At 44.1% G+C, this 93,704-nt stretch carries 79 protein-coding genes, 2 tRNA genes and 1 pseudogene (1 of these 82 only partly in view); 23 read left to right on the top strand and 59 right to left on the bottom strand.

What is annotated here, in order from left to right; genetic code table 11:
- The 8 genes and pseudogenes from ACS8E3_RS10495 to ACS8E3_RS10460 all read right to left on the bottom strand — a co-directional run.
- A partial coding sequence (locus ACS8E3_RS10495; protein ID WP_439244033.1) for an FAD-binding oxidoreductase occupies positions 1–344 on the bottom strand: 344 nt, incomplete at its 3' end.
- A 117-nt stretch (positions 345–461) separates the two neighbouring features.
- Positions 462–1,748 (bottom strand): L-pipecolate oxidase, encoded by a 1,287-nt coding sequence (gene amaA, locus ACS8E3_RS10490; RefSeq protein WP_439244021.1) that lies wholly within the window; start codon positions 1,746–1,748, stop codon positions 462–464.
- 17 nt (positions 1,749–1,765) lie between these two features.
- A complete protein-coding gene (nhaC, locus tag ACS8E3_RS10485) occupies positions 1,766–3,235 on the bottom strand; it encodes a Na+/H+ antiporter NhaC (protein ID WP_439244019.1) in 1,470 nt (489 codons plus the stop codon).
- 405 nt (positions 3,236–3,640) lie between these two features.
- Entirely contained in the window at positions 3,641–5,131 is a 1,491-nt protein-coding gene (amaB, locus tag ACS8E3_RS10480; RefSeq protein ID WP_439244017.1) for an L-piperidine-6-carboxylate dehydrogenase, read from the bottom strand.
- Positions 5,132–5,290: 159 nt separating this feature from the next.
- Positions 5,291–6,706, bottom strand: a complete 1,416-nt coding sequence (gene hglS / locus ACS8E3_RS10475) for a 2-oxoadipate dioxygenase/decarboxylase HglS (RefSeq protein WP_439244015.1) — start codon at positions 6,704–6,706, stop codon at positions 5,291–5,293.
- Between the two features lie 104 nt (positions 6,707–6,810).
- Complete coding sequence (locus ACS8E3_RS10470; protein ID WP_439244013.1) at positions 6,811–8,082, bottom strand: 2-aminoadipate transaminase; 1,272 nt, start codon at positions 8,080–8,082, stop codon at positions 6,811–6,813.
- A 195-nt stretch (positions 8,083–8,277) separates the two neighbouring features.
- Entirely contained in the window at positions 8,278–9,225 is a 948-nt protein-coding gene (locus ACS8E3_RS10465; protein ID WP_439244012.1) for a LysR substrate-binding domain-containing protein, read from the bottom strand.
- Positions 9,226–9,626: 401 nt separating this feature from the next.
- Positions 9,627–10,920: pseudogene (locus ACS8E3_RS10460) on the bottom strand (IS3 family transposase).
- 397 nt (positions 10,921–11,317) lie between these two features.
- Here ACS8E3_RS10460 and ACS8E3_RS10455 point away from each other — a divergent pair.
- Positions 11,318–11,845 (top strand): peroxiredoxin, encoded by a 528-nt coding sequence (locus ACS8E3_RS10455; protein ID WP_439244011.1) that lies wholly within the window; start codon positions 11,318–11,320, stop codon positions 11,843–11,845.
- A 181-nt stretch (positions 11,846–12,026) separates the two neighbouring features.
- On the opposite strand, the gene rluF is transcribed toward ACS8E3_RS10455, so the two are convergent.
- Both rluF and ACS8E3_RS10445 read right to left on the bottom strand, forming a co-directional pair.
- Positions 12,027–13,007 carry a 23S rRNA pseudouridine(2604) synthase RluF gene (rluF, locus tag ACS8E3_RS10450; RefSeq protein ID WP_439244009.1) on the bottom strand — a complete coding sequence of 327 codons (981 nt, stop codon included), beginning with the start codon at positions 13,005–13,007 and terminating at the stop codon, positions 12,027–12,029.
- 180 nt (positions 13,008–13,187) lie between these two features.
- Positions 13,188–13,901, bottom strand: coding sequence for a DarT1-associated NADAR antitoxin family protein (locus ACS8E3_RS10445; RefSeq protein ID WP_439244007.1), 714 nt, complete (start codon positions 13,899–13,901; stop codon positions 13,188–13,190).
- Between the two features lie 257 nt (positions 13,902–14,158).
- Here ACS8E3_RS10445 and ACS8E3_RS10440 point away from each other — a divergent pair, with 257 nt between their 5' ends.
- Positions 14,159–15,355: an amino acid aminotransferase gene (locus ACS8E3_RS10440; protein WP_439244006.1), complete on the top strand. Its 1,197-nt coding sequence runs from the start codon at positions 14,159–14,161 to the stop codon at positions 15,353–15,355.
- Positions 15,356–15,479: 124 nt separating this feature from the next.
- Here the strand turns inward: ACS8E3_RS10440 and ACS8E3_RS10435 are convergent, their stop codons facing one another.
- Genes ACS8E3_RS10435 through ACS8E3_RS10420 form a run of 4 tightly spaced genes read right to left on the bottom strand, consistent with a single transcriptional unit; the run spans position 15,480 to position 19,952 of the window.
- A complete protein-coding gene (locus ACS8E3_RS10435) occupies positions 15,480–16,241 on the bottom strand; it encodes an SDR family oxidoreductase (RefSeq protein ID WP_439244004.1) in 762 nt (253 codons plus the stop codon).
- Positions 16,242–16,273: 32 nt separating this feature from the next.
- Entirely contained in the window at positions 16,274–17,077 is an 804-nt protein-coding gene (locus ACS8E3_RS10430; RefSeq protein WP_439244003.1) for an SDR family NAD(P)-dependent oxidoreductase, read from the bottom strand.
- 3 nt (positions 17,078–17,080) lie between these two features.
- Positions 17,081–18,100, bottom strand: coding sequence for an NADP-dependent oxidoreductase (locus tag ACS8E3_RS10425; RefSeq protein ID WP_439244002.1), 1,020 nt, complete (start codon positions 18,098–18,100; stop codon positions 17,081–17,083).
- A 46-nt stretch (positions 18,101–18,146) separates the two neighbouring features.
- Complete coding sequence (locus ACS8E3_RS10420; protein ID WP_439244000.1) at positions 18,147–19,952, bottom strand: acyl-CoA dehydrogenase; 1,806 nt, start codon at positions 19,950–19,952, stop codon at positions 18,147–18,149.
- A 157-nt stretch (positions 19,953–20,109) separates the two neighbouring features.
- On the opposite strand from ACS8E3_RS10420, the gene ACS8E3_RS10415 reads away from it, so the two are divergent.
- Positions 20,110–21,108, top strand: coding sequence for a GlxA family transcriptional regulator (locus ACS8E3_RS10415; protein ID WP_439243998.1), 999 nt, complete (start codon positions 20,110–20,112; stop codon positions 21,106–21,108).
- A 65-nt stretch (positions 21,109–21,173) separates the two neighbouring features.
- Here the strand turns inward: ACS8E3_RS10415 and ACS8E3_RS10410 are convergent, their stop codons facing one another.
- The 8 genes from ACS8E3_RS10410 to cobT form a co-directional block, all read right to left on the bottom strand.
- Complete coding sequence (locus ACS8E3_RS10410; protein ID WP_439243995.1) at positions 21,174–22,031, bottom strand: universal stress protein; 858 nt, start codon at positions 22,029–22,031, stop codon at positions 21,174–21,176.
- A gap of 118 nt (positions 22,032–22,149) precedes the next feature.
- The gene (locus ACS8E3_RS10405) at positions 22,150–22,722 is read right to left on the bottom strand and encodes a GNAT family N-acetyltransferase (protein ID WP_439243993.1); all 573 of its coding nucleotides are present in this window, start codon (positions 22,720–22,722) and stop codon (positions 22,150–22,152) included.
- A 32-nt stretch (positions 22,723–22,754) separates the two neighbouring features.
- Entirely contained in the window at positions 22,755–23,159 is a 405-nt protein-coding gene (locus ACS8E3_RS10400; RefSeq protein ID WP_439243991.1) for a tautomerase family protein, read from the bottom strand.
- A gap of 70 nt (positions 23,160–23,229) precedes the next feature.
- The gene (locus ACS8E3_RS10395; RefSeq protein ID WP_439243989.1) at positions 23,230–23,751 is read right to left on the bottom strand and encodes an HdeD family acid-resistance protein; all 522 of its coding nucleotides are present in this window, start codon (positions 23,749–23,751) and stop codon (positions 23,230–23,232) included.
- A 192-nt stretch (positions 23,752–23,943) separates the two neighbouring features.
- Positions 23,944–25,095 (bottom strand): acyl-CoA dehydrogenase family protein, encoded by a 1,152-nt coding sequence (locus tag ACS8E3_RS10390; protein WP_439243987.1) that lies wholly within the window; start codon positions 25,093–25,095, stop codon positions 23,944–23,946.
- 173 nt (positions 25,096–25,268) lie between these two features.
- Positions 25,269–25,817, bottom strand: a complete 549-nt coding sequence (locus ACS8E3_RS10385; protein WP_439243985.1) for a histidine phosphatase family protein — start codon at positions 25,815–25,817, stop codon at positions 25,269–25,271.
- A gap of 43 nt (positions 25,818–25,860) precedes the next feature.
- Positions 25,861–26,727: an adenosylcobinamide-GDP ribazoletransferase gene (cobS, locus tag ACS8E3_RS10380; protein ID WP_439243983.1), complete on the bottom strand. Its 867-nt coding sequence runs from the start codon at positions 26,725–26,727 to the stop codon at positions 25,861–25,863.
- On the bottom strand, positions 26,727–27,803 hold the full coding sequence (gene cobT, locus ACS8E3_RS10375) for a nicotinate-nucleotide--dimethylbenzimidazole phosphoribosyltransferase (protein WP_439243981.1): 1,077 nt from the start codon (positions 27,801–27,803) through the stop codon (positions 26,727–26,729). The genes cobS and cobT overlap by 1 nt, the downstream gene beginning before the upstream one ends.
- A gap of 108 nt (positions 27,804–27,911) precedes the next feature.
- Between cobT and ACS8E3_RS10370 the strand changes: the two genes are divergently transcribed.
- On the top strand, positions 27,912–29,102 hold the full coding sequence (locus ACS8E3_RS10370; protein ID WP_439243979.1) for a glycerate kinase family protein: 1,191 nt from the start codon (positions 27,912–27,914) through the stop codon (positions 29,100–29,102).
- A gap of 115 nt (positions 29,103–29,217) precedes the next feature.
- Here the strand turns inward: ACS8E3_RS10370 and ACS8E3_RS10365 are convergent, their stop codons facing one another.
- The 7 genes from ACS8E3_RS10365 to surE form a co-directional block, all read right to left on the bottom strand.
- Positions 29,218–30,750, bottom strand: a complete 1,533-nt coding sequence (locus ACS8E3_RS10365; protein ID WP_439243977.1) for an acetyl-CoA hydrolase/transferase family protein — start codon at positions 30,748–30,750, stop codon at positions 29,218–29,220.
- Positions 30,751–30,876: 126 nt separating this feature from the next.
- A complete protein-coding gene (locus ACS8E3_RS10360; RefSeq protein WP_439243975.1) occupies positions 30,877–31,311 on the bottom strand; it encodes a tetratricopeptide repeat protein in 435 nt (144 codons plus the stop codon).
- Positions 31,312–31,457: 146 nt separating this feature from the next.
- Positions 31,458–31,796 (bottom strand): RidA family protein, encoded by a 339-nt coding sequence (locus ACS8E3_RS10355; protein ID WP_439244031.1) that lies wholly within the window; start codon positions 31,794–31,796, stop codon positions 31,458–31,460.
- Between the two features lie 85 nt (positions 31,797–31,881).
- Complete coding sequence (locus ACS8E3_RS10350) at positions 31,882–33,144, bottom strand: NAD(P)/FAD-dependent oxidoreductase (RefSeq protein WP_439243973.1); 1,263 nt, start codon at positions 33,142–33,144, stop codon at positions 31,882–31,884.
- A 296-nt stretch (positions 33,145–33,440) separates the two neighbouring features.
- The gene (locus ACS8E3_RS10345) at positions 33,441–35,615 is read right to left on the bottom strand and encodes an ATP-dependent helicase (RefSeq protein WP_439243972.1); all 2,175 of its coding nucleotides are present in this window, start codon (positions 35,613–35,615) and stop codon (positions 33,441–33,443) included.
- Between the two features lie 185 nt (positions 35,616–35,800).
- Entirely contained in the window at positions 35,801–36,604 is an 804-nt protein-coding gene (locus ACS8E3_RS10340) for a peptidoglycan DD-metalloendopeptidase family protein (RefSeq protein WP_439243971.1), read from the bottom strand.
- A gap of 160 nt (positions 36,605–36,764) precedes the next feature.
- Entirely contained in the window at positions 36,765–37,649 is an 885-nt protein-coding gene (gene surE, locus ACS8E3_RS10335; protein WP_439243969.1) for a 5'/3'-nucleotidase SurE, read from the bottom strand.
- A 479-nt stretch (positions 37,650–38,128) separates the two neighbouring features.
- Between surE and ACS8E3_RS10330 the strand changes: the two genes are divergently transcribed.
- Positions 38,129–38,563 carry an MCR_0457 family protein gene (locus ACS8E3_RS10330; protein WP_439243967.1) on the top strand — a complete coding sequence of 145 codons (435 nt, stop codon included), beginning with the start codon at positions 38,129–38,131 and terminating at the stop codon, positions 38,561–38,563.
- Between the two features lie 582 nt (positions 38,564–39,145).
- Positions 39,146–40,312, top strand: coding sequence for a D-alanyl-D-alanine carboxypeptidase family protein (locus ACS8E3_RS10325; protein ID WP_439243965.1), 1,167 nt, complete (start codon positions 39,146–39,148; stop codon positions 40,310–40,312).
- 108 nt (positions 40,313–40,420) lie between these two features.
- Here ACS8E3_RS10325 and ACS8E3_RS10320 read toward each other — a convergent pair whose 3' ends face one another.
- The 12 genes from ACS8E3_RS10320 to ACS8E3_RS10265 all read right to left on the bottom strand — a co-directional run bounded on the left by ACS8E3_RS10320 (position 40,421) and on the right by ACS8E3_RS10265 (position 56,269).
- Positions 40,421–42,379: a sensor histidine kinase gene (locus tag ACS8E3_RS10320; protein ID WP_439243963.1), complete on the bottom strand. Its 1,959-nt coding sequence runs from the start codon at positions 42,377–42,379 to the stop codon at positions 40,421–40,423.
- A gap of 165 nt (positions 42,380–42,544) precedes the next feature.
- Positions 42,545–43,987 (bottom strand): ribosome biogenesis GTPase Der, encoded by a 1,443-nt coding sequence (der, locus tag ACS8E3_RS10315; protein WP_439243962.1) that lies wholly within the window; start codon positions 43,985–43,987, stop codon positions 42,545–42,547.
- Positions 43,988–44,320: 333 nt separating this feature from the next.
- Positions 44,321–45,532, bottom strand: coding sequence for an outer membrane protein assembly factor BamB (gene bamB, locus ACS8E3_RS10310; RefSeq protein ID WP_439243960.1), 1,212 nt, complete (start codon positions 45,530–45,532; stop codon positions 44,321–44,323).
- Between the two features lie 152 nt (positions 45,533–45,684).
- Complete coding sequence (locus tag ACS8E3_RS10305) at positions 45,685–46,524, bottom strand: YfgM family protein (protein WP_439243959.1); 840 nt, start codon at positions 46,522–46,524, stop codon at positions 45,685–45,687.
- Between the two features lie 72 nt (positions 46,525–46,596).
- Positions 46,597–47,898 carry a histidine--tRNA ligase gene (hisS, locus tag ACS8E3_RS10300; RefSeq protein WP_439243958.1) on the bottom strand — a complete coding sequence of 434 codons (1,302 nt, stop codon included), beginning with the start codon at positions 47,896–47,898 and terminating at the stop codon, positions 46,597–46,599.
- 122 nt (positions 47,899–48,020) lie between these two features.
- The gene (ispG, locus tag ACS8E3_RS10295) at positions 48,021–49,136 is read right to left on the bottom strand and encodes a flavodoxin-dependent (E)-4-hydroxy-3-methylbut-2-enyl-diphosphate synthase (RefSeq protein WP_439243957.1); all 1,116 of its coding nucleotides are present in this window, start codon (positions 49,134–49,136) and stop codon (positions 48,021–48,023) included.
- 58 nt (positions 49,137–49,194) lie between these two features.
- On the bottom strand, positions 49,195–50,007 hold the full coding sequence (locus tag ACS8E3_RS10290) for a helix-turn-helix domain-containing protein (RefSeq protein ID WP_439243956.1): 813 nt from the start codon (positions 50,005–50,007) through the stop codon (positions 49,195–49,197).
- Positions 50,004–50,921, bottom strand: coding sequence for a type IV pilus biogenesis/stability protein PilW (gene pilW, locus ACS8E3_RS10285; protein ID WP_439243955.1), 918 nt, complete (start codon positions 50,919–50,921; stop codon positions 50,004–50,006). The genes ACS8E3_RS10290 and pilW overlap by 4 nt, the downstream gene beginning before the upstream one ends.
- 235 nt (positions 50,922–51,156) lie before the next feature.
- Positions 51,157–52,395 carry a dual-specificity RNA methyltransferase RlmN gene (gene rlmN, locus ACS8E3_RS10280; RefSeq protein ID WP_439243953.1) on the bottom strand — a complete coding sequence of 413 codons (1,239 nt, stop codon included), beginning with the start codon at positions 52,393–52,395 and terminating at the stop codon, positions 51,157–51,159.
- Between the two features lie 411 nt (positions 52,396–52,806).
- Positions 52,807–53,238 carry a nucleoside-diphosphate kinase gene (gene ndk, locus ACS8E3_RS10275; RefSeq protein WP_439243951.1) on the bottom strand — a complete coding sequence of 144 codons (432 nt, stop codon included), beginning with the start codon at positions 53,236–53,238 and terminating at the stop codon, positions 52,807–52,809.
- A gap of 355 nt (positions 53,239–53,593) precedes the next feature.
- On the bottom strand, positions 53,594–54,883 hold the full coding sequence (locus ACS8E3_RS10270; protein ID WP_439243949.1) for an adenylosuccinate synthase: 1,290 nt from the start codon (positions 54,881–54,883) through the stop codon (positions 53,594–53,596).
- A 177-nt stretch (positions 54,884–55,060) separates the two neighbouring features.
- Positions 55,061–56,269 carry an ATP phosphoribosyltransferase regulatory subunit gene (locus tag ACS8E3_RS10265; RefSeq protein ID WP_439244029.1) on the bottom strand — a complete coding sequence of 403 codons (1,209 nt, stop codon included), beginning with the start codon at positions 56,267–56,269 and terminating at the stop codon, positions 55,061–55,063.
- 663 nt (positions 56,270–56,932) lie between these two features.
- Between ACS8E3_RS10265 and ACS8E3_RS10260 the strand changes: the two genes are divergently transcribed.
- Positions 56,933–57,322, top strand: coding sequence for a DUF2237 family protein (locus ACS8E3_RS10260; protein WP_439243948.1), 390 nt, complete (start codon positions 56,933–56,935; stop codon positions 57,320–57,322).
- Between the two features lie 178 nt (positions 57,323–57,500).
- Entirely contained in the window at positions 57,501–58,712 is a 1,212-nt protein-coding gene (gene corA, locus ACS8E3_RS10255) for a magnesium/cobalt transporter CorA (protein WP_439243947.1), read from the top strand.
- A gap of 121 nt (positions 58,713–58,833) precedes the next feature.
- Here corA and ACS8E3_RS10250 read toward each other — a convergent pair whose 3' ends face one another.
- On the bottom strand, positions 58,834–59,493 hold the full coding sequence (locus tag ACS8E3_RS10250; protein ID WP_439243945.1) for a phosphate-starvation-inducible protein PsiE: 660 nt from the start codon (positions 59,491–59,493) through the stop codon (positions 58,834–58,836).
- Complete coding sequence (folD, locus tag ACS8E3_RS10245; protein WP_439243943.1) at positions 59,493–60,419, bottom strand: bifunctional methylenetetrahydrofolate dehydrogenase/methenyltetrahydrofolate cyclohydrolase FolD; 927 nt, start codon at positions 60,417–60,419, stop codon at positions 59,493–59,495. Before folD ends, ACS8E3_RS10250 begins: the two co-directional genes overlap by 1 nt.
- A 418-nt stretch (positions 60,420–60,837) precedes the next feature.
- Between folD and ACS8E3_RS10240 the strand changes: the two genes are divergently transcribed.
- From ACS8E3_RS10240 to ACS8E3_RS10225, 4 genes are all read left to right on the top strand, one after another.
- Positions 60,838–62,487, top strand: coding sequence for a sodium:solute symporter family protein (locus tag ACS8E3_RS10240; RefSeq protein WP_439244027.1), 1,650 nt, complete (start codon positions 60,838–60,840; stop codon positions 62,485–62,487).
- 133 nt (positions 62,488–62,620) lie between these two features.
- Positions 62,621–62,755 carry a putative transporter small subunit gene (locus tag ACS8E3_RS10235; protein WP_439243941.1) on the top strand — a complete coding sequence of 45 codons (135 nt, stop codon included), beginning with the start codon at positions 62,621–62,623 and terminating at the stop codon, positions 62,753–62,755.
- A gap of 137 nt (positions 62,756–62,892) precedes the next feature.
- Positions 62,893–62,966 (top strand) — tRNA-Cys (locus ACS8E3_RS10230).
- Between the two features lie 161 nt (positions 62,967–63,127).
- Positions 63,128–63,214, top strand: a tRNA-Leu gene (locus ACS8E3_RS10225).
- Positions 63,215–63,406: 192 nt separating this feature from the next.
- Here the strand turns inward: ACS8E3_RS10225 and ACS8E3_RS10220 are convergent.
- On the bottom strand, positions 63,407–63,757 hold the full coding sequence (locus tag ACS8E3_RS10220) for a hypothetical protein (protein WP_439243939.1): 351 nt from the start codon (positions 63,755–63,757) through the stop codon (positions 63,407–63,409).
- A gap of 264 nt (positions 63,758–64,021) precedes the next feature.
- Positions 64,022–65,242: an LD-carboxypeptidase gene (locus ACS8E3_RS10215; protein WP_439243937.1), complete on the bottom strand. Its 1,221-nt coding sequence runs from the start codon at positions 65,240–65,242 to the stop codon at positions 64,022–64,024.
- Positions 65,243–65,406: 164 nt separating this feature from the next.
- Between ACS8E3_RS10215 and ACS8E3_RS10210 the strand changes: the two genes are divergently transcribed.
- Complete coding sequence (locus tag ACS8E3_RS10210) at positions 65,407–65,910, top strand: YkvA family protein (RefSeq protein ID WP_439243935.1); 504 nt, start codon at positions 65,407–65,409, stop codon at positions 65,908–65,910.
- 132 nt (positions 65,911–66,042) lie between these two features.
- Here ACS8E3_RS10210 and ACS8E3_RS10205 read toward each other — a convergent pair whose 3' ends face one another.
- Entirely contained in the window at positions 66,043–66,345 is a 303-nt protein-coding gene (locus tag ACS8E3_RS10205; protein WP_439243933.1) for a hypothetical protein, read from the bottom strand.
- A gap of 135 nt (positions 66,346–66,480) precedes the next feature.
- Entirely contained in the window at positions 66,481–67,038 is a 558-nt protein-coding gene (locus tag ACS8E3_RS10200) for a hypothetical protein (RefSeq protein ID WP_439243931.1), read from the bottom strand.
- A 189-nt stretch (positions 67,039–67,227) separates the two neighbouring features.
- Between ACS8E3_RS10200 and dnaQ the strand changes: the two genes are divergently transcribed.
- The 8 genes from dnaQ (at position 67,228) to ACS8E3_RS10160 (ending at position 75,832) form a co-directional block, all read left to right on the top strand.
- Positions 67,228–68,937, top strand: a complete 1,710-nt coding sequence (dnaQ, locus tag ACS8E3_RS10195) for a DNA polymerase III subunit epsilon (protein ID WP_439243930.1) — start codon at positions 67,228–67,230, stop codon at positions 68,935–68,937.
- Between the two features lie 85 nt (positions 68,938–69,022).
- Positions 69,023–70,705 carry a hypothetical protein gene (locus tag ACS8E3_RS10190; protein WP_439243929.1) on the top strand — a complete coding sequence of 561 codons (1,683 nt, stop codon included), beginning with the start codon at positions 69,023–69,025 and terminating at the stop codon, positions 70,703–70,705.
- Between the two features lie 27 nt (positions 70,706–70,732).
- Entirely contained in the window at positions 70,733–71,746 is a 1,014-nt protein-coding gene (gene nudC / locus ACS8E3_RS10185) for an NAD(+) diphosphatase (protein ID WP_439243927.1), read from the top strand.
- Between the two features lie 68 nt (positions 71,747–71,814).
- Positions 71,815–72,687, top strand: a complete 873-nt coding sequence (locus ACS8E3_RS10180) for an RnfABCDGE type electron transport complex subunit B (RefSeq protein ID WP_439243925.1) — start codon at positions 71,815–71,817, stop codon at positions 72,685–72,687.
- Between the two features lie 42 nt (positions 72,688–72,729).
- Entirely contained in the window at positions 72,730–73,425 is a 696-nt protein-coding gene (gene nth / locus ACS8E3_RS10175) for an endonuclease III (protein ID WP_439243923.1), read from the top strand.
- A gap of 22 nt (positions 73,426–73,447) precedes the next feature.
- Positions 73,448–74,044 (top strand): DJ-1/PfpI family protein, encoded by a 597-nt coding sequence (locus ACS8E3_RS10170; protein WP_439243922.1) that lies wholly within the window; start codon positions 73,448–73,450, stop codon positions 74,042–74,044.
- Between the two features lie 177 nt (positions 74,045–74,221).
- The gene (metK, locus tag ACS8E3_RS10165; protein ID WP_025645793.1) at positions 74,222–75,388 is read left to right on the top strand and encodes a methionine adenosyltransferase; all 1,167 of its coding nucleotides are present in this window, start codon (positions 74,222–74,224) and stop codon (positions 75,386–75,388) included.
- Between the two features lie 87 nt (positions 75,389–75,475).
- Positions 75,476–75,832: a DUF3144 domain-containing protein gene (locus ACS8E3_RS10160; RefSeq protein WP_439243920.1), complete on the top strand. Its 357-nt coding sequence runs from the start codon at positions 75,476–75,478 to the stop codon at positions 75,830–75,832.
- A 223-nt stretch (positions 75,833–76,055) separates the two neighbouring features.
- Here the strand turns inward: ACS8E3_RS10160 and ACS8E3_RS10155 are convergent, their stop codons facing one another.
- The 12 genes from ACS8E3_RS10155 to ACS8E3_RS10100 all read right to left on the bottom strand — a co-directional run bounded on the left by ACS8E3_RS10155 (position 76,056) and on the right by ACS8E3_RS10100 (position 91,657).
- The gene (locus ACS8E3_RS10155; protein WP_439243919.1) at positions 76,056–77,708 is read right to left on the bottom strand and encodes a BCCT family transporter; all 1,653 of its coding nucleotides are present in this window, start codon (positions 77,706–77,708) and stop codon (positions 76,056–76,058) included.
- A gap of 264 nt (positions 77,709–77,972) precedes the next feature.
- A complete protein-coding gene (locus ACS8E3_RS10150; protein ID WP_439243917.1) occupies positions 77,973–79,622 on the bottom strand; it encodes a BCCT family transporter in 1,650 nt (549 codons plus the stop codon).
- Positions 79,623–79,770: 148 nt separating this feature from the next.
- Positions 79,771–80,991 carry a PQQ-dependent sugar dehydrogenase gene (locus ACS8E3_RS10145; RefSeq protein ID WP_439244025.1) on the bottom strand — a complete coding sequence of 407 codons (1,221 nt, stop codon included), beginning with the start codon at positions 80,989–80,991 and terminating at the stop codon, positions 79,771–79,773.
- Positions 80,992–81,171: 180 nt separating this feature from the next.
- Positions 81,172–83,769 (bottom strand): ATP-dependent chaperone ClpB, encoded by a 2,598-nt coding sequence (gene clpB / locus ACS8E3_RS10140; RefSeq protein WP_439243916.1) that lies wholly within the window; start codon positions 83,767–83,769, stop codon positions 81,172–81,174.
- Positions 83,770–84,064: 295 nt separating this feature from the next.
- Positions 84,065–84,634, bottom strand: a complete 570-nt coding sequence (locus ACS8E3_RS10135; RefSeq protein WP_439243914.1) for a L,D-transpeptidase family protein — start codon at positions 84,632–84,634, stop codon at positions 84,065–84,067.
- A gap of 103 nt (positions 84,635–84,737) precedes the next feature.
- Positions 84,738–85,523, bottom strand: coding sequence for an SDR family NAD(P)-dependent oxidoreductase (locus tag ACS8E3_RS10130; protein WP_439243912.1), 786 nt, complete (start codon positions 85,521–85,523; stop codon positions 84,738–84,740).
- Between the two features lie 57 nt (positions 85,524–85,580).
- A complete protein-coding gene (locus tag ACS8E3_RS10125) occupies positions 85,581–87,254 on the bottom strand; it encodes an AMP-binding protein (RefSeq protein ID WP_439243910.1) in 1,674 nt (557 codons plus the stop codon).
- 139 nt (positions 87,255–87,393) lie between these two features.
- Entirely contained in the window at positions 87,394–88,527 is a 1,134-nt protein-coding gene (locus ACS8E3_RS10120; protein ID WP_439243908.1) for a DNA topoisomerase IB, read from the bottom strand.
- 200 nt (positions 88,528–88,727) lie between these two features.
- On the bottom strand, positions 88,728–89,012 hold the full coding sequence (ppnP, locus tag ACS8E3_RS10115; RefSeq protein WP_439243907.1) for a pyrimidine/purine nucleoside phosphorylase: 285 nt from the start codon (positions 89,010–89,012) through the stop codon (positions 88,728–88,730).
- Positions 89,013–89,079: 67 nt separating this feature from the next.
- A protein-coding gene (gene prfB, locus ACS8E3_RS10110) for a peptide chain release factor 2 (RefSeq protein ID WP_439243906.1) occupies positions 89,080–90,175 on the bottom strand; the annotation gives its coding sequence in 2 pieces (ribosomal slippage) (positions 89,080–90,102 and positions 90,104–90,175; 1,095 coding nt in all).
- A gap of 138 nt (positions 90,176–90,313) precedes the next feature.
- A complete protein-coding gene (locus tag ACS8E3_RS10105) occupies positions 90,314–91,021 on the bottom strand; it encodes an HAD family hydrolase (protein WP_439243905.1) in 708 nt (235 codons plus the stop codon).
- 99 nt (positions 91,022–91,120) lie between these two features.
- The gene (locus ACS8E3_RS10100; RefSeq protein WP_439243904.1) at positions 91,121–91,657 is read right to left on the bottom strand and encodes a gamma carbonic anhydrase family protein; all 537 of its coding nucleotides are present in this window, start codon (positions 91,655–91,657) and stop codon (positions 91,121–91,123) included.
- A 715-nt stretch (positions 91,658–92,372) separates the two neighbouring features.
- Here ACS8E3_RS10100 and carA point away from each other — a divergent pair.
- Both carA and ACS8E3_RS10090 read left to right on the top strand, forming a co-directional pair.
- Complete coding sequence (gene carA / locus ACS8E3_RS10095) at positions 92,373–93,611, top strand: glutamine-hydrolyzing carbamoyl-phosphate synthase small subunit (RefSeq protein ID WP_439243902.1); 1,239 nt, start codon at positions 92,373–92,375, stop codon at positions 93,609–93,611.
- Positions 93,604–93,704, top strand: partial view of a hypothetical protein gene (locus ACS8E3_RS10090; protein ID WP_439243901.1) — the 5' portion only. 643 nt of this gene lie beyond the right edge of the window; only the first 101 of its 744 coding nucleotides appear in the window; it begins with the start codon at positions 93,604–93,606; its stop codon lies beyond the right edge, outside the window. Before carA ends, ACS8E3_RS10090 begins: the two co-directional genes overlap by 8 nt.

The following is a 93,704-nucleotide window of genomic DNA, read 5'->3' as shown; positions in this document are numbered from 1 at the left end:
ACCACACCGGCTTCGATCTCTACTAGGCGATCAGCGGGATAAAATGTGCCAATCTGATTCATCTTATCCATGCTGACTACTATCTCGCCGTTAGCAGCCACTGCGCCTGCCGATAGACCAGTACGACCACCGCTTGGGGTCAAGACCACGTTATGCTCGTTGGCTAATAATACGATAGCTTGCACTTGCTCGGTCGATTTTGGAAAAACAATAGCAGAGGCGGCCGGCGCAAAATGTTTGGTCCAGTCTTTGCCCCAGTGCTCTAGGCTCTCGCTATCGGTTTTGATTTGGCTAGAATCATAACCATAATTTTCTTGTAGCGATTGTATAAGGACCTCAATGATGGCTTGAGATGGTTTTAAAAGTTTTTTCACTAGACATATTTCCTACTATGATTAACGAATAGAAAAAACTACCCAATTATAAAATATTGAATAGGTAGTTTTCATATTGATGTTATTCTACCTAATGATTTTCAAGCACTGTCCTGTATGATACAAAGTAAGTCCCAACTCGGTAAATCCAGATTTTATACCTGGTAGAGCAACTTTTGATTCTTCTAAGGTTCTAAAAGGTAGCGGAATACTGTTTCTATCTCCAGTAAGAATATAATCAGCAAAGCATTTACCCATTAGTGTTCCAGTGGTAATACCACGCCCATTATAGGCAGTAGCTGTTAAAATACCTTCATCTGGCTCCAGTACCCGAAAGATATGGTCTTGAGTAAAGCCAAAATTACCATACCACTCATACTGCCAGTTAAACTTAGGCAAATAAGGGTAATAGCTTTTTTGCACGCAATTTGCCCATGCTTGATAAAAAGATTTAGGCTTACAAGCACTGCCGCCTACTGTACCAAGTAACAGCCGGTCATCATGATCACGGCGAAAACTGGACAAGGCCAAACGAGTATCCCAAGCACCATTTTTATGAGGTAAGATTCGATCTGCGAGCTCGCCAGTTAAAGGCTCGGAGGCAATTTGATAGTAAGATACCGTGTAGAAAGTCTTAGTAACTTCAGTCCATTCCCCTTTAGTGTAGGCATTGGTAGCGATAATGACACGCTCTGCTTTTACATTAGCCTCAGGTGTTCTTACATACCATTGCCCATCGGATTTCTCTAAACTATCAACAGCAGACTGCTCATAAATACTCACTCCCAGATTAGTTGCTACTTTAGCTAGACCATTTACATAAGCTAAAGGATTCAATGTACCAGTACGGTGATCTAATAGCGCTTTATTAATACTAGTAGTGCCGCAATATTCATGACAGCGACTGCCTGTTAACACTTCAACATTTACCCCACGTCGCTGTAATTGTTCATACCTAATGTCAACGTCAGCTTCTCCTTTAGCGTTATGGGCCATATGAAGGTTACCGGCCTGAGTCGCTTGCGCATCGATATCATAACGCCTGATTAAATCAAACACTAAACTTGGCGCTTGTCCTAACGCCTTTGTTAAACGCTCACCTTCGACATCCCCTAACACCAAATTTAGATCATCAGGTCGTGCCCAAGTTCCTGCATTGACTAGTCCTACGCTTTTCCCTGAGCCTCCACTACCAATAGCTTGGCTCTCAAGGAGGATAACCTTTACACCTTTTTCAGCTAAATGTATTGCCGCTGATAACCCTGTATAGCCACCACCAATAATACAAACACTAGTTTGCATATCACTTGTAAGTTTATTGTAGCGATCGATCTTAGGAGCAGTGAGGCTCCACAAACATTGCTCTTGCAACATCTCATACTCCTTATATATTATAATTGTTGTACAGTAGAGATCATGCGCTCATTATTGATAGCAGTAGGCTCTTCGCGAGGGATAAACTTATTCAAGACGACCCATAACAAGCCAAATAGTGGAGATAGCCAGCAGGCAAAGGCAAATGGGGCGTAAGTTAAAGTCGCAATACCTAAAGTCGCAGCGACAAAGCTACCGCCCATATTCCAAGGAATAAGTGGCGACAAAAGCGTACCAGCATCTTCGATAGAGCGAGTCAAGGTCGTACGCTTATAGCCCATTTCTTTGTACTTATCTTGCAATAAACGTCCTGGTAAAACACAAGTGGTATAGACGTCACCAATAAGTGTACCGACCCCGAGCGTACTGGCATAAGTTGTTGAGACTAACCCCACTCTCGATTTAATCATCTTATTAATTTTAGCCATAATGGCCTTCAATGTACCGTAATGCTCGATTGAGCCAATAAAAGCTAAGGCAAAGATGGTCAAGGTCACAACCCAGGTCATTGACATAACGCCGCCTTTAGACAACAGTTGATCGACGACAGCAAAACCAGTTTCACTAACAAAACCATTTTGTAGAACATTAAATATGTCACTAACCCCTACGCCTTGCATCGTAAAAGCGATCAAACCTGCTACTACGACGCCTGATAGTACGGTTGGTATAGCTGGCATTTTCATAACGGCTGCAATGATTACGACAACAGCAGGTAATAAAGTAAGAATACTCAAATCGTAATTAGCTGCTAGAGAGGTTTGGATTTCTTTAATAGAGGATAAATCAACATTTTCTGCACCGTAGCTCATACCAAGCCAAGCGTAGATAATCAAAGCCGTAACCATGGCCGGTACAGTGGTAGGCAACATACCGCGGATATGATCCCAAAGTTCAATACCGGCAGCGGCTGGAGTCAAGTTAGTAGTGTCAGACAAAGGAGACATTTTATCTCCAAAGAAAGCTCCAGAGACGATAGCTCCACCCGTTAATGATGGTGGAATGCCTAATCCTAGACCAATACCCATCATAGCCAAACCGACCGTGCCAACCGTGCCCCACGAGGTGCCCGTTGCAACAGAAATGATGGCACAAATAATACAAACAGAGACTAAAAATGAAGAAGGAGAAAAGACACTAAAACCATAATATAAAATCGTTGGCACGGTACCTGCAATAATCCAAGCACCGATGAGCATCCCGACACCCATCAAGATGATCATGGCTGGCAGACCGATTTTAATGACCTTCAAGAAACGCTCTTCCATACCATCCCAACTGCGGCCACGCATCTTCATAAATAAACCAGTGATTAAGATGCCACAAGCTAGCGGAATATGCGGAGTAAAATCTTTAAAGACAAAGAATTGCACCATTAGAATAATGGCTGTTAATACAAGCGGAGCAATATCTAGCAGGAAGCTAGAAGAAGGGTCATAACCATCGATATCAGGGTCATGTGGCTTTTTTTGTTTATCTGCAATCATAATATATCTACCTATCCTTAGTAGTTACAACCAAATCCATTGGTATATTTTCATAGCATAGTGTTAATCATCGAACAGTTAAAAAGAACCTGACAAACGAAATCAGTTCTCCAAATGGACTACCTTAAAAATCAATCAAGACAATATCCAATTACTTTGTTAAAAGCACACTATGGCATTAGAAAAAATAGACTTTGAGAAAGGAATGAAATTTAAAAATGAAAGTTGAAAATTAATACTACTTCAGATGGCTATCCGCTATTTTTACAACCTAATTTACGTTCCGCAATTAGATTGCAAAAACGCTTAGATAGTGAACAGTTCAAGCCAAGGACAGTTAAGCGCATTTTAAGTGCGCTTAACCGAATGAAAGTATCCTTTACTCATCAACAATTAAAGTTTGAGTTAACCAAAACTGATACCTTGAGCCAGTGGCAACTCTTTTGAGTAATTAATAGTATTAGTCTGACGGCGCATATAGACTTTCCAAGCATCAGATCCTGACTCACGACCACCGCCAGTTTCTTTTTCACCACCAAACGCTCCACCAATTTCAGCGCCACTGGTACCAATGTTGACGTTAGCGATACCACAATCACTGCCGCGATCACTCAAAAAGGTTTCAGCCTCACGCAGATCATTGGTAAATACGCATGATGATAAGCCTTGAGGCACATCGTTTTGCATCTCAATCGCGTCATCAAATTCTTTGTAAGTCATAACATATAAAATGGGTGCAAAAGTCTCACTTCTAGCAACATCATTTTGCTCATCAAACTCTACAATAGCCGGCGTCACATAGTACGCATTAGGATATTTATCTTCGAGTACCCGCTCGCCGCCGGTGACTTTACCACCTGCTTCTCTTGCCTTCTTTAAGGTCTGTTGCATACTATTGAAGCTATCTTCATCAATAAGCGGACCTACCAGATTGCCTTCTAACGGATGACCAATAGTGACGGTTTCATAAGCGGATTTAATTCGTGGCAAAATCTCGTCTTTAACAGATTCATGCATGAATACACGGCGTAATGTCGTACAACGCTGACCTGCTGTACCAACCGCTGAGAATAAAATTCCACGTAACGCAAGATCCAAATCTGCACTTGGCGCCAAGATCATGGCATTGTTACCACCAAGCTCAAGCAAGCACTTACCAAAACGATTTGCAACTTTTGGTCCTACTTCTTTACCCATACGGGTACTACCCGTTGCACTAACTAAAGCAACATCTTTGCTTTCAACTAAGGCGTTACCAACATCTGTCTTACCTAATAATACTTGTGAGAGATGATCTGGCGCATCACCAAATTTGGCTAAGGCTTTTTCAAACATTGCCTGACAGGCTAAAGCGACTAAAGGGGATTTTTCTGATGGCTTCCAAATTACAGGGTTACCACAAACGATAGCGAGTGCTGTATTCCAAGACCAAACCGCAACTGGGAAGTTAAAGGCGGAGACAACGCCAATCACACCAAGAGGATGCCATGTCTCACGCATATGATGACCTGGACGCTCTGATGCAATCGTTAGACCATAGAGCTGACGTGAAACCCCAACTGCGAAGTCGCAGATATCAATCATTTCTTGTACTTCGCCTAGGCCTTCTTCTTTAATCTTGCCCGCCTCAAAGGACACTAGCATTCCTAAGTCTTCTTTATGCTCACGCAGCACCTCACCCAACAGGCGAACGAGCTCACCACGTCTTGGAGCAGGAACCACACGCCACTCTTTAAAGGCTTTTTTAGCGTTAGCAATCTTGGTATCGACATCACTAACACTGTCTAGGGTAATCTTACCAATAACAGAACCATCTATAGGGCTGTTAACCTCAAAGTCGCCATTTTGGTATTGTTCTTCTTTGACACCCATAGCGGACATATACTGCTTAATCATAACTAATCCTTTTATATTGATTTTACTTCCTTGGAAGACTTATTAAGTTACCTTGCAGCAAACTAAGTTGCAAAATAATTAATCTCCTACTAGCATTCCTTTTTGGAATGATGCTTAAATAACTCTCTTATCAATAGGATACTTCCATCTATTGCCACACTAAGCATGGCTATTTAATGCACTCAGACACTCTTCAAGACTTTGGGCTTGCATCGTTTGATATAGCTCAAGCTCATTATGTACACCTGCCCCCAATGCGCCCTCAAACTCTTGCTGGTTTGAGTTACCCTCATAACTGCTTTGTTTGTCATCATGAAGATTGGACTGAAAAATCCCTGCAGCACTTACTGGCAAAAAATCCTCATAGACGATAGGCTCAAGACGAATAGCGCCTTGTTCGATCAGCTCTATAATGGCGTTATTTGATATAGAATCTGCGTCCAAATTAGAGTCAGTACGACTCGTATCTGAGGTATCAGATACCGCTTGATAATAAAAATAAGCAAGTCTTTCATCATGCAGCGTTTGATAATCATCAGGAAAAGCTTTAAATGATTTTTCTAGCATTTGATAATACTCAGCGGCGTTTTCAGCATTCGGAGTTGCACCTAGCTGACTACGAGCTTGACTAAGTAATTTGTCATACAACTCTCTGCCTTTAGGGGTTAAAGCCACACCGCGCTGTTCAATCTCACCAAAGCGCGCGGTGTGATGACCGGTATCATAGCCGCCTGCTGAGTTCTCAAAACTAACCGCTTCTTCTAGTGCTTTAAAGCTGGTTTGTCTTAATAAAATAGGACAATCTCGTCTTGGTGGCCCCTCTATGATAGCTTTTGGCGGAATGCCTTTTGCCTGCATACCTGCCTGCACCGCATCTATATCTAAGGTTCTAGGGGTCAGATGATTGATATGAGGCCCTTTAAAACCAACGACATCGGCAATTAGTCCATGCTGCGATAATAGTCGTTGATATAGCGCTTTTGAGACTGGAGTCTTATCATGCCAGCGAAAGGTTTCTAGCGCTTCTTTGACGAACTGCTTTGCGTCATCAGCCGTTAGACCCCCCTGCTCCTCAAAGCGTTCAATCAGGCTGACCACATTATCAGTAAAGATACTGCGGTTATCCAAGGCTGCTATTGCTTCTTGCGTTAGGGCTTCATCACCAATCAAATCTAAACGCAAGAGAGAGGTAAACACGCGAAAGGGGCTCTTACTTAATGACTGGCTATCAATTGCTCTAAAAGCAGTAGAGTGCACAGGCACACCAGCGGGTGCCAAATCATAATAGCCAACAGGATGCATGCCCATCACTGCAAAAAGTCTACGCATCATGCTAAGCTCAGCAGCGGTACCTAATCTGATTGCTCCATGGCGCTCCAGATTAAGCCGTTCAATCTCTCCGGTATGTTCAAGCTGCCCTCTAATCTCAGGCTGCTTGCTTAGCACTTCTGTATTGACATCAGTTACTAAATCGATAAGGTCACCATATAATGGCACTTCTTTTTGGTACATCTCTGACATCGCTATAGAGAAATCATGGCGAATATCATCACTGCTTATAAATATATTTTTCACAGATAAGTATCCTTGTTGGGTAAAGCTTGCTTGATAGAGCGTTTTTAGTTGAATATATAATGTACTCGTATACGATGGTAATAATAATCAGGCCGTATTGAAGACTATGACTTCGGTGCTTCATTAGGGATAGCAGCGAGTACTTCTTTCAAAATATCGAGTCCAGAGGTTAAGGTGTCAGGTTCAATCGTCAGCGGTGGTAATAGGCGAATAATATGCCGATGCTTTCCACTTGGCATCAGTAGTAATCCCCGCTCTCTAGCTTGTTTTAGTACATAAGACATAACGCTTGGATGCGTGCCATAAGCAGGATGACGTAGCTCTATACCGCGCATAGCACCCACTCCAGTGAGTCCATGCAACCACGGGGAGATGCCTTGTTGCTGCCACTGACCTACTGTGTCTTCGATAGTCTTTGCATAATGATTAGCAGATTGCCATACCTCATCTTCTTGCATGATATCTATAGTCGCATTCGCAGCAGCACAGGCCACTGGATTACCTGAATAAGTACCACCCAAGCTCCCTTTTGGTAGACCGTTGATTACACTAGCTTTGCCTATCACCGCACCCAATGGCAAGCCTCCAGCAATGCTTTTACCCAGTAATATCATGTCAGGCTCAATCCCTAAATGTATAAAGGCAAAAGGTGTACCAGTGCGGCCGTACCCGGACTGAATCTCATCCATAATGAGTAAGATTCCATTGTCATCACAAAAGGCGCGCAGATATTTGGCAAATGTGGCTGACATTAACTGAAAACCACCCTCGCCTTGTACTGGCTCCACAATAATGGCACCGATGTTGTCAACATCTGTCTCTACAGAAAATAATCGATCCAAGGCATCGATAGCTTGTTGATCACTAATATCATTATCGGAGCTTGGGAAAGGAATATGGTAAACGCCACCCGATAAAGGACCTAACCCTCGCTTATACGGAGCGACCTTACCGTTTAGATTAACCGCTGCAAGCGTACGGCCATGAAAGCCGCCATCAAAAGCAATAACGCCAGTGCGACCTGTCTTCAGGCGAGTGATTTTTATGGCATTTTCGGTAGCTTCTGCACCGCAATTGGTTAGCATGCCTGAAAGCTCACCTTTGATAGGAATAAGCTCGCACAATCTGGGCATAAAGGTTTGGTACGGCATATGCGCCGCTGCATTGTAAGCATAATGAATGAGTGATTGTGCTTGCGTAATAATCGCACTGACAATATGAGGATGGCAATGGCCAAAGTTTAAGACACCGATACCGCCGACAAAATCAATGTAGCAGCGACCTTTATCGTCCCAAACTTTTGCGTTTTTACCTTTGACTAAAGTCAGCGGATGCACCATCGTAAAAGCATCAGTGACATTGTATAGCTGTTCCATGAGCATCTCTTACCTTCCTTGAATTAGACATTCATTTCAGCAAAACTCTATCTCATCAGCAAACGAATAATAGTTGTGACGCCATTCCTTTAATTCATTGCCACAAAAAACCGGCATATAGCCGGCTTGTTTAGGTGTCTATTAGCTGTATTTTCTAAAGTTCTTGATAGACAAAAAGTCAAAATTTAGCTTATATCACAATATAAAATCTAAGTCTTTTTTATGCTCGTTTGACTTTTCGAGATAAGCTGAGACCCATTCCAAAATAACCTTCACTTTATGTGAATTGCCCAAGGATAAGGGATAAGACATATAATACGCGCCCCTACCATTTGCAGCATAGCTCCATGCTGTCACCAGTGCGCCTGATCGCAGTTCTGGGGCTACTAAACGTAATGGTACTAAGGCGATACCATATCCAAGTAATGCCGCCGATATAGTGGTATGAAAAGTATCAAAGCGTGGACCCACAAAGGTACCATCAATGCTGATATCTTGCTGCCTAAAATATTCATACCAAGCGCTAGGACGTGAGCTGAGTTGTAACAAGGTGCAGTTATCTAAATTATGTGTGCATGGTGATTTGTCTGTTAAATACTCAGGGTGACAGACAGCCACACTATATTCGTCAAACAACTTGATAGATTCCATGCCTGCCCATATTCCGTCACCATATAAAAAAGCAACATCGACATTTTGATCTTCAGAAAAAAACGGCCCAGCTAGCTCTTTTATATTCAGGTTAATCAACGGATGCGCTTGGCTAAATCCACTTAATGCAGGCATCAACCAACGCGAGCAGAAGGTAGGGTGTGAGACAATTTTGAGTATTTCTGAGTTGTCACTGTTTGACATCAGGCTAGTAGTTGCCGCTTCGATATGTTTGAGAATGTCTAACACTTCAAGATAATAAGTCTTACCTGCTGGTGTTAACGATATTCGATGCGGTGTACGATAAAAAAGTGAAAGGTTTAACATCTCCTCTAGCTGAGCTACTTGCTTACTAATTGCGCTTTGTGTCATATGCATTTCTTGCGCAGCATTAGTAAAGCTTAAGTGCCTAGCAGCCGTCTCAAAACATTGCAAAGCAGTTGTTGAAGGGTATCTTCTAAAAGCAAGTGGGGTTTTCATTTCATTTTTCATAAATTATTCATTCTATTATGTCATATAAATAATGTTTACCAGTCTCATTAATAATCCTACTCAGCAAATAGCGACTTTGACTAAAAAAGGTAATGACCGACTAAATACTCCGCGCTAATACACTGTTTTTTATCTAGCTCAAAGCTTAAAACTCACATCCACTATTAGCAGAAGATGCATCACATACTTCATCAATGATGACGATGCACGGGTCGCTTCGTTACTAGTAGAGTTAATTATCTCATTCTCTTTTGGATTAACCACAGACAATGAATATCCGCTGTAATAGTCATTATTAGTGATGTTCTTTGATAATTGACGATAGTCAGATTTAAACTCCTTTGTAATTTCTAGCTGACCTCTGCTGTCAATCCCGTAAACATAAACTTGGGAGATTTTGATTACGCAGCCTGACGATAATAATCAAACCACACCTGTCTTGGCGATTTATATCCTAAGCTCTTTTGAATCCTAATCTGATTATAATATAACTCAATATAGCCAATAATATCGCTGATCGCTTCAAGCCTTGTTTTATAGTTTTGGTGATATACTAGCTCATTCTTCAATACGCCCCAGAAGCTCTCTATTGGCGCATTGTCAAATGAGCGAGGAAAAGTAAGTGTCTGGGAGACACTTACCCGAGTGCAAGGCGGAGGGCTATGCCCGTAGTGGTTGCCCTTAACACTCATAGACCCTAAGAGCTGATGCTGCTTGATGATCTTGTGGTAGGCATGGCTACAATACTGGCTACCTCTGTCAGAGTGAACGATTAGCCCTTTATCAGGTTGTTTGTTCTTGATCGCCATATTAAGGGCACGGAAGACCATATCTGCGGTCATACGTTTGTTGATGGCATAGCCGACCAGCTCTTTGGTGTATAAGTCTTTAACGCCTGCTAAGTACAGACAGCCCTCGGTTGTCCAGATATAGATAATATCACTGACCCATGCTTCGTTAGGGCGGTTGACGTCAAACTGCTGATCCAACACATTGTCATAGATGAGCTTATTATGATTAGAGTCAGTGGTGACCTTAAAGCGCTTGTGGCGACGACATTTGATGCCATGCTCTTCTTTGATGCTTCTGACCATGTATCGACTGATATCATAGCCTTGCTCGATCAGCTTTACATGTAGTCGCTCAACACCATAACGCTCTTTACTTTCACTATGAGCGGCTTTAACTAGTAGCTCGCACTGATTGCGGTATACCTGTGCTGTTCGCTGATGTCACAACTCAGCCAGTCGTAGTAGCTTGAGGGCTTAACGCTTAATACACGGCACATAGTGGTAATGCTAAATATCTACTGGTTGTCTTTGATAAAGACATACTTCACTAACTGCTTTTCGCGAAGTACACTGTCGCCTCACTCGAGCATAGCTCTCCCCTTTCGTCGGGGCGAAGCAGTGCTTCGCTTTATCCCTCCTCATTTAGAATTTCTCGTTCCTCCCCGGCAACTTTGAGTTGCCGTTTAAGGCGTTTATTCTCTTCTAGTACTGCTACGAGCTCAGGATCGTATTGCTCAGACCCTTTAAGCTTGCCTTGATTCGCTTTATTTTGCCAGTTAGATAAGGATTACATGGCTATACCGAGCTGTTTTTCAGTAGCTGAAATATTGCCACTGTTATCCGCTATCTTCTTGACGGCTTCAGCTTTAAATTCGTCACTGTAAGTTCTTACTTTCTTGGTTATGGTAAACTCCGGTTAAGACGCTTAGTTTACCAAGTTTAGGTGTACGGTTTCTTCAGCATAGCTCAACACTATCAGATTATAGATTATAAAGTGAAATTAAAAAAACACTCACTCATCTATATCTCCTAGCAGTGTGTTACCTACTACAATGGTTTTAAGCAACTATAGAGACAATGTGTAGTGGCATAATGGATCTGATTAGGCATTAGATAACTAGAAACTATTTGCAGGTCTCTACCATCTCTGATGTCGATATCAGGCGCCTGGTAATGATCCTTTAAAGAGTAGTATCTTACATCATATACCCTTAAAAATTTGCTTATGAACGGCTATAACCATTATCATATCAACGCAGCATTCTAAAACAAAAAGACAATAACCTAAATCGGAGTAAATAATGATTACCCATGTCCCTGATGTGACTTTCAAAACTCGTGTTCGTGATGAATCTATCGGCGGAGACAACCCATTCACATGGTATGACCTAACCACAGATGAGTTGTTTGCCAATAAAAAAGTGGTGGTGTTCTCACTACCGGGCGCTTTTACGCCGACGTGTTCGACCAGCCATCTGCCCCGTTATGAAGAGCTGTATGATGAGTTTAAGGCGCTAGGCGTAGATGAGATCGTTTGCGTTTCTGTCAATGATGCCTTTGTCATGTATCAATGGGGCCTCAAGCAAAACCGTGAACACGTATTCTTGCTCCCTGACGGTAATGGTGAGTTCACGCGTAAAATGGGCATGCTGGTTGATAAGAGCAATCTTGGCTTTGGTATGCGCTCATGGCGTTATTCGATGTATGTCGACAATAAAGCAGTCAAAAAGGTGTTTAAGGAACCTAATTTTGGCGACAACTGCCCAATAGACCCATTTGAAGTATCAGATGCAGACACTATGCTAGAGTATTTGAAGAGTAATGCTTAACTACTTTGACGCTTAACCACTATCATTATATTTTGATAGATGTTCAAATACTTAAAAAGCCTCACTGCTCATATACGAGTGTGAACTGACCCCCATAAGTTGGATACAACTTATGGGGTATTTTTATGCGTTTTCTTAAATTATTTCGTCTTAAATGGTCTGAACAATATACAACCCTTTCTCATTTAGAGGAGCGCCTAGACCCTCGTCCCTTTGCAGGACGCTTGCCATTTGCCGCAGGTTTGCCCTTGCCGCCAGAGCTTTTACCACGTCCAGAAGGACGCCCCACTTTAGAACCCGCTGGATTTTTAGCGCTATCCTTCGAGTATTTATTACTACTTTTTGCACCCTGAGATCTTGACGCTTTTGACTTTGATGAGGGGTTGTTACCAGATTTTTTTCGTCGAGTATTAGTAGATTTCTTGGAGGCGTTACTATCTTGCGAAGAAGAGTCTTCTATCGACTTAAGCAAAACGGACATCTCTTTTTGGGTCAAGTCTCGCCAGTCTCCAGTGGCAAGACCCTTGAGGTTGACATTCATAATCCGCGTACGCTCAAGCTTGACAACTTCATAGCCAAAATGCTCACACATACGGCGAATTTGACGGTTTAGACCTTGCACTAAGGTAATATTAAATACAGTGGGCGCCACTTTAGTCACTGGACATTTTTTTGTCATCTGCCCCAAAATAGGCACACCGCCTGCCATACCCTCAATAAAACTTTCGGTTATCGGTTTATTCACCGTCACTAGATACTCTTTTTCATGGTTATTGCCAGCACGTAACACCTTATTGACCAAATCACCGTTGCTGGTCAAAAAAATCAAACCTTGAGAGTCTTTATCCAAACGGCCAATCGGAAAAATACGCACGCTATGTCTCACAAAATCGACAATGTTGTTTTTCTCAGATTTTTCCGTAGTGCTGACAATACCGACTGGCTTATTGAGTACAATAAATACGAAATCATCAGCGTCTTGCGGCTCAATGAGCTGTCCGTTAACCTTTACCGTATCTCCAGCAACCACTTGATCGCCAACTTGAGCACGCTTACCATTGACGTAAACGTTTCCTTGTTCGATAAAGCGGTCAGCGTCGCGCCGAGAGCAGATGCCACTTTCTCTGATGTATTTATTTAACCGAGTCGAATTGTTAAACATAAAGCACCGTTTTAGCTAATTAAAAGCCCTTTCTTACTAAAAAAAGCTTAAATTGAATGGATTTGCAATAGGATATGTTAAATATTCACAAATGAGATGAGTCCCATTATATAGGAAGTTTAGTACCGGTTTTAAAAGAGATGAGCAGGCACAAGCGTATGCAAAGTCGTATCAATGAGACTAAAACCATCCCTCTTCTAACAGTTGCTCTGTATTACTCACTCTAAAGCCATCACATAGATCATAAAACGCTATCGGGTCTTCTATGTTATCGAGTAGGTCTCGTTTATTTAGCGCCACAAATAATGCTAGCGCATAAGCGGAGCTGTGAATAGATTTTTTAGGATTAAAGGTAATATCGGTAACCGCTTGATACTGCATCACATCGCTATGTAGCTGTGTATTTTGCTTGAGAGCATTGACGTATAGCCAGTCATAAAACATAGTCAACGGCTCTAAATTCCATTCCATACCGAAATCATTGTAGCCAATAAGATGACCTGAGCTGTGCAAGCGCTCATCTTTTTTGGCTTGTCTTGGTGGCGTATCGAGTAGGTCAGTAAAAGGACCGCCGCGCTCAAAAACTTTACTCGCCTGAAAGATATTCTCGACACTATACTGACCGCCACTATGCTCATCAGTGAGCTGTAAACTGAGTGGACTAAGTAAAAAACTGAGCTTATTACCAGATTTACTCGACATCTCCAAGACGTTATTAAAGCCATATTTTTTGCGAATGACTTGATGCAGATCGTTGATAGATTTTTTCTTTTGTCTGCTAGCAAATCCCACATGCCGTTCAAAACGAACCATATCCGTTTTGACCAAGTTGTCACTATTGACTCTGGGCATAAATACCGGTCTTTGTTCTACAGCGTTTTGATTTTGTGGCATAGTTTATAGTCTTTATTCGATTTCGATAGGCATTATAGCAAGAGTTTGCAATGATTAGGCTTTGATAACGACTTGTGTGTCACATAATCTTCAGCATCGCTATTAAGTAGGGTCTATTATTGTTATCGTCAGACTGATACTCTCTCCCAAATATATTTAATGACAGTTACTGAAACTATCGTAAGCCAAATTCCTTATTGAGTTAACGGCGTTTCTGGCTTATGCTTTTTGATGGTTTATTGCTAAGAGAAAGTATTATGTTTGCACATATCGACTATTACGCTGGCGATCCTATCTTAGGTCTTATGGATAAGTTCGTCGCTGATAGTAATCCGCATAAAGTAAATTTAGGTATTGGCATTTATTACGATGAGGCAGGCAAGCTACCGGTGCTTGAATGCGTCAAGACTGCTGAGCACATGATTGCCGACCCTATTACCCCTCGCCCTTACCTACCTATGGCAGGCTTACTTGGGCATCGTGTCGCTTGTCAGAACTTATTATTTGGTCAAGACTCTCAAGTTTTGGCAGAGAAGCGCGTGGCTACTATCGCCACCCTTGGGGGATCTGGCGCTTTAAAAGTAGGGGCAGAATTTATCCATCAGTTCTTTCCAAACTCTAAATGCTATGTCAGTGACCCAACTTGGAGTAATCATATTGCTATTTTTGCCGGTTGTGATATCGAAGTCGGCAGCTACCCTTATTATGATAACGCCACTAGTAGCCTTAAGTTCGAAGAAATGCTCGATTTTATTGATCAGTTAAACCTGTATGACGTGGTACTCTTGCACCCTTGTTGTCATAACCCAACAGGTATGGATCTGACTATTGAGCAATGGGATCAACTGCTGACGGTTATGAAGCAGCGCAAGCTTATTCCCTTTATGGATATTGCTTATCAAGGCTTTGGCGAAGATATGGAGCAAGACGCTTATGCTATACGCAAAGCAGTTGAAATGGGTCTACCCGTATTCGTCAGTAATTCGTTTTCTAAAAATTTATCGCTATATGGCGAGCGCGTTGGCGGTCTCTCTGTGGTCTGTCCAACTAGCGATGAGGCGGAGCGCGTGTTCGGACAGCTCAATTATACCGTGCGCCGTATCTACACGAGTCCGCCCTCTCACGGTGGTCATGTGGTCGATATCGTGATGAATGATGACGCTCTGCAGCAGCAGTGGGTAAGCGAGGTTTATGGGATGCGCGATCGTATCCAAACGATGCGCTTAAAGCTCAAGTCAGTATTGGAAGCTAAGCTGCCTGAGCATGATTTTGACTATTTGACTCGGCAAAAAGGCATGTTTAGCTTTACTGGTCTCACACCTGAGCAGATTGGGCGCCTACAAAGCGAGTTTGGTGTCTATCTAGTGTCCAACTCGCGGATGTGTATGGCGGGTCTCAACGTCAATAATGTAGAGTATGTCGGTGAAGCTATGGCATCAGTGTTGCAGAATTAAAAGGTTGAAGGCGCTTGTGCTTAGACGCACCGTTAGCACTAGAAGAAGGACAGAATATGGATTATTCTGTCCTTTTCTTTGATAATTTATGCATTCAACACTTTAAGTTATAAAAGACATAAAGTTAAGCAAGCATACCACCATCGACAAGCACACAAGCGCCAGTGGTATAGCTTGAAGCGTCTGACACTAGATATAGTACCGTACCTGCCATCTCATCAGGATCGGCGACGCGCCCTAGCGGAATCGCATGTAGCGCCATGTTCAATACTTTATCGTTTGACGTCAGTGCTGAGGCAAACTTAGTATCAGTTAGGCCTGGCAATAAGGCATTGACACGAATATTGAGCGGGCCACATTCTTTAGCAAAGGATTTTGTCATACTAATGACAGCTGCCTTGGTAATGGAGTAAATCCCTTGCTTGTCGCCAGCGACTATGCCGTTGACTGAAGCGGTATTCAAAATAACGCCGCCGCCCTGCTCTTTCATCATCTTACCGGCAGCAATAGACATAAAGAAGTAACCGCGGATATTCACATCGACCGTCTTCTCAAAAGCGCCCAAATCAGTATCCAAGATATGACCGTAATAAGGGTTGGCCGCCGCGTTATTGACTAAGATATCGATTTGACCAAATTCGCTTTTAATATGCGCAAAGATAGCGTCGATCTGATCCATCTCACCGACGTGACAGGCATAAGCGCTGGCTTTGTCGCCGTTCTCTACGATGCTATCGGCTACCGCTTGGCAAGCATCAATCTTACGACTTGACACGATAACATGGGCTCCGCGTGACGCCAGCAAGCGTGCAATAGATTCGCCAATCCCGCGACTAGCACCAGTGACTAAAGCAATCTTGCCTGTTAAATCAAATAAATCTTTCATAAGTTTTCCTTATAGTTATAAATTTTATACACCTAAGCCAACATACCACCATCAAGGGTAAAGGCGTGACCATTCATAAAGCTGCTCTCATCGCTGGCAAGCCAAGCGATAGCGCCTGATACTTCTTCCACTTTACCGAGACGGCGTAACGGACTGGCTTTAATGGTCGCTTGCTGAGCGCGTTCATCCATTTTTGCCATCGTGTTTTGGACCATCGGCGTGTCGATAAAGCTTGGGCAAACCGCATTGAAGCGAATATTAACGCGGGCATACTCGTGAGCCGCTGATTTAGTCAAACCCATCACTCCATGTTTAGCAGCACTATAAGCGGATAATAATGGTGCTGAACGCAAGCCTGCAATAGAAGCCACATTGATCACATGACCGCCGCCATTAGGCGCTAAGCAAGCAACCGCTGCTCGCATACAGTGCCAAACGCCCTTGAGATTCACCGCGATATTGCGATCAAAATCCTCATCAGTCAGCTCATGCATAGGTTTTGGCGCATGGTCAATACCAGCATTATTAATGACCACATCAAGTCCTCCAAGCTCGCTCATAGCGAACTTAAATAGCTCACGAACGTCATCACCATCGGTGACATCGACTCGTCTAAAGGTAATGCTATGATTGGCCTCTAGCGCTTCTTTATAGACACTATCACCAAGCTCTTCATTCATATCGCCGATCACGACTTTAGCGCCGCGACTGGCTAACAACTTAGCACTAGCCGCGCCAATACCAGAGGCGCCGCCGGTGATAAGAATACGTTTGCCCTCAACATTGGAGGCGGGTAAATTACTTAGGGTGTTTGCTGCAAGTCCGTTTGTCGTCATCAGTTATTCCTTTACTTGTAGGATAAGTTTGCCGAAGTTTTCACCTTTAAATAGCATCATTAGAGTCTCTGGGAAAGTCTCAATACCTTTGACAATATGATCTTTTACCGTGATATCCCCTGCCTGAATCCAGCCGGCGATATCTTTCATCGCTACCGGATACTCTTTGATATTATCAAACACGACGATGCCTTCCATCCGCGCGCGATTGACTAGTAATGATAGATAATTAGCAGGGCCTTTGACCGCCGTTGTATTGTTATACTGACTAATGGCGCCGCAAATCACAATACGCGCATGGACATTTATCTGAGTTAAGACATCATCTAAAATCTCGCCGCCGACATTATCAAAGTAAACGTCTACACCGTCTGGACAAGCTTGCTTAAGCGCTTTTTTGACGTTTTCATTTTTGTAGTCTACTGCTGCATCGAAACCTAATTCGTCAACTAAGAACTGACATTTCTCAGGACCACCTGCGATACCGACAACGCGGCAGCCTTTGATTTTGGCGATTTGCCCGACTAGACCACCGACCGCACCCGCCGCTCCTGAGACTACAACGGTCTCGCCAGATTTGGGCTCGCCAGTCTTGAGCAGACCAAAATAACCTGTCATCCCTGGCATGCCTAATACACCAAGATAATAAGGCAGCGGCGCTAGATTAGGGTCGACTTTATGCAGACCTTTGCCATCACTGACCGCATAGGATTGCACGCCATTATGACCAGAAACGAAGTCGCCTACTGCAAATTTGTCGTTGTTACTTTCGATGACTTCACCGACGGTACCAGCGCGCATAACATCGCCCACTTGCACCGGTTCGATGTAGGATTTGGCATCGTTTAACCAGCCACGCATCGCAGGATCGATAGAGATGTAATCGATTCTGATCAACAGCTCGCCATCGCTAATACTGGGGACTTCGGTCTCGGTATAGTCCCAAGTATCGCGGCTAGGCTGACCTGTAGGTCGCTGTTTGAGTCGCCACTGCTTATTGGGCTGTTTATTGTCAGCTATCATCGGTTATTCCTTTAAATTAGTTTTGTGTAAAAGTTATTCAGCGAGTCTAAAACCACTCTGCTTCCATATCGGTACAGACTGAGTTGTCGTTGTTCAATAATTGAATATCACGTTGAATGGTGGGTAATTCCCAATCGATAAAGTACTTCGCCGCTTGAATTTTGCCATGGTAGAAGTTTTGCTTATCGCGCGCTTGTTCTTGAGCCAGCAGCTGCTCGGCTTTACTGGCTTGGCGAATCCACATCCAGCTGACCACGATTGAGGCAAAGATATTCATCAAGGCTTGCGCATTGCCGGTCAAAGTCAGCGCTTTTTCAGTCGGTAGTATCTTACTCAAATGCACAAGTACTTCATGTAAATGTTCTGTATAAGGCATCAGCTTACCCGCAAGCTTTGCGGACTCAGGTGTAGTAATACTTTGCAAATCATTAGTGATTTCGCGCTTAAGAATTTGCATTCCTAAGCCTTTATTTTGCCAAATTTTGCGAAATGACAAATCTAATGCCTGTACGCCATTCGTGCCTTCGTGAATAGGATTAAGACGGTTGTCACGCCAAAACTGCTCAGCATGATACTCGCGCGTATATCCCGCGCCGCCTAACACTTGAATACCTAAATCATTAGCTTTGGGGCCATACTCTGACGGCCAAGCTTTGATCACGGGAGTCAATAAATCTAGCAATTCTGATAGCTCATTCTTAAGCGTCTCATCATCGCTAGTATTGATACGATCGATTAGGTTTGAGCCGTATAAACACAATGCCATACCACCCTCGCTATAAGCTTTTTGCGCAAGCAGCATACGCTTAACGTCGCCATGGTTGATAATAGCAGTAGCGGCATGCTCAGGCTTATTATTCGGGGCGATACGGCCTTGGGTTCTATCTTTGGCATAATCTAAGGAATACTGATAGCCGCGATAACCGATCATCGCCGCGCCAAAGCCCACACCGATACGCGCCTCGTTCATCATCTTAAACATATAACGCAGGCCGAAATGCGGCTCGCCGATTAAGTAGCCGTAACACTCGCCTTTATCACCGAAGCTCAGCGCCGTAGAAGTGGTACCGCGATAACCAAGCTTATGCAGTAGTCCTGTTAAATGCACATCGTTGCGCTCGCCTATTGAACCATCTTCAAGCAAACGATACTTAGGTACCACAAATAGCGAGATACCTTTAACGCCGCCAGGGCCGCCCGGAATTTTGGCAAGTACTAAATGTATAATGTTATCAGACAGTTCATGATCGCCGCCTGAGATGTAGATTTTGCTACCTTTAATGCGATAAGAGCCGTCTTCTTGCTCGGTCGCAGTCGTTTTGATATCCGCAAGTGATGAGCCAGCGTGCGGTTCGGTCAAAGCCATCGTGCCGGTGAATTCACCTGTCAGCATACGCGGCATAAAGGCGTCTTTGACTTCCTCGCTCGCGAAATGAGAGATGACATTAATCGCTGCTGTCGTCAAAAAAGGATAGGCCGTAGTTGAGGGATTGGCCGCCATAAAATAACCAGCCACCGCGGTCATTACCGTCTCAGGTAGCTGCATACCGCCATCTTCAAAGCTATAGCGACCCGCGATAAAGCCAGAGTCTCGAAAAGCATCAAAGGCGACTTTGACATCGTCAATCATGCTGACGGTTTTACCATCGAATTGCGGCTCGTCCTTATCCGCTAAGTGGTTATGCGGTAAAAACAAATCTGTCGCTATCTTATCAGCGGTCTCTAATACCGCATCAAAGGTTTCGCGGTTGTGCTCAGAAAACTTAGTATGCTCGGTTAAACGCTCAACATCTAAGACATTGTAGAGTTGGAAAGGTAATTCATATTCGTTAATCAAAGTATCGGCCGCCATAATATTCCCTTGTTATTAAAGCTCATAAATTAGCATTAGAGTAATCATAAGCTAAATTTTAGCTTTACCGTATTGTCATTTATGACATAATTAAGGTGAAAAACGACACTGATATAAAGAGTGCATGAAAAGTAATAGTCATTAAGGAGAGTAACCAATGCCGCGAACAAAGCCCTATGAAGTGATTATCCTCGGATTTGATGGCGTGCTCGGTAGCGTGCTTTCAGGAGCGCTGGACTTATTTTCCTTTACAGGAGTTAGTTGGCAGCGTTTTTTGAATTTAGAAGTAAAGCCAAAGTTCAAGGTGCAAATTGCGAGCCTTGGCGGCGTCGATATCACTGCCAGTAATCGGCTGGTCATTCAAGCGCATTGCGACATCAACACCGTACGCGAGTGTGATTTACTGCTCATCCCAACCATCGGCGACTCGATAGATAAGGTGCTTAAACAAAACGCAAAGCTGCTACCGCATTTACAGCGCCTGTCAGCAACCGAGGCCGATATCGCAAGTAACTGTAGCGGCGCTTTTTTTCTGGCTGAGGCAGGATTGCTTAATGGTAAAACCGCGACTACCCATTGGGGCTATGCCGATAAATTTAAAAGTGATTATCCCTTAGTTGACTTACAAGACAATCAGTTCGTCACCCAATCAGGGAATATATTTTGCGCCGCAGGTGGCAGCGCTTTTTATGATTTAGCGCTACTGCTCATTGAGCGTTACTGCGGACGTGAAGTCTCAACGCAAGTGGCAAAGACCCAGATTATCGATAGCAAGAGAGGCAGTCAAAACAGCTATACCAATGTCACCCTACATAAGCCGCACGGCGATGCACTAGTCAAGCAAGTACAAGAATATATCGAAAACAACTTCGATCAACCGCTGCAAGTCAGTGATTTGGCTACTATTGTCAATGTGACACCGCGTACGCTAAATAGACGCTTTCAAACCAGTATCGATATGCGCCCTATTGAATATATTCAAGCGGTGCGGATTGAGCAGGCTAAAAGACTACTGGAGTCGCAAGCGGTCACTATCAAGTCGCTTGCCTATCAGGTTGGCTATAGCGATCTATCCTCTTTTACTCGGCTTTTTAAGCGAGCGACCGAGCTGACCCCAAAGGAATATCGTGATAAATTTTCGCGGCTAGCGATTTAAAGACTGGTACTTTAAAGCGTCAAAACTCAATTCTAAAACTTTATTCATTATAATTTGCCGAAAGATTAACGCACTAAAATCACCGGCGAGACCGTGCTCGCTAAAATCTCAGTCGTCGTACTACCTAGGAACATCTGCTGCCATTTAGAATGACCGTAAGCGCCAATCACCATAATATCGATATGATTTTCCAGTTGAAAATTAAGTAGGCCATTGACCGCATCCCCTTGCGGTAAGTGATGACAGTCAATACTATAGCCTGCATTTAGTAACTCTGCAGCTGCCGCGGATAGGCTATTTTTTGAAGTGTTATCATGATTACCCACCATCACTAAATGGCCTTGTAGCTTTTTTAACACTTCGCTCTTCGCAATACGCTTGATGACTTTGATAGCGGTTTTACTAGCATCAAAAGCAATCATATAATTAATTGGCTCTTGAAACGGCTCTGAGCAAATCAGAATGGGTACGTTCGATGCGCGCGCGACGGTTTCGATTTGGCTACCGATATTGATGCGGCTGTTTTTGTGATCTTCACCGCGGCGTCCCATGACGATAGCACGGTTCATATCGCTGAAATGCTCGATAGCAGGCAATAACTTGCTATGACGCTGATAGATGTCAACGGCGACATCGAAGTGGCTATTGATATAGCTTTTTGCATCCTGTACTAATGCGTCGCTATAATTATTAGCAACCTTGGCTCGGCGTTCATCTATTTCCGATAACTCTTGTAATAGAATCTGACGACTATCAACGCCAATGGTTCCTGAGAGATCACGCCTGACTGAGGCAGGCACGTCAATCGTATTCAATAAGGCAACCGGTAAGCTCAGCCGATTAGCATACCATGCCGCGTAACCACAAATGGACTCGGTGACAGTAGAGCCATCGATACAAGCTAAAATATGTTGAGTCGCCATAATTCATCCTTAAATGCGCTAGACGCAATATTGTAGTATCGGTACTCATATTTATAGCAGATTATTGACCTGCGTTGACAGTTTTTATAAAATTTATTGCAAATTTTTATCGACTACTCTATGGCTGTTGCCAGTCTTTTTGGCTCATTTTATAGAGTACGTGCGCTGCAAGCGGGTGATCGGAATTTAACATAGGATGGTCAAAGACCTGATTAGTATTAGTCATACCTAAGCGCTGCATCAGGCGCTGTGACGGCTGATTGCTTACGGCGGTAAAGGCGACTACTTCCTCAAGTGCTAAAACATTAAAAGCATATTTTAGCGCGGCCTGTGCTGCCTCCAGCGCGTAGCCGTTACGCCAATAGTCTTTATGCAAGCGCCATGCAATCTCAATATTAGGGGCAAACGGCATATCTTGATGCACTTGATTTAGACCCACCATACCTATGAAATTATCATTCGTATCCTCTTTAAGACTGACCGCCCAAAAGCCCCAACCGTTATCTTCAATGAGCTGCTGACATTTATGAGCAATGATATCGCTAGTCTTTGCAGTCAAGGTTTTCGGAAAGTAACGCATGACCTCAGTATCAGCATTCATTTGCGCAAATATTGAATAATCGGCTGGTTGCCATTGTCTGAGCGTTAGACGTTGGGTTTCTAATTTAGAGATAGCCATACGTATTGTCATGATTTAAATAGCCTTTAGAATGTAAAAAAGCATCAAACGTTAATCCTATAACTCAAATCACCCGCCTCATCGCCAGTTATTCCGCGAAAGCCCCAACAATGTGCTGGCTGCTCTTTGATAGTAATTTCGATATCTATAGGTTTAATACCAATCTTAGCGTCAATTTGTTGAAATAAGGTTTTAATTAACGTTTTTTGCGTCGCCATCGTCCGCCCTGCCATCATATTAATTTCTATAACCGTATAAGCCGCTGACCTATCGCTAGGATAATAAAAATCCTCCGCATTCAAAGGAATAAACCGCTGTACTTTTTTGCCCTCTGGTAGTCCTAATACCGACTGCATACAACTGTGGATGACCTCCGAGAGCTGCGCCTTGATAGGGTTGAGATTTTCTTTAATACCGTAGATGACGATCATAATTTTTGAGTGTAGCAAAATTCGCTCTCAGAAACCAAAAAAGACTCCATTTAATGAAGTCTTTGATGTTTCTATTAGTTAGCAAGAGTTATCTATTACCAATAGATAATGGCTGCACGCGTGAATACATCAGTAGAGATATGCCGTTAGAGATCAGCTCAACCGCCAATAACACCCCGAGAATATAAGTGGATGATTGTGGATAGCCACTAAATATTAGGACCGCTAAAGCTATGGAGATTAGGCCTGAGAGTAGTACTGGTATAAAAGCAGCGCTTCCTCGTAGCCCAAAAGCAACAACGACTCTAACGATACCGGTCGCCATAAATAAAATAGCGATAACCATCGTTAAAGTCAAAATACCTTGCAGTGGGTTTTGTAATAGCTCAATACCAATCAAAATCCCAAGCACACCGCCGATAGCTGCTAGTAGCTTGCCAGCCGTACTATGAGCACGAAATAACGCTATAAACTGCAGAACACCGACCAAAAGAAAAATAAAGCCCGCTAACTGCTCTGCCGCAAAGCTTGCACTTAAGGGATTAAATAAAGCAAATATACCACCAAGAATACTGATGATACCCACTACTAACCATAGCTTACGACTCATAAAACACCTTTACTTAATACTCAATAAGCAGGAAATTATACGCTAGAAAATAAATTAGCCTGTACCTTAGTAGTAATAGCTTTAAGCAGTCCTGTTACTAGTCAGGTGTTAATATTGTTTTAAGCGCCTAACTCTGCTAACTGTTTGCCAATAAATACAAAGTGGTTTTTAATAAGAAGACTCCTAAAAAATCTACATAAAGCGCGAAGCCAGCTCTTTCATAATCTCATTAGTACCGCCGTAGATTTTCTGCACGCGAGCATCAGCATAAAGGCGTGCGATAGGATATTCCATCATATAGCCATAGCCGCCAAATAGCTGCACGCACTCATCCATGACGATACATTGCTTTTCAGTGACCCAATATTTGATTAAAGCGGCATGCTGAACCGTAAGCTCTTTTTTCAGCAGCGCTTCGATTGCAGCATCGCATAAAGCGCTTGAGGCGATATAATGCGTGTTACATTCAGCAAGTTTAAAGCGAGTATTTTGGAAGCTCCAAACCGACTTACCAAAAGCGGTTCGCTCTTTGGTGTAGTCAATGGTCAAATCTAGCGCTAGCTTCATCGCGCCCACACCAGCTAAGGCGACAATCAGTCGCTCTTGTGGCAGCTCTTGCATCAGTTGCATAAAGCCCATACCCTCGGCTGTACCCAAAAGATTAGCTTGCGGCACGCGCATATTATTAAAAAACAGCTCTGAGGTATCCTGTGACGCCATGCCAAGTTTTTTGAGTTTTTTACCGCGCTCAAACCCCGGCGCATTATCGGTTTCGACCACGATTAACGAGACACCTTTTGCGCCTTGCTCTCTATCGGTCTTACAAGCGACAATAATCAAATTACCCAATTGACCATTAGTAATAAAGGTTTTAGAACCATTTATAACATAATCATCGCCGTCTTTTACTGCATAGGTTTTGATGTTTTGCAGATCTGAGCCAGTGCCCGGCTCGGTCATGGCGATGGCACCAATCATCTCGCCGCTTGCCATCTTAGGTAGCCACTTTTGCTTTTGTTCTTCTGTACCGTGATGCAAAATATAAGGCGCAACTATACCAGAGTGCAAAAAGCCGCCAAAGCCTGCCTGATTGGCCTCAGACTGCGCATAAATAAGCGCCGCTTCATGACGGAAATCGCCACCAGCGCCGCCATACTCCTCTGGCATTGAGGCGCACAAAAACCCCATCTCGCCGGCCTCTAACCAAGCCTCGCGATCGAGCATACCATCGTCACGCCATTTTTCGTCATGCTGCTCCCAATTTCTAAAGAGCTTATAGGCGCTCTCATAAAGCATGTCGATTTCTTCATTCATCCAACTGGGTTTGAAGGTAGCAATAGTCATAAAATCATCCTTGATAATGGTTTGTTAACGGTTAAAAAGAGAGATCATTAAACTTGTCATCCGCTCTTTACTACAAATAACTTCTTTAGCTAAAAATAAAGCAGACAAATATAGTTGCAAAAATAGCTTGGTTAAGCAATAACGATCTATACAACCTTAAGGTCACATTAAGTTCAATAAAACTCTAAAACGTTAAGCTCATTATATGCCGCAGGCGATGGCCAGTCGCTTGCCAGCTTAGGTATAGGCTGGTGGTCGGCTAGCATTTTGGCTGCATTAATCCAGCCTGCGTGACCAATAGCTAAGACAACTTCTTCTTGATTCGCTTGTAACTGCAACCACTCCTCTACTCGAACAAATAACTGCATTAAGCTTTCGCCTGTCTCAAAGTTGTAATCAGCAAAATTTTCACACCAGTCGTCAATCTTTGCTTTGCCAATTTGCGGCCAAGCTTGACTCTCCCAAGTGCCGAAATTCAGCTCAGATAGTTTATCGGACTGCTGTATCTTAAAGCCTCGCTGTGCCAAAATCTCGCCTACTTTTAGCGAACGCTGAAGCGGACTGACCCAAATGACTTTAGCAAGCTTATGTTTACGGGCGAAACGCTGAATCTGATTAGCCAGACGTTTAAGTTTGCGCGGATCAACCGCCATATCGGCCTGCCCCAGACAAATGCCACTCGCTGCAATAGGTTTAGGATGACGCCAGATATAGAGCTTCATTAGAAGAAATTTCCATTTTTATAACTTGAATAAGTTAACGTATTTAAAAAGGCATAGTCGCGGCTAGCCCTGCATAAATCGCCACTTCACTTAATTGTTGGGTCGCGCCAAGCCCATCACCAGTATAACCCTGCAAACGACGACGTAATAATCGGCGCATATAGTCCGTCGCTATTAAGGCTAGCGCCAATGCCAACACTCCCTGCCAAATACTGATTTGACTCATTGCATTTGGAAATACTAACCACACTATAGCGAACGCTAACAAAACCCAGCCGCTAGCAAATAACGCTTGCATCTTTGTCAACTGCTGCGCCATCGGTTTGGCTTTGGCGTGTTCAATCTCGCCGCCATAAGGAAGTAGAGCTATCAAGCTGATACAAAGCAGCCGTGATGCACTATGCGCGATAATTAGAGCCACAATAGCGACAGCGATAGGCATGGAAGCCAGCAAGGTGATTTTAATCAACAGCGCTGAGACTAAACCTAAGACGCCATAAGTACCTAAGCGCGAGTCCTTCATAATGGTCAACGTGCGCTCGCGAGTCAGGCCGCCACCGAGTCCATCACAAGTATCAGCAAGCCCATCTTCGTGAAAGGCTCCTGTCAGCCGAACCCCAAAAACGCTGCTGATGACCGCAGCAACTAACGGGTTGAACGCGAGACTGACTAGCCAAAATACTAACGCGCATATTGAACCAACAAGTAGGCCCACCGCTGGGAAATGACGGCTACTTTGGTGCAGCCACTCTGGCTGATAGTGTTTAAATGTCGGCACCGGCAAGCGCGTCAAAAACTGAATCGCCACTAATAGCAGTGTCCATTCGTGGTTAATACGCTGCCAAATTGAGAGCTTTTTATTGCTAACCTCTGGCGTTTTAGTCGCCTTTGCTAGTTTGGATTCGGACATTAGAGACTCTTTTCACTGCTGTTTTTTTCACTACTACTTTTTTTACTGATGCCAGCATCGCTAAAGCTTGCCATCTCATTAATAATAGCACAGGCCGATTGCAGTATAGGATAAGCGAGTGCCGCACCACTACCCTCGCCCAAGCGCATTTGCATATCTAGCAGCGGCTCAGCATTGAGTAGTTTTAATAACTGCGCATGACCAGGTTCGAGCGAATGATGGGCGAATACTGCGTATTGACTAACTCCAGGCGCTAAACGCTCTGCGACTAATAAAGCCACACTCGCAATAAAGCCATCAATTAATAATATTCGTCTATCATTAGCCGCTTGTATCAAAGCTCCTGCCATCATTGCAATCTCTAACCCGCCAAGTGCCGCGAGCGCTGCAAAAGGTGACTTAGTCGCGCTATGAAACAGCAAAACTTGGCTGAGTATCTGCTGTTTTTTCTGAAGACCTGCATCATCAAGTCCTGTACCGCGTCCGATACAATCTACTATCGGTAAATCGCCTAAACGCGCGAGCAATAAACTGGCCGCCGAGGTATTACCGATACCCATCTCGCCTACGATCAATACATTACCCGTTAATGCTTTGGCTACCTTCATGCCATTATTGAGGGCGAGTAAACATTCCTCATCAGTCATCGCAGGCTCAGTTAACGCATCACGACTGCTGTTACGGACTTTATATTGAGTCAAGAGCTGCGGGTGCGATTCAAAATCAGTTGCCACGCCGGCATCAACCACTTTAAGCTCGATATCATGTTGATGCGCCAACACATTAATCGCGGCGCCACCGTTTAAAAAGTTATGTACCATTTGCGCGGTCACCGCACTTGGGAAAGCCGACGTGCCATGTTTAGTTAAACCATGATCGGCGGCAAATACTCGAATCTGCGGCTGCTCAATCTGCGGCTGAGTGCTACCTTGTATCATGCCCAGTTGCAGTCCGAGCGACTCTAAACGGCCCAGGGCACCAATTGGCTTAGTCTTATTATCAATAACGTGCTGGAGCTGTTGCTGTAAGTCGCTGTGTTTTATACTAGGAATAGAAGGGGCGATAAAAGAAGTCAAAATAGTATCCTGCAATTAAAAAAACTAAAAGAAAGTAAGTTAAATAAAACGTTATGGTAGCAGATACTATATCGATAATGTGCCAAATAATATGGCGAGAGGTCAGCTATGAATAGCTTAATTGCGCCCGACTCTTTTAAACAAAGTCTTGATGCTATAGAGGTTTGTCGCGCTATCCAATCTGGATTCAGGCAAGGATTTACGGATGCCACCTATACACTACTACCTATGGCCGATGGCGGCGAAGGTACTGCTGCAGCTCTGTCCTACGCGCTTGAGGGACGCTGGATAACAACAACCGTTCACGATCCGTTAATGCGACCTATTACCGCTAAATACCTACTGCTAGCAGACAACACCGCTGTGATAGAAATCGCACAAGCTTGCGGTTTAGCCTTGTTAACGAGTACAGAGCAAAATCCTTTAATGACGAGTAGCTACGGCGTAGGTGAGCTTATTTTAGATGCCTTAGATCACGGTGCACAGCGTTTTATTATAGGTTTAGGCGGTAGTGCTACTAATGACGCTGGCCTTGGTATGCTCATGGCTTTAGGCATAACGTTCTACGATAAAAACAATGAACTATTGACTCATGGTGGCGCGCAATTAGCCAATTTACAGCATATAGATACCTCCACCTTGCATGCAAAAGTTAAAGAAATACTGCCGCAAGTGAGTCCCCCTTTTACAGTCGCCTGTGATGTCACCAACCCTCTATGCGGCATCAATGGAGCCAGTGCCGTCTTCGGTCCGCAAAAAGGAGCGACTAGCGAGCAAGTCGATATTTTAGACAAAGCATTAGCCAATTTTGCTCATATTTATGCTCAGCAACACAGTCAATACGATAATCAAGACTATTCACAGCTAGCAGGTGCAGGCGCGGCAGGTGGACTAGGATTTGCACTGATGGCTTTTCTTGATAGCAATTTGCAATCCGGCTTTGATCTTATTGCTAAATCCGTGGATCTAACCATGCATATTGCTGAGGCAGATTTGGTCATTACTGGAGAAGGTAAATTAGATGTTCAGACGATGATGGGGAAAGTCGTTAATGGCGTTGGACTAATGGCAAAAGCACAAAACAAACCTGTGATCGCCATCTGCGGCGCGGTTGATAATGACGACTATCATCAAAGCATTAAAAGTAACTCTGCTATGGACGATCTGTTTGCTGTGGTGCTGCCTAGCATTCAACAGCTTGCGCCTATCGATGAGGTGTTTGCCAGTGCTTATACTAATATTGAAACTACTGCTCTAAACCTTGCCGCAGCGATGCGCTTAGGACAAAAGCTTAATTAAAGCACTGGTAACACCCTCTTTAACATCATCTCTAAAAACAGTCTTTTATGAAAATACCCCTTAGCTAAATAATAACTAAGGGGTATTTTTACTAAGTCTTATAATGTTACAAAGACTACTTAATACGCATATCACCAGTCTCTACAAAACGCTGATGCCAAGACAAGGACTCTTCAAGAATATGCGGCGTTTGCATACCAGCATTTTCAGAAGCAGAGGCACGATCGAAGTAGTCTTGCAGCATCGGACGATAGTCTGGATGCGCACAATTATCGATAATGGCTTGTGCACGCTGACGCGGAGCTAAGCCGCGTAGATCCGCCAGTCCTTGTTCAGTAACGATTACCATGACATCATGCTCAGTGTGATCATGATGCGAGACCATCGGCGTAATACAAGAGATAGCGCCATCTTTAGCCGTTGATGGGCTAACAAAGAATGAGGTATAAGCATTACGAGCAAAATCACCGGAACCGCCTAGGCCGTTCATCATGCTAGTACCCATGACGTGGGTTGAGTTGACATTGCCGTACAGATCGCACTCGATCATCGCATTGATAGCCAATACACCCAAACGACGCGAGACCTCAGGATGGTTAGTAATCTCTTGTGGACGTAGCACAATGCGCGCGCGCAGCTCTTCAATATTGGCATTGAAAGTCTCTAGTGCCACAGGACTCAGTGATAACGCCGTCGCAGAAGCCATGGTCATTTTGCCAGACATAATCAGATCAAGCATACCGTCTTGTAGTACTTCAGTGTAGCCGGTTAAATTCTCAAACGGGCTATTATCTAACCCTGCCAATACCGCATTAGCAACATTACCGACGCCAGATTGGATCGGTAGTAAATTCTTTGGCATGCGGCCTTTTTTGACTTCCTCATGGAAAAAATCAATGATATGGCTAGCGATTTTGTTTGATTTTTCATCCGGATCAGCGAACTTACTGTTACGATCTGGTGAGTCAGTTAACACCACAGCCACTACTTTATCTAAATCACAATGCAAGTACGGCACGCCAATACGGCCACCTGGAGTCACTAGCGGAATCGGCTTGCGATTAGGCGGCATACCGATATCATTAAAGACATCATGCATGCCCTCAAGCATCAAGCTTTGCTGAGCGTTAACCTCTAAAATGATCTTATCCGCATTTTCAAGCCATGCATTACTGGTACCAATTGAGGTCGATGGAATCAAGCGGCCATCGGGCAAGATACCAGCCACTTCGACAACGGCCATATGCATATCGCCATAAAAGCCTATAGTGCTTTGCTGGGCGACGTGTGATAAGTGCATGTCAAAATAAAAGGCTTTACCCGCGTTGATCTGCTTACGCAAGGCCGGCTCTGATTGATACGGCGTACGCCATTTGATACCGTTAGCATCTGCTAATACGCCGTCACACTCAGTGGCGGTAGAGGCACCCGTTAATAAACCAATTTGAAAGTCTTCACCGCGAGCGTGCGCCGCTTCCATGTGCTTAGCAAGGGCAGCTGGAATAGCTTTTGGATAGCCTGCCCCTGTAAATCCGCTCATACCAACATTCATATCGTTTTTGATAAAGCGAGCTGCTTCCTCAGCCGACATGATTTTTTTGTTTAGTCCTTCGTGCAGTACGCGACCTTCATGATTTATTGAACTCATATTATTTTCCTTTAACTTCCTTATTAAATTAAACTCTTAATACAGTGATAAGAGCGTGTAAAAACGACGCCGTAAGTGCAGCGTCCGTTTAGTATTGAAAAACTAAGCCTCTGTTAAATATCAATCTTACTCAGCTAATAATGTCGCTAGCAATTCATCGATTTCAACTTTAAATTCTTTATCTTCGCTTTTATTAGCAGCGATCTTAGCATTTTGCAGATTTTCGATAGCTTTATCGGTTTGATTTAATTCAAGTTGCAACACTGCCATCGAAAAAGCTATCGAAGCTAAGTGATCTTTTGCATTGATAGCTTTCGCTTTACCTAGGGCTTTATCATAAATAACAAGTGCTGCATCGAGATCTTCGGTAAAATCCGCTAATGTCTCCCACTGCTCGGGATGATCTTTATCCGTGTTTTTATTGTCCACACAGATCGCTTTTAGATCAGTATAAAACCCGTCAAAGGCGGCTTGATCGCCTATCCGGTCTGCTTCTAATAGCTCCTCGGCTAACAGATAAATAGCCTTATAAATCTTCGTATTGATTTTAGTATTATTCATCAGCAGGACTCTTAACTCTTTTGAAATCAGGATGGCTCAGGGGTAGATGGCTTAAAGGTGGATAGCAATTAGCAGTCGCTTAAATCATCTTTTACTAAAAAAAGACATGATAGTCTATACCATGCCTTTTTAATTTAGACCGCTCCCTACTCTGCCGCGATAGCGATCATCTCAACGAGTAACTCAGGGCGCGCAAGAGCGGACTCACCGCAAGCACGGGCTGGCGGCTGCACACCTTCAAACCACTTATCATAGACCTCATTCATCGCCGCAAAATCTGACATACTCTTAACCCAAACCGTCATTGAGAGCAGTTTGGATTTGTCGCTACCGACTTCGTTGAGCAAGCTCTCAATTTTCTCTAAACACGTGAGGGTTTGCGCTTTGATATCGTCATCGCTGTTACCGACTTGGCCACATAGGTAAATAGTCTGATTATGAATGACCGTTCTGCTCATACGCTGAGTGCTATGGAGCTTCTTAATCATGGTTTATCCTTAATTTATTGAGCGGATGATTAAAATACAAATCATCAACATTGCTAACTAGATGGCGGCTAAAATTATAGTGTTATTTTTTTTCGAAACGCTGAGCATTAAACGGCTCAACATCGACGGTCAGCGGCTTGTCATGGATCATCTCTTCAACTAACCGACCGGTGATAGGCCCTAACGTGAAGCCTTGATGACTGTGCCCAAAAGCAAACCACAACTTATCATGCTTGTCCGCAGGTCCGATGACAGGTTTCATATCTGGCATACAAGGACGCGAGCCGGCCCATGCTTCACTTTCTACCGCGTCTTCTAAAGGTAGAATCTTGCGAGCCAGCTTAAGTACGGTCTTTAACTGCCCAAAGTTCTTTGGTGCATTCATCGTCGTCATCTCAGCGCCCGTTGTGATACGGATGCCTTGCTGCATTGGCCCCATAACAAAGCCTTTGTCCATATCGAACATACTATGATGAATGGTGTTTTTTTCATGAAGTTTGAAATGCTGATGATAGCCACGCATCGGGAATAATGGCAGATTATAGCCAAGTGGTTTTATGAGCTCATTGGACCAGGGACCCGCAGCGATGACTAAGTTATCACTATAATAAGTATCGGTATCGGTAACGACTTTCCAACCCTGAGCCTCATTACTGTTGTCAGGCTGAATCTCAGTAACATTACTCTCAAGTATCGAGCCATTCATCTGCTCAAAACTCTTAGCGTAAGCTTTGACTAGAAAGCTTGGGTTAGAAACCTGCCAAGAGTTTAACCAATGAATAGCGCCGACAAAACCGTCAAAATTGGCATTTGGCTCTAGCGCTTTTAATTCTTCTAGGCTTAGCACCTTGTGCTCAACGCCTTGGGCGCGGTCGACCTCTGCAGTGTCAGCAGCAGCCTTTAGCGTCTCTTTTGAGCGATGCAATTGTAGCCAACCATCACGAGTGATGAGTTCGTCAGCATTCGAGGCTTCAATCATAGTTTGATGCTCGCTAGTACAATGAGCAATCAAAGTCTGCCACTCACTTTCAATCTGTTTGACTGAAGCAGGTGACGAGTACTTCCAGTACTGTAATAGCGCTTGATGATAGCGCAGAATAGCCGGAACTCGGTAGCGTATATCAGTGCCTTGATTCGGCAATACCCGAAACATCTCCGTGATCTGACGCGGAAAAGGATGGGTATGGATAGCTTCGCGTTGAATAAGACCAGCATTACCATAAGAGGTCTCAAGACCCGGCAGCTTTCTGTCGAGCATTAGCACTTTAGAATTGTTTTTTTGTAGATGCCAAGCAATTGAGGTGCCGACCATGCCCGCACCAATAACAATAACGTCATAACGCATAACATACCCTTCAAATAGTAAAAACTATATAGTAGTAGGAGTTTTAAGATAAATAAGACAGAAAATTTAAAGTGGTTATGGTAACGCATTATAGCGAATATTAAAGCATTTATTAACAATAAATTTTTCGATAAATTACTTTTAGTTATATATGCCCTAGATTCTAATAACTTAAAGGTATTCCACCTATCATTATGTCTATATTTCGGTGTTATCAGCATTATGAGACGGGAGGTTGGGTTACTACAAGAAATACAGCTGAGCTCATAGAGCACAGCACAGAAAACACCATCCTACTACCACCAAACTGGATCCTCACTCGCCAGCGTCTCTAATAGTTTCTTTGAGCGCTTAATCTCGACCTTATCCGCAGGCAACTCCGCGATAAACCTTGAGGGCTTATCAAAATATCCTGAATAGCTAGCGAAATAATCCGGTGCAGTAAGGTAGAGCTTGTTTTTAGCGCGGCTACAGGCCACATAAAACAGCTTACGCTCCTCTTCTAGCTCCTCAAAATCATCTAAAGATCGATAATGCGGGGTCATGCCATCGACGAGTGAATTGACAAAAACTATCGGCCATTCAAGCCCTTTGGCACTATGAATAGTTGAGATGGTAACTTTGTCATTGTCGTCCTCTTCTGAGCTATCTGTAGCAGCGACCGAATCATTAGGTGGATCGAGGGCTAAACTCTCTAAAAAGTCATCGAGACTATTATGCTCATTGGCTAGGTTTTTAAGTACGCGAAAATCCTCACTGCGCTCACGCCAGTTCTCCTCAACCGTTTTTAGAATAGGAATATAAAAATCAAGGATCAGCTCAATGATGGTCTCAACGGACTCCGCTTGTTGCGCCTTAGTCAAGGCAATATATAGCGGCTCAAGCTGCGGACTTTTTTTACTAAATTTTGGTAATAGCAGCGGCTCAAACGAGTTGTCATCACTGTTGATAGCTTGCGTTAAGCGCGTGGCAGTGACCGCTCCCACTCCTTTAAACAAGGTCAATATGCGGTGCCAAGCAATGGTATCGTTAGGGTTATACAGGATCTTGATAAAGGCAAGTACGTCTTTGACATGACGGCGCTCAACAAACTTGATGCCACCGACGACGATGAACGGAATACGGCGCTCCATAAATTCGAGCTGCACGTAGTTGGATTGAAAAGAGGTACGGCACAGTACCGCACAATCGCTATAATCATAGTCCGCTTTATGCGTGGCGATTTTATCGGCGATATATTTAGCCTCTTTTGTCTCATCACTAGCGCGGCTAAAGATAGGCTTATCACCGGTTATGCTAGCGTTTGAATAAAGCTGCTTTTGATAGCCCAAAGTAATTTGCGCAGATAGTGCATTGACATAGTCGAGCACGGCTGGGGTACTGCGATAATTTTGCTCAAGCTTAATCAGCTTAGCTTCAGGGTAAGTCTCGCCGAAGAGTAGGATATTCTCATAATTTGCACCGCGAAAGGCGTAGATGCTTTGATTGTCATCACCGACGACCATCAGCGATACTGACGCGGGAGCGCAAATCAGATCGATCAGCTGCTTTTGAGGAATGTTGGTATCTTGATACTCATCGACCATTACGTAGCGATAACTCTCTTGTAGTAACTGGCGGAATTTGTCATTGGTTTTTAGGTGGCGCACCACTTGGCTGATAATATCATCAAAATCATATAAGTGATTGGCGCGCTTATACTCATGAAAATCAATCGCCAATTGCTCAATGATAGGGATATGGATAGCGATATCGGGATAATTTTCCTCAACTAGCTTAGAGATAGGAATACGTCTATTTCTAGAAGTAGAAAACAGGTTTTGTAGGGTACGTTTACGCGGAAAAGCTTGTTTCTTAGTTTGCGCCGGGTACTTTTTTTCTTTATATATCAGATCTATAGCGTCCTCGGCGTCACCAGTATCTAAGATAGTAAAGCGTGGATTGATACCAAGCAGACCTGAATACTGGCGCAGCAGCCGATTACAAAACGAGTGAAACGTGCCGCTAGTGATATCGTTAAGCGCTTTGCTAGTAGGTAAGATGTCTTCTGCTAACTCCTCGTCTGACAAGCTATTCGTCAGTAAGGTTTTGGCGCGGGTCTTTATTTCATTGGCTGCTTTGCGGGTAAAAGTCAGTAACAAGATTTGCTTAGGTGCGACGCCATTTTCTAATAAATAACTGGTACGATAAGTGAGGGTTTTGGTCTTACCAGAGCCTGCCCCCGCGATCACTAATACTTTACCTTGGGTAGTCGTTGCCGCCAACAGCTGATTGGGGTTAAGCTCGCTGGCATAATCAACTTTCAAACCTAAATCAGCCCGCAAACGCTTCTTTAGCATTTTCTCATCAGCGTCAATCAGATTGGCTTCCAGCTTTTTTATCGCTTGCTGTAGCTGCTCGAGTTTGGGCTTGATATCAGCGAAGTTTTGCGGATAGTTATAAGATTCGGTACTAAAGACAGTGGTTTGCATAATTGGCAATAACCTTTGGCTTGGTAGTTTTGGCTTTACAGCTTGACTATACAATTTAGCTCTAAGCTATAGCACATTCGATATAAAAAGCTGATCATCAATATTATCAATGACCAGCTCCAGAACCAATAAATAGCAATAATAAATAGAAACATTCAACAAAAGCAATCAAAACCACACTTATGCTAACGCCCTAGTACCGCACGCGGGTCGATAGGATTACCGTTGAGACGGACTTGAAACTCTAGGCCAACTTGATTGGTCTGCCCGCTACTACCCATCGTTGCGATACGTTGACCGCTTTGAACTTGCTCGCCCTCGCGCACCAACAGCTGACTGTTATGAGCATAAGCAGTAATGTAATTATCGCTATGGCGAATCATAATCAAGTTGCCATATTCTTCTAAGCCATTACCTGAATAGAGTACCGTACCACTTTGGCTTGCCAGTACCGGATCCCCTTCTCGGCCCGCAAACCACATGCCCATATTACCGCCAGCCGCATCAAAATTACGGACGACTTGGTTTTGGCTAGGATATTGGTAGCCTGAGGTAGAAGTGGCTGTGTTCTCATAAGCAGGCACTACAGAAGGCGTTGGCGTTGGCGCAGGATTAGGATTGTACGTTGGACGAGGGCTGACCGGCTGGCGGTTATTCGCGTTATAAGTGTTATTGGTAGCCGCTTGATTACCTTGCCAGAGCTTGAGCCACTGACCGCTATAGATGGTGTATTTGCTATCTAGATTATTAATCGCACCGATTTGACGATAGTTTAAACGATAGCGCTGTGCAATTTGGCTGACAGTATCGCCGCGTTTGACCAGATGATAATTGGGCACGCCTTGGCTATTGGTGACAATGGTGGGGCCGGCAGCATTGCTGTTTTGATAAGTCGGTTTCGTCGCGCAACCTGTCATGGCAAGCGTCGCTACGCTCAATGAGCTGACAAGAGCGGTGGTTAGTGTTGACTTACGAGTGAGCTTTTTCATACAAAATTCCCTATAGTTCATGTACGCCATGCTCTTGATGGACAGGCTATAAATTAATAATTAAGCTGGCAGCTAAACTGACAAATGCTGATGATAATTGATACTTATGGTTACTGATATTTGTTGTAGCTGTTGATGAGACACAAGTACGGCCAAGCTTTTATAGTGCTAAAGCCGATAAGTTCTCTAGGCTCGTAAGCGGCGTATGGTGCAATCTGACCGGCGACAAACTAACAAAACGATCTGCCAGCGCCTGAGCATCGGTAACATTATTGGTAATGTCGTGATTATTGTGACGCTGATTCACTGCGGTTGATCGTGCTAGGCTGGCCTCTGGCTTCGGGTTAGTTTGGCTTAACGCAGTCTCTAGCGGCGAATGCGTCGACTTACGCAAGCACAGCCAATATGCATCGCGACCTCGTGGATCGACGATATGATGTACCGGTTTGGCAATTTGGCTATGAGTCAAACAAGTCAGTTTACGCCCTTGAATATTACTGGCGCTTTTAACGTCAGGAATGTTGACGTTTAGCACATGATAAGGCAGTTCTTTGAGCGCAATTAGGATATCAGTTTCAGTGATGAGTTTGACGATCTCTGCAGCTGCTATGGTATAGTAACTTGCTTCGTCATCGAGACTGTCCCTATTAACTTTGCTAGCGCCGCCTACCAGTGAGGTAGCAATAGCAGGTACGCCGAAAATCTGAGCCGTCAATGCTGCGCCAAAGGTACCAGAAAACAAAACATCTTGACCAAGATTAGCGCCAGAATTAATCCCAGTAATGACGCAGTCGAAGCTAACATCGCAGTAGAGCTCATGCAACGCTAAGTATATACAGTCTGCCGGCGTGCCATTAACAGCGATAAACCCTAAAGCGGTTTTTTGGGTATACAAAGGTTGCGAGATGCGTAAGGCACTAGCAGAGCCGCTTTGCTCGGTGTCAGGCGCGACCACGTACACCTCTCCGATCGCAGAGAGCGCACGATATAACGCTAATAACCCTGGAGCATGTACCCCGTCATCATTACTAATTAAAAACTTCATATTGGCTAAACATACCTAATAGGGTTTGGTGAGTCATAACTTGCACTATTTATTTTTATAAAATAAAGCTATCCTTGCCGCATAAAACCAATAGTTGAATAAAGCAAAGAGTCAAAAAAACAAGCTATTATAATATAAAATGACAAACTAAGGCTTTATCCTTGAGATGTCAAATAGATTGAGCTAGTAAATTTTCAGATATGACAAGTCATGATTTTTGACTGTTATATCAGCTATAATGGTTGTCGCTGTTTTTCACTCTATTAGTGGAATAAAGCTCGATAACGAGTATGTAAGATAACAATAATAAGCTATCGGTTAAGGTTAGGGTAACGTACTTAAATATACTACGGCTATGTTGCTACAAAACGCCTTTAGCTCACAATACATCTACACATCGACTCATATTTTATGTGACTTTTTATGCTTTTACTATTACCATAATACCACTCAATAATGTTAAGCGAGCGTGATACCGGATGACTAATAAATTGATATTTTCTACTCTTTTTGTTGCCAAAAAAATGGCTTCTAAAGTTGGCATTGCCAGTCTCATCATGTCCGCTGCGATGTTGTCTCAAGTTAGCCAAGCAGCAGATAATGTAGCCACTACTATTCCTCTAGATATGTCTGGCATGAGTATTACCAAGCATGAAATTGCGGTTATGCAAGTACTATCAGAGATCTGCCCTTCTATGCTCAATGGTAAGCAAAAACAGCGATTTTATAAGTCTTATAATGTACAGTTACAGGAGCTGATGCCCACCTTAGAAGACCCTAAAGCGGCTATCCAATACCTGTCTACTCAGCAAGACTACCGCCAAATCCTACAAGGTATTCGCAGTTGGACGATGGGTTTTTCAAAAAGCGAAAATAAGGCGCTTTGCCAAGATTTAGCCGATGCCCCTTATTAATGACTTTAACGCAATGATTCTAAGATAAACTTCATTTTGTGCTAGTGACGATTTGTATTTTTAGTAACCCTATTAGTGATTACTAAATTGACGAGTACGAAACGAAAGCTTGCTGGCGCTACCCTCAAACTTTTGAGTGGCGCTGCAAGCTTTTTTTATTTTGTAGCGGACTGATCTTTTTTAGATTAAACACGATAGATAAAAAGTTATTTTTAGCTCAACAAAATATCGACAGTACTTTGACCTCAGTGATTAAACCTTATAAATTTAATCAATACTGCTATCTGCTATTGCTGCTTGTGGGTTTTTAGATTATTCTTGCTAGCGTCAGTCGCTCTCACTGCTACCACTAAGGTAGTTATGGAGCTATGATGGCTCTGATAAGACTTTTTTAGGACTCCCTAGCAATAAGTCAATCCTCTTTGCTTTATCGACCTTATTATGCTGAATTTTGTGTTTTTTATGCTCATTTCATCTTTATGATAAGGGTTCATTTAATGTCTATTGAAAGCAGCCTGCAGAAAGTTGTGCTGTTTTGCTAACGATAGATACTTTTGGTTTTATGATGTGGTGTAACAATTTATGACAGTTAAGCGTGTAAAACAACAGCTTGTACAATTAGTAATCGGTGTCAGTGTTTCGCTTGGGGCAGTAGCCGCCAATGCAGCTATCCAACCACCGACAATGGACAATACAGCCTATGTATTGATGGATTACAATACTGGTGAGATATTGGCGCAGAAAAACGCCAACCAGCCATTGCCACCCGCTTCATTGACCAAAATGATGACCAGTTATATCATTGAGCAGCGTCTGGCTTCAGGCGACTTGAGCAAAGATGAGCAAGTGCTTATGAGCAAAAATGCTTGGTGCCGCGGCAGTAGCAGTCAGTCTTGTATGTATGTGCCGGTGAATCAAAAAGCTAGCGTTATCGATATGCTCCGCGGCATCATCATCCAATCAGGTAATGATGCCTCAAAGGCTATGGCAGAGCACATCGCTGGAAGTGAAGCTTCGTTTGCGATTTTGATGAATGAGCAAGCGCAAAAATTAGGTATGGAAAACACTAACTTTGTGAACTCTACTGGTATGCCAGATGAAGGTCACGAAGCTTCTGCTTTGGACTTAGCTAAGCTTGCCCGCGCTATCATAAAAAACAGCGGTGATTACTATGATATCTACGCTGAAAAAGAGTTTACTTATAATGGCATCACTCAAGGCAACCGTAACGCCCTACTCGCTACAGACTCCACTGTCGATGGCCTAAAAACCGGTCATACCGATGCTGCAGGTTATTGCTTAGTTGCGTCAAGCAATCGTGATGGTATGCGCCTAATCTCGGTGATTATGGGTACAGAAAGTCAACAGGCCCGTGCTGATCAGTCGCGTGAGTTACTCAATTGGGGCTATGGTCACTTTACTACCGTCACCAAAGCTCCTGCTGGTCAATTCGTCAGCAAGATACCTGTTTGGTTCGGTGAAGCAGAAGAAGTCGAATTGGCTATCAGTGATAACCTAAAAATACTAACGACTAAAACGCAAAAAAATAAAATCACTACGGTGGTTGATATTCCAGAAAGTCTAGAAGCGCCTATCACCAAAGGTCAGGAAGTTGGTAAGATGATGGCAGTCATTGAAGGAAAAGCCGTGGCTTCGGTTCCTATTATCGCTACGAATGATGTAGAGCAATCGGGCTTCTTTAGTCGTATGTGGCAGCATGTGGTACGCTGGGCGCAAAACTTGTTCTAGTCAATAACTGCTAATTTTAATCAAACATTCGACTGCGATATTAGAAAACGATAGACGCTATACTGTTATTTTTTAGAGGCTTGTCTTTATAAGCTTGGTCTCTATAAATCAGTATCTAGCATCTTTTTTGATCAGCTTATAAAGTGCTTTACTGTCTTCAGTAGCGGGGTAACAGAAGTCTACCCCCGCAGCTTTCAATGAGTATTCAAAATTATCTAAGATATCTTGCTTATGCGGCGGATACCAATAAATAATCAATACCCGATAGCGATTTTCCTCAGCACGAATCAACCGTGCCATCTGTATAGCTTTTTCTGGCAGCACCTCTTGGGCAATCATTACCATATCAACTTTCATTTTATTGAGTTTTTGTATGACTGATAACTCATGCTGCTTGCCACTGACCACCGCACCAAAACCGCGCAGCTGCTCGGCTAACACACCCATCTCCTCATTATAATAATAAAGGATGCTTAATCCTGCTAATGGCTTTTGCGAATACCGCGACTGACTTTGATAAGCGCTTTGTAAAGGGAGTATAACCGTAAATTGACTGCCTACTTTTGGCTCACTTGCGACGTCAATAGATCCGCCAAGTAGCTGTACAATCTGTGTGAGCACCGGCAAGCCTACGCCTACGCCCTCGTAGTGCCGAGTACGACTAGGATCAACCTGAAAAAATGGCGTAAAAATATCCTCGAAATACTTTTTATCAATACCAATACCCGTATCTTTGACCTTAATCTCCCAGCGAACGCTAGTATTAAAATGCGTCAGCTGCGACTCAACGCTGATCTCTCCACTGTCGGTAAATTTAATAGCGTTTTCAAGCAAAGTTGCTAATATTTGCTTAATTTTATTGGTATCGCCCTCAAGTTTATAATCAATGTGATGAATGCGACTGGTAAGCTCAAGTCCTTTTTGTTTTGCAACTTCCTCAAATTCAGTAAATAAATCTGATAGCAGCTGCAAGGGATTGAACTCACTAACATTGATACTCATCTGACCTTTTTCTATCTTATTGAGCTGGATAATTTGCTCAATCGTCGCCTCCAAATGCTGACTGCCTTTGTGAATAATTGATAAAGTATCTTTTTGCTCTGCACTCGCGTACTGGCTCTCTAATAGCTGTAAGCCACCCGCAATAGCATTCAGCGAGGTTTTAAGTTCATGGGTAATCATGCTTTGAAAATTATTGCGCTGAGTATTGAGAGAAAGGTCTTTATTATGTAACTGCTGCTCAAAAGCCGCTAAAGAATCGAGTTTATTTTTTAGCGCTTTTGAGCGATTAAATAAACTCACTAACGCCAACCTAATATCTCTAGTTTCTTTAAGGCACAAACGTTGCTGGATCACTGGTAGCTGCTCAACGTCCGGGTTACTGACAATGATTTGACACACTTTAGCCAGCTCCGTTACGCTATCAGCTACCCATGTTAAACGGCGCAGTAATAACAACAGACTGATAATCGTCGCTCCAATAATAATAAATAAAAGCCAAGCGTTTTGATACAGCCATTCCATGCGCAATTTATGGATATCTAAAGTGATATTAAGGTAGCCAATCAACACATCCTGCGCCCCCAGAGGATTATTATCTTCTATGCCTGTATTCTCTATTCCATCGTCAGTATTTTCATTGCCGTTTGTGGCTGAGGGTATATAATAGTTGCTCGTGCTCAGGTAGCGACTGGTAACTGGCTCATTAAAGCTAATACTATCGGCAAACCAAGCGTTATACCAATCACGATTTTGCTGTTGGATATCGATTTTATCGAGCGCTAATATGGGTGAGTCAGAAGAATAAAACACTATACTGCTTAGTGCAGGATCGCCGGCTAGTAAGATATCAACTTGCCGTGCCACTAAGCGTGCGCCATCTACTGTTGAGGCACTATTCACGAGTAGCTCTGATAACTGCTGCACTTGCAGACGTTGCTGCTTATAGTGTTGCACAAAGCCATAATAAAAGGACAAAATGCACATCACGATAAAAATCAGCAAAACAGCCTGAAAAACCGCGCGCCGAATAAGGGAAGAAACATTTGCAGAGGAGGGGTTACTCATATTACCCACTTGAGTTAAAAGAGCGTGGAGGTCTAATCGCTGACCATACAGCGCTTAGTTATGACTCTGTTATAACGCTCTATCGTAAAATAAAAAGGCAAGGAATACGCATTACTCCCTGCCTTAACGAACGCTTTTTATTTATCAACACCCTATCGGCAATGATTAACGCTTGTTATGGTTTCTTTTATCGCTTTTTTTGTCGCGCGAGGTGTACTTATGAGCGCGATTACGCTCTCGCTGTTTAAGCTGCTGAGCTTTGGCCTTGGTAGGCGTGTCGCTCTTATTAGCGTAAGGGTTTTCGTTGAGCTTGAAGACAACATTCAATGGGGTCCCTTCAAGCTTAAACACTTGGCGAAACTGGTTTTCTAAATAGCGCTGATAGCTCTTAGATAATGAGCCGGTTTGATTACCATGGATCACAATCACAGGCGGATTATGTCCGCCTATATGAGCATAACGCAGCTTAATACGGCGACCTGACACGGTAGGCGGCGGATTAGCCGCCACAGCATCTTGCAGTATCTGTGTTAAGCGGTTGGTAGACACCTCAAACATGGAGGATTTATAGGCTTTCAAGATAGACGGATAAAGATTGCCAACACCCGTACCATGCAGAGCTGATATCAGATGCACTTTTACATAAGGAATAAAGCTGAAGCGTCGATCCATCTCAATCTTAATATAGTCTTTTTGCTCAACGCTCAAACCATCCCACTTGTTAATCGCTACTACCAACGCGCGTCCAGCATCAAGTGCATAACCAATCATGTGCAAGTCTTGATCGACGATGCCTTCTTGCGCATCAATGACAATCACGGTCACGTTTGAATCTTCGATAGCTTGCAAAGTCTTAATAACTGAGAACTTTTCTACTTTTTCATCGATTCTGCCGCGGCGACGCACGCCAGCAGTATCGATAAGCACATAATTTTTGCCATCGCGCTGATAAGGGATATAAATACTGTCGCGCGTGGTTCCTGGCATATCATAGACCACTACTCTATCCTCACCGAGCAGTCTATTGACTAGCGTGGATTTACCGACATTAGGTCGACCAATAATCGCCAGCTTTAGACCATTTGGCTCTTGTAGGGTTTCTTGCTCTGGCATGTCAGCGGTAATGACCTCTAACAAGTTACCGACTCCGCGTCCGTGACTGGCAGCCATAGGGAAAGGCTCCCCTAAGCCTAAGGCATAAAACTCTGCCGGCGCAGAATCGTGCACGCCATCGACTTTGTTCGCGACCACGTAGACAGGTTTACCTAAGGTATGTAAAAACTTACCAATCTCGGCGTCAGCGCCAATCATGCCCGCTCTAGCATCAACGACAAAAACGATAATATCGGCTTCATGAATAGCGGTATGCGACTGCTCAGACATGTAGTCATCAATGTTGCCACTGCCGTCGTCCGCCTCCCCAATACCGCCAGTATCTACTACAATAAAAGCTTTGTTTTCATACACCGCATCACCGTATTGACGATCACGAGTAAGTCCTGACAAGTCAGCGACCAACGCTTGGCGACTTTTAGTGAACTGGTTAAATAAGGTAGATTTACCTACGTTTGGGCGACCGATTAAAGCCACTACAGGCTTGATGCTCATGGGTTACTCTCGATAATAGTCAGTAGCAGATAATAACAGCAGCAATAGACTACCCACTATCTTAGACTTAAATAAATGATGATAATGATAAATAATATACAATAACTAGATTAAAATTGGCCCTAACGACTCCATCCACCCTGCAAACCACTCAGGATTTGCTGTCATTACTCCGCTGCAGTCCATCAACAGGGCGCAAGAGTACGTCAAATCGCGTCTTTAAACAAGCTTTAATAAAAAGCACTAAACGCTGAACGAGCAGCGTTTATAAGGTACAAGGTTTTATGGCTTAGCTTATATTAGCTCATAGCTACTGAACGAGTCAGCGAAGACTTATCTTGATCTTGGTAGCTGCCATATCGCCACTTGACCCGTTTTACTTTGAATCATTAAGCGCGTGCCATCCACTTGTAAGCTACTTAGCGCGCCTTTAGTCTCAACCCGGCTTACAATAGTACCTGTCGCTGGATCAAACAAATGGACAATGCCATCCAAGTCGCCGACAGCGATGTAATCACCAATCATTACTGGATTGGTAAGCTTGCGATAGGCAAGCTCCTCGCTCTCCCACAATACCTCACCGCTGCGACGATCATAAGCCACTACTTTGCCCTCTAAGCTCGTCGCAATAACCTGCTGACTATTGACCGCAAGTGACTTAAGACTAGCAAGCTCTTTGACAAACATGACCTCTCTAGAAGCCAAATCGATAGCTAATAACTGCCCACTATAGCTGATAGCAAATAGCTGATCATTATCAATGACAGGCTGACCATCGACATCGCTCATACGTTCCACTTCACTGCTACCTGTACCGATACCGATACGGCGCGACCATTTTGGCAAGCCATTATCCAGAGTGATCGCATGCAGACGACCATCAGCAGTAGCGAGTAAAGCAGTTTTATCATCTAATAAGGTTGGCGCAGCAGCACCGCGAACGCTAATGGTAGGAAGTCTAGTCGCAAACTGCCAGACCGATTGACCACTCTGTAGCGACAAACCATGCAGAAAACCATCGTTCGCCGATAAGATAACGCGATTATTGGTAATCAATGCAGTTGTCAACACCGATCCTGACAGCTGTTTTTGCCAGCGTTTTGCACCAGTAGCACTATCGACCGCTATAATCTGGCCACCGCGAGTACTGACAACAGCGGTTTGACTAAATGCATCCAAAGCGACCCCGCCAGTAATCTCTTCACCGACGTTAATCGACCATAAGCGCTGACCGTTACTATTATAGCCCGTTAGATCACCACCACGCCCTGCAACGACTATCTGACCATTTTCATAGCCAACTTGTAGATCTAGCGGGTCTTTTTTGCTAGCGTTCTTGCCTGCATCAACACTGAATACTGGTTGCAAGACGCTGATTGGCTGCGCAATTTGCACTAGCTTGACAGGATCATTGACCACCGGCTTTATACCGCGATTACAGCCCACAGCAGCAGTAGCCATCAAAGCCACTACTGCCATTTGCATAGCAGTCTTTTTTAAGGTACTGCTTTTTATAGTCTGGCTTGCACGAACAGATCGGGTCATTGTATTCTCACTACAAAAAATTAACGGTCAATAAGAAGCTGTAGCTAAAGATAATATCAGTCTTTATTACACAGCCACTACTATAATTAGGGTTAAAACTAAACTTTGTAAACGTCTAAAGCGCAGATAATATAACTTATTTACTGCATCTATTATTCAGGCTCGTTACTATTATTACTCTCATTACTGCTATTAACTTCGTTGTTAGCACTGCCATTGTCAGTCATTACAGCATTATCTACCGTCAATCCTTGCGGTGCCGCTGTCTGCTGAATAAGACTATCTTGAGCTTCAATGGGCTCAGGGTAGATACCTAAGCTCTCCATTTTTAGCGCCAGTACCGCCCGCGCTTCATTACGCTCGCTAATCAGATTCCAGGCATTATTATAAGCTTTAACAGCAGCCTCTTTATTGTTCTGGGCTTGATAAATATCACCTAGTAGCTCTTGTTGGCTCGCTTCAAAGGAGATTGGCACATCGCTTTTCGCTTCAGATAATGCCGCTTCTAAGTCATCAGCCGCTAAGAGCACTTGCGCGTAACGCAGACGCGTAATGGCTTTGAGGCCAGCGTCATCTAAATCAATAGCTAACGCTTGCTTAAGGCTAGCTGTCGCGCCTGCAAAATCGTCATTATCCACTTGCATCCGCGCTTTCATCATCAATGCTTGCCAAGCGTACACTGAATCGCCATGAGCGCCAACTAAACTATCAATATCACTATTGAGCTGATCCCGGCTTTCGCTCAGTGCCGCTAGGGCGTCGTCTTCTAGGTCTGGATTTTGCGCTGCTAAGCTGACTTGCTCATTTAATAGCTGTATATCAGCATATTGATCGGCAGCTACGGTATCCACACGGGCATGATTATTTTGCCAATAAGTCCAACCAAAATAGCCAGCCAACGCCAATAATATAATGGTAACGATATTGCCGCCATACTGTTTTAGCGCCTGCATCGAGTTGTCTGAGTTTGGCGAACTAGGATTCAAAGCCATGGGTATTTACCTGATGAAATTTATAATGAATACTTTATTAGAAGTGGTGTTATATGAATGTCTGAGTGAAGACTACTGGCCCAAAAAGTTGGCGCTATCAGCCAACCAATCTTCAGGAACGCTTTTTTGCTCACCATGGCGCATATCTTTAATACTAATCGTTTGCTGATCGAGCTCTTGCTGCGCAATAATCACCGTTAGCGCGGCACCTGACTTATCGGCTTTTTTCATTTGCGACTTTAAACTTGTGGCGCTAGCCATTTTTACGCGCAGATCTGAGCGAGTATAGCGCAGGTTTTGTGCATAAGCGATACCGGCACTATACACCTCTGGATGCGCTACGACAAAGACATCACAAGCAGAGTCTTCTGCAAAAGGTGCTACCGCTTCTATCAATAACAATAAGCGCTCAAGCCCCATCGCAAAACCAACAGCGGGCTCAGACTTTACCGGCTTACTATCTTGACTATCGCCTTTATTATCCATTGATTTTAACTGACCGATCAAACCATCGTAGCGGCCGCCGGCACAAACCGTAGCTTGGCTGCCAAGTTTGTCGGTTACCCACTCAAAGACTGTTTTGTTATAATAATCAAGACCACGTACTAGATGCGGGTTAATTTCAAAATCAATGCCAAGCTCAGTCAAATACGTTTGTACTTGTTCAAAGTGCGCCACACTCTCCGTACCCAAAAAGTCAGCTAACTTCGGTGCATCGGCCAATAGCGCTTGTGTACTCGCCTCTTTGCTATCCAAAATGCGCAGCGGATTAGTTGTTAAACGGCGTTTGCTGTCTTCATCGAGCTGCTCTTGCTTATTGGTCAAATAACGCACCAGCGCATCGCGATAAGCATGACGCTCCTCGCTCTCGCCTAGACTATTGAGCTGTAAACGCATCTCGTCTTTAAGACCCAGCTCTTGCCACATAAGATGGGTCATCGCAATCAGTTCAGCATCAGCGTCTGGCAAGGCACTACCAAAGCTCTCGACTCCAAGCTGATGAAACTGACGGTAACGCCCCTTTTGCGGACGCTCATAGCGAAACATCGGACCGATATACCAAAGTTTGGGCGTATCGCCGCGCAGTAAATTATGCTCGATAACCGCACGCACCGCTCCGGCAGTGCCTTCAGGGCGCAACGTTAAAGGCGTTGGCGGCTCTGACTTATCGGTAAAACTATACATCTCTTTTTCGACAATATCGGTTGCGCCGCCGATAGCGCGAGCAAATAGATCCGTCTGCTCAACGATAGGTAAGCGGATATTCTCATAGCCATAACGGCTCAGTACGTTTTGTAAAACGGCTTCTAGGCGTAACCACTTTGCCGATTGCTGTGGCAAAATATCATTGAACCCTTTAATAGCTTTAATCATGGTGCGGTTATACCCTTAAACTTTAATACGGTTGTTTTTATTTTTTAAATATAGAATATCAATACTTTTGAGTAGCAGCTCTTTATCAGTCACTGCTTTATAAGTTACTATTTCATAAGTAACTAGCCGACGCGAATAATCTCATTTTCGCGTGACTTAGCGAGCTCTGCCGCGTGGGCACGTACCATATCTTCGATTTCGTCCACTAAGTTATTGGTGTCGATAAGGTGGCTCTTGTCGCCCATGCGGTAGACCAGGGACTTAGGAGCGGCGCCAACGATACCAATATCAGCTTCTTTGGCTTCACCTGGACCATTTACTTTGCAGCCAATCACTGATAGGTTCATTGGTTCGCGAATATCTTCTAGACGCGACTCTAATGCCGTCATCACCTTGATGACATCGAACTCTTGTCGCGAGCAGCTCGGGCAAGCGATGAAATTCACGCCATTGGAGCGAATATTTAGTGATTTTAGAATATCAAAGCCAATTTTGATCTCCTCCTCCGGTTCAGCAGCCAAAGAAATACGGATAGTATCGCCAATACCATCAAGTAACAGCCCGCCCAAAGCAATAGCCGACTTGACCGCACCAGTACGATAGACCCCCGCCTCTGTCACCCCTAAGTGTAGCGGATTATCTATCTGCGCCGATATCAAGCGATAGGCGTCCATCGTCAAAAATACATTGCTGGCTTTGACTGAGACTTTATATTGATCAAAATTGAGACGTTCAAGAATATCGATATGCCGCATAGCAGACTCAAGCATCGCCTCGCCGGTTGGCTCTGTGTACTTACGCTGAATATCCTTTTCTAAGGAGCCGGCATTGACGCCAATGCGAATCGGAATATTATGATGCTTAGCACAAGCCACAACTTCGCGCACCTTGGCATCACTGCCGATATTACCCGGGTTGATACGCAAGCAATCAGCACCGGCTTCAGCTACGGCCAGCGCAATCTTATGATCAAAATGCACATCGGCAATCAGCGGTACGCTGACCTGTTTACGAATCTCGCCAAAGGCTTTGACCGTATCCATCGTAGGAGTAGAAACGCGCATCATATCCGCGCCCGCCTCCACGCAGCGCTCAATCTGTGCCACTGTAGCTGCCACATCACAAGTATCGGTATTGGTCATACTCTGCACACTGATCGGTGCATCGCCGCCAATTGCTACGCTACCGACATGTATTTTTTTGGTAGGGCGGCGATGAATAGGCGTTGACGTTGACATACAAATTCCTTTACTTAAAGTAGATAGAATAAACTTCTAAATATCAGGGACTATACCCTTATGGCGCAAGCTCAAATATAGCGCGATTACCAGTCGCATACTGCTCAAGGGCAATCGCTTGTTGATCGAGCACTAAGCTGGCATTATCGACATCGTCGATCTGAATACTAAACGGCGGCATCCCTATCAAAGTATAATTGCCTCTGGTCTGCTCACCATTCATCAGACTATTGCCTGAAGCATCTGTGATATTGACATCGACGGCATCGGTCAGCTTGACCTCTAAAGTGGCATTGCTTTGGCTATCACCGCCTAGATTAAGCGCTGATCCTGAAGCGCCAACGCCATCGTCCTCAGTCACTATTGCAGCGCCCTGAGCTTGCTCCGTAGCCGTGATGTCATCAGTCACGGGCGCAGCTGTTTCACTATCGCGGCTAGCGTTACTCACCATACGAAACAAAAAGAAAGCCAAAATAATGAGCGCAACAACCCCTATTATCAATAACGGGTTGAAACGAATACGGCTGCTAGTATCGCGCTGTAGCGTCCCCATCGGCTGTAGTAACGATTCGGCGTTGGTAGCTGAGCGGTCTTTTAGCTCATTAGGGTAAGCGGCATCGAAGGCGCTAGCGACCGTATTAGGATCTAAACTTAGATATTTGGCATAGTTAATCGCAAAGCCACGCGCAAATGCAACTTGCGGCAGCTCAGAGAAGTTTTCGTTTTCAAGCGCTTGCAAGTGACGTTTTAAAATAAACAGCTCAGCCGCTGCCGTCTCCAAGCTTATTTGCTGAGTGTTGCGAGCTTGTTGCAGCATGACACCAAATGAGTTTTGCGCATTGAGTTGAGTATTTAGTGATGATTCGGTCATTGCCATGGTGCCTCTGGATTGTTGAGCCAAGTCTTAAGTTGTTTTGCTTCATCGCTTAACGGATAAGCAGATAATAGTTGACGCGATAACTGTTGACGCTGGTTGCTATCACCCTGCGCTTTGGCCAATTTGACCCCTTGCAATAGCAGACGCGGACTGACGCCCTGCCCTTGTACCAGTATTAGCGTCTCATTATACAAGCGCTGAGCTTGCTGAACGCGGTTTTGGGCTAATAATAAATCAACCAGCTCAATATGAGCAACTAAGCTGTTACGGTTGCCATCTAAAGCCCGCAAAAATGCTTTTGCCGCGGCAGCACTATCGTTGAGCTGTAAATAAGTGCGTCCTAAGTTCTCTAGAGCGCTAATACGGCCTTCATAACCTAGTGCAGAGCCTGCAATTTCAAACTGCTGAGCCGCCTCGCTATAGCGCTTCATCTGCGAGAGATAAACTCCGTAATTATTACGGGCTTGTTCAAAATCTGCGTCAAGGGCAATCGCTTTTTTGAAGTATTCATCCGCCTTTTCAAGGTTAAGACGGCTACCTTCTTGCTGTAATAAAACGCCCATCATATCATAGGCTGGCGCGTATCGGCTATTGGCAGCAAAAGCTTTTTCGAGTTGGCGCTGGGCAGCATCTAGCTCGTTTTTATGGATATATTGGGCAGCAAGTGAGGTACGAACGCGGGCAATCTCTTGTTTATCAAGGTTTTTGTTATTACTTGTTGGCGCTGAACCTTGATAACGGGTACTGCCTGACAAATCGGGAGAGGTTGTACTTTGACAAGCGCTTAGCAGCATCGCTAATAAGGCACTAATTATTATTCCGCGTCCTTTAGATAGCGATCTCGATAGTATGTGTGGTTCGACTTTCATGGACAAACACCGTGGTTGACTAACATCCGCATCACTCATAGCACCTAAATCCTTGGTCTTACTAGCAATTATTAACACCTTTATACCTTGTTACCTTGTTACTTTAAAAAAATAATAAGTACTAAGGTATCGAATCTATACGACTTTATACCGATAAAAACCGTTAGTCTACCTCTTATCTACCTTAACGACTCAATAATCATTCACACTATTTGTTAAGGTTTATTGCACTATCATTGCTCTGTTATTGCCCTATCACTATATTGAGGTTTGTCTAAGCCTTAGCATCGCGCTTCGAGCGGCTGTCTTTAATAGTAACAGCTTGCGCGCTTCTGTCTTTGATGCTTTGCTGCCACTTCTCTGAACGGCGCGTACGGTCAGCGACCTGCCCAACTAGCTGACCACAAGCGGCATCGATATCATCACCACGAGTTTGGCGAATCGTACAAACAAAACCCGCTTGGCTGAGAATATCACTAAAAGCATGAATACGGTTATTACTCGATTTACCATAATCGGCATGCGGAAACGGATTAAAGGGTATTAAGTTGATCTTGCTTGGTAAATCCCCTAATAGCGCTACTAGCTGCCGAGCATGTACATCGCTATCATTGACACCATCTAGCATCACATACTCGATAGTGACGTGTTTTTTGTGGCGCGGATTGGCGTCGAACACATAGTTGCGAGCGGCGGCCATTAGCTCTGCTAGCGGATACTTCTTATTGATAGGTACTAGCTCATTACGTAGCTCATCGTTAGGCGCATGTAAAGAGATGGCTAAAGCAACATCGATATCCTGTGCCAGCTGATACATTTTAGGTACTACACCAGAGGTAGACAGCGTCACCCGGCGCTTCGACAAACCATAAGCATGATCGCTGAGCATCAGCTGCATAGCGCTGACGACAGGCTTATAATTGAGTAACGGCTCACCCATGCCCATCATCACCACGTTAGTGACTTTGTTTTCCCAAAGGCTAGGATCAACGTGCTCTAAGCTGTCATTCTCATCGCTCATATAAGAGGCATTAGCGACCCACAGCTGACCCAAGATCTCAGCAGCAGTTAAATCGCGCTCAAAGCCTTGCTTACCGGTACTACAAAAGCTGCAATCGAGCGCGCAGCCCACTTGTGATGAGATACACAAAGTCTTACGTCCATCGACTTTACTATCATCAGCGGGTATTAACACTGTCTCAACGAGTGAGCCGCCGGTGACTTCAAACACCCATTTACGGGTGCCATCATCGCTATATTGACGGTGAATAACCTTAGGCGCAGTCACGCAGGCATGCTGCGCTAACTTCTCGCGCAGCGACTTACTCAAATTAGTCATCTGCTCAAAATCGGTGACGCCGTGTTGATATATCCACTTAATCACTTGGGTGGCGCGAAAAGGCTTCTCACCGATACTCTTAAAATAATTGGCAAGCTGATCTTGCGACAGCCCTAAGAGGTTAGTCTTACTCTGAGTGTCAGCTGACGGCGTGGAAGTGTGTACCATGGACATAATAAATACCTTTTTGCCTGAGCTAAAAAGCTTGGGCAATATTGTGGAGCATGAGCAATCCGTTATGAGCGCTGTTCAATGGAATGCTACCAATAAACAATACTGATAAAGGATTGCTAACGCTATTAACCTTATATTTTTAAAGCCAGATGTTTTAAGCTGCAATAACACAATTATAAAGCAATAATGAATATTAGGGCAATTACTGGCTATTTCAATATAAGACAAGAAGCTTTATATTAATCAGTCTAGAGTAGAAACGGCCTACACCCCATAGAGTATAAGCCGTTTTGCGTTAATAATAATCAAGCTATTGAGGTCTAATTTTGAGTCTTTGACTACTAGTCTCCCAACAGCAAAGATTAATAGCAACGCTTATATACTGATAAATACTAAGCCGTTTAGGTAGTATTAACGAGTACGAGCACAAACTTCATTATCATTGAAGAAGTAGCTGATTTCGCGCTCAGCTGATTCCGCAGAATCTGAACCATGAACGGCGTTTTCATCAATACTGCTAGCAAAATCTGCACGGATAGTGCCTTCAGCCGCTTCTTTAGGGTTAGTAGCACCCATGATTTCGCGATGCTTAGCGATAGCGTTTTCGCCTTCTAGTACTGATACTAATACTGGGCCTGAGGTCATGAATGACTTTAGATCGTTATAGAATGGACGCTCAGCGTGTTCAGCGTAAAAGCCGCCCGCTTTTTCGTCATCAAGTTGCATCATTTTAGCGGCAACGATTTTTAGACCAGCTTGCTCAAAGCGATCATAGATAGCGCCGATATGATTGCCAGCGACTGCGTCAGGTTTGATAATAGATAGAGTACGTTCGTTAGCCATGAAAAGCTCCTATAAAATGGATTAAGTTAGCCGTAAAAATAAATGGGTAAGTTATCTGTGATCATCACACTCAATCAGCTAAATAAACCGATGGACTGATGCGTTATCAATGCGAGCGCATTGTCCTCAGTGGAAGATTGCTGCCTATTATAATGATTAACACTACAAATGATAGGGTTAATTTATGATTGTGTCTTACTAAACCGTAAATATCTTTAGTTATAGTCATTCAGCGATTATGACTAGAGCGTGTTGAACTCCCTATCATCTATAGACAGGTTTTAAATACAAAAATCCCAATGTCTAGTATGATTTAGACACTGGGACTTCGTTATCTATTTAGCATTTTTATAGACTAAGCATCATACGGATCACGTAGGACAATAGTCTCTTCGCGGTCAGGGCCGGTTGAGATGATATCGACTGGGCAATTTATGAGCTGCTCGATGCGTTTGATATATATCTTGGCATTTTCTGGTAGATCCTCATAGTTAGTGATACCTACGGTCGACTCGCTCCAGCCTTGTAGAGTTTCATATTTAGGCGTAACCGACTCATAGAACTCGGCATCATGGGCGCCTGCACATTCAGTCTCAGGCAAGTTATAGCCGACACCGATCAGTAGCTCTTCTAAACCATCTAAAACATCAAGCTTAGTCAAGCAAATGCCTGACAGCGAGTTCAGTACTACTGCACGGCGTAGCGCCTCAGCATCAAACCAACCACAACGGCGTGCACGGCCAGTGGTCGCGCCAAACTCATGGCCGACTTTGGCCAAATGCGCCCCAACATCATCGAATAGCTCGGTTGGGAATGGACCGCTACCAACACGCGTGGTATAAGCTTTAGTGATACCCAACACATAGTCCAAATATAATGGACCGATACCCGTACCGGTGGAGACGCCGCCTGCAGTCACGCTTGAGCTGGTCACAAATGGATAAGTGCCGTGATCGATATCAAGCAAAGTGCCTTGGGCACCCTCGAACATTAAGTTCTTGCCCGCTAGACGCAGCTGGTTAAGATCTTCGGTCACATCAGTAACCATACCTTTGATCTCTTCGCGCCACTCTTGGCACAGCTTAAAGGTTTCATCAAAATCAATAGCTTCGACTTTATAGTACTGCGTCAACTGGAAGTTATGATATTCGATAAGATTACGTAGTTTTTCTTCTAAGTCATCGCGGAATAAGTCAGCAAGCTTAATCGCTCGGCGTGCGACTTTGTCCTCGTATGCAGGACCGATGCCGCGGCCAGTAGTACCGATTTTACCAGAGCCGCGTTTGGCTTCACGCGCTTGGTCAAGCGCCACATGATACGGCATGATAAGCGGACAATTCGGTGAGATACGTAGGCGCTCGCGTACTGGCACATCGTTATCCTCTAGCTCTTTCATCTCTTTGAGCAGAGCGTCAGGAGCCAAGACCACACCGTTACCGATGAAGCAAGTGACATCGTCACGCAAAATACCTGAAGGAATGAGATGCAGTACGGTAGTTTTGCCATCGACAACTAGCGTATGCCCTGCGTTGTGACCACCTTGAAAACGCGCCACCGCTGAGGCTTTTTCGGTAAGCAAGTCGACGATTTTGCCTTTACCTTCATCGCCCCATTGGCTCCCTAAAACTACGACATTCTTACCCATGATAGATCCTTACAGTAATGTATTTGAGTAGGTTAATAAACGACTATTAAATTAAAAAGCTAAGCTTAACATCAGACTTAGCTATGGATTAAATCAGATATTTAGATAAAGATTAGAGCGCGTTGCCCTACCACTATATGCGTTGCCCTACCAATATATGTTGGTACTATATAGTAGTTAATTGATATTAGTTAATTGCCAGTGCTCATCGACTAGGCTTAAACGATGGGTGACATCCGCTGGATAGTCGTCTTTGCTTAAGGGCACTATTACCCGGTACCCTTGCTGACGCCATTTTTCGATTTGCTGCTGTAACGCTTGCTTGCACGCACTATCGGCCTCAGTCATATCGGTATAATCAACAATGACTACCGCTGGCGCTTCAAGCTCAATATGTGCCAGTAATCGACTAACATCCATACTAAAACCAGTCGCGGCTCGCGGCGCTTGAGCATCAGTCAATTGACTGTCCTGACTTTGCATCCCATCGAAGCGTCCACCGCGTACTAATGGCTGAGTCTCACTATTGATATAGCCGTTGAAGACAATACCCGTATGGTAATGATAGCCTGATAGCTCAGTGACATCGATACTCACTTCACAGTGCCATTGCTGCTGCAGATGAACGGTCAAGCGCTGTAATTCGTCGACTGCTTGCGCGATTTCGCTATCTTGCTTAGCAGTAGCAGATAGCTTCGTTAGCAACCCGGTCATATCATGACCAAAACGCGCCAACGCATAAAAATCGTTCCCCATCGGCAGGGCTTTACTTATTCGTTTAAGCTCTGGTAGGTTTTTATTGGCGTACAGCGTCATCAGCTGATCGGTGTCACTGGCAGACAACTGTGCCAGCTCAGCTAAGCGTTTGAATATCGCCACGTGACCTAAGTCGATATGAAGACTCGCTTTTAGATTCAGGCCATTGACCATAGTAAATAATACATCTATCAGCTCAATGTCGGCCTTTAAATCATCACAGCCAAAAATCTCAGCACCCAATTGCAGCGGTGTGCGTGAGCCAAATAATCCTGACGGTAGCGTATGAATGACATGGCCCACATAACAATAGCGCGCTATACCCTTACCATGATGTGCGTCAATACGCAGAATTTGCGGCGTGATATCGGCCCGCAGACCCATCAATCGGCCCGTCAGCTGATCGATAATCTTGAACGTTTGACGCTTAAGATCTTCTGAGGCTTCACTCAATAATGACTCAGTATATTCGATCAACGGAGGGCTGACTGGCTGATAACCATGAGTAATCAACTGCTGGATGAGCTGATAACGCAGGACTTCCTGCTTTTGGGCAGCAGAAAAAAGCACATCACCAACCCCATCAGGTAGCAGCCAATTATTAGCCACTTCGGCGGCATGATTACTCAAGTAAGAAAGGCCGTTGCTAGCCCCTGTAGGTGCCGTGTGGGTACTCTGCTGAGTCGCCGAAGAGGAGTGAGCAAAGCTAGTAGAATCAGAACTGACAGACACAATGAATCCTTGTTTGGCTTATCACGCAAACGCGATATGATAAGTTTATGAGCGGTTTGTATTTTTAGCACGCACTATCACTGACCCAATTCGTATAAAGCAACTAGGTCATCTCAATACCAAATCATTTTCAGTTTAGGTTATTTAAAATCTAGATCGTTATATATTAGACCGATTTAAGTATAGTCGTTTTTAATTATGATAATGAATAGATGAGGATGATAAAAGCTATCGCTATGCTCTTCAAACATTTGACATACTATATTAGACATATAACATAAAGCGTTTGAACACACTCACGCGAAATGCTCACAGCACTTGAGGATTTAGTTTAGCATAGCCGTTGAGATTCGACTAGTCACAATTCTCTTTAATCATCTATCACTTTTTAACTGATATAGAGATAAGCCGTTGAGAATAGCGACGGATACCCGTTGTGTGCTGATAGCGTAGTAAGACCGCGATAATCAATCACTAATAATAGAGCGGTTTTTGGTTTATTGACTTATCCCTACGCCCTAGACCCGTGTTACACTAACCCATATTTTTTTTGGAATTTTTATGTCCACAGATTACCATCCAAACCCCGACATCAATCAAACCAATGTACTAGGCACCGCGCTTGCTAGCTGCTGCTTTGATCCTATCACAGGGTATTATCGTAACGGTTTTTGTCATACTGGCAACCAAGACGTTGGCCAACATACTGTCTGCGCTAAAATGACCAGTGAATTTTTGAACTTTTCGTCTAGCCGCGGTAATGATCTGATCACGCCTTTACCTGAGTATAATTTTGCCGGTCTAAAGCCCGGTGACTATTGGTGTATTTGTGCGCTGCGCTGGGTCGAAGCATTAGACTTTGACATAGCGCCGCCTATCAAGCTCGAAGCTTGCCATGAGAGCTTACTGACGCTCGTCGATATTGACACCTTAAAGCGTTATGCTTTATAAACTGCCGCTTGATATTTAATACTTGATAGGTGATATTCGACATCTCGTTATTTTTAGAGCAAGCACTTTCTAAAATGCGGCAGGTCTTATGTTATAGCGATACCTTTAGATAAATAAAGGTTTTATTTTAAAGACTTAACTTTAACGACTAAGGCTTTAACGACGAGGAAGAGCGTCTATGCACCGTGATGATGAGCCGTCAGCCCAGACGATACGTATCGCCCCTGATTCCAATATCGAACGTATCTACTCTAACAGCGTTGAGGCGCCGCTAAACTTAGTCGATTACGATAGTTATATTTATGGTGATGCGGACGCGACGGCAGAAGATACGCTTGAGACCATGACCGTCTATGACCCGGACTCAGAACGCTATGAGGATATCGTCGTCTCAAGCGACGCTGAAGTGGTCAACTGCTACTCTTACTCGCGTAAGACCGGTAAACAAATCAGCCAGTTGGCGCTCAGCGACGTAAGTAAAGCCTTGACCAATAATAATCAATTTATTTGGCTAGGACTTTATGAGCCAAGCTTACAGACCATCGCCGAAGTACAAAATGCTTTTGATCTGCATGAGCTGGCTATAGAAGACGCTTTTGCTGATAATCAACGTGCCAAAGTTGAAGCCTATAATAACAATACGATATTCTTAGTCGTTCGAACTGCCAAGCTCGAAGACAATTATATTCGCTATGGCACGACCGCAATATTTATGGGTAAGAACTACCTGATCACTATCCGTACTGGCCCCTCAAACGCCTATGCACCAGTACGTGAACATTGTCATCTGCGCCCCGAAAAATTAAGAATGGGGCCTATCTTTATCTTGCATGCTGTTCTTGATTTTATTGTTGATAATTATCTACCAATCACCGATAGACTGGGTAGCTATTTACGCGAGCAAGAGCGCAATATCTTTACCTATGAATTCAATAAAGACACCCTAAAGAATCTCTATGAGATTAAGTCACAACTGGTACACATGCGCGCGGTGATACTGCCGGTACAAGATATCTGCAACTTCTTTATTAATCATCAAAAAAGCGATTTAGTGCCTGCTTTCCCTAATGCCGCTAAGCCTTATTTTCGCGATATAAACGACCATCTGCTGCGCTCATTAGATGCGGTCAACGGTCTTAATGAGATGCTAAGCTTAGCTATGGACACTTATATGGCTATGGTCAATATGGGGCAGAATGAGGTGGTACGTAAGCTTGCCGCTTGGGCAGGTATATTGGCAGTGCCGACTGCTGTCGCCGGTCTCTATGGCATGAACTTCGATTTTATGCCTGAGCTGCATTGGGAGTACTCTTATTTTGTTATTTTATTTTTGATCGCTGCGACTTGTAGCTACTTATACTATAAGTTTAAAAAAGTGAAATGGCTCTAATTAGCAATAGCCTAATTATGAATAAAACGTTTTAAGCTAAAAAAAAGAGCTCATCAATGAGCTCTTTTTTATCTATTTGAAGTTATTTCAGATAAAAGAACCTGACTCACAACCAAACTTACTACCGGCGTTTTCTGATATTAAAGCTGGGCAGATGGTGCTCAGTATTAGGGCTTTGGTGATCGTCGTAATAGTCTTCAGGACGACCGAACATTTTTGCCGTCCAAGTCAGAATCACAATAGAGAAGCTCAATATCATCACCGCTACCGAAATAGTCGCTAATAGCCAGAGGTGATAATACTCTGATACCGCCTGCACATCGACGACTAAATGCCGTGATAAAGCAGTAATCGCAATGAATATCAAAAACTGCACGGGCAAACGGTGGGTTTTAAAATAAATGCCGATCATCGCAAGCAACTCAAGATAAATGAACAGTAATAAAATATCTTTTAAGTCTGCTGAGCCTTTTTGGAAAATATAAAAAAACTCTTTGCCCGCTGTCCACACCACCACTAAGCTGATAAAAAACAAAATTACATAGTGGCAAATATCGACAAAGTCGCGACCGAGGTATTGTAAGCGCTCATAAATACTGACTTCGCTCTTGGAGTGCTGCGCCCTGTCAATACGGCTCGTCTCAATGCTATCTTGCTTGACGTTATTACTTTTATCAACTTTATGTATGCTAGCTTCACTGGTGCCAGATTCATTAATACCAGGTTTATTACTATTAGTTTCGTTTGTAGACTTCGATGACTTATCTGATAACGTAGTCATCAGCCTGTCGCACCAGTTGTTAGATCTGCATCTAATCTAGCTGACTTTTCCGCGGCTTCAACCGTTTGGCGAATCAAGGTATTGATAGTCATCGGCCCGACCCCGCCTGGCACTGGGGTATAAGCACTAGCAATATCAGCCACACCGCTCATCTCAATATCACCAACGCCGCCGTTATCTGTAGGATGGAAGCCGGCATCCACCACTACCGCGCCGGGTTTAACCCAAGCCGCTTTGATCAGCTCAGGTACGCCGACAGCACCAACGATAATATCTGCACGCTCAACATGAGCTTGCAAATCTTCGGTTCTTGAATGGCAGATCGTCACGGTGCAGTTGGCATTTAATAGCATCATCGCCATGGGCTTACCTAAGATCGGACTACGCCCGACTACCACCGCCTGCTTACCCGATAGCTCGATATCGTAGTGCGCTAGCAGATGCATGATACCCTGCGGCGTACAAGAGCCGTAAGCTGACTCTCCCATACTCATACGACCAAAACCTAAGCAAGTGACGCCATCGACATCTTTTGCCAAGTCAATTTGCTCAAAACAAGCGCGCTCATCGATATGATCAGGCACAGGGTGCTGCAATAAAATGCCGTGCACATCTGGATTATTATTAAGCTCGTCAATTTTTGCTTTGAGCTGCTCGGTGGTGGTTTCAGAAGGCAACTCGACCTTAATAGAGTCCATACCGACGCGCTTGCAAGCATTGCCTTTCATACGCACATAGGTCGCAGAAGCAGGATCAGCACCGACCAATATCGTCGCAAGGCTTGGGGTACGTCCCGTCTTCTCTTTAAGCGTAGCCACACGCTGGCTCAGTGAGTGCTCTATCTGTTTAGCGAGCGCTTTGCCATCTAACAGCGTGACAGATTTTTGCTCAGTTGATGGTTCAGTAGTGTTTGACGCGCTTGACATGATAACTCCAAAATTTTGGCGATGAACAGAAAGGAAACCCGTGTAATTCACGCGTGATATTGTACCTCTGTTACCGGTAAAAACCTACCCACTTACGTCTATTAAAACATTCTTCCTGAGCTTAGTTGTTCTTTATATCAAAGCTTATTAGATCTTTTTTATCACTTATTTCGTTGCTATTCATAATATACGTAACAACACTTGTATTAGACCTTACAGTAAGATCTAGGCTGGAGATTATTAGGTATTTGTAAATAAAAACAACTTAAAGCTAACTGGACGGTCAATAGATTTGAAGTTACATCTGTGTTAGGTTATTGACACAAAAATTAAATACTAAGGGGATTTACTTTAGTATTCGCTTTATTTTGATTCCTAATTATAGATATAGTGAGGTGCAAATTTGCAAAACGAGTCACTGTTTCAATTCTCGGCGCTAACCGTTATTTTACTGTTAGTTGCTTTTTATGGGGGTACTTACTTACTCTCTTTACTGATTAAAAAGGACAAAGAATCGACCAGTGGTTTTATGGTCGCAGGACACGGTGTTGGCTTCGGTATGGGCGCCGCTAGTATGACCGCTACTTGGATTTGGGCGGCTTCCTTCTATGCAGCGGCTACCTCCGGTTATAAATACGGTGTGTCCGGTCCGATTCATTACGGCTTTTGGGGCGCATTGATGATTTTATTCATCTACCCGTTCGGTATGCGCTTTCGCGAATTGGCCCCCAACGGTCATACTTTAGGCGAGCTTATCCACGCCCGCCACGGCTCATCAAGCCAATTGATTTTAGCCATATCTAATCTTATGGGCAGCTTAATTAGCTTGATGGTCAACTTCACTGCTGCTGGTGCGCTAGTGTCAGTATTATCACCCTTATCCTTTCAGACTGGTGTACTCATCGCCGGTATCGGCGTCTTAAGTTATACTTTGACTTCAGGCTTTAGAGCTTCAGTCTTTACCGATTTTGCTCAGCTGGTGGCTTTAATGGCTATCGGTGTGGTGATCATTCCTGCCGTGCTATTCTCCATGGGCGGTCCTACCGTCATGGTAGAAGGATTATCTAATCTAACTCTTGAGCAGCAAGACTTCTTCTCATCAGAAGCCTTCTTAATGCAAGGAGCGCCTTTCTTTGTCGCGGTACTAGCTTATGCGATTGGTAATCAAACGATTACCCAAAGGCTGTTTGCTATTGATCAAGACAAAATTAAAGCTACCTTTGTCACCGCTACTGTCGGTTACGCAGGCATCGTTATCGGTCTAGGTATGATAGGTCTGATGGCGCTGACTATAGGTATTGAGCCGCTAAATGGCGATATGAATAACCTGATTCCACAAATGGTTAGCACCTATTTACATCCTATATTTATTGCGCTGTTCTTTATTCTAGTTATCGGCTCATTATCTTCGACGGCGGATTCTGATTTGTCCGCACTATCGACGATTATGATGGCGGATGTCTACGGCAAAAATATCGCCAAAAAAGGCAATGTCAAACCAAAAACGATGATGCTTGTGGGCCGTGGTACGATGATCGTCGCCACTGCTGCTGGTCTAATATTTGCCAGCTTCAAACTCGACATCTTAGTGATGCTAGTATTCGTTGGCGCGTTATGGGGCGCGGTCGTCTTCCCCGTTATCGCTAGTGTGTTTTGGAACCGCGTCACCAATGTTGCGTTTACCTCTGCGGTCATTGTCGCGTTGATATTCTTCTGTATCGCCCGTTTTGAGTTGATCCCGATTACCGGTATCACTGCCCTCTTCTTTGAGGTCATGGCGAGCGTTGGCGCAGCTGTGGTTATTGGGCTTATGGTCTTTGGTTTCTTAGGACGTAAAGCGGGTATGGGCGCGGCTGTGATAACGCTTATATTGATGTTGATATTTGCAACGGGTTTCTTACGCGATTACATGGTGTTAGTCGCCTCTTTAACCGCTTATGGTGTTAGTACTATCGTCTGTACACTCGTGAGCTTAATGGGTAATGAGCGCTTTGATTTTGATTTAATCAAACAACGCGTTGGCGACTATGATAAAAAAGCTAAGGTAACTCCTACTCCCAAGCGTTAAGATAAAGTTGGTTGACACGGATGAAAGTCAGCCAACCTTTGCTAAATACAGTAGTGAGCCTATAGCCGCTAACAAGTACTTATTTAGTGGCTATTGCTCAGACCCTATTAAACAGCCATAAAAAGGAGACAATATGGATAACACTTTTATTTACGGCCTGTATATCTTGATCTGGCCTGCTATTACTTTAGCGGTGCTAGTCTTGATTTGCACCGCAACCTATCGCGATATTCAAAAAGCCAAACGCAACAATAAAGATATCGTCTAACTTGCTCCATTAAAGTAAGCTAACTGCTTGTATTAGCTCTATTAATTAATATTTGTAGGAGTCCGACGATAAATAAGCAAAGTTTAACCAAAAAATAGCTTGTATTTTGAATTAATTTTGCTAATATAGTGACCCTTGGCTGGATAGCACAGTGGTTATGCAGCGGATTGCAAATCCGTAGACGCCGGTTCGATTCCGACTCCAGCCTCCAATTATATCGCTCAACTATTCAAGTTTTTATTGATAGTTTTATATATAAAAATTATCTCAATTTTGACTTGCATTATTGAGATAACGGCTTATAATAGCGAGCACTTATCTAGTAACTAGACAGTCTATCAGCTAGTTGATCAATTAGATAAAATAAGTTTTGCCCGGGTGGTGAAATTGGTAGACACAAGGGATTTAAAATCCCTCGCTAGAAATAGCGTGCCGGTTCAAGTCCGGCTCCGGGTACCATTATAGTAGTAGAAAAAACCGCAAATCATGACGATTTGCGGTTTTTTTTGTTGTTAATATTCTGTACTTTCCTACTTTATTTACCTCAATCTATGCACTAATAAGTATACTTAATTTTTAATGATGACTCTTTGCATAGAATAAGCGGTTATATTTACTAAACACCTTACTCAATGTTTCTATATAAAAAAATTATTGAACGCCATCTGCCGGTGTTTGATCTAGGTTTGAATTGTTCTCATTAATATAGACCGTATCATCAACTTCTTGCCCACCTTCTGTACTAGAATAATATGATGTCCCTCCTTCATCTTCTGCATCCTCAGTAGAATTGTTTGTGTTACCTTCCATACCCTCTTCGGTTTGTCCAGCGGTTATGTCGCTAGACTCTGCATTTACAGGCGTTACTTCGCTAGACTCTATCTGATTAGTATCAGTACTTTCTTCTGTTTCAGTACTGCAGCCACTTAGGGCAAGAACACTTGCTAATAAGGTCATCTTTAGCTTATTTTGAAATAATTGATCCAATAGTAAATTTTTCATAAGGGTACCTTCTTTATAGGCAAGATAAGATATCAACAATACTCATAGATTCAAGATCAAGTTGAATGTACTTTTAATTTTAATAATAAATACTTTAACTAGTAGGAGGGTTTTGTTTGCTTTCATTAACGGTTTGCTAATGTTTTGGCGCTGCAAGTGACAAATGCAACTATATATGCTTCAGAGAACTATAGACTTGTTGAGTATGGAAGTATTTGCAGGGTTTTACCAGTTAAAACTAATGTACTGCTTAGATGCTAGCAATCAAGCCCACAGCCCTTGAACATGAAGAGCCCTTGTGCCAATAGTGGGGTAATCTGAAAAGCTCAGCTGATAACCGCCGCTAGTGTTTGGTTGAATCTCACAAGTCGCTCCTAATGGGAAGCTCGCTTTTTGCGCGATATGCCCAAAGCGCATACCACTATAAATAGGTAGCCTTGTCAATTTGTGCAACTGACGAACGACAGTAGCAACATCATAACGCTTATCGTAGCTATCCTCGCCAGTTCCAGAAAATGCACCGAATACAATAGCTTGTTGGTTTTTGAATACGCCCGCTAGATATAGTTCATATAGCATGCGCTCGATACGATAAGTCTGCTCGCCGACATCTTCTAAGAATATAATACCGCCATCGATACGCGGTAGATACTCGCTTCCTGTCAGTGCCGATACCACACTGAGATTGCCGCCCCAAATCGTGCCTGTTATTGAGCGGCTGTCATTAGTTGCCAAAATAGCCGGCAGCTTTGGGCTAGTAAGCTCGGCGTTATTGACTTCGATAGTGAGCTTAGGATTAGTTAAAGCTTCTACAAATTGCTGACAACTGATCCGATCAGGCGCGGTTTTACCAAACTCGCTATAGAGCATAGGGCCAGCTAGCGAGCTCATGTTACTTTTGGCGAGCAGCGCACACTGAATAGCGGTGACGTCACTGAATCCGGTCAAAATAGTGCCGCGCTCCTGCATTAGACGACCTAGCGTTGCCCAATCAACCATCGGTAATAGACGAGAGGCGCCATAACCACCGCGCACGCCAAGCAATAAATTGGGTGCGCTAATCGCTCCAGTCGCGATGTTCTGCAAGTCACTGGCACGCTGCGAATCAGTGCCAGCGAAGCGTAGATACTGACGGCTGACGATCTCAGGGTTTTGCACTTGCAAGCCAGCACAGGCCACGCGCTGCAACGCCAACTGGTTGCGAGCGTCACGACTGCCGACGTTGGAGCTTGCAAATAACCGCGTTTCAATGGTCGGTTTAATACACTGGCTTATCTGAGCGACCTGCCAAGAATGCGCCTCAGACCCAGATAACGCCGTCGGTAGCTCATCTTTTGTGAGCGCGGTAAGGCTATCAACCGTCAATAACTCATCATTTGCCATAGCATTAACCACACTTTGGCTCGCTAATAAACTGGCACTTACCCCTACGCCCATATGACGCAAAAACTGCCAACGGTTGATCTTAGATACTATTTTAGTCATCACTATCCTGCAAACTGTAATCAGACTTAATAAAACGATACATAATACCCTATCTAGTCATTTGGTGCTCAAGCTTACCCTTGCTATAGTAACTATCAGCTAGTAACCATCAATTAGTAAGAATAATGACAATCGACAACCAATAAAAAACAAGGATTTTATTTATGAGTGATAAAAATAAAGAAAAAGATGAGAAAGGACTGCTAGAGAGCATCAAGCTGATTGTCAGTAAAGAAGATAAAATAAAGGACCAAGTCGAAAGCGATCGCGGACTTGAACGTTACGCCAAAGATTTACTGCTGCTTATGAGCTTAGTCAAAGACTATTATCAGGGGAACTACCGTAATATTCCTTACAAAACTATTTCAGCGGCAGTGGTTGGGCTTCTTTATGTCCTCAACCCTATTGATATTATCCCAGATTTCATCCCTTTTATCGGTCATATCGATGACGCCTTAGTGTTAGGGTTTTGTTTAAAGCTGATGGAAAAAGACTTATTAAAATATAAAAAATGGAAAAAAGAGCGGTCAGCACCTGATGATAAAGATGCTGATCAAGACACCGCCAATAGAAAAGACAAAGAAATTAAAGCGAAAGATAAAGAAAATAAGAAGGATAAGAAATCAGCTGAAAAAGATAAGGATGGCGATACTGATAAAAAGTCATAAGCTGATTAACTATTAGTCTCTTAATGTTATTTACCCCTGCATGATAAAACCACGGTCAACGAGGCATTCTCGTTGACCGTGGTTTCGTTTGTCTATTCACTATTATTCTAGCGGCAGTTACCCTAGTAGCAATCAGTCAGGCACATCATAGTTGGACTTTTCTGGATTGAGCCCAAAAGAGAACACAAAGGTCGCAACGAGGCTATTAACGATGATAAAAGGCAGGTCAATATGGATATGACCTAGCATGTAACGGCCAATCAACCAAGATACGATCAGCATAATGATAAAAAACCCACCCATATACCCTAAGATAGCGGGATGCTTTAGATTGTAAGGCTGCTCTGGTGCTTCTTTATCTAAGACTTTAGTGCGAATCATCCAACCTGCGGCATAAGAGAGACCGCCTAACACTACATAACTCAAAAAATTCATAATATCTGACTCAATTCTTGACCATTTACTTATTGGATGTTGTTATCGGCAATACAAAAGGTATTGGCAGCGCTATCGACACTATTATCAGTACTGGCACTGGCACTGGCACTGGCACTGGCACTGGCATAAAGACTAAATACTTTCATTGACATTATCAATGACGATATTGGCATGCGGATTAGCTAAAATATCGGTATTGACCTCATCGCACTCTACGCGGTAGATGGTATTAGCGCCGCGGTAAATATAAGACAAATACTCACTATCGAGTAAAGGGTCAATATTGGCATAAGCAGGTTTAACATGTGCTAACACCAGCACTCTATCAGGGCGCGCGATGACCGCATCGACATTATCGGGATCAATCGAGAAGAATTTAGGAATCTCTTCGTGATTCACCACTTCTAATATTTCAGGATCATCCCAGACTCGCCCGCTACTGGCAGGCTCTTTCATTTGCATAATCCACTCGTCGGCCTGTTCGCTGACCTTTATTTGTGCCGGCTCGTCAAAGCTTACGGTATAACATCCTGCGAATATAGAAACATCTGGCTGAGATACTGTAGACTCAACGCTTGTAGCTTTAGGATCAGTCTCACTACAGCCTGCTAGCCATAATACGCTACAGACAGTTATACTAGCGAGCAAGGTCGTAAAAGGTTTGCCAATAACATCTGCGCCTTTAGCCATCGTCAAGTCTTCCTAAGTTTGGGTTTTGGGTTGGGATTTAATGTTAGCCGTTATCATTCTAACAGAAAATGTGAGCGCTGCTTTTTGGATCTGTGAGGATAGCGTTTTGTGTCTCCAGTCGCCTTATCGGTTATAGATTTGCTATAATCAAACTCTCTATTTTAGCTCTTATCCAACCGCCGAGTTTTTATGTCAGATAATCGTTCCGCCGCCCATACTACTTCTACGCAGACGGCTTCGCTAAATAAAGCGGACCCCTTAGCCGCCAAAGCCGATACCACTATCGCTTACACCGATGGCGCTTGTAAAGGTAATCCCGGCGCTGGTGGCTGGGGGGCGCATCTTATCTTTAGTGATGGAGGTACTCAGGACCTATACGGCGGTGAAGAGGCTACTACCAATAACCGTATGGAGCTGATGGGAGCTATACAAGCCTTGCAGCACAGCGCAAGCGATATCACTTTAGAGATCTGGACCGATTCAAGCTATGTCAAAAACGGCATTACTGACTGGATTGACGGCTGGAAAAAGCGCGGTTGGAAAACAGCAGGCAAAAAGCCGGTGGCAAATAAAGACTTATGGCAACAGCTTGACGCGCTGCGCCAAGATCGTAAGGTAGAGTGGCACTGGGTAAAAGGTCACGCCGGACATGCGGGTAATGAAAAAGCCGATGAGCTTGCCAATATTGGCGTCACTGCTAGTAGCGCGCATAATCTTGCTAGCCCCTCTGTCGGTAGCATAATAGATAACACTGACGCTAGTAGTAAAAAAAAAGTCGCCATTAACGAGCCGATGCTCAGTGAAAATGACTGGTTGAATTTTGACCCTTTAGGGCTCGATGACTTTGATACTATTGACGACATGGATAATATCGATAACATGGATGATGAGCTTGAAGAAGAGACACAAAGCGAGCTAAACCACGATATAAATAGCCCTATTGGGCTGCAGTCGACTAGCCAGCCTTATCAAGCTTTAGATACTCATTTAGATGCCACTTTAAATACTACCTTAAATACTGCAAATAACGCGAGCGTCCTGCCCTCTACTATGACTGATACTGCGAGTACAGATATGACTGCCGATACTGATTTACAGCACTCTGATACACAAGCGGCCGAGTTACCAGCATTCGATGGCGATACGAGCCGCGCTAATCCTCATTTTCAGCCGTTACTGCCCGAGCCTACACACCGTGGTGAGAGCAATCGTCAGCTGATAATGGATACTGAGACGACTGGGCTTGATGCGTTAAAAGGCGATAGAGTCATCGAAGTGGGTATCGTTGAGATGGTCGGCCGAAAATTCACCGGCGAAAAGCTCCATGTCTATATCAACCCGCAGCGCGGTATGGATGAAGAGGTGATACGTATTCATGGTATCTCTGAGGCTTTCTTACAAGATAAGCCTACCTTTGATAAAGTCGCACAAAAGCTTTATGACTTTATGGATGGCGCAGAAATCATCGCTCATAACGCTTCGTTCGATATGAACTTTTTAACTATGGAATTTAACAAAGTCGGTCTATCAGACTTTGCAGAGCGGGTACAAGTCACTGACTCGCTGCTGATGGCTAAACAGCAATATCCAGGACAAAAAAATACTCTAGATGCTCTGGTGCGCCGCTTAGATGTCGGCAAACAAGACCGTACCTTTCATGGCGCTTTACTAGATTCGGAGATTTTGGCGGAAGTCTATCTAGCGATGACCGGCGGTCAGGTATCATTAGCGATTGAAGAAGATATTACTAGCGAAGGAGGCCAGACAGCTCATGCTACCTTTGCCAATTTAGCGTCGCTATTACTCGACTCCAGCCAAGATGATAAGGCGAATCGCGATTGGTTTATGAATTTGGCTGAAGACTATCCGGTAATGAATGATAGCTTAGCGAATTGGTAAGCTGTGCCAAGAAGTACTATGGAATTTAAACACTATACGCTATCATTCGTTTACGGCTATTAATTATAATTGATAAGGGAACACTATGAGTCAGTCTGAGCAAACCACTTTGAGCGCTCCTACGCTTAGTATCACCAACTTTGACTTACCCTCTTTGCACTTATTGCATAGCGAAATCATAGTTACCCTAAAAAATGCTGAGATCCATTTGAGCGACTTTAATGACAATCAAACACAAGCGCCTTTATTGCTCGACTCAGTAGAAGTTTTGACGCAGTTATCGCGTATTTTTGAGCTGATATCGCTCAAAGGCGGTCAAGTTTTAAGCCTAGCTATCGCGCAGGGCTTGCAGCAGCTTCATGATAGTCAAGATAATACTAATATCGCGCTGATTATGGATCTCTCAGAGGCCATAATGACCTTAGATCGCTATGTCGAATTTGTGCTATTGACTGAGACTGTAGAGCCAAGCTTATTATTACCTATTATTCACAAGCTACAAACATATGCCGATGAAACGCCTATCGATAACGATTATTTTGCCGACTTTGGTCGCAGCAGCGTGATTATCGCTAACCCTGAAGCCAACTTTCAATCCTTAGACACGCTTGGGCTTGATAGTCATCTATTAACCAACGTCTATCGCAACGGTCTTGGCGTTTTATTGACCAATACAGACGGCAACATCTCGACTAGTGAAGCTGAGAAGCTCAAAGCAATGAGCGCCGCCTGTGCTTATATCGCTGGCCACAGTAGTAGCCTGTTTTGGCAAGCCGCTGCAGCAGCGATAATCGATATCGAAACCCTGCTTCCTTTATCTCTAAGCCAAAAACACACCCTGATCTACTTAGAGCAGCAGTTTAATAGCTATCTGCCAGTGATGGATATTCGTTTTGCGGATCTGGTCAGCTTTGCTTGTAGCCGCGACAATGAGCAGGCGCAAAAGCTGCGTGAGCAGTACGCAAACAACCAGCTTGAGTCATCACAGCGCGAACAGATGAAACGCTTTTTGTTTGGTCCTAACCGCGCCATTACTGACATCTCAAATGAGCTAATCCAAGAAAAAATAAATCTCATCAAGGAGCAAGTGGATAGTTACGCACGCGCCAATACCGTCACCGCTACTCCTATCCAACCGGCTGATATCGCTACTAAAATAGCTAAGCTGCGCTCTAGTCTGAGCCTATTAGGTCTAAGCGATACTGCAGCTCTACTCACGAGTGCAGCTAACGCGGTCGCCAAATGGGACAACCCAAAACCTGAGGATTTTGATGAGTTATTATTAGCGCTGATGGCTGCCGAAAACGCTTCGATTGCTATGGCAAAAATGCATACGCCTGGCGCGATTAACTTATCGCTGAATAATCAGCAAATCTCTTTGCATCAGCTTGATACTGCTTATGATGCTTTAGTACAAGAAAGCCGTAGTAATATCATAAAAGCCGAGCACGCTATCACTAATTATATAACTGCAGATGATGCGCAGCTATCTATGCTAGAAGAAATACCAGAGATGATTCGGCAAGTGGCAGGAGCGCTACGCTTCTTAGAATTACCCGCTTTAGCAAATATGTTTAGTCAATTGGCAAGCTTCACCCAAACCTCTCTATCAAGCCCGCAGCCTCTCAGCGAGCAAACCCTCAGTCACATGGCTGATGTGCTGATGTCCGTGGATTATCGCTTAGATGGTTTTGAGAGTAATCGTCCGGTAAATAAACGCTCGCTAGATGTCGGTCAACATAGCTTAAGCCAACTACTGGCTGCCTAGTCGCTTAAATACTGTGGACGGATGTGAATGAGTACTGCTTTTATAATCGAAAAAGATACTGTCTTATGTCGCCAGACATCTACAGGTTGGCAGCCCTTATCTATCGACTTATCGGCTGAGTCAGATCGCAACCTACCCCCTTATCAGTTAGGCCGTGTTGAGCTGTTAGAGAGCTTAGCGCCAAGCCACTGGCAACAAAGTGGACATTGGCAAATAAAGAATAGCGATAACGGCATAAGCGCCAAAACCACTAGTCTGACAGCGAATAATGCTCCGGCCGCGTATGCTATCAGCTATCACTATGCAAAAATCAATCAACTCACGCTACCGACTATCCGCGATGATATTGACTCCATCTCAGCGCCAATCGACCAAACTGACATTCAAGCAAATGATGCTGATGACAATGGCGCTATAAACGCTTTTATCTCTTATCGGCAGTTGCTCACTCAGATTCCAGTAGCGCTCGCCGATCAGATCAGTCAGGCCATGCAGCTGCTGCGCTGGCAAGCGGATACTCAGTTTTGTAGTCGCTGTAGTGCGGGGGTTAGCGCGGCGGACTCTGGTGAGCGGGCGATGGTATGCAGCGTTTGCCACTTACGTCAGTATCCGCGTGTACAGCCGTGCGTGATTACGGCTATTACTCGCCCAAACCCTAAGACCGGCGAGATGCAAATATTATTAGCCCATCATCACCGCTATGGTCAGACAAGCTTACCGTTACAGTATGGCTTGATTGCAGGGTTTGTAGAAGCTGGTGAGAGCTTAGAGCATGCGGTGGTGCGAGAAGTATTTGAAGAAGTAGGCATTCGCTTATCAGACATTCGCTACGTTAGTAGTCAACCTTGGCCATTTCCTTCTAACTTAATGCTCGGCTTTCGGGCCAGTTATGACAGTGGCGATCTCGTGCTGCAAGAAGATGAGCTGTCGCACGCAGACTTTTTTGATTTATCAAACCTGCCAAAGATACCTTTTAAAGGCAGCATCGCTTATGAGTTAATCGCTCAAATCGCTGCAGAGCAAGGCGTTACGCTTTCTTAAAAGTCTATTCTAACTGGTAGTCAATACCTTTATTATTTATTATATGCCCGCTTTAAGGCCAGTATTCCATGTCTGATAACCATACTCACCCCTTACCGATTCGCTTAGCTGATCTGCCGCTATTGTTCGATTCTCAAGCGTTAGAGTCGCTGCCAAGGGCAACACAAACTAAGATCGCCCAGATCGATGCTTGCTTACCACAGACCCAATGCGGACTGTGTGACCACCCTGATGGCTGCTTGCCTTATGCGACAGCGATCGCTGTCGATGGCGAACCTTATAATAAATGCGTGCCTGGTGGACAGCCGGTTACCGAAGCTATTGCCCAAATCCTTGCAGATAGCGATAATGATAGCCCTATTAGTATTGATGATGGTGATATTCCTGTCATTGCCGAGCCTTCCAAGTGGCCGATAGATGCTGCCACTCAGCGTCCAACCGAAGTACGCGCGATCATCCGTGAGGACGACTGTATTGGCTGCACTAAGTGTATCCCTGCCTGTCCGGTCGATGCCATCGTCGGTACCGGTAAGCATATGCATACGATTTTTACCGATCTTTGCACCGGCTGCGAGCTATGCCTTGCGCCCTGCCCGGTAGATTGCATCGATCTAGTGACGGTGCATCGTGATCTAACCACTAGCGCGCGCGAACAAGAACAAGACGATCTGCGTCAGCGTTATCATACCCATCTAAGGCGAGTCACCAAGCAGCTCGCCGATAGCAGTAATGCCAAGCCAGTCGTCAGTATGGTCGAGGCCAAGCTCAATAATGCCGCTAGCCAGTCTCTCGAAATTAGCGAGCAACAAGCCAAAAATACAATTGCTGCAGCAAAACTACGGAGCAAAATCAAAAAGCTAGAAAAGCAGTTAAGCGTGCGTCCCAATGACAACAAGCAAAGCGAGCTTATCGCATTACAAGAAGAGCTAGCCGCGTTATAACGAAACACGCTATAAAAAGTAATACAACTAAGACGTCATCCTATGAGTAAAACCGTTAAAAATAAAACTGCTGATACGCCGCCATCGAGACTGATGCCCAAGCGCAATATCAGGCCGTTCTTTGAAAAGCTCGCTGCCACTATAGATGAGCCCGTCACTGAGCTGCACTTTAAAAGCAACTTTGAGCTGCTCATCGCCGTTATCCTCTCTGCGCAAGCAACTGACGTCAGCGTTAATATTGCTACTAATCAGCTTTATCCTGTCGCTAATACGCCCGAAGCCATTTATGCATTGGGTGAGGAAGGGCTCAAACCCTATATCCAAAACATTGGCCTCTATAATTCAAAAGCCAAAAACGTGATAAAGACTTGCCGCGACTTGATCGATAAGTTTGACAGCCAAGTGCCTGATAACCGTAAAGACCTTGAGTCATTAGCAGGTGTGGGCCGCAAGACTGCTAATGTGGTGCTTAATACAGCTTTCGGTCAGCCGACTATGGCAGTCGACACCCATATCTTTCGCGTTGGTAATCGTACCGGCCTTGCGACGGGTAAAAACGTCTTAATCGTTGAGCAGAAGCTAGTCGCGCGTATTCCAGAAGATCTACTACTCGATGCGCATCATTATCTGATCTTACATGGGCGTTATACTTGTCAGGCGCGCACACCGAAATGCGGCGCTTGTCCGGTGTATGAAGAATGTATGTTTAAGGATAAAGCTAAATTTTTAGAATTATAATCTTGCAAACCGAGTCAATACTATGCAAACCCTGACCGCCCTACTTTTTGATAATTTTGAAACCTTGGACCTATTTGGTCCTATTCAAATGTTTGGAAGCTTGCCTGAGCATTACCGGATTCAATATGGCTCATTGTTAGGCGGGGTTGTTAGCAATAAACATGGTGCTGCTTTGCAGACAACGGCCATAGCTGATTTGAACCATTCGACTGATATTTTATTAATCGTCGGCGGCATGGGCACGCGGCAAGTCGTTAAAGCCACTGATTTTTCACAGGCTTTAGTCTCATTGAGTACCCAAGCCGATTGGGTACTCAGTGTCTGTACGGGTAGCGCTCTATTAGCCAAAGCCGGAATATTGGACGGTAAGAGAGCTACTTCTAATAAATTATCTTGGCAATGGGCTACCGCGCAGTCCGAGCAAGTGCAATGGATAAAACAAGCGCGTTGGGTGGTCGATGACAAGTATTACACTTCTTCAGGAGTTAGTGCCGGCATGGATATGGCGCTAGGGTTTATTGCTGATAGACACGGTATAGCTACTGCTTATCAGGTGGCTAATTACACTGAATATCAATGGCAGCAAGACGCTGAGCACGATAGCTTCTATAACTCTTGATACCCAAAGTTAAACTTAATTTGGTTTATCTCAATTCGCTTCCCTGATTCGTAAAGTCACCCTAGAGTTTTGAGCTAAATCACGGTAAGATATGGTAATTTTTTTGACCTATTTTTATAACATTTAATAAATAATGACTAGTTTTTAAAACAGTCCCTGCCATTAAGCGATCCCATTATGCGTGAATACAGTTTATTTACCTCAGAGTCTGTCAGCGAAGGCCATCCTGATAAAATGGCTGACCAAATCTCTGATGCCCTACTCGACGCCATTTTGCGTGAAGATCTGCATGCCCGAGTCGCTTGTGAGACTTTAGTTAAAACAGGCGCTGTCGTATTAGCCGGTGAAATCTCTACCACGGCTAATATCGATATCGAGCGTATCGTTCGTGATACTGTTAATGGTATCGGCTATCATCATTCGGACTTAGGTTTTGATGGCGAGACTTGCGCGGTTATCAACATGATCGGCAAGCAGTCGCCTGAGATTGCCCAAGGCGTCGATCGTAGTAGCCCAGAAGAGCAAGGTGCTGGCGATCAAGGTTTAATGTTCGGTTATGCCAGTAACGAGACTGATGTGTTAATGCCCGCTCCTATTGAATACGCCCACCGCTTGATGCAGCGTCAGTCTGAGCTGCGCCGTGCAGGCGAGCTACCTTGGCTGCGTCCCGATGCCAAAGCACAAGTAACACTCAACTATGATGGCAATCGCCCTGTCGCTATCGATGCGGTAGTACTATCTACCCAGCATGATCCCAGTATCTCACAAGCGGACTTGCAAGAGGCCATCATGGAAAACATCATCAAGCATGTACTACCAGCCGATCTGTTGCATAAAGGCACGCGCTATCATATCAATCCAACCGGTAAGTTTGTGATTGGCGGCCCTGTCGGGGATGCTGGTTTGACAGGCCGCAAAATCATCGTTGACACTTATGGCGGTATGGCTCGTCATGGCGGTGGTGCTTTTAGTGGTAAAGACCCCTCCAAGGTCGATCGTAGTGCCGCTTATGCGGTGCGTTATGTCGCGAAAAACATCGTTGCTGCTGGTATTGCCGATCGCTGTGAAGTACAAGTGAGCTATGCTATTGGAGTAGCCGAGCCGACTTCTATTTCTATCAACACCTTTGGCACGAACAAAATTGATAATGACGAGATTATTCGCCTAATTCGTAAGCATTTCGACTTACGTCCTTATGGTATTACGCGTATGCTCAACCTACTACAGCCTATGTATCAGCAGACCTCAACCTTCGGTCACTTTGGTCGTCCTGGATCTGAGACCGCATTTACTTGGGAAAAAACCGACAAAGCTGAAATCCTGAAAGCTGATGCCGGCTTGTAGTCTTTAAAAAGAAGCTATATCTACTCTGCAAAATACAAACTATTTAAATAACATACGATTTAACTCATTTACTTAACGGAGTCTTTTATGTCTGACGCCAATATGCCAAACGCTACCACTACAGACAATACTGAAAACAAGGTCGAAATCACTCCTGAGATGCAGTCTTTTTATCAGCGCGCTGATGAGATCATTGGCGTTGCTAATAGCCAATTAGGCGAAAATGCGCACTCAGGCCAAGTCGGTGCTTCACTACTTTATGCCGCCGCGCGTTATAGCGCTTCAGTTGCTTCTATTGGCTTTGTGAAAGGTGAAGATTTTGCCAAAGAAAAAGACGATATCGTCGAGTTTTATGTCAAACAGTATCGTCAAATGCTCAGCGACAATCTCACTGACTACGCACAAAACTTCGATAAATACATCAACATCGAAAAGCAGTCCTAGTCTATAAACATCAGACCTTGCGTTGAAGCCTTGGCTTTAGCAATAGCGTCCTTGAACTATTAGCCTATCCACAAGATAGGCTATTTTTATGGATGACAGTTATCTTTATCAAAACAGTTACCGGTTGCGAATAATAAACAATAAAAAGCCCCAACTTAGCTAATAAGTTGAGGCTTTTGCTATTAAAAAGAAACCGTTACTGAACTGACTTTTAATTTACCGATTAATCAGTTTTTTCACGAGCAGGTGGACCTGTCAACAGGTCTTCATCACGAAACTCATTGGCTGAGTTATGATCCGCTGATTCCTCAGTCGTAAACCATTGCTGATTACGATACAGAATCAAATGATCTCGGCTCAAACCACGCAGCAATGAATACATCATAATCATAATCACGATAGCAAATGGGAAGCCTGAGACAATCGATGCCGCTTGCAAAGCGCCTAAACCACCAGCTGCTAAAAGCACCGCTGCGATAACGCCTTCAGTACCTGCCCAGAATAAACGCTGGATCTTAGGCGGATTGGTATCACCACCAGAGGTCAACATATCAATGACGAAACTAGCAGAATCTGATGAGGTCACAAACCATAATACAATCATGATTACAATGAGTAGATTAACCGCTGCAGTTAATGGATATGACTCCATTAGCTTAAAGATAGCGCTACCGGTATCAGCTTTGACTGCCTCGATTAGGCCAGGGCTAGCCATATTTGGATCAGCTGCTGCCATCAATTCCATATGAACTGCTGAGCCACCAAAAGCGGTGAACCATAAGAAAAGAATAGTAATAGGAATTAATAACACGCCCAAAATAAACTCGCGTATGGTACGGCCACGTGAGATACGAGCGACAAATACGCCAACGAAAGGTGACCAACTGATCCACCATGCCCAGTAGAAGATAGTCCAAGATGACTGCCAGTTTTCTTGACCTTCATAAGACTCCGTCCAAAGACCTAAAGGAATCACTTGATGCAAGTAATTACCAACGTTTTCAACGAAACTATTAAAGATAAACTGCGTCGGACCTAAGATAATCACAAAGCTAAGCAAGATAATTGTAAATAGGATATTAATATCACTTAAGCGCTTGATACCCTTATCTAAGCCCAAAAATAGCGACATGCCTGCCAATACGGTAATAACAGCAATCAGAATAATTTGCACAGTAATATTATTGGGAATACCAAATAGCGTGTCTAGACCTGAGTTGATCTGCAACACTCCTAGGCCAAGCGTAGTCACAACCCCAAACATCGTTCCAAATACTGCTAGCGTATCTACCGTATGTCCCATAGGTCCATAGATTTTTTTACCGAGTAAAGGATAAAGCGTTGAGCGAATAGCTAAAGGTAGGCCAACACGGTAGTGAAAATAGGCCAAAGCCAAAGCGACAATACCGTAAATGGCCCAAACATGAAACCCATAATGCAAAAACGAGATATTCATCGCAAGCTTAGCAGCTTCAACACTCTCAGGCGTTCCTAAAGGCGGTGCCATAAAGTGATATAGCGGCTCAGCAGTACCCCAATATAGCAGGCCAATACCGATACCCGCCGAAAATAGCATGCCAATCCATGAGACTAGGTTATACTCGGGCCTCTCAGTCTGGTGGCCTAGTCTGATATCGCCGTAACGGCTAAATATCATATAGATACTCATGACTAAGGCCAAATTCACCACGACGATAAAAAACCAGCCAAAGCGCAACGAGACAAAAGCTTTTGCATCGTTAAAGACCACTTCAGCTTGTTCATTGAACAAAGCGCCGAAAATAATAAAGACTAAAATCAAAATAGCTGAGGTTAAAAACACAGGTTTACTTACCCGTGGAAAAGGGCCTAAGCGGCCAACTTTTACATGGTCCATAGCGTTTCCAAAATTTAAAATTGCGTCACCTTACCAAGATATAAGGCATTTATCAAATGCAATACTAAAAATACAGTTAATAATATACAAAAATAATTTAGAAATAATCAAGGATACTTTGTTATAGCTTATCAAGTTTTGAGACTTAAAAACTAGGGTTAATACAAGTACTTAGGCTATTTTGGCTTTTGTTATGGACATAAAAAAGTCTCAACCTTCTTAAAGATTGAGACTGATAACCTGTTTATAGTACTAAGCTAAAGATTAATCGCCTTTGACAATCTTTGGCGGTCCTTTGAGTAAGTGCTCATCGGTAAACTCATCCGCAGTGTTATGATCGATAGACTCATCAGTAATAAAACGCTGCTGAGCGCGGTAGAGAATTAAGCGATCACGGCCAAGACCACGCCATAAAGCGTACATCATCGTAAACACCACCAAAGCAAAAGGTAATCCTGCGACGATAGCCGCAGCTTGCAATGCACCTAAGCCACCCGCTGCAAGTAATATCGCAGCGATAAGGCCTTGCATAATCGCCCAAAACAGACGCTGAATCTTCGGTGGATTGGTATCGCCGCCCGCTGTGAGCATATCAATGACAAAACTTGCTGAGTCTGATGAAGTCACAAACCATAAGACAATCATAATTACAATTAAAAAAGTAATCGGCTGAGTTAATGGGTAGTACTCAACGAGCTTAAAGATAGCGCTACCAGTATCAGCTTGTACCGCTTCCACCAAGCCTGGGCTGGCTACGGCGGGATCTAAACCGGCTAATAGCTCCATGTTGATAGCCACGCCGCCAAAGGTAGTAAACCAGAAAAACAAGATCGTCATAGGGATCAGTAGTACCCCTAATACAAATTCGCGTATGGTACGACCACGGCTAATACGAGCGATAAACACCCCTACAAATGGTGCCCAGCTCACCCACCATGCCCAATAAAATATCGTCCAACCTGCCTGCCAATCGGTGCCGCTGTAAGCTTCGCCCCAAAAACTAAGGGGCACTACAGCTGCTAGATAGTTACCAATATTTTCAAAAAAACTATCAAAGATAAATAGCGTCGGACCCAAAATTACCATAAAAGCGAGGAGCACACCGGTGAAGCCCATATTGATATCGCTTAAGCGCTTGATGCCTTTATCAAGCCCTAGCATCAGTGATCCGCAAGCAAGCGCCGTCACCGCTGCAATAATAACGAACTGGACAGTGATAGAGTTTGGTACACCGAATAACCCTTCAAGGCCTGAGTTAATTTGCATAACCCCTAGACCTAGTGAGGTTACAACACCGAACATCGTACCAAATACCGCTAAGATATCGACCGTATGACCCCAGCGCCCATAAATCTTTTGACCGAGAATAGGATATAAAGTTGAGCGAATAGAGAGTGGCAGACCGCGTCTAAAATGAAAATACGCCAACGCTAGCGCGACGATAGTATAGATAGCCCAAGCATGTAAGCCCCAATGCAAAAACGAGATATTCATCGCTTGTTTGGCTGACTCTATAGTCTCCGCTTCTCCTACTGGTGGCGCCATATAGTGATACAAGGGCTCTGCAGTTCCCCAGTAGACTAGTCCAATACCGATCCCTGCCGAAAATAGCATCGCAATCCATGAAAATAGCGGATACTGCGCACGCTCCGTTTGATTGCCTAACCGGATATCGCCATAACGGCTCGCTATAAGATAAATACAAAATGCTAAAGCGACGTTCATTAGCAGGATAAAGAACCAGCCAAAATTGGTAGTAATAAAGCTTTGTAAAAAGGTAAAGAGCGCTCCTGCTGTTTCAGTAAAAAATGCCCCAAAAATGATAAAACCAACGATTAAAATACCTGACGTGATGAAGACAGGTTTATTAACCCTCGGAAAAGGGCCTAACCTTTCAACCTTAACATGATCCATTGTTTTCATAACCTTAGTTTTTTAGAAGCATTACTTTAACAAAACAACTCTTTATTATCAATAAATTACATAGTACGTCCTAGTTGTAATACGCTAGAATCATTGTCAGTTAGCCTTACCAAGGAGTGCTTTAGACTTGAGTTAAGCCTTAATCAGGTACCAGTTTCAACAGCTTACTACTGTTGCCATCCTCTAACAGATACACTTCGCCATCGACGCTCAATACGCTACGAATGCGCGCGCCCATATCATAGCGATAGCGCTCCGCCGCTTGCTCCTTATCCATCGCTACTACTATTAACGCTTTTGAAGACAAGCCACTGATTAAAGCGTTACCCTGCCAAGCCGGGAAATCATTGTGACTGCCAGAAGCGTAAAGGCTCATCGATGACGGTGAGATGACAGGCGTCCAGCTGACTTTCGGCGCAGTAAAATCAGGACGCGTGTCATGATCAGGAATGTCAGTCCCTGAATAATTGCGGCCATTAGACACTAGCGGCCAGCCGTAGTTATCCCCCTTTTCGATCAAATTAAACTCATCACCGCCTCTTGGCCCCATTTCATGCTGCCAAAGTCGGCCTTTATCATCAAAGGCTATGCCAAGCACATTGCGATGACCGGTAGTCCAGAACTGTTGACTGATACCCGTATTATCAGCATAAGGATTATCTGTAGGGACTGAGCCGTCAGGATGTAGACGGATAATCTTGCCCAAATTCATCATCATATCTTGTGCTGGATCCTTTTTTTGCCGATCCCCTGAGCTGATATATAGATAGCGTCCATCGGGGGAGAACAATAAACGATGACTATAATGGCCTTGCCCTTCAACTTTTGGCACTTGCTGCCAGATCGATGTGATCGCTTGTAAGCTTGGCTTAGCGGTGTCCAGTCCGGTCAGCTTAGCCTTGATAACCTTTGCACCATAGGTATTGCTCTCACTACCTGTGCCCGCTTCAACATAGCTGATATACACATCATCAGTGGTCGCAAAATCTGGCGCTAGGATAATATCACCAAGTCCGCCTTGCCCGCCATAACCGACTTTTGGCACGCCTGTGACTTGCGTCTTCTTGCCTGTCGCAGTATCGACAATAAATAGCTCACCTGTTTTTTGCGTGACAAGTAATTTTGGCTCAGTGCTATTTGAGTTTTTAGGTAACGCTGTCATCGCCCAAGGCTCATCAAAAGTCGCTATCGCTTGGGTGGTAAAGCTGGGTTTGCTGTCCTCTGCTCGCTCGCCAGTACTGGCTTTTTCTGTATTTGCTGTCGCAGTCGTTGGTTCTGAACAAGCGGCAGTGCTAAATAGTAATACGGTTATAGTCAGCGGTAAGCTAATTAGGCCGCGTTTATTTCTTAGGCTATCCATTAACATAGTCTTTATCCTTTGAATATTTTTAGTCTAATTTTTATAGCTGACGTCTGTCTTCTAATATAGCAAGCTTCAGGTCGCTCCGAACAGAAATTATGCAATAAAAAACCCTTTATCTACTATGGCAGATAAAGGGTTAGTTTTGCTTAGAAATCAACTCTCAATTTAAAATGGCTATTAGCTCATTCTAAGCTTATCAAAAGTCAATTTATCATCTTGGCCGACATCGACTTTAATAATGTCGCCGGCGACAAAGTCACCTGCTAATAGTCGCAACGACAATGGGTTTTCGATCTCTTGCTGGATAGCACGTTTCAGCGGACGTGCACCATACACTGGATCATAGCCGACCGCTACTAGTTGACTCATCGCTTCATCAGATAAAGTAATATCTAGCTCGCGCTCTTGCAAGCGATCGCGTAGACGCTCCATCTGAATATCAGCGATACCCGCCATTTGCGCCTGCCCTAACGCATGGAAGACCACAATCTCATCGATACGGTTAACGAACTCTGGACGGAAATGCTCGCCGACTGAATCCATCACCTCCGACTTGATATCGTCATAGCTCTCGCCGACCATCTCTTGAATCTTGTGCGAGCCTAAGTTACTAGTCATGATGATCACCGTGTTTTTGAAATCCACTACTCGGCCTTGCGAGTCGGTCAAGCGACCATCATCGAGCACTTGCAACAAAATGTTAAACACATCGGGATGGGCTTTTTCGACTTCATCGAATAGCACGACGCTATAAGGCTTACGGCGTACTGCTTCAGTCAAAGTACCGCCTTCTTCATAACCGACATAACCAGGAGGCGCACCAACTAAACGGCTGACGCTATGCTTCTCCATATACTCACTCATATCGATACGAACCAGTGCATCTTCACTATCAAATAAGAAATTCGCTAGCGATTTAGTCAGCTCCGTTTTACCAACCCCCGTTGGCCCAAGGAACAAAAACGAGCCTGAAGGACGATTTGGGTCAGACAACCCCGCTCGGCTACGACGCACCGCATTAGCGACCGACTCTACCGCTTCATCTTGACCGATCACACGCTCATGCAGTTTATCTTCCATCGCTAGCAGTTTATCGCGCTCGCCTTGCATCATTTTACTGACCGGGATACCCGTAGCCGCGCTGACCACTTCGGCAATCTCATTATCGGTAACCTTTGTGCGCAGCAGCTTGCCGCCTATCGCGTCATCTGCTTGCTCTTCTTGTTCCGCTAAATCCGACTCGGTAATACGGCGTTCTAGCTGCGGAATGGTCTCATACTGTAAGCGACTCATGGTCTCATAATCGCCTTCTCGGCTCGCTTTATCATAAGCGATACGCGCTTTGTCCAGCTCGTCTTTGAGCTGCTGACTACCTTTAACCAGCGCTTTTTCGGCTTGCCAAATTTCGTTGAGATCAGCGTACTCTTTCTCAAGCTCTTCAATCTGCTGATTGAGCACTTTACGCTCCGCTTGCGCGCCAGCATCTTCTTCGTTTTTGAGTACTTCGCGCTGCATCTTGAGCTGAATCAGACGGCTATCAAGCTTACCTAAAGCCTCAGGCTTACTATCCATCTCCATGCGCAGACGGCTTGCCGCCTCGTCAACTAAGTCAATGGCTTTATCTGGCAGTTTGCGATCGGTAATATAACGATGACTCATGCGCGCCGCGGCAATAATAGCACTGTCTTGAATATCGACCCCGTGATGCAGCTCATAACGCTCTTTGAGACCACGTAGAATGGCAATGGTATCTTCAACGCTTGGCTCATCAACGAGCACTTTTTGGAAACGGCGCTCCAATGCCGCATCTTTTTCGATGTATTGGCGGTACTCATCTAGCGTCGTTGCGCCAACGCAGTGTAGCTCACCGCGGGCGAGCGCAGGCTTGAGCATATTGCCAGCGTCCATCGCGCCGTCGGCTTTACCGGCGCCAACCATAGTATGCAGCTCATCGATAAATAAGATGACATTACCTTCTTGCTTGGCCAAATCGCTAAGCACGCCTTTGAGGCGCTCTTCGAACTCACCGCGGAACTTAGCACCGGCAATAAGCGCGCCCAAATCTAGCGATAATACTTCTTTACGACGCAGACCTTCTGGCACATCGCCATTGATAATTTTTTGCGCGAGGCCCTCTACGATAGCAGTTTTACCAACGCCTGGCTCACCGATCAGCACCGGGTTATTTTTGGTCCGGCGCGAGAGCACTTGAATGGTACGGCGTATCTCTTCATCACGGCCGATGACCGGATCGAGTTTCCCCATCTCGGCTTGTTCAGTTAGATTGATAGTATATTTATTGAGCGCGTCGCGTTGATCTTCAGCGTTTTGGTTATTGACAGTTTCATCACCGCGTAGCTGTTCAATCACTGTCTTTAGCCTATCCGCGGTAACCCCGGCACTCTCAAATATCTTCTTAGTCTCGCCTTGCTCAGCCAGTGCCAAAAGCACCCATTCAGTCGCAATAAAATCATCGCCTTCTTTTTGCGCTTGGCGATCGGCTAAGTTCAAAATCTTCACCGAGTTTGGGTTTAGATTGACATCGCCTGTTGGATCGCTGATGGTAGCCTGATTATCAAGCGCTTTAGCCACGCCGTTCTTGAGCGCCGGAATAGATGCGCCCGCCTGCTGACAAATCGCTATATTTGACTCATCTTGCAATAACACTGCTAATAAATGCACCGGATCAATACCGGTATTATCACGGCCTAACGCCAGACTTTGCGCTTCTTGAATGGCAGATTGCAGTTTCTGCGTAAACTTCTCAAATCTCATATTTTAATCCTTCGATAATTTATTATGGCAACAGGCTTTTATAAGTATTAGGTTAGCCTATTTGCCTTTGGTTGCTATCTATATAAGGTATAGTGGCCGTCATTTCAAGCGATAAAACGATAAAAACCTTACTAATAGCAATGATATAAACGTTTATTCATTAATAAGTGTTTATGTGCTCTATTTCAAGAAATTTTAGAGAAAAAATCAGTACCTAAATAAAAATTTATTGCTAATAAAAAAGCGCTTGCTCTATCAAGAACAAACGCTATAGATAGCTAATGAGATGATAAAGCTACTCTACAATTTCAATCGGCATTCCTGCTTTATAAATACTCATAATCTCATCCATCTCATCATCAGTCACGGCAATGCAGCCATCCGTCCAATCGCGCTGCTGCGTAATAGTAGCCAAATGACCAAGACCATTTTTTTGTCCATGAATCATAATATCACCGCCTGCACTGACCCCGCGTTTTTTGGCTTGTGCTTTGTCCGTACTATTGGGATAGCTCACATGAATGGAGCGATAGTAGCTAGAGTTTTCATTTTTATAATCGAGCTTATAATTACCTGTCGGCGTACGCTCGTCGCCCTCTTGGCGCTTATGACCCGCTGGGCTGTCGCCTAAAGCAATATGATAGCTTTTCACGACTTTATCCTCACTCAATAGCTTTAATACCCGCTCGGACTTATCGACATAGACTTTATCGATAGTGACATCACTGGGTATAGGCTGGCTAAGTTTTGCAGAATCTTTTGCAAAGACTATAGCACTTAAGCCAATCAGGGTTATAAGGATAAGGGTCATAACAGCCAATAACGGCAAGCGTTTGTTATGAGTAGTTGGAAATAAAAATGACATAGACTTTGTTCTCTTAAAACTAAAAATTAGTCATAAGATAACAACAATCTATGCCAAGGTTTGTGCAAGAATTATGAATTAAGTTGAGATACGACTTAACCCTTTATACCATACGTATCGCACCATCGATGCGAATCACTTCGCCATTCAGATAAGGGTTGTCGATGATATGAGTAACCAGCTTAGCAAACTCATCAGGCGCGCCCAAACGCTTAGGATAAGGTACGGCAGCCTCAAGCTGGGTACGTGCTTTCTCAGGTAAGCTCTGCATCATTGGGGTCGCAAACACGCCTGGTGCAATCGTCATGACGCGGATACCATGACGAGTCAGCTCACGCGCTAGCGGCAACATCATGCCGACCACGCCTGCTTTAGAAGACGCGTAACTTGCCTGTCCTACTTGACCGTCGAAAGCGGCGATAGAAGCAGTATTGATAATGATACCGTTATCAGCATTTTGTTCACTATCAAGGCTGGCGTTAGCTGCTACGCGCTTAGCAATACTCGCCGCGACTAAGCGTGCCACATTAAATGAGCCGACTTGATTAATCGTGACGCCGCGCGTGAACTCATCAAGATCGGCTGGATTATTCTCACGATCCAATAGCTTTTGGACAACTCCAATGCCTGCACAGTTAATTGAACCTTCAATACTGCCAAATTCCTTTTCAGCCCTTTCAACAGCCGCTTGGACGTCATCGCCACTAGTGATATCGCAGCGCACAAAGCGCGCCTTGTCACCCAGCTCACCAGCCAGTGCTTGCCCAGCGTCTTCGTTGAGATCCGCTATGATGACGTTACCACCTTGATTAACAATCGCGCGTACAGCCGCTTTGCCTAATCCTGATGCGCCGCCGGTGACTAAAAAGCTATTACCTTGTATTTGCATAGTTCTTCCTTAATTATTTTTGAATTTTATTCTCAGTGAGTTTACCTAGTCGCTCGTTCAGCTGTCGGCTAAGCTACGTAATAAAAAACGCTGTATTTTGCCACTCGGCGTTTTAGGCAGGAAATCCACAAATTCGACCTGACGAGGATAAGCATGAGCGGATAGGCGCTCTTTTACCAAGGCTTTGATCTGCTCTGCAAGCTCATCATTACCTTCGACACCTTCTTTTAGTACCACAAAAGATTTAATGATATGACCTCGTGCCTCATCAGCGATGCCGACTGCCGCTGACTCAGCAACGGCATCGTGTTCTAATACCGTGTTTTCGACATCCGTTGGTCCTACGCGATAACCGGCGGTGACGATAATATCATCGTCACGCCCAGAGAACCAATAAGTACCATCACTATGGCGTTCAACCACATCGCCAGTGAGATAGTAATCATCAACGAAAGCTTGCTTCTCATTCCAACTATAACCTCGAAAATAAAAGGCCGGCGACTGACTGACTACTACAGCCAGTTGTCCTTGCTCGCCATCAGGGAGCACTTGCATATCCTCATCTAATACGACTAAGCGGTGACCAGGCAGCGCCATACCCATCGAACCTACTGGACACTTATGATGTAGGGCATGATGCTCGCAGCAAGTCATGCCAGTCTCCGTCTGTCCGTACTGATCACAAACCTTGCAGCCTAGATGGCTCTCAACCCAACTAACTACCTCGGTATTCAAAGTCTCGCCTGCAGAGTTGGCAACGCGTAATGAAGGTTGCTCATCGTTATCATCATCAGACGTTCTTTTAAAAACACCACTCGACTTCATCATGCGAAAAGCAGTCGGTGATGAGGCTAAATTAGTAATGTTGTGACGCAGCATAAAGTCGCGGGTATCAGTAGCATCGAAGCCTGCTTCATTAAAATGAGTGGTCATACCCAATAATAATGGCCCAGTAATCGCATAATAAAGACCATAAGCCCAGCCCGGATCGGCCATGTTCCAATAATTATCAGACTCTTGTAAGTCAATCGCATAACGCATATAAAGATAAAATGCTGGCAGCGCAGCTAACGGTACGCTGACGCCTTTAGACTTACCTACTGTGCCGGAGGTAAACATTTGCAGAAAGGGCGCGTCAGTATCTAAGACTACTGGCTCAAAGCTTTGCGCTTGCTGAGCGACACTCTCATTATAATCATCTTCAGGCCACTTTTGGGCTTCATCCCTATTCCCAACTAGTACCATCTTTGTCTGCTGCGCTAAGTCGGCAAACTTACTACGGTTGTCGCTGTTGGTAAATACGACTTTGGTTTTTGCTTTATCCATTCGATACTTAATCGAATCATAGCCAAAGGCGGTAAATAACGGCTGATAGACTGCCCCAATGCGCCAAGTAGCAAGCACAATAATCAGTAGCTCGGGTGTGCGAGGCAACATAGTAGCGACTTGATCACCTACTTTTACGCCATAAGACTGTAATAGATTGGCCACTTGCGCACTGGCTTTATCGAGCTCATCGAAGCTGATACGAGTAATGTTATTAGCAGTATCTTCTTGTACTAGCGCTATCTTGTTGCCTTGTCCTGCTCGAATATGACGACCACAACAAGCCATGTAGGCATTGAGACGATCCTCCGGATAATCGCCAAATATTTCTGTCAGCAGTGACGACATATTGAAGGTATTATAATACTCGTAATAGTCTTTTGAAGAAGAGGTGATTGAGGTCATAGGCTAATCCTTTAGCAGTAGCCGGCAAGCGCGTAGGCTTGAGCGATCATTATTAAAAGTTATAAGCTACGAAGTACTTTGACATACTTTGATAACTTGCTCTATTAGTAACGCATTTCTAGTTTTATTTCAACAAGCCCTACTTTAAGCCATGTAAAAACCCGAGTAAGGCTTTTTCCTCGCTGCTTTGATGCTTTTTTCTGCGTCCGCGCCGAGCGTGTTTATAATCCTCATAGAATTCTCCTGCTAAGAACTTCTCAATGATAATAGGATTAATATAGGAGCTACGACAGACGCTTGGCGTATTACCTAATTCTTCAGCGACATCCTTGACCATCTCGGTAACTAACTCTTGCCGCAGCTTACTATCAGGCGCGCTCGCTAGAATCTCTTCGCCGTTATCGTTTTGTAGCTCATCATATAAATAACTAGCTGCCAGTACACTGGCCATCCAAGTGCGAAAGTCTTTAGCGCTATAAAGTCTGCTCACGCAGTCCGAGGCGGCCTCGCTATCCTCACACAGATGCTGACGCAGATACTCATTAATATCAGAGCTATCCACAACGCGTTTGTCGCCATTATCATCTAAGTATTTAAATATCTGATACCCGGGCAGCTCAGAGCAGGCCTGCACAATGTCGATTAGGCGCTCATCTTGCAGCTCGATATGATGCGCTTTGGCACTTTTGCCGACGAAATCGAAGGCCAAGCCATTCTCTGTTTCACTCACATGCTTACTGCGCAAAGTACTAAGACCATAGCTTTTGTTTAGCTTAGCATAGCGACTATTGCCAATGCGGATCAAAGTAGTCTCTAGCAATTTGACTACCGCAGCGAGAACATTATCATGTGATAAAGTCTCAGTTTCTAGATCCTTTTCAACTTGCGCGCGCAGATTAGGTAAGGCGGTCGCAAAGCCTCTCATCGCCTCAAATTTGGCTTGATCGCGTACATTATCCCACAGCTCATGATACAGATACTGCTTACGCGCCTTATCATCACGCCCTGTTGATTGTAGATGACCGTTTTCATGTTGGCATATCCAAACCTCAGACCACATAGGCGGAATGACCAAAGCCTCAAAACGTTGGCGCAATTTTTTGTCTTTAACCGTTTTGCCTGTTGCATCACGATAAGTAAAGCCGCGTCCGTGACGGCGACGCTCAAATCCTGGCTCCTCATCACTGACATAGCGTAGTTTAGCTTGCTTAGCTAAGCGCTCATAATCATGACGAAGATTTAGAGCCGCCTGTACTTGAGCCTTATTTGCCATAAACCAAAACCCTTATCATTCATTATTTTTAAAGTTGAATACCAATAATTTAGAATAATGAATTCAAGCGCTTTTTACTGTTAAATTGACACAGAGAATATGTAGTGCTGTGTAAATAGTGGACCATAAAAAAAACGCCAAGCATGAACTTGGCGTTTTTGATAGTAATAGAGGTTTTGCTAAAAGCGCTTATTTACTCACTATTTGCCATAAACACATAAATAAGCCGTTTCCACTTCAACTTTTACATTAAATTTTTGATTGGCTTCAACGGTGAATTGCTCGCCAGCGTTAAAGGTTTGCCACTCCTCGCTATCTGGCAGCTTAACGGTTAAAGCACCACTGACCACGCTCATCGTTTCAAATTCGCTAGTGCCAAATTCGTACTCGCCTACCTCCATTACCCCGACAGTCGCAGGTAGAGTGGACGTTTGAAAGGCGATAGAGGTCACTTTATTATCAAAATAGTTATTCACGCTTGGCATTATTTTTCCTTAAGGTTTATCAAACGATTAATATTAAAATCTCATTAAAAATATTTCAAAATAAAAATTATAATCCCGCTTTGAGACTAGCCTCAATAAATTGATCGAGATCGCCATCGAGTACCGCGCCGGTATTGAAAGTCTCAACCCCAGTACGCAAATCTTTGATACGCGAATCATCAAGTACATAAGAACGAATTTGACTGCCCCAGCCGACATCAGATTTATTGTCTTCCACCGCTTGCTGCGATTCCATGCGCTTTTGCATTTCAAGCTCATAAAGCTTGGCGCGTAGCATCTTCATCGCGGTGGCTTTATTACCATGTTGGCTACGCTCGTTCTGACAAGTGACCACCACGCCGCTTGGCTCATGAGTGATACGTACTGCCGAGTCTGTGGTATTGACGTGCTGACCACCGGCGCCCGATGAGCGATAAGTGTCGATACGCAAGTCAGCAGGATTGATATCGATCTCAATATCATCATCAATCTCAGGCGACACAAATACGGCAGCAAAGGAAGTATGACGACCATTATTACTATCAAAGGGTGACTTACGCACCAAACGATGCACGCCAATCTCAGTGCGTAGCCAGCCAAAAGCATAATCCCCTTTGATCTCAATAGTGGCAGACTTAATACCGGCGACACTACCTGAAGATACTTCGATCACTTCAACTTTAAAACCGTGTGCTTCCGCCCAGCGCGTGTACATGCGCAGTAGCATCTCCGCCCAATCTTGCGCCTCGGTGCCGCCACTACCCGATTGAATATCTAGATAGCAGTTGTTCGGGTCCATCTCGCCACTGAACATCCGGCGAAACTCCAAATCAGCCACACGCTTTTCAGCGTCGTCTAGCTCGCTTTGCACGTCTTTAAGTAGCGACTCATCTTCGGCTTCGACCGCGAGCTCTAGCATCGCTGCTGCATCCTCAAGCGTAGTTTCAAGCGATACCACTATCTCAATGACACTATCGAGCTGACTTTTTTCTTTGCTAATTTTGGTGGCGCGTTCTGGATCATTCCACAGCTCCGGACTCTCCATCTCTAAATTGACTTCCTCTAAGCGCTCTTGCTTGCCATCGAAGTCAAAGATACCTCCGAAGGTCCTGTCCACGCGTCGATAAGTCTTTGATTTGCTCTTGGTACGGATTAATTTCCATTAGTTTTCCTATAGTCTTGATTTTTATAGAGTTTTACTTTTATTAAGTGAAGACTGCCTATGTATAACTTGTAATATAGAAGTTAAGCCGTGAATTATGACTTAAACGACCTATAAAAAATTAAACTTTTAATCAACGCTAAATACTCCAGTCTTCAACCGCCCAACGATGCGCTAATGCATGCGCGTGTAAAGCTTTATCAGGCGATACGCAGACAGCAATATCGGCCCATTCTAATAGTGGAATGTCATTCTTAGAATCAGAGTAAGCATAAGTCTTTTCAAACTCGATGCCCGCTAATTGCTTTTTATCAAGCCACTTATCGAGATGATAGATCTTACCTTCTTGAAAGTTGGGCTTATCGGCCAATTTACCGGTATAGCGCTCATCGACAACCTCCAACGGCGTCGATAACACGTTAGCCTCTTCGATGCCGAAACGCTGAGCGATAGCCGATACCACAAAGTTATTGGTCGCTGAGATAATCACTACTTCATGACCTTGCTCGATGTGTTCACACAAGACTTCCATCGCTTTTGGACGAATATGCGGCTCAATCTCTGACTTGATATAGTCTTCACGTAACTCATCAAGCCTGTCCATCGGTAAACTACTCAAAAACTGCGCGACAAACTCATTGTACTCAGTCGCATCTAAAGTACCTTCTATATAGTCATTATAAAACTTCTGATTAGCGGTACGATACTCGGCCTCATCCACCAAACCATGTTTAACGATATACTCTCCCCATAAATAGTCGCTATCGACATCAAGCAAAGTATGATCTAAATCAAACAAAGCTAATGTCCGATTGGTCGAAGAGATTGGGGTAGAAGGTTTATTCATAATACATACTCACTGAGGATAAAGAGTTACGCTCTAAAATAAGAGCGCTTGCTTACTATTAAGACTATTAAATTTTATGATTTTAAATAGATGTAGAGCTTATTCAGGCGCCTGAATCTCAGTCAGACCCGTTCTGAACTTTTGACAGCGATCTGCGTAGTGCATGGCTGAGAGTTTGAGCATCGCAGCTTGCTCGTCAGTCAAAGTCTTGACCACTTTGGCCGGCGCGCCCATCACTAGTGAGTTGTCCGGGATCTCTTTACCTTCGGTGACCAAAGCCTTAGCGCCGATAATACAGTTTTTGCCAATCTTGGCTTTATTTAATACCACCGCGCCGATACCAATCAAGCTGTTATCGCCGATCTCACAGCCATGTAACATCGCTAAATGCCCGATAGTGACATAATCGCCGATTTTGACTTCGATACCGGCATCAGTGTGAATCACGCTATTTTCTTGCACATTGCTATAGTCACCGATATGAATGCGCTCGTTGTCACCGCGAATCACCGCACCAAACCAAACGCTGGCTTGATGACCTAAATAAACATCGCCAATGACTCGCGCCGTATCGGCAACCCAACCATTAAAAGGGGCAGCAAACTCGGGGGTTTTTTCTAAATACTGATAAATCATAACTTATCCTTGTTTATAATATGATTGTGTTATCGTCCGTACAAAATAGTTGTTATAAGCTTATTATAGGCAGCAAACCTTCGGCCTGTTAGCATTGACTTGTTTTAAGGCGGCTTTTGCAAGGCGAAATCATTTGGAGCAGTAGGCAGTAAAAACACCCACTGCAAAAGCAATCCATTGTGGCAAAGCTATCGCTGAAAATCCAGCCGTTTTATAAGTATATTATTTGTCGTTTTGCATAATGGGTTTATAAATTAATAATATTCTGAATTAGAGCACTCTTATTTTTGCTTAGGCTATTTTACAACTTTAGAAGTCGTCACTGTTAAATTTTATAGTTTAAACCTCTATTTATCTGCACTTTTTATCTACACTTTGAATCACTTATTAAACTCTAGTATCACGAATTAAACTGTAATCTAGAGAATACTCATGATTACCTATCGTTAATTGTAAATGAGTCTAGCTATCTGCCTGGTTTTTTTATATAATGCTCAAAATCTGTGCCTAAGCGAGTGGACATGATGTAAGTTACTCTTCACCAACATGTGAATTAAGTATCTTTTCATCTATCTGTCTTCTCGCTTTTTTGTGGAAAAATTTTGGCTGCAAGCGGTTTTATAACTCTTTGAATCAGTATAAATTATCAATTGTCCGCTGAAATAATACCCACAGATATAGTAGCGCATTCATCATCAATAGCGGAGGCAAATCCTTGAATTCATCGACGACAACACAAGCAATTTTGGCATTAGCAGATGGGACGATTTTTCGAGGTGTCAGTATTGGTAGTTCTGGTCACAGGGTCGGTGAAGTGGTCTTCAATACCGCGATGACGGGCTACCAAGAAATCCTAACCGATCCCAGCTATGCGCGTCAATTAGTCACCCTCACCTATCCTCATATCGGCAATACTGGTACCAACTCTGAAGACAGCGAATCTGGCAATACCAATACTAAAGTCTGGGCAGAAGGCCTGATCATTCGTGATGCCACTTTGTCCACCTCAAACTTCCGTAGCTCTGAATCATTAAGCGACTATCTAAAACGCAACGATACCGTCGCTATTGCTGAGATTGATACCCGTCAGCTGACGCGTCTATTACGTGAACAAGGCGCGCAAAACGGCTGTATCATGACGGCTTCTAACGGCCTTGAGATCAGCGCTAATGATGAGCAACAAGCAGTACAACTCGCAAAAGAATTCGCCGGTCTAAAAGGCATGGATTTGGCAAAAGAAGCCAGTCATCCCCAAGGTTTTGAATGGACGGCGGGTACTTGGGAGTTATCCGACACCTTGCTCAATCGTGATGCACCTGGTAGCCATGACAGCGGTACTGGTGGTTTTTTCAAACAACTGGGCACGCATATCGAGCACAAATATGACGTGGTCGCTTATGACTTCGGCACGAAGACCAATATCCTACGCATGCTCGTCGATCGCGGCTGCAAGGTCACCGTCGTGCCAGCGCAAACCCCTATCGAAGAGGTGCTGGCGATGAATCCAGATGGTATCTTTTTATCGAACGGCCCTGGCGATCCAGCGGCCTGTAGCTATGCTATCGATAGCGTCCGTCATATCATTGAAGAGACCGACATTCCAACCTTTGGCATCTGCTTAGGTCATCAGCTTGTCGGCCTTGCCAGCGGCGCCGATACGGTTAAGATGAAGTTCGGTCATCACGGTGCCAATCATCCGGTGCAAGATTTGGACACCGGCGCAGTGATGATTACCAGTCAAAACCACGGATTTGCCGTTGATGAAGACACCCTGCCGGATAATATCAAAGTCACCCATCGTTCACTTTTTGACGGCACCAACCAAGGCATTGAGCTGATCAACAAGCCGGTGTTTAGCTTTCAAGGTCATCCCGAGGCCAGCCCCGGCCCGCATGACGCCGCTGAGTTGTTTGCTAAGTTTGCGCAGATGATGGATAAGGCTAAAAATGTTTAAACTTTATGCCAAAGCTTTAATAGCGATAGCCTTTATCCTAAGTCTTTGGCTTCCAATTTCGGCACAAGCTAGCAATCATAGTTATAAAAACTC

Source organism: Psychrobacter sp. 2Y5 (assembly GCF_051847375.1).
Classification (GTDB): domain Bacteria; phylum Pseudomonadota; class Gammaproteobacteria; order Pseudomonadales; family Moraxellaceae; genus Psychrobacter.
The sequence above is the reverse complement of the archived record's forward strand: the minus strand, read 5'-3'. Positions and strand labels throughout refer to the sequence as shown.

Coding starts and splice junctions, on each gene's coding strand:
- amaA (WP_439244021.1), bottom strand. CDS start 1,748: ATGTTGCAAGAGCAATGTTTGTGGAGCCTCACTGCTCCTAAGATCGAT.
- nhaC (WP_439244019.1), bottom strand. CDS start 3,235: ATGATTGCAGATAAACAAAAAAAGCCACATGACCCTGATATCGATGGT.
- amaB (WP_439244017.1), bottom strand. CDS start 5,131: ATGATTAAGCAGTATATGTCCGCTATGGGTGTCAAAGAAGAACAATAC.
- ACS8E3_RS10470 (WP_439244013.1), bottom strand. CDS start 8,082: ATGGAACAGCTATACAATGTCACTGATGCTTTTACGATGGTGCATCCG.
- ACS8E3_RS10465 (WP_439244012.1), bottom strand. CDS start 9,225: ATGAAAAATGAAATGAAAACCCCACTTGCTTTTAGAAGATACCCTTCA.
- ACS8E3_RS10455 (WP_439244011.1), top strand. CDS start 11,318: ATGATTACCCATGTCCCTGATGTGACTTTCAAAACTCGTGTTCGTGAT.
- rluF (WP_439244009.1), bottom strand. CDS start 13,007: ATGTTTAACAATTCGACTCGGTTAAATAAATACATCAGAGAAAGTGGC.
- ACS8E3_RS10445 (WP_439244007.1), bottom strand. CDS start 13,901: ATGCCACAAAATCAAAACGCTGTAGAACAAAGACCGGTATTTATGCCC.
- ACS8E3_RS10440 (WP_439244006.1), top strand. CDS start 14,159: ATGTTTGCACATATCGACTATTACGCTGGCGATCCTATCTTAGGTCTT.
- ACS8E3_RS10435 (WP_439244004.1), bottom strand. CDS start 16,241: ATGAAAGATTTATTTGATTTAACAGGCAAGATTGCTTTAGTCACTGGT.
- ACS8E3_RS10430 (WP_439244003.1), bottom strand. CDS start 17,077: ATGACGACAAACGGACTTGCAGCAAACACCCTAAGTAATTTACCCGCC.
- ACS8E3_RS10425 (WP_439244002.1), bottom strand. CDS start 18,100: ATGATAGCTGACAATAAACAGCCCAATAAGCAGTGGCGACTCAAACAG.
- ACS8E3_RS10420 (WP_439244000.1), bottom strand. CDS start 19,952: ATGGCGGCCGATACTTTGATTAACGAATATGAATTACCTTTCCAACTC.
- ACS8E3_RS10415 (WP_439243998.1), top strand. CDS start 20,110: ATGCCGCGAACAAAGCCCTATGAAGTGATTATCCTCGGATTTGATGGC.
- ACS8E3_RS10410 (WP_439243995.1), bottom strand. CDS start 22,031: ATGGCGACTCAACATATTTTAGCTTGTATCGATGGCTCTACTGTCACC.
- ACS8E3_RS10405 (WP_439243993.1), bottom strand. CDS start 22,722: ATGACAATACGTATGGCTATCTCTAAATTAGAAACCCAACGTCTAACG.
- ACS8E3_RS10395 (WP_439243989.1), bottom strand. CDS start 23,751: ATGAGTCGTAAGCTATGGTTAGTAGTGGGTATCATCAGTATTCTTGGT.
- ACS8E3_RS10390 (WP_439243987.1), bottom strand. CDS start 25,095: ATGACTATTGCTACCTTCAAACCCAGTTGGATGAATGAAGAAATCGAC.
- ACS8E3_RS10385 (WP_439243985.1), bottom strand. CDS start 25,817: ATGAAGCTCTATATCTGGCGTCATCCTAAACCTATTGCAGCGAGTGGC.
- cobS (WP_439243983.1), bottom strand. CDS start 26,727: ATGTCCGAATCCAAACTAGCAAAGGCGACTAAAACGCCAGAGGTTAGC.
- ACS8E3_RS10370 (WP_439243979.1), top strand. CDS start 27,912: ATGAATAGCTTAATTGCGCCCGACTCTTTTAAACAAAGTCTTGATGCT.
- ACS8E3_RS10365 (WP_439243977.1), bottom strand. CDS start 30,750: ATGAGTTCAATAAATCATGAAGGTCGCGTACTGCACGAAGGACTAAAC.
- ACS8E3_RS10360 (WP_439243975.1), bottom strand. CDS start 31,311: ATGAATAATACTAAAATCAATACGAAGATTTATAAGGCTATTTATCTG.
- ACS8E3_RS10350 (WP_439243973.1), bottom strand. CDS start 33,144: ATGCGTTATGACGTTATTGTTATTGGTGCGGGCATGGTCGGCACCTCA.
- ACS8E3_RS10345 (WP_439243972.1), bottom strand. CDS start 35,615: ATGCAAACCACTGTCTTTAGTACCGAATCTTATAACTATCCGCAAAAC.
- ACS8E3_RS10340 (WP_439243971.1), bottom strand. CDS start 36,604: ATGAAAAAGCTCACTCGTAAGTCAACACTAACCACCGCTCTTGTCAGC.
- surE (WP_439243969.1), bottom strand. CDS start 37,649: ATGAAGTTTTTAATTAGTAATGATGACGGGGTACATGCTCCAGGGTTA.
- ACS8E3_RS10330 (WP_439243967.1), top strand. CDS start 38,129: ATGACTAATAAATTGATATTTTCTACTCTTTTTGTTGCCAAAAAAATG.
- ACS8E3_RS10325 (WP_439243965.1), top strand. CDS start 39,146: ATGACAGTTAAGCGTGTAAAACAACAGCTTGTACAATTAGTAATCGGT.
- ACS8E3_RS10320 (WP_439243963.1), bottom strand. CDS start 42,379: ATGAGTAACCCCTCCTCTGCAAATGTTTCTTCCCTTATTCGGCGCGCG.
- der (WP_439243962.1), bottom strand. CDS start 43,987: ATGAGCATCAAGCCTGTAGTGGCTTTAATCGGTCGCCCAAACGTAGGT.
- bamB (WP_439243960.1), bottom strand. CDS start 45,532: ATGACCCGATCTGTTCGTGCAAGCCAGACTATAAAAAGCAGTACCTTA.
- ACS8E3_RS10305 (WP_439243959.1), bottom strand. CDS start 46,524: ATGGCTTTGAATCCTAGTTCGCCAAACTCAGACAACTCGATGCAGGCG.
- hisS (WP_439243958.1), bottom strand. CDS start 47,898: ATGATTAAAGCTATTAAAGGGTTCAATGATATTTTGCCACAGCAATCG.
- ispG (WP_439243957.1), bottom strand. CDS start 49,136: ATGTCAACGTCAACGCCTATTCATCGCCGCCCTACCAAAAAAATACAT.
- ACS8E3_RS10290 (WP_439243956.1), bottom strand. CDS start 50,007: ATGACCGAATCATCACTAAATACTCAACTCAATGCGCAAAACTCATTT.
- pilW (WP_439243955.1), bottom strand. CDS start 50,921: ATGAGTGATGCGGATGTTAGTCAACCACGGTGTTTGTCCATGAAAGTC.
- rlmN (WP_439243953.1), bottom strand. CDS start 52,395: ATGTCCATGGTACACACTTCCACGCCGTCAGCTGACACTCAGAGTAAG.
- ndk (WP_439243951.1), bottom strand. CDS start 53,238: ATGGCTAACGAACGTACTCTATCTATTATCAAACCTGACGCAGTCGCT.
- ACS8E3_RS10270 (WP_439243949.1), bottom strand. CDS start 54,883: ATGGGTAAGAATGTCGTAGTTTTAGGGAGCCAATGGGGCGATGAAGGT.
- ACS8E3_RS10260 (WP_439243948.1), top strand. CDS start 56,933: ATGTCCACAGATTACCATCCAAACCCCGACATCAATCAAACCAATGTA.
- corA (WP_439243947.1), top strand. CDS start 57,501: ATGCACCGTGATGATGAGCCGTCAGCCCAGACGATACGTATCGCCCCT.
- ACS8E3_RS10250 (WP_439243945.1), bottom strand. CDS start 59,493: ATGACTACGTTATCAGATAAGTCATCGAAGTCTACAAACGAAACTAAT.
- folD (WP_439243943.1), bottom strand. CDS start 60,419: ATGTCAAGCGCGTCAAACACTACTGAACCATCAACTGAGCAAAAATCT.
- ACS8E3_RS10235 (WP_439243941.1), top strand. CDS start 62,621: ATGGATAACACTTTTATTTACGGCCTGTATATCTTGATCTGGCCTGCT.
- ACS8E3_RS10220 (WP_439243939.1), bottom strand. CDS start 63,757: ATGAAAAATTTACTATTGGATCAATTATTTCAAAATAAGCTAAAGATG.
- ACS8E3_RS10215 (WP_439243937.1), bottom strand. CDS start 65,242: ATGACTAAAATAGTATCTAAGATCAACCGTTGGCAGTTTTTGCGTCAT.
- ACS8E3_RS10210 (WP_439243935.1), top strand. CDS start 65,407: ATGAGTGATAAAAATAAAGAAAAAGATGAGAAAGGACTGCTAGAGAGC.
- ACS8E3_RS10205 (WP_439243933.1), bottom strand. CDS start 66,345: ATGAATTTTTTGAGTTATGTAGTGTTAGGCGGTCTCTCTTATGCCGCA.
- ACS8E3_RS10200 (WP_439243931.1), bottom strand. CDS start 67,038: ATGGCTAAAGGCGCAGATGTTATTGGCAAACCTTTTACGACCTTGCTC.
- dnaQ (WP_439243930.1), top strand. CDS start 67,228: ATGTCAGATAATCGTTCCGCCGCCCATACTACTTCTACGCAGACGGCT.
- ACS8E3_RS10190 (WP_439243929.1), top strand. CDS start 69,023: ATGAGTCAGTCTGAGCAAACCACTTTGAGCGCTCCTACGCTTAGTATC.
- nudC (WP_439243927.1), top strand. CDS start 70,733: ATGAGTACTGCTTTTATAATCGAAAAAGATACTGTCTTATGTCGCCAG.
- ACS8E3_RS10180 (WP_439243925.1), top strand. CDS start 71,815: ATGTCTGATAACCATACTCACCCCTTACCGATTCGCTTAGCTGATCTG.
- nth (WP_439243923.1), top strand. CDS start 72,730: ATGAGTAAAACCGTTAAAAATAAAACTGCTGATACGCCGCCATCGAGA.
- ACS8E3_RS10170 (WP_439243922.1), top strand. CDS start 73,448: ATGCAAACCCTGACCGCCCTACTTTTTGATAATTTTGAAACCTTGGAC.
- metK (WP_025645793.1), top strand. CDS start 74,222: ATGCGTGAATACAGTTTATTTACCTCAGAGTCTGTCAGCGAAGGCCAT.
- ACS8E3_RS10160 (WP_439243920.1), top strand. CDS start 75,476: ATGTCTGACGCCAATATGCCAAACGCTACCACTACAGACAATACTGAA.
- ACS8E3_RS10155 (WP_439243919.1), bottom strand. CDS start 77,708: ATGGACCATGTAAAAGTTGGCCGCTTAGGCCCTTTTCCACGGGTAAGT.
- ACS8E3_RS10150 (WP_439243917.1), bottom strand. CDS start 79,622: ATGGATCATGTTAAGGTTGAAAGGTTAGGCCCTTTTCCGAGGGTTAAT.
- ACS8E3_RS10145 (WP_439244025.1), bottom strand. CDS start 80,991: ATGGATAGCCTAAGAAATAAACGCGGCCTAATTAGCTTACCGCTGACT.
- clpB (WP_439243916.1), bottom strand. CDS start 83,769: ATGAGATTTGAGAAGTTTACGCAGAAACTGCAATCTGCCATTCAAGAA.
- ACS8E3_RS10135 (WP_439243914.1), bottom strand. CDS start 84,634: ATGTCATTTTTATTTCCAACTACTCATAACAAACGCTTGCCGTTATTG.
- ACS8E3_RS10130 (WP_439243912.1), bottom strand. CDS start 85,523: ATGCAAATACAAGGTAATAGCTTTTTAGTCACCGGCGGCGCATCAGGA.
- ACS8E3_RS10125 (WP_439243910.1), bottom strand. CDS start 87,254: ATGACCTCAATCACCTCTTCTTCAAAAGACTATTACGAGTATTATAAT.
- ACS8E3_RS10120 (WP_439243908.1), bottom strand. CDS start 88,527: ATGGCAAATAAGGCTCAAGTACAGGCGGCTCTAAATCTTCGTCATGAT.
- ppnP (WP_439243907.1), bottom strand. CDS start 89,012: ATGCCAAGCGTGAATAACTATTTTGATAATAAAGTGACCTCTATCGCC.
- ACS8E3_RS10105 (WP_439243905.1), bottom strand. CDS start 91,021: ATGAATAAACCTTCTACCCCAATCTCTTCGACCAATCGGACATTAGCT.
- ACS8E3_RS10100 (WP_439243904.1), bottom strand. CDS start 91,657: ATGATTTATCAGTATTTAGAAAAAACCCCCGAGTTTGCTGCCCCTTTT.